Here is a 111917-nt window from a genome sequence, read left to right as displayed (position 1 = left end):
GTCAGCACAAGCTGAACGCGGTACTGGGTCTGGCGACGCTGATCCTCGGCATCACCTTCATGCTGACCGGCAACCTCGCCGCATTCGCATTGATGCTGGCCTTGGCCTTCATCATGGGCGTGCTGATCATCATCCCGATCGGCGGCGCCGACATGCCGGTCGTGGTGTCGATGCTCAACAGTTATTCCGGCTGGGCGGCGGCGGGTATCGGTTTCTCGCTGAACAACTCGATGCTGATCATTGCCGGCTCCCTGGTGGGTTCGAGCGGTGCGATCCTCTCGTACATCATGTGCAAGGCGATGAACCGTTCCTTCTTTAATGTACTGCTCGGCGGTTTCGGCAATACAGCAGACGCCGGCCCTGCCGGTGAGAAGGAAGCCCGTCCGGTGAAATCCGGTTCGGCTGATGACGCGACCTTCCTGCTGACCAACGCCGACACCGTGATCATCGTGCCAGGTTACGGTCTGGCGGTGGCCCGTGCGCAGCATGCGCTGAAGGAGCTGACCGAGAAGCTGACCCACCATGGCGTGACCGTGAAGTACGCGATTCACCCGGTGGCCGGTCGGATGCCCGGACACATGAACGTACTGCTGGCCGAGGCCGAAGTGCCGTACGACCAGGTGTTCGAGATGGAAGACATCAACTCCGAGTTCGGCCAGGCCGACGTGGTGCTGGTGCTCGGCGCCAACGACGTGGTCAACCCCGCTGCCAAGAACGATCCGAAATCGCCGATTGCCGGCATGCCGATCCTCGAAGCGTTCAAGGCCAAGACCATCATCGTCAACAAGCGCTCGATGGCCAGCGGCTATGCCGGTCTGGACAACGAACTGTTCTACCTGGACAAGACCATGATGGTCTTCGGCGACGCGAAGAAAGTCATCGAAGACATGGTCAAAGCGGTCGAGTAACTCGCGCGCTGCTTCCCCGGACGCCCCGACTTGTCGGGGCGTTTTTGTTTGCGAAAAACGTCGGACAATTTGCCGCGTTGTTGCAGATCCGGTAACGGTGTTTTACTTGAAACCCGCTGAATAGACGCCTCGTTTGCGACCTTGGTAGCGGGACAGGCGCCCGCGAAATTCACTAGACTGCGCATCCTGCTACTCGCTGCCCGAGAAAATAATCCATGTACCGTGACCGTATTCGCCTGCCTTCGTTGTTGGATAAAGTGATGAGCGCCGCCGACGCTGCTGCGCTGATCGAGGACGGCATGACCGTCGGCATGAGCGGCTTCACCCGCGCCGGCGAAGCCAAGGCCGTTCCCCATGCACTGGCCGAGCGAGCCAAGGTCACGCCGCTGAAGATCAGCCTGATGACCGGTGCCAGCCTGGGCAACGACCTCGACAAGCAACTGACCGAGGCCGGCGTCCTGTCCCGGCGCATGCCGTTCCAGGTCGACAGCACCTTGCGCAAGGCGATCAACGCCGGCGAAGTGATGTTCATCGACCAGCACCTGTCGGAGACCGTCGAGCAACTGCGCAACCAGCAACTGAAACTGCCGGACATCGCCGTGATCGAAGCCGTGGCCATTACCGAACAGGGCCACATCGTGCCGACCACCTCGGTGGGCAACTCGGCGAGCTTCGCAATCTTCGCCAAACACGTGATCGTCGAGATCAACCTGGCACACAACGCCAACCTCGAAGGTCTGCATGACATCTATATCCCGACCTATCGCCCGACCCGCACGCCCATCCCGCTGGTAAAAGTCGACGACCGTATTGGCAGCACCGCGATCCCGATCCCTCCGGAGAAGATCGTCGCGATCGTGATCACCCAGCAGTCGGATTCGCCGTCCACCGTGTCGGCGCCGGATGTCGACACCAAGGCCATCGCCGATCACCTGATCACCTTCTTCAAGCAGGAAGTCGATGCCGGACGCATGACCAACAAGCTCGGCCCGTTACAGGCCGGGATCGGCAACATTGCCAACGCGGTGATGTGTGGGTTGATCGACTCGCCGTTCGAAGACCTGACCATGTACTCCGAAGTGCTGCAGGACTCGACTTTCGACCTGATCGATGCGGGCAAGCTGAGCTTCGCCTCGGGCAGCTCGATCACGCTGTCGGAGCGGCGCAACAGCGACGTGTTCGGCAACCTTGAGAAGTACAAGGACAAACTGGTGCTGCGCCCGCAAGAGATCTCGAACCATCCGGAAGTGGTTCGGCGCCTGGGCATCATCGGTATCAACACGGCGCTCGAGTTCGACATCTATGGCAACGTCAACTCCACCCACGTCTGCGGCACGCGGATGATGAACGGCATTGGCGGTTCGGGTGACTTCGCGCGCAACGCACACTTGGCGGTGTTCGTGACCAAGTCGATCGCCAAGGGCGGCGCGATTTCCAGCGTAGTGCCGATGGTCAGCCACGTCGACCATACCGAACATGACGTCGACATCCTGGTGACCGAGGTCGGTCTGGCCGACCTGCGCGGCCTGGCGCCACGTGAACGCGCCCGGGTCATCATCGACAACTGTGTGCACCCGGACTACCGCCAGGCGCTGAACGACTACTTCACAGCAGCCTGCGCCATCGGCGGCCACACCCCGCACATCTTGCGTGATGCTCTGAGCTGGCACATCAATCTGGAAGAAACCGGGCGCATGCTGAAGGCGTAATCCGCACAGATTTTCCGCTGGCGCAAACACAGTTTCGTCAGCGGGATTCTGAAAACTTCCATTACCGTCAAAAACTGTACTGCTGTACCGGTCTTTTCCTAAGGCTTTTGCCTACTCGAATCACCGAATTGAGCAAAAATGCACCAAATAGGCGCAGACAGGTACAGTTTGCGCAATTTTGACCCGTACACCCCCCATAAACAGTTAACTGGTCACTCACAATACAAGTGAACTGTATCTAGAGAGTCTGGCCAAACGAGAGGATCATAGGCACCAGTTAAACCACTACCTAATCCCGCCACAAGCGGAAGGATGTCAACCATGGAACGTACACTCAGTTCCGAACTGTTCTTCGAAGACAAAGCTGCAAAAACCCAGGCTTCCCTGCCTCTGCGCGTTATCGCCAACCTGATGCTGTGGCAGCGCCGCATCTCCAGCCGCCACCAACTGGCTCGCCTGGATTCGCGTCTGCTGGCTGACGCCGGGATTAGCGAAGCACAACGCTACGAAGAGCTGAGCAAGCCGTTCTGGCGCTAAGTAGCGTCGCTGGCTCTGGTCGTTAGACCCACCGCCAGCAACCCGAATTGAACACACAAGACCCGTCGCGGGAAACCGCGACGGGTCTTGTCGTTTTGGCGTCGGAAAACATGCGGTACAGGTGCCTGCATCGCAGACAAGTACAGTTTAACTTTTTCAAAAACTGAACCAGTACAATTTCACTGTGGTGTATCTGCCGTGCTCATTGCATTCGGCTCAACATGACCTTCCGCCTCCATCGGCAAAAGGAAGACGTCATGAATCACTTACAGGATGTTTCAGCAGTCGCGGTCGAACGCTCTCCTCGCTTCGGTCTCCTTCGACGGCTATTCAGGGGTTTCTGGCAAGGTCTGGAGCGCGCCAGGACGCGGCGCCTGCTGGCTCAACTCGATGGGCGGGATCTCGCCGATCTGGGTCTCAGCCACGCCGATCGGCAGAACGAACTGGAGAAACCCTTCTGGCGCTAGCATTTTGCCCTCTGTGCGAAACCTCCCACACAGGCCTAATATCCGGGCAGAACGTGGCGAATGCCGTGCGACTGGCGTCTGACTTCCCAGACACCAAGCCACCTCTCAATACGATATTTCCAGAGGAGTTACACCATGTCCCGTCTTCGCCTGCTCAGCGCTGCCGCCCTGCTGGCCGTGGCTGCCAATGCCAGCGCTACCAGCTTCATCGTGACCACCGACGCCGTTGTTGGCGCGCTGAAGTCCTCTTCGGACGCGACTTCCGACGTCAGTTCTTCGCTGCGTGACAACAAAGTCGTGATCGCTGCCCGTGACGACGCTGCCAGCTTCGTTGCCAGCGAAGGCCAGATCCGCGGCGTGAAGCTGGAGAGTGCTCTGGACCTCATCCGCCATCAGGCCCCGCAACTGAATGCGACCGACGCACAACTGGCACAAGCCATTCTGGCGATCTGAGCCGGCATTGCTGGAAGGGACACGCCCGTCGTGTCCCGATGTTTCGCCGCTGGCTCTAGACCGGGCATTGCGCTAGCCTTGGGGCTCGCTAACAGCTCCTGAGACTCATGCGTTTTCTTTCAAATCTGCTTATCCCTTCTGTTCTGGTCACTGTCTGCTGGACGACCTCGGTCGATGCCTTTGACGTCTCGACGCAAAACACCGTTGTCAGCGGTTACGCCACCAGCATGGTGTCTTCCGCGCCTTTCGACCGTAAACTGCTGCTCGCCGCCCACGACGATGCGGCGGCATTCGTTGCCAGTGACGGCCAGTTGCGAGGCGCTCAGCTGGAATCCGCGTTGCATTACCTGCGCAAATCCCGGCCAAAACTTCATGTAAGCGACCTTGAACTGGCACAGGCAATTCTCGTCCAATAGTTATTCTTGCCCCCTCCGGAGTCGTTCCATGCGTAGCCCGCTGATTGCTGCCGCCCTTGGCCTGTTGTTGTTGGCCGATATGGCCCAGGCGCACACCCTGGTAGCCACCAGTAACATCATCGTTCGTGCCTCCCAGCGCACCATCGATTTCACTTCCGATACCACCACTTCGATCCGCGATTCGAAAATCATCCGCGAAGCCCACGATGACGCCGCCAGCTTCGTCGCCAGCAACGGTGATATCCGTGGCGCGCACCTGGAAGCCGCCCTCAACACCCTGCGCACCCGCGTGCCGGAAGCCCGCGACGCCAGTGATCAGGTACTCGCCGAAGCCATCCTCGCATTGTGAAGTCTCTCAGCGCCTGGCTGCTGGCCGGGGCGCTGCTGCTGATCGGCAGCAACGCCCACGCCAGCCTGCAACTGCGGCTCAAGACCGACGGCCTGAGCCCCGCCCAACAACAGGCCAGCCAGGCGTTGCTCGATGAAGCGATGCAGAAACTGCCGCCCAGCTTCATCGAACGCCTGGATCGACGCATCGATGTCGGCTGGACCGACGACATGCCCGCCAATGCCTATGGCCAGGCGACGCTCGTCTCCGAGCTGGACCTGAACCGCAGACTGCTCGCCAGTCTCACCGACGGCAGCGCGGCCACGCAAAAAACCAATCGCCCCCACGGCACCGTGCGGCAGGAACTGCTGGCCACGGTGCTGCACGAAATCACCCATATCTACGACCGCGCACGCCTGTGGCCGGCCGCCGAACGCACGCTGATCCAGCGCTGCACGCGCCGCAATAACAGTGCCGGGCTGATCGGCCTGCCGGATGAGTGTCGGGGTCAGAATGACCGGCGCTTCACCCTCAGCGATGACCCGCGCCTGCTCGATCTCGCCGGCTGGCAGCAATACGTCGGCCGCCGTGGCGAACGTGAACAGCACAACCGGCAGATCGCCCGCAGCCCGGACCTGTACGAGGTCTCCAGTCCGAAGGAGTTCGTCGCGGTCAACATGGAGTATTTCCTCCTCGACCCGAGCTACGCCTGCCGCCGGCCCGCGCTGTACCGCTATTACCAGGAACACTTTGGCTGGGCGCCGCCGGAAAAGGACACCTGCGCCAAATCCTTTGCCTTCCTCAATGCCGGCAACGACTTTGCCAAACAGCCGCTGGGCCAGGTCGATCCGGAGCGGGTCTACGCCATCGACTACCTGCTGGCCGAAGCGAACCAGAACTGGGTCAGCCGCTGGGGGCACAGCATGTTGCGCCTGGTGATCTGCGCCCCGGGCCGGCCACGCGGACCGGATTGCAGACTGGATCTGGACCAGCATCTGGTGCTGTCCTACCGCGCATTCGTCGGCGATGTGCAGCTGTCGAGCTGGGACGGACTGGTCGGAAAATACCCTTCGCGTCTGTTCGTCCTGCCGTTGGCGCAGGTGATCGACGAATACACCAAGACCGAACTGCGCAGCCTCGCCTCGGTGCCGCTGAACCTGTCCCGCAGCGAGATCGAAGACGTCGTCGAACACGCCGCCGAAATGCACTGGAGCTACGACGGCAACTACTTCTTCCTGTCCAACAACTGCGCGGTGGAGAGCCTGAAACTGCTGCGCAGCGGTAGCAACAATGCGCAGCTCACCGGCCTCGACAGCATCATGCCCAACGGCTTGCTGGAAGTGCTCAAGGGCCGGGGCCTGGCGGATACCAGCGTGCTCGACAATCCCAAAGAGGCGTTGCGCCTGGGTTACCGCTTCGACTCGTTCCGCGATCGCTATCAGGCAATGTTCGAGGTGCTGAAGAAGCAATTGCCGATCAAGCAGACCAGCGTCGAGGAATGGCTGTCGCTGTCTGCCGAAGAGCGGCGGCCATGGTTCGAACGCGCGGACCTGCGTACCAGCGCCGCATTGCTGCTGTTGGAGCAGGCAAGCTTCCGTCGCCAGTTGCTGCTGGCCCAGGATGAGGTCAAGCAACGCTACCTCGGTGCCCGGGAACTGGAAAACGGCGGCATGGACAAGGCCAACGCAACGTTGCAGCAGATCCTCGCCAACAGCGGCTTCCTCAGTCGCCCGGCAGAACTGCTCGACTCTCGTGGTTATGGCCTGCCACAACCCAGCGAGTTCAGCCGACTGGAAGCCGAAAGCAGTCAGCGCCAGAAACAGCTACTGGTGCTGAGCGGTGATCTGGACAAGGAAGTGCGAGCGCTGCTGGAACCGAAGCGGGCAGCGGAGATTGCAGCCAACGAGGCCAACGTGAAGCAGATCGGCGAGCATTTGCGCAAACTGCACAAAGCCTCGGGCGGCCTGGATCTGCCCTGAAAAACCACTCCCCTGAAAAACAAAAGACCGCAGCCTGCGAAAGGCTGCGGTCTTTTTTATTGCCTGCAAATCAGTACAGAACACCATCCAACACTTCGTAGACGATCCCGGTACCGATCGCGATCAACACGATATCGCCACCGGCCCGACGCCATTCATAGCCCGGATACACCGGCAAACGTCCCAACGCCCGGGCATCCAGCCGCTCGCCGTAATAGCCGTGCGGCAACGGCCGGCCGCGTTCCAGGCGAATACCCGGAGGCGGAGGTGCACCGCGAACGAAGTAGCCGTGATTGTCACGAATCACCTGACGCACCGGCCCGAAGTCGTGTGGTGGCGGGCCGCCACGGTGGCTGCTTTGCCAATCATGGTGATCGCCACCGCGATTGTCGTACTGACCCTGTTGCGGGCCGCCGTGGTCGTGATCGTCGCGTGGGTCAGCGCTGGCCAGCAGCGGCGTCGCGCTGATCATCAGCACGCCCAGACTGGCAATCAGACGTTTCGGCATTTTCATGGATTTTCCTCACTGCACTAACAGCAAAAAGGGACTCAGAACGTGGTTCTGAATCCCTCGGTCTTGCTTGATTAGTCTGTGCCGCGAGGTGCTAATTCCTCTGTATCAGGAACTTTACCTTCAGCTGACGCGGGCCTTACGCACGCCTTCGGACAGTGCCGAACACAGGCTCAGTACGCCGTCGATGGCCTGGTCCGGCGTGGTCGCGTTGGCGATGTGATCGATCAGCGCCGACCCCACCACCACGCCATCGGCCAGACGCGCGATGGACGCAGCCTGCTCCGGCGTACGGATACCGAAACCGATGCTGATCGGCAGGTCGGTATGACGACGCAGACGCGCCACCGCTTCCTCGACGTGTTCCAGAGTCGCCGCACCGGCACCGGTCACACCGGCGACCGACACGTAGTAAACGAACCCGGAGCTGCCGTTCAACACTTTCGGCAGACGTGCATCATCAGTGGTGGGCGTAGTCAGGCGGATGAAGTCGATGCCTGCAGCCTGGGCCGGGTCGCACAGCTCCGAGTTGTGCTCCGGCGGCATGTCGACCACGATCAGGCCGTCAACGCCGGCCTCTTTGGCTTCAGCGATGAAGCGCTCGACTCCAAATTTGTGGATTGGGTTGAAGTAACCCATCAGCACCAGCGGCGTGTCGCTGTTGTCCTTGCGGAACTCGCGGACCATCTGCAGGGTTTTGATCAGGTTCTGTTTGGCCCCCAAGGCACGGATGTTCGCCAGTTGGATCGCCGGACCGTCGGCCATCGGGTCGGTGAACGGCATACCCAGCTCGATCACGTCGGCACCGGCTTTCGGCAGGCCCTTGAGGATCGCCAGCGAAGTGTCGTAATCCGGATCACCGGCGGTGACGAAGGTCACCAGTGCGGCGCGGTTCTGTTCCTTGAGTTCGGCAAAGCGGGTTTGCAGGCGGCTCATCAGTGTTTCTCCTGCTTGGAAGTTTCCATGTGGTGCATGACGGTCTGCATGTCTTTGTCACCGCGGCCGGACAGGTTGACCACCATCAGGTGATCCTTCGGCAGCTTCGGCGCGCGTTTGAATACTTCAGCCAGGGCATGGGCGCTTTCCAGTGCCGGAATGATCCCTTCCAGACGGCAGCACTGGTGGAATGCCGCAAGGGCTTCGTCGTCGGTCACCGAGGTGTACTGGACGCGGCCGATGTCATGCAACCACGCGTGTTCCGGGCCAATGCCCGGATAGTCGAGGCCGGCGGAAATCGAGTGGGCGTCGATGATCTGGCCATCGTCGTCCTGCAGCAGGAAGGTACGGTTGCCGTGCAACACACCCGGTACGCCGCCGTTGAGGCTGGCCGCGTGCTTGCCGGTCTCGATGCCGTAACCGGCGGCTTCGACGCCGATGATTTCCACGCTCTTGTCGTCGAGGAACGGGTGGAACAGGCCCATGGCGTTGGAACCGCCGCCGATGCACGCCACCAGGCTGTCCGGCAGGCGACCTTCCTGAGCTTGCAGCTGCTCGCGGGTTTCCTTGCCAATCACCGCCTGGAAGTCGCGAACCATAGCTGGGTAAGGATGCGGGCCGGCCACGGTGCCGATCAGGTAGAAGGTGCTGTCGACGTTGGTCACCCAGTCACGCAGCGCTTCGTTCATCGCGTCTTTCAGGGTGCCGGTGCCGGCGACCACCGGGATCACCTCGGCGCCCAGCAGCTTCATGCGGAACACGTTGGCCTGCTGACGTTCGATGTCAGTGGTGCCCATGTAGATCACGCAATCCAGGCCAAAGCGCGCAGCCACGGTGGCCGTCGCCACGCCGTGCATGCCGGCGCCGGTCTCGGCGATGATGCGTTTCTTGCCCATGCGCCGCGCCAGCAGGATCTGGCCGATGCAGTTGTTGATCTTGTGCGCGCCGGTGTGGTTCAGCTCTTCGCGCTTGAGGTAGATCTTGGCGCCACCGCAGAACTCGGTCAGGCGCTCGGCGAAATACAGCGGGCTCGGACGTCCGACGTAGTCGCGCTGGAAGTAGGCCAATTCCTCTTTGAACGCCGGATCTTCCTTGGCCGCTTCGTACTCGCGGGCCAGATCGAGGATCAACGGCATCAGGGTTTCGGCAACGTAACGGCCGCCGAACGAGCCAAACAGGCCGTTGGCGTCAGGGCCGTTACGCAGATCGGAGGTGTTCGAAGTCTGGGTCATGGTTCGCTCCAGCGGATTTCACGAGAAGACAATGGCGTTCACTCTACCCCTGACCTTGCAGGCTGAAAACCGATAAGATCGCCACAACCTGTCAGGAAAACTCACAGATATCATGAGCCATGACCTTCCCCCGCTGAACGCCCTGCGCGCCTTCGAAGCCACCGCCCGGCTGAACAGCGTCAGCCAGGCCGCCGAGCAGCTGCATGTCACCCACGGCGCGGTCAGCCGCCAGCTCAAGGTGCTTGAAGAGCACCTGGGCGTCAGCCTGTTCGCCAAGGACGGTCGCGGCTTGAAACTCACAGATGCCGGTATCCGTCTGCGCGATGCCAGCGGCGAGGCGTTCGACCGTTTGCGCAGTGTTTGTGCCGAGCTGACCCAAAGCACCGCCGACGCTCCGTTCGTGCTCGGCTGCTCCGGCAGCCTGCTGGCGCGCTGGTTCATTCCGCGACTGGGAAGGCTCAATGCCGATCTGCCGGACTTGCGTCTGCACCTGTCGGCCGGAGAAGGCGACCTCGATCCGCGCCGCCCGGGACTCGATGCCTTGCTGCTGTTCGCCGAACCGCCATGGCCGGCGGACATGCAAGTCTACGAGCTGGCCAGCGAACGCATCGGCCCGGTCATGAGCCCGCTGTTCAGCGGCTACCAGCACCTGAAATCGGCGCCGCCCACTGCCCTGCTCGGCGAACCCTTGCTGCACACAACCTCACGCCCGCAAGCCTGGCCGAGCTGGGCGCAGCAAACCGGCCTCGACGCCAAGGCATTGAAGCTGGGCCAAGGTTTCGAGCATCTGTATTACTTGCTGGAAGCGGCCGTCGCCGGATTGGGCGTGGCGATTGCGCCGGAACCCTTGGTGGCCGAAGACTTGAAAGCCGGGCGCCTGGTCGCGCCATGGGGCTTTTGCGAAACCCCGGCGCAACTGGCGCTGTGGCTACCCAAGCGCGCCGCAGACGGACGCGCCCGGCAACTGGCGCAATGGCTCAAGAACGAGCTACGCCAGGCGGATCACTCGCCGCGCTTGAACAGCAGATAAGCGGCCAGCAGACCCAGTGCCCCGACCGCCACACCGGCAGTCGTCCACGGATGTTCCTGCGCATAATCACGGGTGGCGATCCCGGTTTCGCGGGTTTTGACTTTGACTTCTTCGTAGGCATCGCTGAGCAGGCTGCGCGAATGTTTCAGCGCACTTTCGGCGTTGCCCTTGAGCGCCTTGAGGGTCTTGCGCGACTCGTCCGAAGCGTCGTCTTTCAGGCTTTCCAGCGACTTGAGCAGACTCTCGATCTCCGCTTCCATGCTTTGCAATGAGGCTTTGCGTAACGAGGTGTTGGCCATGGTGGCTCTCCTGCATTGGTGATGAGTGGCGTGTGTTGTTTGGGACTTCGCGGGTTCTGGAAAGTGCAGAAAATCTGAACTCGCCTTTCCCGAAGCGAACGAAATCAACACTGCAAATCGCTGCTAGGCTCAATTCCACACGTCAAGGAGATCGCCATGAGTGACCATCACACCTACAAGAAAATCGAGCTGGTCGGTTCGTCCCCCAGCAGCATCGAAGACGCCATCAACAACGCGCTGGCCGAGGCCGGCAAGAGCATCAAGCATCTGGAATGGTTTGAGGTGGTCGATACCCGTGGCCACATCAAGGACAACAAGGCCGCCCACTTTCAAGTGACCCTGAAAGTCGGGTTCCGGATTGCCAGCAGCTGAGTTTGGTCTACGCTTCTGAACTTGCGCGCTGGCCGAATGCCATAGGAATGGCAAAGCGCTACAGGGTGAGCGCATCGGGTAAATCGCTCGATGCCCGCCTCTTTTAATCCGACCAGGGAGTGCGACCGATGAAGAAGTTCATGTTGGCAGTAGGTTTGTTGAGCCTTGCGGGTGGTGCGTTTGCTGCCGGCAAGCCCTGTGAAGAAGTGAAAGCCGCGATCGCGGCAAAACTGGATGCGAAACACGTCTCCGGTTATTCGCTGGAAATCGTCGATAAAGGTGCTGCCGCTGGCGGCAAGGTCGTCGGCAAATGCGAGGGCGGCACCAAGGAAATCGTCTACAAGCGCGGTTGATCGCGCCTGAAATGCAAAAGCCGACGCAATGCGTCGGCTTTTTTGTGCCCGGCTATCTTTTTTGCACAACTATCGGACTTCAGCCCTTCATCACCTGCGCCAGCAATTCGTAGGAATGCAGGCGATCGGCGTGTTCGTACAGGTCGCAGGTGAAAATCAGCTCATCCGCCTGAGTCTGTTCAATCAGCACCTCAAGTTTTGCGCGGATTTTCTGCGGGCTGCCGACCATCGCCAGACCGAGGAAATCACCCACCGCCTCACGCTCGTGAGGCAGCCACAGTCCGTCCATGGTTTTCACCGGCGGACGCTGCACCAGACTTTGCCCACGCATCAGCGCGAGAATTCGCTGGTACACCGAGGTCGCCAGGTAATCGGCCTGCTCGTCGGTGTCGGCGGCCACCAGCGGCACGCCGAGCATCACGTACGGCTTGTCGAGCACCGCCGATGGCTTGAAGTGGTTGCGGTAGACGCGAATCGCCTCGTGCATGAAGCGCGGTGCGAAATGTGAGGCAAAGGCGTAGGGCAAACCGCGCTCGCCGGCCAGTTGCGCACTGAACAGGCTGGAACCCAACAGCCAGATCGGCACGTTGGTGCCGGTGCCCGGCATCGCGATCACACGCTGATCCGGCGTACGCGGGCCGAGGAAACGCGCCAGTTCGGCCACGTCTTCCGGGAAGTCGTCGGCACTGCCGGAGCGTTCACGGCGCAGGGCTCGGGCGGTCATCTGGTCGGAGCCGGGCGCGCGGCCCAGGCCGAGGTCGATCCGCCCCGGATACAGGCTTTCAAGGGTGCCGAACTGCTCGGCAATCACCAGCGGCGCGTGGTTGGGCAACATCACGCCGCCGGAGCCGACGCGGATGGTCGACGTGCCGCCGGCCAGATAGCCCAGCAACACCGACGTCGCAGAACTGGCGATGCCGTCCATGTTGTGGTGCTCGGCGACCCAGAACCGGGTGTAGCCGAATTTTTCGACATGCTGCGCCAGATCCAGCGAGTTGCGCAGCGACTGGGCCGGGCTACCGTTCTCGCGCACCGGCACCAGATCGAGGGTGGAAAACTTTACGTCGGACAGTTGCTTCATAAACCTGCATCTCCGATTGAGGGCGCAGGTTTGTTCTTGGCGAACGCAAACCTGCCCAATTCATAAGCGTGTTCTGTGCAATAAGGGCATATACCCGAGTTTCAATAGCCGATCCGAAATTTCCTACTAAAAAAGTCAACGATTCAGATGAGCTGAACTTTGTCCCGGCGTCTATCCTCAGAAGCCTTGCAAGCAGAAACCCTGATGGCGCGGCGTTTCGCGCCGATTTGAGGAGGCACACATGGCTATCGTGAAGAAGGCATCCGCACATTGGGAAGGTGACCTGAAAACCGGCATCGGCTCGATCTCCACCGAAACCGGCGTCCTGCGGGAAGCGCCGTACGGCTTCAAGGCCCGCTTCGAAGGCGGCAAGGGCACCAACCCGGAAGAACTGATCGGCGCCGCCCATGCCGGCTGTTTCTCCATGGCGTTCTCGATGATCCTCGGCGACGCCGGGCTGAAGGCCGAAAGCATCGACACCCAGGCCGAAGTCACCCTCGATCAGGTTGAGGGCGGTTTCGCGATCACCGCCGTGAAGCTGATCCTCAAAGCTAAAATCCCAGGTGCCACCCAGGCGCAATTCGAGGAACTGAGCAACAAGGCCAAGGAAGGATGTCCGGTATCGAAGGTGCTGAACGCGAAGATCAGCCTGGATGCATCACTGGTCAGTTGATTGACTTGCGCCGAATCAGAACCCGCCAGGCAAAAATGTGGTCGAATAAATGACAGCAGCTTTCGCGCATCTTCGTGCGCGCTGCTCCCAGGAGCTTCAACCATGAAACGTTTTGCCTTGGCGGTTATCTGTGGCGTGCTGGCGACGTCGGCCTTCGCGGCGCCAAAAGATTGCGAAGAACTCAAGCAAGAGATCGAAATCAAGATTCAGGCGAATGCCGTGCCTTCCTACACCCTGGAGATAGTCTCCAAAGAGGAAGCCGAAAAGCACGACGTCGCCATGATCGTCGGCACTTGCGACAACGGTACGAAGGCCATCATCTACCAGAAGAACGACCGCTGATTCAGGTTAGATGGCGCAATAGGTGTCGCGATCCTCGGCAACAATTTCCCGCTTGGCGTTATACAGCCGGGCACTGGGAGTAAACATCAGGGAGCGACCCTCCAGCACATAACGCTGACCCGCTTCGAAATGGTCGAAGCGGATGGTCAGGTAGCACAGGCGCTCCACGGGGTCGTTCAACAGACCGCCGCCTCCACCAGGCGCCTCGAAATCGAAACGCACCAGCAACTCATGGCTGCCGGGCGTTACCTGGAAAAAACGTCCGTCAGTCAGGCGCTGCTTGTCGAGACGTTCGGCCATCAGCAATTTTCCGCCCGGGGTCGGCGTCGAGAACTCGACCCAGGCCATGTTGGGATCGACCGGAGGCATCGGCGTCTGACAACCGGCGAGTACACCGGCAACCAGTAACAGCATCGTCTTGCGCATGATGAATGTCCGTGAATTCGGACATCCAGCATAACGCCGATCAGGTGCGCTGACAGCCTGCCGGTTTGCCCTGACCGACTACGTTGCGCTGCTGGTCATAGAGTTTGGCCCACGGCCGGAAACCGATATTGCCGGCCTGGAGCTGATAGCGTTGGCCGGCGTTGAAGTCCTTGAATGTCACGTTCAACTGGCAATCGCGCCACAGGGGCTCCGCGTCGGGGCCGATGTTGGTTGCCTCCACCGGAAACTGGTAACGCACCTTCAGTTCATGACTGCCGGGTTGTACTTCGAAGTAACGTTTGTCGACGGCAGCCTTCTTGTCGACTTCCAGCGCTTGCAGCGCCGTGTCCTGTTGCCGTGTATCCAGGTCGATCCAGGCTTGCGTGGGGTCGGGCGAAGGCATTCCGAATCCGGCACAACCGGCCAGCGTCAGCAGGCCTCCCGTCAGTATCAACATGCGCATGGCGGAGCTCCAATGGGCGGGATAGTCTTGCGATCAGACTTTCCGGGGGATTTCTTATTGTGATCAGGCCGTTTCCAAGCCTTGGGTTACTTGATCGCGTTTTGCGGGTTTTGTTTCCGAGCACATTGCTTTTGCTGCTCAACGGTTGTTCCAGCGTCAGCTATTACAGTCAGTTGGCCTGTGGTCAGCTGCAATTGCTGCGGGCTCGCGAGCCAGTGGCCGAGGTGATCGCCGACCCGAGCCGGGACGCCACACTGCGTGCCCACCTGGCCCAGTCGCAGAAGGCCCGGGACTTCGCCAGCCAACACCTGCACCTGCCGGATAACCAGAGCTATCGCCTGTACGCCGATATCCATCGCCCATACGTGGTGTGGAACGTGTTCGCCACCCCGGAGTTTTCCCTGAGCCCGCAAAACCATTGCTTCCCGATTGCCGGCTGCGTGGCCTATCGCGGCTACTACAGCCAGAGTGCGGCGCGGGGCGAGGCGGCGATTCAGCGCTTGCAAGGCATGGACGTGTCGATTGGCGGCGTCGAGGCCTATTCGACCCTGGGCTGGTTCAATGATCCGATCCTCAACTCGATGATGGGCTGGGGTGACGAACGCTTGGCCACGCTGATCTTCCATGAGCTGGGCCACCAACGTTTCTATGTGAAGGACGACACCGAGTTCAACGAGTCTTACGCGACCTTCGTCGAGCAGGAAGGCACCCGGCAGTGGCGGGCGTTTCGTGGCTTGCCGCCAGAGAACGATGCCCAGCTCAAACGACGGGATCAGTTCATTCAACTGATCCTCGACACCCGAACCCGGCTGGAGAAGCTGTACGCCCAGTCGATGCCCGTCGAACACATGCGCGAACGCAAGGCTGCCGAGTTCGAACGGTTTCGCCGGGATTATCGGGCGATGCGCGACAGCCAGTGGGCCGGCGACAAACGTTACGACGCCTGGGTCAATGCGCCGCTGAACAATGCGCGGTTGTTGCCGTTCGGGCTGTATGACCAGTGGGTGCCGGCGTTTGCAGCCTTGTTCAGGCAGGTGGGCGGGGATTGGCTGAAGTTCTATGCACAGGTGGAGAAACTGGGCGGATTGCCGGCTGACAAGCGAAAGACAGCCCTGCGTGAGCTGGCCGCCCTTCGCTCCGATTGACGATCAGCGCTGCAGAAACGCCTGATGCAACTCGGCCAGGGTTTCGAAGTGATAAGCCGGCGCCTCGGCGCTCAGCTCTTCATGGCTGCCGAAACCATAACCCACTGCCGCTGCATCCAGACCGTTGCTGCGGGCGCCGATCAGGTCGTGCTTGCGGTCACCGATCATCAGCGTATTGGCCGGATCCAGCCCTTCTTCTGCGATCAGGTGGGCAATCAGCTCGACCTTGTTGGTGCGGGTGCCGTCCAGCTCGCTGCCATAGATCACCTTGAAGTGTTTGGCGAAATCGAAGTGCCGGGCGATTTCCCGGGCGAACACCCACGGTTTTGAAGTCGCGATATACAGCTGCCGGCCTTGGCCACTCAGGGTTTCCAGCAATGGTGTGACGCCCTCGAACACCCGGTTCTCGTACAGACCGGTAACCTTGAAACGCTCGCGATAGAAATTCACCGCCTCCCACGCCTTGGCTTCATCGAAACCATAAAACTGCATGAACGCCTGCAACAGCGGCGGGCCGATGAAGTGTTCCAGTTTGGTCAGGTCCGGCTCATCGATACCGAGTTTGCTCAAGGCGAACTGGATGGAGCGGGTGATGCCCTCGCGCGGATCGGTCAGGGTGCCATCGAGGTCGAACAGTACGGTCTGGTAATGCATGAAAAATCCCGGGCAATAGAGAGAAAAGTCAGAGCTGGTCGTAGCCTTCGGCCAGATGCAGGTCCTTGAGCTTCACGTAGTTCGCCGCGCTGTAGGTGAAAAAGGCGTTTTCCTTGTCGGTCAGCGGGCGAACCTGCTTCACCGGGCTGCCCACGTACAGGAAACCGCTTTCCAGGCGCTTGCCCGGTGGCACCAGGCTGCCGGCGCCGATGATCACGTCGTCCTCGACCACCGCGCCGTCCATGACGATGCTGCCCATGCCGATCAGCACGCGGCTGCCGACGGTGCAGCCATGCAGCATGACCTTGTGGGCGATGGTCACATCGTCACCGATCAGCAGCGGAAAGCCGTCCGGATTGAACGGGCCGGCGTGGGTGATGTGCAACACACAGCCATCCTGCACGCTGGTGCGTGCGCCGATACGGATGCGGTGCATGTCGCCGCGGATCACCGTCAACGGCCACACGGAGCTGTCTTCGCCGATTTCGACGTCGCCGATCACCACCGCGGAGCCGTCGACAAAAGCGCCTTTGCTCAAGCGTGGGGTGTGATTCTGGTACTTGCGAAGGGACACGATTAGTTCTCTCTCTGTCGCCGATAGCTGCGGTGGGTGTCGATTGTAATTAAGATGGGCGCATGTTTCTTCCAGCCAAGGTGCCAACCGTGAGCGTGAACAACCCTCTTCTGCAGTCCTACGACCTGCCGCCGTTCTCCGCGATCCGTGCCGAACACGTGCAGCCGGCCATCGAAACCATCCTGGCCGACAACCGCGCCGCCATCGCCGAGATCCTCAAGACTCAGGGCCAGAACCCGACCTGGGCCGGGCTGGTGCTGGCGATGGACGAACTCAATGATCGCCTGGGCGCTGCCTGGAGCCCGGTCAGCCACCTCAATGCCGTGTGCAACAGCGCCGAACTGCGTGAAGCCTACGAGTCGTGCCTGCCAGCATTGAGCGCCTACTCCACCGAAATGGGCCAGAACCGCGAGCTGTTCCAGGCCTATGAAGCCCTGGCCAACAGCCCGGAAGCCGCCGGTTTCGACGTGGCGCAGAAAACCATTCTGGAACACGCCCTGCGCGATTTCCGCCTGTCGGGTATCGACCTGCCGGAAGCCGAACAGAAGCGCTACGCCGAAGTGCAGAGCAAGCTGTCCGAGCTGGGCAGCCGCTTCTCCAACCAGTTGCTCGACGCCACTCAGGCCTGGACCAAGCACCTGACCGATGAAGCCGCCCTCGCCGGCCTGACCGATTCGGCCAAGGCGCAAATGGCTGCTGCGGCACAGGCCAAAGGCCTCGACGGCTGGCTGATCACCCTGGAATTCCCGAGCTACTACGCGGTGATGACCTACGCCCAGGACCGTGCGCTGCGCGAAGAAGTCTACGCCGCCTACTGCACCCGTGCGTCGGATCAAGGCCCGAACGCCGGCCAGAACGACAACGGCCCGGTGATGGGCGAAATCCTCGACCTGCGTCAGGAGCTGGCAAAGCTGCTCGGTTTCTCCAGTTTCTCCGAGCTGAGCCTGGCGACCAAAATGGCCGAATCCAGCGACCAGGTGCTGAGCTTCCTGCGCGACCTGGCCAAGCGCAGCAAACCGTTCGCTGCCCAGGATCTGCAACAGCTCAAGGCTTACGCCGCCGAACAGGGCTGCGCCGATCTGCAAAGCTGGGACAGCGGTTTCTACGGTGAAAAACTCCGCGAACAACGCTACAGCGTCGCCCAGGAAACCCTGCGCGCCTACTTCCCGATCGACAAAGTGCTGGGCGGTCTGTTCGCTATCGTTCAACGTCTTTACGGTATCGAGATCGCCGAACTGAAAGGCTTCGATACCTGGCATCCGGACGTACGCCTGTTCGAGATCAAGGAAAACGGCCAGCACGTCGGCCGCTTCTTCTTCGACCTCTACGCCCGCGCCAACAAGCGCGGCGGTGCCTGGATGGACGGCGCCCGCGACCGTCGCCGCACCCTCGACGGCGTGCTGCAAAGCCCGGTGGCCAACCTTGTGTGCAACTTCACCCCGGCCGACAGCGGCAAGCCTGCGCTGCTGACCCACGATGAAGTGACCACCCTGTTCCACGAATTCGGTCACGGCCTGCATCACCTGCTGACCCGCGTCGAGCATGCCGGCGTATCGGGCATCAACGGCGTGGCGTGGGATGCGGTCGAGCTGCCGAGCCAGTTCATGGAAAACTGGTGCTGGGAGCCGGAAGGCCTGGCGCTGATTTCCGGCCACTACGAAACCGGCGAGCCGTTGCCGCAGGATCTGCTGGAAAAAATGCTCGCAGCGAAGAACTTCCAGTCCGGCCTGATGATGGTGCGTCAGCTGGAGTTCTCGCTGTTCGACTTCGAACTGCACGCCACCCACGGTGACGGTCGCAGCGTCGCGCAGGTGCTGGAAGGCGTGCGCAACGAAGTCTCGGTGATGCGCCCTCCGGCCTACAACCGCTTCCCGAACAGCTTCGCGCACATCTTCGCCGGCGGTTACGCGGCGGGTTACTACAGCTACAAATGGGCGGAAGTGCTGTCGGCAGATGCCTTCTCCAAGTTCGAAGAAGACGGCGTGCTCAATGCCGACACCGGTCGCGCCTTCCGCGAGGCGATCCTGGCCCGCGGCGGCTCGCAGGAGCCGATGGTGCTGTTCGTCGACTTCCGTGGCCGTGAGCCATCGATTGACGCACTCTTGCGCCACAGCGGCCTGAGTGAGGACGCGGCAGCATGAGTGAGGCACCTGTGAAGACCAAAAAACGCTTTATCGCCGGGGCCGTCTGCCCGGCGTGCAGCGAGCCGGACAAGCTGATGATGTGGAGCGAAGACGATGTCCCGCACCGCGAATGCGTGGCGTGCGGCTACAGCGATACGCTGAACGCACAAGGGTTGTCGGTTCCAAAAGAGCTGGGCACGCGGGTCAACACCAGTGCGCTCAAGCCTGCACCGGACAAAACGGTTCAGGCGGTGCAGTTCTTCCCGAATCCGAAGCTGAAGAAAAAGCCCGACGAGCAACACTGATCCAGAACCACCTTCTGCCGAATCCCGGTGGAAGGTGGTATTGGCTTAACACCCGTCCTCTGCACTTGCTTCGTAGGCTGGCCGTTTCCGCCATGCCTCGAAGGAAGCTGCCATGCCTGACTCCAATCCCCTCCTGCAACACTGGACCCTGCCACCCTGGCCGGATATTCGCACCGAGCATCTGCTGCCGGCGATCAACAGCATCATTGCCGACAACCGACAAATCGTTGCGCAAGTGATCGCCAGTCAGGCCGAGCACCCCGGCTGGGATGATCTGGTGCTGAGCATCGATGAAGCGGATGCCCGTCTCAATGAAGTCCGCTCGATTCTCGAAACGTTGTCGACGGTCAGGTCCGACGATGCCACGTGGCTCGTGGAAAGCGCCAAGGCGCATCTGGCAATCAATCAGTATCGTTCCGAAAAATCCCGCAATCGCCCGCTGTACGAGGCCTACCAGCGTTTGGCGCGGAGTTCGATCGCGGCCAACTTCGATGAGTCACGCAAGATCGTGCTGGCGCGGATACTGCGCAAATTCAGGCAGTCGGGCATCGAGCTTCCCACTGAGCAACAGCAGGAACTGGCCCGGTTGAACCTTGAGATCGGCGGCCTGGAATCCGTGTTTTTGACCCACCTCGAACGCTGGACCGAGACCTGGAGCAAACGGATCGACGACGTTGCACTGCTCGCGGGTCTGTCACCGGCGATGAGGGATCGCCTGGCGCGCGCCGCACGCGAGGCCGGCCATGACGGCTGGCTGATCCGTCTGGATCAGAACACCTGCAATCACATCCTCAAGTACGCCGAGAACCGTGCCTTGCGGGAAGAATGCTGTGTGGCCTACGCGACCCGCGCCTCCGATCAGGGGCCGTTGGCCGGCCGCTTCGATAACGGCCCGGTACTGACGGCGTTGCTTGCCTTGCGCCAACAGAAAGCCCGTTTACTTGGCCACGAAAACGCCGCGCAACTGACGCTGGCAAAAACCATGTCCGGGACGACAGCGTGGGTCAGTGATTTTCTCCAGCGCCAGGTTGCGCAGTTGGCGCCGGCTCTCGAGCGGGACTCCATACAACTGGCCGCCTTTGCGTTGCAACGCGGCATCGACCGGATTCAGCCATGGGATGAAGACTTTCTCGCCGAACAATGGCGCCAGCAGCAGTTTCCCGGTGCGCTGGACGACCTGCGTGATTACTTCCCGCTCGAGGGTACCCTGCGCCGGCTCTGTCTGTTCTGTGAGCGAATGTTCGGGATCCGCATCGTCGAGCAAATCAGCGGCAGGCACTGGCATGACGATGTACGGCTGCTGGAAATCAGCGAGCACGAGCAAGTCATCGGCTACATCTACCTCGACCCGTTTCACCGCGACAACGCTGCGGATTTCGCCGGCACCTCCACGCTGCGCAACCGCCGGATCAATGCCGAAGGGCGCCCGGCGCTCCCCATTGCTGTGCTCTACAGCAATTTCACTCCGGCCACTGACAGCCATCCGTGCCGTCTCGAACTCGACGACCTGCAGGTACTTTTTCATGAGTTTGGCCACTGCCTTCAGCACGTACTGACGCGTTCACCTCATCACACCCTGTCCGGCATCCTGCAACTGGGCCATGAGGCAGCGGAATTCTCCGGGCAACTGTTCGAGCAGTGGTGTCAGTCGCGAGAGTTTGTGCTGTGGCTCGGCGCGCATTTCCAGACCGGCGAGCGCCTGAGTGCTTCACGGGTCGACGCCGCCCTGACGGCCAGTCAGGCCCACGCCAGCCGACAAAAAGCCTTGCTGCTGATGGGCGCGATCATCGATTTCGAGCTGCACCTGACCCACGGCGATGGGCGCTCTGTCGAAGCGGTTTGCGCCGACGTGCAGCGGACAATGGCTCACCTGCAACTACCGGGCAATCACCGGTTCGCCAATGGTTTCGATTACATGGTGACCCAGTACGACGCGTCGGTTTACGCCTATGTCTGGTCAGGGGTGCTGGCTCAAGAAGCGTTCAAACGCTTCAGTCATGACTGGGTGTTCAGGCCGCAGACCGGCCGGGCGTTCCGGGAAACGTTCTTTGCACCCGGGGCCGGGCGCCCGTTACTGGAAGCAGTGAAAGCTTTCGTCGGCCGGCCGGTCAGTGAAGACGTGGGTGCCGGCCGTTCGATCATCCGGCGGGTTACTTCAGATTGACGGTCTGGAACCAGCTCTTCATCGAGCAAGTAGCGAACGCACTGGTGCTGCAATCGCCATTGGCCAGTGCGGTACGCAGCTTCTCGACATCAGCCTGCATGACGTAGCGAACGCCGTCCTTGAAGTGACCGCTTTCACCGAAACCGCCCTGGGTCATTTCGTTCAGGGCGTCTTCCTTGCTCCAGCCTTGCACCACGATGCGATACATCGCGGCCATCAGGCCGGTGCGGTCGGAGCCGTGCTTGCAATGCATCAACACTGGGCCGTTGGCTTCGGCGGTCTGGATCGCGCGCAAGGTCTTGAGCACGTCGCTGTCATCGACATGATTGGTGCGATACGGCAGTTGCACCTGATTGATGCCAGGAGCGTTCAGCCAACTCGAATCCGCCTCTGGCAGAAAGTTGATGACCGTTGCCACTTTCAGGTTTTGCAGCAACGGCACGGCACCGGCGTCAGGCAGCGCACTGCGATAAAGCGTGGGCGACATCTGAAAGAAGTTGTATTTCACTTCGACCGGTTGCGCCCATTCCGGAGGACGAGAAACCGGCGCATCTGCGGCATGGGCCGGGATCGAGCCGAGCAGGGCAAGCAGCGAGAAACAGATCGCAGAGGAAAAACGCTTCAAGGACATGCTGAGTGGTGACCGTGTGGGATTCGTCAGTGAGGGCCGCAGCTTGAGGGTTGTCCAGTCAAATCCCTGTGAGGCGTTTGTCAAAGAAACGTGAAGCCAGGGATATCCTTCGTCGCAAATCCGGGCTTTTTTTCGGCTGAATCGATTCATCCGGTTGGTTAGGCTGCTACCATTTGTCACATCATGTTGCAGACGCGTCCCCCTTTTCCGGGTCATTTCCGGCCACGTCGCAACCGACCACTCAAAAGTCGTCCCCAGAAGCGGCTGATAACCATCAATGCCTGATGAGGTGCACCCCATGTCTGATCAAGATCGAGACAACCCGCGGCGTGAGTTTTTGCGCAAATCCCTGACCCTGATCCCGGTGGTCACCCTCGCCGGTACCGGACTCGGTAGCAGCGTGCTGCAAGCCGCCCCGGAAAGCGCACCGGCTGCGGCACCGGCAAAACCGGCCGGCGCTGACGCGGGCGTCTATCAACCGAACTACTTCACCGCCGAAGAGTGGGCGTTCATCAATGCCGCCGTTGCGCAATTGATCCCCAATGATGCCCAGGGCCCTGGCGCTCTCGAGGCTGGCGTGCCGGAATACATCGACCGCCAGATGAACACGCCGTACGCCGCCGGTGCCCTCTGGTACATGCAAGGCCCGTTCAATGCCGACGCTGCGCCCGAGATGGGCTGGCAGAGCAAACTGGTGCCAAAAGAGATCTATCGCCTCGGCATCGCCGCCACGGATCAGTGGGCAAAATCCCTCAATGGCAAAACATTTGCCGAGCAAGACAGCGCTACCCGAGACGATCTGCTCAAGCAGCTGGAAGCCGGAAAACCGCAATTCGACAGCGTTCCAGCGAAGATTTTCTTCAGTCTGCTGCTGCAAAACACCAAGGAAGGGTTCTTCTGCGACCCGATCCACGGTGGCAATAAAGGCATGGTCGGCTGGACCATGATCGGCTTCCCCGGCGCCCGCGCCGATTTCATGGATTGGGTGGAACGCAACGAGCAATACCCCTTCCCGGCAGTTTCGATTCGCGGCGAGAGGGCGTGAGCATGGCAACGGTAATGAAGAAGGTCGATGCAGTGATCGTCGGTTTCGGCTGGACAGGCGCAATCATGGCCAAGGAGCTGACCGAAGCCGGTCTCAACGTGCTGGCGCTGGAACGCGGGCCGATGCAGGACACCTATCCTGACGGCAACTATCCCCAGGTGATCGACGAACTCACCTACAGCGTGCGGAAAAAACTCTTCCAGGACATCTCCAAAGAGACCGTCACCATCCGTCACAGCGTCAATGACATCGCCCTGCCGAACCGCCAGTTGGGCGCGTTCCTGCCGGGCAATGGCGTGGGCGGCGCCGGGCTGCACTGGTCGGGCGTGCACTTTCGTGTCGATCCGATCGAGCTGCGCATGCGCAGCCACTACGAAGAGCGTTACGGCAAAAGCTTCATCCCCAAGGACATGACCATCCAGGACTTCGGCGTCAGCTATGAAGAGCTGGAACCGTTCTTCGATTTCGCCGAAAAAGTCTTCGGCACCTCCGGCCAGGCCTGGACCGTGAAAGGCCAACTGGTCGGCCAGGGCAAGGGCGGTAACCCATACGCGCCGGATCGTTCGAACCCGTTTCCGCTGGAAGCACAGAAGAACACGGTTTCTGCACAACTGTTCGGCAAAGCGGCCACAGAGGTCGGTTACAAACCCTACAACCTGCCTTCCGCAAATACTTCGGGGCCGTACACCAACCCTTACGGCGCGCAGATGGGCCCGTGCAACTTCTGCGGCTTCTGCAGCGGCTACGTTTGCTACATGTATTCCAAGGCCTCGCCGAACGTGAACATTCTGCCGGCGCTGAAACCGCTGCCGAATTTCGAACTGCGGCCCAACGCCCACGTCCTGCGGGTCAACCTCGACAGCACGAAAACCAAAGCCACCGGCGTCACCTACATCGACGGTCAGGGTCGCGAGATCGAGCAACCGGCGGATCTGGTGATCCTCGGCGCGTTCCAGTTGCACAACGTACGGCTGATGCTGCTCTCCGGCATCGGCAAACCGTACGATCCGGTCAGCGGCGAAGGCGTGGTCGGACGTAACTTCGCCTACCAGAACATGGCGACCATCAAGGCGTTCTTCGACAAGGACACCCACACCAACAACTTCATCGGCGCCGGCGGCAACGGCGTGGCGCTGGACGACTTCAACGCCGACAACTTCGACCACGGGCCACACGGTTTCGTCGGTGGCTCGCCAATGTGGGTCAACCAGGCCGGCAGCCGTCCGATTGCCGGCACCTCCAACCCGCCAGGCACCCCGGCCTGGGGCAGCGACTGGAAACGCGCGACCGCCGATTACTACACCCACCAGGTGTCGATGGACGCTCACGGCGCGCATCAGTCCTACCGTGGCAACTACCTCGATCTGGACCCGGTGTACCGCGATGCCTACGGCCTGCCGCTGCTGCGGATGACCTTCGACTGGCAGGAAAACGACATCAAGATGAACCGCTTCATGGTCGAAAAAATGGGCAAGGTCGCGCAAGCCATGGGCCCGAAAGCCATTGCCGTGCTTGGCAAGAAAGTCGGTGAGCACTTCAACACTGCGTCCTACCAGACCACCCACCTCAACGGTGGCGCGATCATGGGCACCGATCCGAAGACCAGCGCGCTGAACCGCTACTTGCAGAGCTGGGACGTGCACAACGTGTTCGTCCCGGGCGCCTCGGCATTCCCGCAAGGCCTGGGTTACAACCCGACCGGGCTGGTCGCCGCGCTGACCTACTGGTCGGCGAAAGCGATCCGCGAGCAATACCTGAAAAACCCCGGCCCGCTGGTTCAGGCTTAAGGAGCGATGACCATGAAGACTCTCGTTATCGCGACCCTGGCACTGCTCGGCAGCGCATCCCTTTACGGCGCCGAAGTTGATCAATCCTTGATCAAAAAAGGTGAATACCTCGCCCGTGCCGGTGACTGCGTGGCCTGCCACACGGCCAAGGACGGCAAGCCGTTCGCCGGTGGCCTGCCGATGGAAACCCCGATCGGCACGATCTACTCGACCAACATCACCCCGGACAACACCGGGCTGGGCGGCTACAACTTCGAGGAGTTCGACCAGGCTGTGCGTCATGGCGTCGCCAAAAATGGCAGTACCTTGTACCCGGCGATGCCGTACCCGTCCTATGCCCGTGTCAGTCAGGATGACATGCAGGCGCTCTACGCCTACTTCATGCACGGTGTTGAACCGGTGGCGCAGGAGAACAAGGCCAGCGACATCCCGTGGCCATTGAGCATGCGCTGGCCGCTGATGGGCTGGCGCTGGTTGTTTGCGCCGAAGGTCGAGGACTACAAACCCGCGTCGGACGATGCCGTCGTCAGCCGTGGGGCGTATCTGGTAGAAGGCTTCGGACATTGCGGCGCCTGCCATACGCCACGGGCCCTGACCATGCAGGAAAAATCCCTGAGCGCGGCCGAAGGCAGCAGTTTTCTGTCAGGCAGCGCGCCGCTGGAAGGCTGGATCGCCAAGAGCCTGCGCGGCGACCACAAGGATGGCCTCGGCAGCTGGAGCGAAGAGCAACTGGTGCAGTTCCTCAAGACCGGCCGCAGCGACCGCAGCGCGGTATTCGGCGGTATGAGCGACGTGGTCACCCACAGCATGCAGTACATGACCGACGCCGACCTGACCGCGATCGCCCGATACCTGAAGTCGCTGCTGGCCAATGACCCTGCCGACCAGCCACATCAGTACGACGAGAAAGCCGCCAAGGCCTTGTGGAATGGGGATGACAGTCAGCGTGGCGCGTCGGTGTACATCGACAACTGCGCGGCGTGCCACCGCACCGATGGCCACGGCTACACCCGGGTGTTCCCGGCGCTGGCGGGCAACCCGGTGTTGCAATCGGAAGACCCGACGTCGCTGATCCACATCGTGCTCAAGGGCGGCACGCTGCCTGCGACGCACACCGCGCCGTCGACCTTCACCATGCCCGGCTTCGCCTGGCGTCTGTCGGATCAGGAAGTGGCGGATGTGGTGAGCTTCATCCGAGGCAGTTGGGGCAACAAGGGCGCGCCGGTCAAAGCAGCTGATGTTGCGGAGTTACGCAAGGAAGACTTGAAGCACACCTCGACCGATGACCTCGGCCAGGTGACACAGCACAACTGACCGTTCGCCCAACGGCACTAGTCAGATCGACAGCGCCTCGATACTGTATATGCACACAGTATCGAGGCGCTGCCATGTCTACCCCTCTTCCCCCGCGCGGTCGCGGCACCGCCACCAATCCGCACAACCGCTTCGCGCCCAGTCGTTCGGTGGCCGAGGACGATGGCTGGTATCAGGAAGTGCCACTGACCCAGGGCACCGAAGTCAGTTTCGAGACGGCGAAAACCATCATCACCCGCAACACCTCACCGGACCTGCCCTTCGACCGCTCGATCAATCCCTATCGCGGCTGTGAGCATGGCTGCATCTATTGCTACGCGCGGCCGAGCCACGCCTATTGGGACATGTCGCCGGGGCTGGATTTCGAAACGAAGCTGATCGCCAAGACCAACGCCGCCCAGGTGCTGGAAGAGCAGCTGGGGAAAAAAGGCTACCAATGCGCGCCGATCAATCTGGGCTCCAACACCGACCCGTATCAACCGATCGAACGCGAACACAGAATCACCCGTCAGACCCTCGAAGTATTACTGCGCTACCGGCACCCGGTGACCATCGTCACCAAGGGTTCTCTGATCCTGCGTGACCTCGATCTGCTCACCGAACTGGCGCAGCAACGGCTGGTGGCGGTGATGATCAGCCTCACCACCCTGGACGATGAGCTCAAACGCATTCTCGAACCCCGGGCCGCCGCGCCCAAGGCCCGGTTGCGGGCGATCCGGGTGATGCGCGAAGCGGGTATCCCGGTCGGTGTGCTGTGCTCGCCGATGATTCCGATGATCAACGACAGCGAAATCGAAAGCCTGCTGACCGAAGCCCACGCCGCCGGAGCCCAGAGCGCCGCGTACATGATGCTGCGCCTGCCGCTGGAAGTGGCGCCGCTGTTCGAGGAATGGCTTGAAGCGCACTACCCGCAGCGTGCGGCGCATGTGTTGAGCCTGATCCGCCAGAGTCGTGGCGGCGAGCTGTACGACAGCCGTTTTGGCGCGCGCATGCGCGGTGAAGGGCCGTTCGCCGACCTGCTCGCGCAACGCTTCGCCAAGGTGTTGAAACGCCTGGGACTCAATCACCGCGAAGGTTTCAATCTGGATTGCACAGCCTTTTGTCCGCCGGGTCGCCAGATGGCGCTGATTTAGGGACAATTGGCCTATGGTTGAGTGGAGGGAATTGCTTACCCGGTTACGCTGGTCACGTTTTTTGTGACCTGGAACACACGTTCTAGAGCGCTTGATTCAGTTTGAGTTAAGTTTCGGCGGTTACCTTGTTCATCGAGTGACTGACGGGTCGGGATGACCCGGATGTTTTTAAACAGCCACTGGCTTCATACCGGAATACACGGGAACGACTCCCCGAATCCGCCAAAGAGGATGAATCATGAGTGACAAGGATAAACAGCCGTTGGCTGCGTCGGCGCAAGCCGTCCCTGGGGCGGAATCCGCCGATGCAGCGCTGCGACATATCGTTGACGGCTTTTTGCATTTTCATCATGAGGTCTTTCCGCAACAGGAAGAACTCTTCAAGAAACTCGCCACGGCCCAGTCGCCACGGGCGATGTTCATCACTTGCGCCGACTCGCGCATCGTCCCGGAACTGATCACCCAGAGCTCCCCCGGCGATCTGTTCGTGACCCGTAACGTCGGCAACGTCGTTCCGCCCTACGGCCAGATGAACGGTGGCGTTTCCACCGCCATCGAATACGCGGTACTGGCGCTTGGCGTGCAGCACATCATCATTTGCGGCCACTCCGATTGCGGCGCCATGCGCGCAGTGCTCAATCCGGACAGCCTGGAAAAGATGCCGACGGTCAAAGCCTGGCTGCGCCATGCCGAAGTCGCGAAAACCATGGTGCATGACAACTGCAACTGCACCGACGAAAAAGAAAGCATGCCGATCCTCACCGAGGAAAACGTCATCGCCCAACTGCAGCACTTGCGTACCCATCCTTCGGTAGCCTCGCGCATGGCGAACGGTCATCTGTTCATCCATGGCTGGGTCTACAACATCGAAACCAGCGAAATCAAAGCTTACGACGCGGATCAGGGACGCTTCCTGCCGCTCGATGGCAGCCATCCGATTCCGGTGGCGACGCCCAAAGCGCGCTTCTAAATCCTCCTAAAAATCCGTGTGGTCTGACGCCGGTCGCTGTTTCAGCGGCCAGGCTTCGCCACGCCTGAAGAAAACTTCGGGAGAGTCATCATGCGTGCAGCTCAATTGAAAGCGGTGTTGCCACGGGAGCTGCTGGCTTCGGTGGTGGTGTTTCTGGTCGCCCTGCCACTGTGCATGGGCATTGCGATTGCTTCGGGGCTGCCACCGGCCAAAGGTTTGATCACCGGGATCATCGGTGGGCTGGTGGTGGGTTGGCTGGCAGGTTCGCCGTTGCAAGTCAGCGGGCCGGCGGCAGGTCTGGCGGTGTTGGTGTTCGAGCTGGTGCGCCAGCACGGGATCGAGATGCTCGGGCCGATCCTGTTGCTGGCGGGATTGCTGCAATTGGTGGCCGGGCGCCTGAAGCTCGGTTGCTGGTTTCGGGTCACGGCGCCAGCGGTGGTCTATGGGATGCTCGCCGGGATCGGCGTGCTGATTGTGCTCTCGCAAGTGCATGTGATGCTGGATGCCGCGCCGAAGCCCTCGGGGCTGGACAACCTGACAGCGTTCCCCGGTGCGGTGGCCCAGGCCTTGCCGTCGTTTGGATGGCAGGCCGGGTTGCTCGGGCTATCGACCATCGCCGTGATGTGGCTGTGGGAGAAATGCCGTCCACATTCACTGCGTTTCATTCCCGGCGCGCTGCTCGGTGTCGGGCTGGCGACAGGCGCCAGCCTGTTGTTGGCGCTGCAAGTGAAGCGGGTTGAAGTGCCGGCAAATCTGGCCGAAGCGATCGACTGGCTGAAACCCGCGGATCTGCTGAGCCTGGCCGATCCGACCCTGCTGATTGCCGCGTTTGCCGTGGCCTTCATCGCCAGCGCCGAAACCCTGCTCTCCGCCGCCGCGGTGGATCGCATGCACAGCGGCCCGCGCTCGGACTTCGACCGCGAACTGTCGGCACAAGGGGTCGGCAACATGCTCTGCGGGCTGGTCGGCGCGCTGCCGATGACCGGGGTGATCGTGCGCAGCTCGGCCAACGTCCAGGCCGGCGCCACCACACGCTACTCGACGATTTTCCATGGCCTGTGGCTGTTGGCCTTCGTGTTGTTGCTGTCGAGTGTGCTGCAAAGCATTCCGGTGGCGAGCCTGGCCGGGGTGCTGGTCTACACCGGTTTCAAACTGGTGGATCTGAAAGCCTTTCGCGGTCTGGGGCGGTATGGCCGGATGCCAATGTTCACCTACGCCGCTACGGCGCTGGCGATCATCTTCACCGACCTGCTGACCGGCGTGTTGATCGGTTTCGGTTTGACCCTGGTGAAACTGGCGTTCAAGGCTTCACGGCTGAAGATCAGCCTGATCGATCTGCCGCAGGACGGGGAAATGGAGTTGCGTCTGGTGGGCGCGGCAACATTCCTCAAAGTGCCGGCGCTGACTCAGGTGCTGGGCAGTATTCCTTCGGGCACGACGGTGCATGTACCGCTCAACAATCTGAGCTACATCGACCATTCGTGTCTGGAACTGCTGGAAGAGTGGGGCCGGGCCAATGCGGCCAAGGGTTCGAAGCTGTTGATCGAGTCGCGGGGATTGAAGCGACGGCTTGAAGGACGAATCCGTACCACCACCGGGATCGGTGCGGCAGGCTGAAAACATTTGGGGGAACAGAGCAATCTGTTCCCCCAATCGTTTGCGCAGAGATCAAGCCGCAGGCTGATCCAGTTCCAGGCCCACGCCCAGACGGCGACTCATGCACGGCCAGCGTTTCCACGCCGCACCGGTGTCCGGGCTGCTGAGTTTCTCGCGGTAGGCTTCCACCGACTCCAGCGCAAAGCTGTCGTCGTCGAGCATGCTGTCCACCGCGTGATGCACCACTTCATCAAGTTGATTGGCAAATTCCTCACCGAGCAACTGGTGAGCAATCAGATTGGCGACCGTCATGTCCAAGGGGATCAGTGGCTGGCCGAAATGCTTGATGTACAGGTCGTTGACCTCTTCGACAAAGCGGTGCGCCAGGTAGGCTTCGTCCAGCAGACTGTCCAGGCCGACCGGCGGCTGGAGAAAGTACTGTTCGGCGATTTTCAGCACCGGTTTGATCTGTGACTCGATTCCCGCTTCCCTGGCGACTTCATTGGCTGCATCCAGCAGGTCTGGCACTTCATCGATGTAGGCGGCGACAAAACGCGTCAGCACGCCATTGGCGTCGGTTTCCGGCAACTGGATCGCCGGGTGCAGGTGTTGCAGTTGGGCTTCCAGCTGACGGGTCAGCTTTCCGGTTTCAATCTCGTGTTGTCGGGCTATGTGGATCTGCTCGCGCAATGCGGCGGTGTTCATGAAAACTCCAGGAAACAAGGCAATGAAATAGGGAAGACATAACTTAGCTGGCTTACGAAAAATGCTAAGACGCATTTGTCATAATTATTTCATCCTTGATACACCTGCGTTATATCGGTTTGCCACCACTCGTCTGCATCCTTCTCCATTCGTGCCCCGGAACGCAAGTGCCAGCTGTTTCACCCGATTGACGTCCGCGCATTGCATTTTTCAGCCGCTGTCTATACTCGCCATTGAATGGAGTTAGCTGATGACGCCCGACTGCACCCGCAGCAAGGCCCGGCGATTCAAGTTCGTAGTCTGATGCAGCCGCTCCCTTGCCGCAGGCGAAAGCCGGCGGGATAACAAGAACGATAAGGGGAACCCGCAATGATGCGACATCCACACGTCTGGATGGGCCTCCTGTTGTGGTCGATTTTCAGCCAGGCCAACGCGGCCTGGACTGTAAATATGGCGCCTGGAGCGACTGAAATCAGTCACGCAGTATTCGACCTGCACATGACCATTTTCTGGATCTGTGTGGTGATCGGGATCATCGTCTTCGGCGCCATGTTCTGGTCGATGATGGTGCACCGCCGTTCTACCGGGCAGGTCGCCGCAAAATTCCACGAAAGCACCACCGTCGAGATTCTCTGGACCGTCGTCCCGCTGCTGATCCTGGTGGCGATGGCGGTTCCGGCAACCGCCACCCTGATCCGCATGTACGACACCAGTGAGCCGGATATCGATATCCAGATCACCGGTTATCAGTGGAAGTGGCACTACAAATACCTGGGCCAGGACGTCGAGTTCTTCAGCAACCTGGCCACCCCCGCCGAGCAGATCCACAACAAGGAAGCCAAGGGCGAGCATTACCTGCTCGAGGTCGACAAGCCGCTGGTGCTGCCGACCGGGGCCAAGGTGCGTTTCCTCGTCACCTCTGCCGACGTGATCCACTCCTGGTGGGTGCCGGCCTTCGCGGTCAAGCGCGATGCGATCCCCGGGTTCGTCAACGAAGCCTGGACCCGCATCGACAAGCCCGGCCTCTACCGTGGCCAGTGCGCCGAACTGTGTGGCAAGGATCACGGCTTCATGCCGATCGTGGTCGAGGTCAAAGAGAAAGCGGACTACGAAAAATGGCTCGCCGATCGCAAGGCCGAGGCTGCGCAGCTCAAAGAGCTGACGAGCAAGGAATGGACCCTCGACGAGCTCAAGGAGCGCGGCGACAAGATCTACCACACCACCTGCGTAGCCTGTCACCAGGCCGAAGGCCAGGGCCTGCCGCCGATGTTCCCGGCGCTCAAGGGCTCGCCGATTGCCACCGGGCCGAAAGCCGATCACCTGCACCGCGTGTACTTCGGCAAACCGGGCACTGCCATGGCGGCGTTCGGCAAGCAACTCTCGGAAGTCGATATCGCAGCGGTCGTGACCTACGAACGTAACGCCTGGGGCAACAACAAGGGCGACATGGTCACGCCAAAAGAAGTGCTGGAGCTGAAACAGGCGGAAAGCAAATGAGCCGGTCTATTGCGTACTTCGTGAACCGGCCGGGGCAAGGCGCCCCGGCCTGCCAAGTCCACTCACTTGAAGGAGACCGGCCATGAGCGCTGTCATCGATGACCACGGTCATGCCGACCACGCCCACGGCCCCGCCAAAGGCCTGATGCGCTGGGTGCTGACCACCAACCACAAGGACATCGGCACGTTGTACCTATGGTTCGCGTTCTGCATGTTCCTGCTCGGCGGCTCGTTCGCCATGGTGATCCGTGCCGAGCTGTTCCAGCCCGGTCTGCAGATCGTCGAACCGGCGTTCTTCAACCAGATGACCACCATGCACGGGCTGGTGATGGTGTTCGGTGCGGTGATGCCGGCGTTCGTCGGCCTCGCCAACTGGATGATCCCGTTGATGATCGGCGCACCGGACATGGCGCTGCCACGGATGAACAACTTCAGCTTCTGGCTGCTGCCGGCGGCGTTCCTGCTGCTGGTCTCGACCCTGTTCACCGCCGGCGGCGGGCCGAACTTCGGCTGGACCTTCTACGCGCCGCTGTCCACGACTTATGCGCCGGAAAGCGTGACCTACTTCATCTTCGCCATCCACTTGATGGGGATCAGTTCGATCATGGGCGCGATCAACGTGATCGCCACCATCCTCAACCTGCGCGCCCCCGGCATGACGCTGATGAAAATGCCGCTGTTCGTCTGGACCTGGCTGATCACCGCGTTCCTGCTGATCGCGGTGATGCCGGTACTGGCCGGGTGCGTGACGATGATGCTGATGGACATCCACTTCGGCACCAGTTTCTTCAGTGCCGCCGGCGGCGGTGACCCGGTGCTGTTCCAGCACGTGTTCTGGTTCTTCGGCCACCCCGAGGTGTACATCATGATCCTGCCGGCCTTCGGCGCCGTCAGCCAGATCATCCCGACCTTCTCGCGCAAGCCGCTGTTCGGCTACACCTCGATGGTCTACGCCACGGCGAGCATCGCGTTCCTGTCGTTCATCGTCTGGGCGCACCACATGTTCGTGGTGGGCATTCCGCTGGTGGGCGAGTTGTTCTTCATGTACGCGACGATGCTGATCGCGGTGCCGACCGGGGTGAAGGTGTTCAACTGGGCCAGCACCATGTGGCAAGGCTCGCTGACCTTCGAGACGCCGATGCTGTTTGCCGTGGCGTTCGTGATCCTGTTCTCCATCGGCGGTTTCTCCGGGCTGATGCTGGCCATCGCCCCGGCGGATTTCCAGTACCAGGACACCTACTTCGTGGTGGCGCACTTCCATTACGTGCTGGTGCCGGGGGCGATCTTCGGGATCTTCGCCTCGGCTTATTACTGGCTGCCGAAGTGGACCGGCCACATGTACGACGAGACCCTGGGCAAGCTGCACTTCTGGCTGTCCTTCGTCGGCATGAACCTGACCTTTTTCCCGATGCACTTCGTGGGACTGGCGGGGATGCCACGGCGGATTCCGGACTACAACCTGCAGTTCGCCGACTTCAACATGGTCTCGTCGATCGGCGCGTTCATGTTCGGCGCCACGCAGATCTTCTTCCTGTTCATCGTGATCAAGACCATCCGCGGTGGCGAGCCGGCACCGGCCAAACCGTGGGATGGCGCCGAAGGCCTGGAGTGGAGCGTGCCGTCGCCGGCGCCGTATCACACCTTCACCACGCCGCCGGAAGTGAAATGAAACCCGTAGCCCTTGAGGGCCGCCGCCATGGCTGACTCGATATCGCTGAAGAAACTGGTGACCCGACTGCTCGGCGTGGTGGTGGCGATGTTTGTCTTCGGTTTTGCCCTGGTGCCGATCTACGACGTGATGTGCAAGGCGTTCGGCATCAACGGCAAGACCGCCGGGCAGTACGAAGGCGAACAGGTTGTGGACAAGTCCCGGCAGGTGCGGGTGCAGTTCCTGTCGACCAACAATGTCGACATGCCTTGGGATTTCTATCCCAAGCATGACGAACTGACGGCCAACCCCGGCTCGGTCAACGAGATGATCTTCATCGCGCGCAATCCCACCGACAAACCGATGAGCGCCCAGGCCGTACCGAGCATCGCCCCGAGCGAAGCGGCGGCGTATTTCCACAAGACCGAATGTTTTTGCTTTACCCAGCAGGTGCTGCAGCCCGGTCAGCAGATCGAGATGCCGGTGCGTTTCATCGTTGACCGCGACATGCCCAAGGACGTGAAGCACCTGACGCTGTCCTACACGCTGTTCGATATCACCGCCCGACATCCTCCGGTGGCTGCAAACACTGGCGGTTAAGCGTGCCCGATAAGGAGAACAATAAATGGCAACTCATGAGCACTATTACGTCCCGGCCCAGAGCAAATGGCCGATCGTCGCGACCATCGGCATGGTCACCACGGTGTACGGCCTGGCGACCTGGTTCAACGATCTGAAGGCAGCGCGCCCGGAATCCCACGGCCCGCTGATCTTTTTCGTCGGTGGCCTGTTGCTGGCGTACATGCTGTTCGGCTGGTTCGGCACAGTGATCAAGGAAAGCCGGGCGGGGTTGTACAGCCCGCAGCTGGACCGCTCGTTCCGCTGGGGTATGAGCTGGTTCATCTTCTCCGAGGTGATGTTCTTCATCGCCTTCTTCGGCGCGCTGTTCTATGTGCGGCACATTTCCGGTCCGGCGCTGGGCGGCGAAGGCACCAAAGGCATCGCCCACATGCTCTGGCCGAACTTCCAGTTCACCTGGCCGCTGCTGCACACACCCGACCCGAAACTGTTCCCGCCGCCCAAGGAAGTCATCAGCCCGTGGGGCCTGCCGCTGATCAACACCATCCTGCTGGTGAGCTCCAGCGTGACCATCACCATCGCTCACCACGCCCTGAAGAAAGGTCATCGCGGTGCGCTGAAGCTGTGGCTGTTGATCACCGTGCTGCTGGGTTGCGGCTTCCTCGCCTTGCAGGCCGAGGAGTACATGCACGCCTATCACGAACTGGGCCTGACCCTCGGTTCCGGCATCTACGGCGCGACGTTCTTCATGCTCACCGGGTTCCACGGCGCCCACGTGACCATCGGCACGATCATTCTGTTCGTGATGCTGATGCGGATCATGCGCGGCCACTTCGACAACGAGCACCAGTTCGGCTTCGAAGCGGCGAGCTGGTACTGGCACTTCGTCGATGTGGTGTGGATCGGCTTGTTCATCTTCGTTTACGTGCTCTGAAGGACAGAGCTACCAAGGCGCGTGCGACACCAGTTGGCCGCTGTAGAAACCCCAGGCAATCAAGCCGACGGTGCAAGCGGCCAATGCCACCCGAACACTCAAGGCGATGACCAGGCGATTCGAGCTGCTGTCGTCCTTGACCAGGAAAAACAGGCCGCTGAACAGGCTGATCACCGTGGCAATCAGCATCAGGACGATAGCTGCTTTGAGCATGGGAAGACTCCGGGGGTACAGGCGATGCAATCAAGTATAGCGGTCGCATTCACTGCTTTTCTGGCGCGGCCATGAAGCGCTTCCGGCCGGGCGTCGTGCCGACGCTGGTGGTCGCCTTGCTGCTGCCGCTGCTGATTTCGCTGGGCTTCTGGCAGCTGGGCCGGGGTGCGGAGAAAACCGCCCTGCTCGCCAGCTACGCCGAACGCCGCGCCGCCGAACCGATGGCCAGCACCGAGCTGGTGCACAGCACCGATCCGGCCTTTCGCCGGGTGCATCTGCACGGCCAGTTCGATGCCGCCCACAGCCTGCTGCTGGACAACCGTCAACGTGACGGCAAGGTCGGCGTCGAGCTGCTGCAACCGTTTCAGGATCAGCGCACCGGCCTGTGGCTGCTGGTCAATCGTGGCTGGCTGCCGTGGCCGGACCGGCGCGTTACCCCGCAATTCAAGACACCGGCCGATGCCGTGAATGTCGACGCCTGGGTGTATGTCGCCCCCGGCGCGACCTTCCAGTTGCACGCCGACCCGGTCAGCAGCACCTGGCCGCAAACCGTCACCGCCGTCGAACCCGCCAAATGGTGGAAAACCCTCGAGCGCGACGGCTTCGCCTATGAATTACGCGCAGAACCCGGTCCCGCCAGCTATCAGGCCGACTGGCCGGTGGTTGCCATGGGCCCGGAAAAACACCTCGGTTACGCCGTGCAGTGGTTCGCCATGGCCACCGCCCTGTTCTGTCTTTACCTCTATCTCGGCTGGCACAACGCAAAGGAGAAACACCATGGGAGCGGCCATGAATCCACCCAGCATGTCTGAAGCAAAAGCCCCGGCCAGTCGCCGTCGCGGCCGCATTCAACTGCTGCTGATCCTGCTCGGCGTGATCGGTCCGATGATCCTCGCCACCGGCATGTACAAGCTGCAATTCTGGGTGCCGGACGGTCGCAGCTATCACGGCGAACTGATCGGCAACGGCCAGAGCCGTGCCGACCTCGGCGTAGCGGCTGACGAAGAACGCTGGCAGATGCTGGTAACCGCGCCGAAGGACTGCGCGGTGGACTGCCAGCAACTGGTGTACCTGGCGCGGCAGATCCAGATCGGCCTCGGCCGCGATGCCGGTCGCGCCAGCCATGCACTCGCTGCCGCGCAACCGCTGACGGCCGACTACGAAGCCAAGCTGAGCCGCGAATATCCACAGCTGCAACGTTACCCACTGGATAGCGCCGCGTTCAGCAAAGCCACCGGCGACAAAACCACGCCACAGCTGTGGATCATCGATCCCCACGGCAATCTCGTGCTGCGCTACGACCCGAGCGTCAAGGGCAAGGATCTGCTCAACGACCTGCGCCACCTGCTGAAACTGTCGAACATCGGATAAGGGCATCGTCATGGCCAAACCTGGATTTCGCCTCGCGCTGTTTGCCACCCTGCTGGCGCTGATCGTGGTGCTGCTCGGCGCCTACACCCGCCTGACTCACGCCGGACTCGGCTGCCCGGACTGGCCCGGCTGCTACGGGTTTATCAGCGTGCCGAAAAGCGAAGCCCAACTGGCCCATGCCGAACTGCATTACCCCGACTCGCCGGTGGAGGCGCACAAAGGCTGGAACGAGATGATCCACCGTTACTTCGCCGGCACCCTCGGCATGCTGATCTCGATTCTGGCCGGACGCGCGTGGGTCAATCGTCGGCATCCGGGGCAACCGTTGAAACTGCCGCTGTTTCTGCTGGCGGTGGTGTTCGCCCAGGCCGCGTTCGGCATGTGGACGGTGACGCTCAAGCTCTGGCCGCAAGTGGTGACCGGGCATTTGCTTGGTGGCTTCGCGACCTTGAGCCTGCTGTTTCTGCTGACATTGAGACTGTCCGGCGTGTTGCCGGCACTGACCGTACCCAAGCGCCTGCAATATTGGGCCACCGCCGGATTGCTATTGGTGATCGGCCAGATCGCCCTCGGCGGCTGGGTCAGTTCCAACTATGCGGCGGTGGCCTGCATCGACTTCCCGACCTGCCACGGCCAATGGCTGCCGCCGGCGGACTTCGCCAACGGCTTTCACCTGACCCAACACATCGGCCCCAATTACCTCGGCGGGCAACTCGACAGCGATGCGCGCACGGCAATTCACCTGACCCACCGCATCGGCGCTCTGCTGGTGACGATTGTCCTGCTCGGTCTGGCGTGGCAACTGAAAGTCGTGGGCATGACGCGGCTGGCCGGGCTGGTGCTGATCGCCCTCGGCGCGCAGATCACCCTCGGCATCAGCAACGTGCTGTTTCACCTGCCGCTGCCGGTGGCCGTGGCGCACAACGCCGGCGGCGCAGCCCTGCTGCTGACCATGGTGCTGGTCAACTATCACGCGCGAACCAGTCTGGTTCGGGTCAAGCAACCGATGCTTGCGCGCTGGCACCTGAGCCCGCGTAAACAGTCGGCGGCGCCCATCACGATAAAAGGAGAGACGCCATGGCGATTCTGATCGGCGAACGTCCCGCGCAGGCGTTGTGGCGAGATTACCTGGAGCTGACCAAACCGAAAGTCGTGGTGCTGATGCTGATCACCTCGCTGGTCGGCATGTTCCTCGCGACCCGCGCCGGCGTGCCGTGGACGGTGCTGGTGTTCGGCAACCTGGGGATCGCGCTGTGTGCCGGTGGTGCGGCGGCGGTCAATCACGTGGTGGACCGGCGCATCGACGCCGTCATGGCGCGCACCCACAAACGGCCGCTGGCCGAGGGCCGAGTCTCGCCTGCCGCTGCACTGACCTTTGCACTGGTGCTGGCGCTGCTCGGCCAGGCATTGCTGCTGACCTTCACCAACCCGTTGACCGCGTGGCTGACCCTGGCCTCACTGCTCGGCTACGCGGTGATCTACACCGGATTCCTCAAACGCGCGACACCGCAGAACATCGTCATCGGCGGCCTCGCCGGCGCCGCCCCGCCGCTGCTTGGCTGGACCGCCGCCACCGGCCACGTCAGCGCCGAACCGTTGCTGCTGGTGTTGATCATCTTCGCCTGGACCCCGCCGCACTTCTGGGCGCTGGCGATCCACCGCAAAGAGGAATACGCCAAGGCCGACATTCCGATGCTGCCGGTCACCCACGGCGAGCACTACACCAAGGTGCACATTCTGCTGTACACCTTCGCCCTGCTGGCGGTCAGCCTGTTGCCGTATGTGATCCACATGAGCGGCGCGCTGTACCTGATCTGCGCCCTCGGCCTGGGTGCAAGGTTTCTGCAATGGGCCGTGGTGCTGTACCGTGGCACTCGGCCGCACGCGGCGATCAACACCTTCAAGTACTCTATCTGGTACTTGTTTCTGCTGTTCATCGCCCTGCTCGTAGACCACTACTTACTGTTGAACCTATGACTCGAACCCAGAAAACCGTCTTCATCCTCGTGGCCGTGATCGCGCTGATCCTCGGCCTGACCGTCAACAAAGTGCTGAGCGGCAAGGGCCAGGGCGACCCGACTGCGCTGATCGACGCCGGCATCATCCTGCTGCCGCAAAGCCGCAACCTGCCGGACGTGACGATGACCAATCAGGACGGCCAACCGGTCACGGTCAACGAGCTAAAGGGCAAGTGGAGCCTGCTTTTCTTCGGCTACACCTTCTGCCCGGACATCTGCCCGACCACCCTCGCCCAACTGCGCCAGATCAAGAGCGAATTGCCGAAGGATGCTGTGGACAAGTTGCAGATCGTGCTGGTCAGCGTCGACCCGAACCGCGACAACCCTGCGCAGCTGAAGCAGTACCTGGGGTACTTCGATCCTCAGTTCATCGGCCTGACGCCGAAGTCGATCGAGGAGCTGCAAAAGGTGGCGAACGCAGTGAGCATTCCTTTCATTCCGGCGGACACCAGCAAGCCGAACTACACCGTTGATCACAGCGGAAACCTTGCGGTGATCGGGCCGGACGGGACGCAGCGTGGGTTTATTCGTGCGCCGTTGAATAATGCCAAGCTGGTTGCGCAGTTGCCGGTGATGTTGAACCGCAAGTAAACGCTGAACGCACAAAAAAGGGGACGCCACTGGCGTCCCCTTTTTCGTTTTTGATCGTTCCCACGCTCTGCGTGGGAATGCAGCAAGGGACGCTCTGCGTCCCAGTGGACGCGGAGCGTCCGGGGATGCATGCCCACACAGAGCATGGGCACGATCAGATTAGAACGCCGGCAACACCGCGCCTTTGTACTTCTCGGTAATGAATTTCTTCACTTCCGGGCTGTGCAACGCAGCGGCCAGTTTCTTCATGGCGTCGCTGTCCTTGTTGTCCGCACGGGACACCAGAATGTTCACGTAAGGCGAGTCGTTGCCTTCGATGATCAGCGCGTCCTTGGACGGATCCAGCTTGGCTTCGAGCGCGTAGTTGGTGTTGATCAGCGCCAGGTCGACCTGAGTCAGCACGCGCGGGATGGTCGCGGCTTCCAGTTCACGGATTTTCAGGTCTTTCGGGTTCTGGGCGATGTCCTTGACGGTCGACAGGATGTTAGTCGGATCCTTCAGGGTGATCACGCCAGCCTTGGCCAGCAGCAACAGCGCACGGCCGCCGTTGGTGGCGTCGTTCGGGATCACCACGTTGGCGCCGCTTGGCAGCTCGTCGAGCTTCTTGATCTTGCTGGAGTAAGCGCCCAGCGGCTCCAGGTGCACGCCGGTCACGGCGACCAGGCTGGTGCCCTTGGCCTTGTTGAACTCATCGAGGTACGGCTGGTGCTGGAAGAAGTTGGCGTCCAGACGCTTCTCGGCCACCTGCACGTTCGGCTGGATGTAATCGGTGAAGACCTTGACCTTCAGATCCACGCCTTCTTTGGCCAGAACCGGCTTCACGAATTCGAGGATTTCCGCGTGCGGCACCGGGGTGGCGGCAACGGTCAGGGTTTCGTCGGCGTGAGCCGAGAACGCTGCAACGGCAGCCAGGGCAACGATCAGTTTTTTCATTCAGCTAACTCCTTTTTACGGCGCCCGTCTGGCGCCTGCCAGCGAATGGCCGGCTCATGTCATTACAAAACCGGTTATTTGCGCGAAAAGTGAACGACCAGTCGGTCGCCTGCCATTTGCAGCACTTGCACCAGAATCAGCAGCAACACCACGGTGACGATCATCACGTCGGTCTGGAAACGCTGGTAGCCGAAACGAATCGCCAAGTCACCCAGGCCACCGGCGCCGACCACACCCGCCATTGCGGTGTAGGAAACCAGTGTAATCGCCGTCACCGTAATCGCCGCGAAGATGCCCGGACGGGCCTCCGGCAACAAGGCGTTCATGATGATCTGCCGGGTGGTCGCGCCCATCGACTGGGTCGCTTCGATGATGCCGCGATCGACTTCACGCAGAGCGGTTTCCACCAGCCGCGCGAAGAACGGCGTTGCACCTACCACCAACGGCGGAATCGCACCGGCCACACCCAGCGAGGTGCCGGTGATCAGCACGGTGAACGGGATCATCACGATCAACAGAATAATGAACGGCAGCGAACGCAGGATGTTCACCACCAGCGACAGCAAGGCGTACACGCCTTTGGCTTCGAGCAACTGACGCGGGCTGCACAGGAACAGCAACACGCCCAGCGGCAGGCCGAGCAACACGGTGAACAGCAGCGAACCGCCGAGCATCATCATGGTGTCGCCAGTGGCCAGCCAGATTTCGTACCAGTCGATATTGGTGAAGAAACTCATCAGGTCTGCCATTAGCGCAACACCTCCATGTGAACGTCAGCGGCGGTGAAGCGGGCGAACGCCGCGTCCATGTCGCCACCGGTGACGGCGAGGGTCAATTGCCCGTAAGGAATGTCTTTGATGCGGTCGATACGACCGGCCAGGATGCTGTAGTCCACACCGGTTTCCCGGGCGACGGTTCCGAGCAACGGCGCGTAGGTCGCTTCGCCCTGGAAGGTCAGACGTACGATGCGGCCCGGCACGTGAGCGAAGTCATCGCGCTGCTCGCTTTCGTCGATCTGCTCGTCTTCCTGGACGAAACGCTTGGTGGTCGGGTGCTTCGGATGCAGGAACACCTCGGCCACCGAGCCTTGCTCGACGATCACGCCGGCGTCCATCACCGCCACCTGATCGCACACACGACGGATCACGTCCATCTCGTGGGTGATCAGCACGATGGTCAGCTTCAGCTCACGGTTGATCTCGGCCAGCAGTTGCAGCACCGACGCGGTGGTCTGCGGGTCGAGGGCGCTGGTGGCTTCGTCGCACAGCAGGATTTTCGGTTTGGTCGCCAGGGCACGGGCAATACCGACGCGCTGCTTCTGGCCACCGGACAACTGCGCCGGGAATTTTTTCGCGTGATCGGACAAACCGACGCGCTTGAGCAACTCGGCCACACGCTGGTCGATCTCGGCGCGGGACAGTTCACCGGCGAGGGTCAGCGGCAGCGCGACGTTGTCGGCCACGGTCTTGGACGCCAGCAGGTTGAAGTGCTGGAAGATCATCCCGACTTGCTGACGGAAACGGCGCAGGCCGTTGGCGTCCAGCGCGGTGACTTCTTCGCCGTCGACAATGATCTTGCCGCCACTGGATTCTTCCAGGCGATTGATCAGACGCAGCAGGGTACTTTTTCCCGCACCGGAATGGCCAATCAGGCCGAACACCTGACCGTTCTCGATGGAGAGACTCGTCGGATGCAGCGCGGTGATGTCCTTACCGGCGACGCGGTAAGTCTTATGGACGTTTTGAAACTCGATCACGTAGCGAACCTTGTGGGGCGCGTTGGAAAAGGATCAGCGGTTAGCCGGGCGCGCATTTTAGCCTGTCCGTATAGAGGTTATTAGCATTTATTCCGCATTCAACCTTTCATTTGGCAATAACGCGATCAAAGGTCATAAAAAAGGAACGGCAAAAACCCTCGTCAGTCACTAGTTAAGCGACTTGAAACTCCGGGTACCGTGCCCGGGAACCACTCAAGAGCCCCGGCGCGACCGGGGTCAAACGAGGAGTTTACGTCTGATGAGTACCAAAAAGCCTGCCACCGACAAAAGCCAACTGGCCGGGACCAACACCCCGGATCGCGCCAACACCAACGCCAAACTCGACAGCCTGGAAAAGTTTCGCTCCGACGCCACCGGCCAGGCCCTGCGCACCAATCAGGGTGTGAAGATCGCTGACAATCAGAACACGCTGAAGGCCGGGCCCCGTGGGCCGTCGCTTCTCGAAGACTTCATCATGCGTGAGAAAATCACGCACTTTGACCATGAGCGGATTCCCGAGCGTATCGTCCATGCCCGCGGCACAGGTGCACATGGTTTCTTTCAAACCTACGAGAACCATTCGGCGCTGACCAAGGCTGGTTTCCTACGGGATCCGGGGAAGAAAACCCCGGTTTTCGTACGCTTTTCCACGGTGCAAGGGCCACGCGGCTCCGGCGATACCGTGCGCGACGTGCGTGGTTTTGCCGTGAAGTTCTTCACCGATGAAGGCAATTTCGACCTGGTCGGCAACAACATGCCGGTGTTCTTCATTCAGGACGCGATCAAGTTTCCCGACTTCGTCCACGCGGTAAAACCCGAGCCGCACAACGAAATGCCCACCGGCGGCTCGGCTCACGACACGTTCTGGGACTTCGTGTCGCTGGTGCCGGAATCGGCGCACATGGTCATCTGGGCCATGTCCGACCGGGCCATCCCGAAAAGCCTGCGCAGCATGCAGGGTTTCGGCGTGCACACTTTCCGGCTGGTCAACGCCGAGGGCAAATCGCGCTTCGTCAAATTCCACTGGCGCCCCACCGCCGGCACCTGTTCGCTGGTGTGGGACGAAGCGCAGAAGCTGGCGGGTAAAGACACTGACTACCATCGGCGCGACCTCTGGGAGGCCATCGAGACCGGGGACTACCCGGAATGGGAACTTGGCGTACAAGTCATCGAGGAGGAAAACGAGCACGACTTCGATTTCGACATCCTCGACCCTACCAAACTGATTCCCGAGGAAATCGTCCCGATCACGCCGCTGGGCAAGATGACCCTCAACCGCAACCCGGACAACTTCTTCGCCGAAACCGAACAGGTCGCGTTCTGCCCCGGCCATATCGTGCCGGGCATCGACTTCTCCAATGACCCATTGTTGCAAGGCCGGCTGTTTTCCTACACCGACACGCAGATCAGCCGACTCGGCGGGCCGAACTTTCATGAGCTGCCGATCAATCGCCCGGTCGTGCCCTTCCACAACGGCCAGCGCGATGCCCAGCACCGCACGGTAATCGACAAGGGTCGCGCGTCCTACGAGCCGAACTCGATTGATGGCGGCTGGCCGAAAGAAACTCCACCGGCCGCGCAGGACGGCGGGTTCGAAAGCTACCCGGAACGCATCGACGCCAACAAGATCCGTCAGCGCAGCGAGTCGTTCAGCGATCACTTCTCCCAGGCGCGGCTGTTCTTCAAGAGCATGAGCAAGCACGAGCAGGAACACATCATTTCGGCCTACAGCTTCGAACTGGGCAAGGTTGAGCGGGAGCACATTCGGGCCCGGGAAGTGAACGAGATTCTGGCCAACATCGACCTGGAACTGGCCAAGCGCGTGGCGCACAACCTTGGGTTGCCAGCGCCGGCCAAAGGCACGGTCGAGGTACGCAAGACATCTTTGGATCACTCGCCGGCCCTGAGTCAGGCCAACCTGTTGCCGGAGAACATAAAGACGCGAAAAGTGGCGATTCTGGCGGCCAATGGTGTCGATGGTGCAGCGATCGATGCGATGAAGAAGGCTCTGGCGGCAGAAGGTGCGCATGCCAAATTGCTCGGCCCGACCTCGGCGCCGGTAAAGACAGCCGATGGCAAAAGCCTGGCGGTGGATGCGTCGATGGAAGGTTTGCCTTCGGTGGCGTTCGACGCGGTGTTCGTGCCGGGTGGCGCGGCGTCGGTCAAGGTGTTGAGTGGTGACGGCGTGGCGTTGCATTACCTGCTGGAGGCTTACAAACACCTGAAGGCAATTGCGCTGCAAGGCGACGCCAGGCAGTTACTGGATGTGTTGAAGCTGGAGGTGGATGCCGGGCTGATCGAGGGCAAGGATGTGAAAGCGCTGACCAAGTCGTTCTTTGCGGCGATCGGGCAGCATCGGGTCTGGGATCGGGAAGCGAAGGCCAAGGCGATTCCGGCCTGAAAAAAACCGCAGCCTGCGAAATGCAGGCTGCGGTCATTCAAGGTTTGCGTGGGCTCAAGACCATCTGTGCCGGAACTGTGCGCAAGATCTGTTTCTCGATCTGCAGATCGAAATCCGGATCGAGCTTCTTCACGCGCTTGGTGATCAACGTCGCCAGCCACGGGTAATCATTGGTGCGCGGCGCCTGAATGCTCACCGCACAGTCGTAATTCACCACATCGGCGGCGATCGCGTCGAGTTGACGGCGAAGTTTGCGGCTATCGGTGATATTCAGCGCAACCGTGGTGCTTTCGGCGGTCGGATCGATCACCTTGGCTTTCGGCTTGGCTTCGGCGGCCTGAAGTGCCGCTTCGGCTTTCTCCAGCTCAGCCTTGCGGGCTTCGGTGATAGCACCGTTGACGCCACCGGTCAGCGCCGGGGCCTTGGGCATCAGCGCGCGGGCCCGGGCCAAAGCAGTTGCGGCAGCATTCACATCGCCCTTCTGCAGGACGATCTGGCTGCGGCGCAGATAGGCTTCGGCCAACTGGCGCTGGTATTGCTCAAGGGACTGATCGTTGGGCGTTTCGGCCTGCAAGGCTGCCAATTGGTCTTCGGCTGTGGCCAGTTCGCTGCTGGCCAGGCTTTGCTCCAGCTGTGCGATGGCCGTGGCCCGCGCATCGGGGGCTTCGGCCACCGGCGGCGTGCTTTGGCAGGCGCCCAGCAGCACTGAAAATGCGACAAGGAGCAGATAACGGGAGGCGAACGGCTTCATTCCTGCGACTCTCTATTTGCGCAAAAAACGAGCAAGTCTACACCCCTCGACGGGGCAGAACAAAACTCAGCAGAAACAGTGCGGCCGCCGTCACAACGATTGACGGGCCGGCCGGGGTGTCCTTGAACCAGGACAACGCCAGCCCGCCACACACGGCGAGCATGCCCAGCAGGCTCGCGCCCAGTGCCATCTGCTCCGGCGAGCGGGCGTGACGTTGTGCCGCAGCTGCCGGGATGATCAACAGCGACGTAATCAGCAACACACCGACGATTTTCATCGCCACGGCGATCACCACCGCGATCAGCAACATCAGCGCCATGCGCAAACCGGCCACCGGCAGGCCTTCGACCCGGGCCAGTTCTTCGTGCACGGTGATTGCCAGCAACGGCCGCCACAGCGTCACCAGCAGCACCAGCACCGCCGCGCTGCCACCGAGGATCCATGCAAGGTCAGTCGGACTGATCGCCAACAGATCGCCAAACAGATAGGCCATCAGGTCGATCCGCACTTCATGCATGAAGCTTAGTACCACCAGCCCGAGAGAGAGCGTGCTCGGCGCAAGAATACCCAACAACGTGTCGGACGCCAGTGGCTGACGCTGTTGCAGGGTTACCAGCAGCACCGCCAGCAGCAGGCAGCCCACGGTGACCGCAACGGTCGGGCTGACATCCAGCAGAAAGCCCAGCGCCACGCCGAGCAGCGCGGCGTGGGACAGGGTGTCGCCGAAATAGGCCATGCGCCGCCAGACCACGAACGAGCCCAGCGGCCCCGCGACCACCGCCAGCGCCAGACCTGCAAGCAGGGCGTAGAACAGAAAATCAGCCATGCTTGCAGCTATCTCCGTGAACGTGAGGTTGGCCCGTCACAGGCCCTTTGACCACCGAACCGTGCAGGTCGTGGGCGTGGTCGTGATGGTGGTGATAGACCGCCAGGCTCGGCGCGTGATTGCCGAACAACTCGACGAAAGCCGGGTCGCCGCTGACCTGCTCGGGATGCCCGGAGCAGCAGACGTGACGGTTGAGGCACACCACCTGGTCGGTGGTGCTCATCACCAGATGCAGGTCGTGGGAGACCATCAACACGCCGCAGCCATGACGGTCGCGCAGGCGGGTGATCAGGCTGTACAGCTCGGCTTGCCCGGCCACATCGACACCTTGCACCGGCTCGTCGAGCACCAGCAGTTCCGGCTCGCGCAACAGCGCCCGGGCCAGCAGCACGCGCTGCATTTCGCCGCCGGAAACGCTTTGCACCGGGCTGTCGATGACGTGCTCGGCGCCGACTTCCTTGAGTGCCGCCAGCGCACGCGGACGATCAACACCCGGCACCAGCCGCAGGAAGCGCAGCACTGACAGCGGCAAGGTCGGATCGACGTGCAGTTTTTGCGGCATGTAGCCGATGCGCAGTTTCGGCTTGCGCCAGACGCTGCCGCTGTCGGGCTTCAACAGCCCGAGCACGGCGCGCACCAGCGTGGTCTTGCCGGCGCCGTTGGGGCCGATCAGGGTGACGATCTGCCCCGGTTCGACGCTCAGGTGAATGTTGTCCAGCACGTTCTGCCCGGCAAACCGGACAGCCACCTGCTCCAGACGGATCAACGCATCGCTCATCAAGCCCCCCGGCAACCGGAGCAGAGGCCGACCACTTCGACGGTCTGGGCCTCGACGATGAAGCCGACGTCCTTGGCGCTGTGGACGATCGCATCGCTGATGGTTTTTTGCTCAAGCTCGATGGCGGCGTGGCACTCGCGGCAGATCAGGAACTGCCCCTGGTGCGAGTGTTTCGGGTGAACGCAGCCGACAAAGGCGTTCAGCGAGGAGATTCGGTGCACCAAGCCGTTTTCCAGCAGGAAATCCAGCGCGCGATACACGGTCGGCGGCGCAGCGCGGCGGCCGTCCTGCTCGCTGAGCACCGCCAGAATGTCGTAGGCACCCAGTGGCTTGTGGCTCTGCCAGACCAGTTCCAGCACCCGCCGACGCAATGCGGTCAGGCGCAGGCCTTTCTGTGCACACAAGGCATCGGCCTCGGACAGGGCGCTGTGGACGCAATGGGAGTGGTCGTGGGGACGGCTGGCAATCGGGGTAATAGGCATGAGCGGCGACGAGTTTGGTTAGAGACGTTATTATGTTACCCGTTCTCGCCTCCTTGAGTGGTCATCGTGTCCCGACTTTTTTCTGTTTTTGTGGCATTTGTCGCCAGTTTTCTGCTGATCGGTTCGGCCCAGGCCGAAGTCAGAGTCCTCACCAGCATCAAGCCGCTGCAATTGATTGCCGCTGCGGTGCAGGACGGCGTAGCGATTCCCGAAGTGCTGCTGCCACCGGGGGCTTCGCCGCATAACTATGCGTTGCGCCCGTCCGACGTGCGCAAGGTGCAATCGGTGGACCTGCTGTACTGGATCGGCCCGGACATGGAAGGTTTCCTGCCACGCGTGCTGAATGGTCGTACGCTGCCGAGCGTCGCGGTGCAGGACCTGTCGGGCATGAAGCTGCGTCGCTTCGCCGAAGACAGCCACTCCCACGCCGAAGACGCCGACGAGCATGATCACGATCACCGCCCAGGTACTCTCGATGCGCATTTGTGGCTATCGCCGGTGAACGCGCGGGTTATTGCCGACAAGATGGCCGCCGACCTGAGCGCTGCCGACCCGGCCAATGCCGAGCGCTATCAAAGCAACGCCAAGGCGTTCGACGCGCGTCTCGATGCGCTGGATCAGCGTTTGAAGAAGCGCCTGGCCAGCGTTGAAGGCAAACCCTACTTCGTCTTCCACGAAGCCTTCGACTACTTCGAAGAGGCCTACGGCTTGAAACACACCGGTGTGTTCAGCGTTGCGGCGGAGGTGCAGCCAGGCGCCCAGCATGTCGCGGCGATGCGTGCGCGCTTGCAGGAAGTCGGCAAGACTTGCGTGTTCAGTGAGCCGCCGTTGCGCCCACGCTTGGCCGAAACCCTGGTGGCGGGCCTGCCGGTGAAGCTGGCGGAGCTGGATGCGTTGGGCGGCTACACGCCGGCAACTGCTCAGGGTTATGAGCAAGTGCTGGAGAAGCTGGGGAATGACCTGGCAGGGTGCCTGGAGTCGCTCTAATACAAAAAAACCGCAGCCTGCACAGGCTGCGGTTTTTTTCTTTTACAGGGCAAACGGCAGCGGTGTGCTGACCTGCTGACGCTGCGCCAGACGCTGCTCGAACTCCTTCGGATCGTGAATCAGCACGTCTTGCCCGGCGAACGATTCCGCCGCAATCAACCGCGACAGCCAGAACCGCACGCACGCCACTCGCAGCATGGTCGGCCACAACTCTGCTTCGGCTGCCGTGAACGGGCGCAGCGTCGCGTAGGCACCCAGGAAGGCCCGCGCACGCGGGCCGTCGATCAGGCCATCATCGTCCGAACACCAATCGTTCAAGGCAATCGCCACGTCGTAGAGCATCGGCCCGGAGCAGGCGTTGTAGAAGTCGATCAGCCCGGTCAGGTGCGTGCCTTCGAACATCGCGTTGTCGCGGAACAGGTCGGCGTGGATGTTCGCCCGCGGCAGCGCGAGAATTTTGTCTTTCTGTTGCGTGATTTCGTCCAGCGCGGTTTGCAGCAGAGCGCGCGGCGCGTCGCTCAGGTGCGAAAGAAACTGCGTGCCCTCTTCCAGCATCCAGTCCAGGCCACGATCGGTCTTGCGTTTGATCATGTTGTTGCCCTGGGTTGCCAGGTGCAGGTGCGCCTGCAAGTCACCGACCTGCGCGCAATGCTGGGCGTTGGCCTGCTTGATGTGCTTGCCGGCCAGGCGCGGCTGTAACAGCGCCGGCTTGCCTTTCAGCTCGCGCAGGGCCACGCCGTCGGTGGTGCGCAGTGCGTAAGGCACCGGCAGGTCGGCCTCGTGAAGGACGTCGAGCAGGTCGATGAAGAAAGGCATTTCCTGCACCGGGCCGCGCTCGACCAGGGTCAGGACGAACTCGCCCTTTTCCATGCTGATGAAGAAGTTGGTGTTTTCGCTGCCGGCGGCGATCCCCTGGAAATCGAGCAGACGGCCGAGCCCGTAAGGGGCGAGAAAGGTTTCCAGCTCGGGCCGAGCCAGGGGGGTGAACACAGACATGGTTAAAAACTGCTCAGTTCTGGCGCCGCCATCGCGTCGGCGCCGGTTGAAATTAAGAAACTACTTCCACTCGAAAATCTTCCACGCGGGGATCAGCATATCCGGCTGGTCCGAGCGGATGAAGTTTGCATCAGTACCGTCCGCGCGCACCAGAAAATAGGGCGGAAAACCCTTCTGGGTCACCTTGATCGCGTACAGGAATCCGTTCTGCCGGTACTCCTGGATGGTCTTGTCACCTTCGGTACGGATGGTGACCTCCGGTTCCGCTGACGGCGCATCATCCGCCGCGATCGCGGCCAGTGGCGTGGTTGCAATCAAAATGACCAGCAGCAAGCGATTTAACGTACGCATGATAACCTTGTCCCTTTGTCGTCAACGGTCCCGCTATTCTAGCGCCGGACCCGCCGAAAAGGTTGATCCTGCTCATGAGCCAAGCCCCCCTCGTCCTGGTGGACGGTTCGTCTTACCTGTACCGCGCCTTTCACGCGCTGCCACCGCTGACCACCTCCAAAGGCCTGCCGACCGGCGCGGTCAAGGGCGTGCTGAACATGCTCAAGAGCCTGCGCAAGCAGTATCCGGACAGCCCGTTCGCCGTGGTGTTCGACGCCAAGGGCGGGACATTTCGCGATGAGATGTACGCCGAATACAAGGCCAACCGCCCGAGCATGCCCGACGACATGCGCGTGCAGATCGAGCCGCTGCACCAGAGCGTGAAAGCCCTCGGCTTCCCGCTGCTGTGCGTCGAAGGCGTCGAGGCCGATGACGTGATCGGCACCCTGGCCCGCAGCAGCGCGGCCGCCAATCGTCCGGTGATCATCTCCACCGGCGACAAGGACATGGCGCAACTGGTCGACGGCCACATTACCTTGGTCAACACCATGTCCGGTAGTTCGATGGACGTGGAGGGCGTGAAGGAGAAATTCGGCGTCGCTCCGGAGCAGATCATCGATTATCTGGCCCTGATGGGCGACTCTTCCGACAACATCCCCGGCGTTCCCGGCATCGGGCCGAAAACTGCGTCCGGCCTGCTGGTCGGCGTCAACGGCGGCCTGACCGAGCTCTACGCGCAGCTCGATATCGTGCCGACCCTGCCGATCCGCGGCGCCAAGACCCTGCCGGCCAAGCTCGAAGAGCACAAGGAGATGGCCTTCCTCTCCTATCAACTGGCGACCATCAAGGTCGACGTGCCGCTGGACATCGGCCTCGACGACCTGCAAATGGGCCCGGAAGACCCGGCCCAACTGCTTGAGCTCTACACCCTGCTGGAGTTCAAGAGCTGGATCAACGATCTGGAACGCGACGCCAAGCGTCTGGAACTGAGCAGCGCCGCTGCCCCTGAGCCGGCCGCCGATCTGTTCAGCGCACCTGCGGAAGAAGCGCCGGTCGCTCCGGCTGAAGCCGCGTACGAAACCATCCTCGATCAGGCCCGTTTCGACGTCTGGCTGGAAAAACTGAAGAACGCCAAGCTGTTTGCCTTCGACACCGAAACCACCGGCGTCGACGCCCAACAGGCGCAACTGGTCGGTCTGTCCTTCGCGGTGCAGGCCAACGAAGCGGCCTACATCCCGCTGACCCACTCCTACATCGGCGTGCCGGAGCAGTTGGATCGCGACACCGTGTTGCGCGCACTCAAGCCGATTCTGGAAGACCCAAACAAGCTCAAGGTCGGCCAGCACGCCAAGTTCGACATGAACATCCTGGCCAACTGCGCCATCGGTGGCGATCAGAGCCAGGGCATCACCGTGCGCGGCATTGCCTTCGACACGATGCTTGAGTCCTACGTGCTCAACTCCACCGCCACCCGTCACGACATGGACAGCCTGGCGCAGAAGTACCTGGATCACACCACCGTGAGCTTCCAGGACATCGCCGGCAAAGGCGCCAAGCAACTGACCTTCGACCAGATCGCTCTGGAACAGGCCGGGCCCTATGCCGCCGAAGATGCCGACGTGACCCTGCGCCTGCACCAGACGCTGTTCGAAAAACTCAGCGCCATCCCGAGCCTGGCCAGCGTACTGACCGACATCGAGATCCCGCTGGTGCCAGTGCTGGCTCGCATCGAGCGCCAGGGCGCATTCGTCGATGCTGCACTGCTTGGCGTTCAGAGCATCGAGCTGGGCGACAAGATGGTCGCGCTGGAGCGTGAAGCGTTCGAAATCGCCGGTGAAGAGTTCAACCTGGGCTCGCCGAAGCAACTCGGCGTGATCCTCTACGAAAAACTCGGCCTGCCGGTGCTGAAGAAAACCGCCAAGGGCCAGCCGTCCACCGCCGAAGAAGTGCTGGCGAAACTGGCCGAAGACGATCACCGCTTGCCAAAAGTGCTGATGGAACACCGTTCCATGAGCAAGCTGAAAAGCACCTACACCGATCGCCTGCCGGAGCAGATCAACCCGCGCACCGGGCGTATCCACACCTCGTATCATCAGGCTGTGGCATCGACCGGTCGCTTGTCCTCAAGCGATCCGAACCTGCAGAACATTCCGGTGCGCACCGCTGAAGGCCGACGCATCCGTCAGGCCTTCGTTGCGCCGAAAGGCTACAAACTGCTGGCGGCGGACTACTCGCAGATCGAATTGCGGATCATGGCGCACCTGTCCCGCGACGAAGGCCTGATGAACGCCTTCCGCAACAACCTGGACGTGCACACCGCCACGGCAGCCGAAGTGTTCAAGGTCGAGCTGAACGAAGTAACGTCCGACCAGCGCCGTGGCGCCAAGGCGATCAACTTCGGTCTGATCTACGGCATGGGCGCGCAGAAGCTGGGCAAGGACATCGGCGTCGACACCAAGACCGCCAAGGCCTACATCGACACCTACTTCGCGCGCTACCCGGGCGTTCGTGAATACATGGATCGCACCCGGGCGCAGGCAGCAGATCAGGGCTACGTGGAAACGATTTTCGGCCGTCGCCTGTACCTGCCGGACATCAACTCCAACAAGCCGCAGGAACGCGCCGCTGCCGAACGCACGGCGATCAACGCGCCGATGCAGGGCACCGCAGCGGACATCATCAAGAAAGCCATGGTCGCGGTGGATAACTGGCTGAGCGCTTCGGGGCTGGACGCCAAAGTCATCCTGCAGGTGCACGACGAACTGGTACTGGAGGTTCGCGAGGACCTGGTCGATCAGGTTCGCGACGAAATTCGCGTCCACATGAGCGAAGCGGCGAAACTGGACGTGCCGTTACTGGTGGAAGTCGGGGTTGGCAACAACTGGGACGAGGCGCACTGAGGCCTCTGGGACGGGGTTTTGCCGCGACATGACGTCGCGGCAAAGGCATCGAATGACGCTTAGTTCTGATCGCTCTTGAGCTTATTCCAAAGTTTTTTGAAAAGAATCTGAACTAATCTTGCGACAGGCCACTCAGAGTTACTGAATGGCTGGTGAAGCCCTTCGATGCTCCTATGTTGTGTTAAGTGTTGGCAGATATCTGAACCCCGCCCTAGCGGTTCGGAACTTGAACCCCGGAACTTCTCCCTCCCCATATGAAGTCCGGGGCTTTTTTTTGCCTCAAAACTGCCTGTGGCGCCGCCAGACTGCGTTAAAAGCATCGCTAAAAATGCTCATTTAGGTCCCCTAAACTCCGCTTTTTAGCGATGCTTTTGCCTTGCCTGACAACACCACAGACAGTTTTGAAATCCCCTTACTCTGCCGCCGCTTCTGCGCCTTTGTCTGCCAGCTCCATCCAGCCCGCCAACACAGTGTAGGCCTCTTCCAGGCCCATGCGTTTTGGTGCGGAGAACAGCTGGATCGTCACCAGATCGCCCCACCCCTTACGAATTTCCGACTGCACCTTGAGCAGCGTGTTCTTGGCTGCGCCGTAGGTCAGTTTGTCTGCCTTGGTCAGCAGAATGTGCATCGGCATGCCGGCCGCAACGGCCCAGTCGAGCATCAGCAGGTCGAAGTCGGTCATTGGATGACGGATGTCCATCATCAGAATCAAACCCTTCAAACTCTCGCGACCACCGAGGTAAGCCTCGAGGTGACGCTGCCAGTGTTGCTTGAGCGGGATCGGTACTTTTGCATAACCGTAGCCCGGCAGGTCGACCAGACGCCGTTCATCGTCTAGCTTGAAGAAGTTCAACAGCTGTGTGCGACCCGGGGTTTTCGAGGTGCGCGCCAGGCTGGCGTGAGTCAGTGTGTTCAGCGCGCTGGATTTACCGGCGTTGGAACGACCGGCGAACGCCACTTCGAAGCCTTCGTCGTCGGGGCACTGATCGACTTTGGCGGCACTGAGCATGAACGTGGACTGTTGGCACAGGCCGAGGATGGGATTCTTGAGTTGCATGGGATTTCCGATGTGGGCGGCGCCGGGATTGGGCGCGGAACGCGGTGTCGCTTCCGTTTCAGTGACGCCAGTATATAATGCCGCAGATTTTGTGTGTGCTTTGTCCCAGCGAAGGATGAAGTTCACGAGAGCGACAGACCTTGATTGCGCATTAGAACGCAGAACGCTCTCAACCCTGAAAAGGTCGTTTTATGACGAAATGGCTGCTGGCTGCCGGAGTCTTGATGCCGCTTTACAGCGCACAGGCTACACAGGATCCGGAAGCAGTGTACAACCGTGTTTGTGGTGCCTGTCATTCCGGCCAACTCCCCATGGCGCCCAGAAGAGGCGATCAGGAAGCTTGGACGCCGAGGTTGGCGAAAGGTATGGAGACGCTGGTGCAACACGTGACCCAGGGTTTCAAGGCGATGCCGCCGCGTGGTTTGTGCATGGACTGCAGTGCCGAGGATTACCAGGCCATCATCCTCTGGATGAGCGGAAGTAAACCCGGTCCATAACTCTTAACCCTTAGCCGTAGTTGGATTAGCTGATGAACAAATTGATCGTGAGTCTGCTGTTGACCGTGGGAATCTCAGGCTTCGCCCATGCTGCCGGTGATGCCGCCGCAGGCCAGGCGAAAGCCGCCGTTTGCGGGGCCTGCCATGGCCCGGATGGCAACAGCATGGCGCCAAACTTTCCAAAACTGGCCGGACAGGGTGAACGCTACCTGACCAAGCAGTTGCACGACATCAAGTCGGGCAAGCGCACCGTTCTGGAAATGACCGGGCTGCTGACCAACCTGAGCGATCAGGACCTGTCCGACATCGCCGCCTACTTCGCCAGCCAGAAAGGCAGCGTCGGCGCCGCCGATCCGAAGATCGTCGCTCGCGGTGAAGCCCTGTTCCGTGGCGGCAACCTGGAAAAAGGCCTGCCAGCCTGCACCGGATGCCACTCGCCAAACGGCGCCGGCAACGCAGCCGCCGGTTTCCCGCACCTGGGTGGCCAACACGCTCAATACATCGCCAAGCAACTGACCGATTTCCGTAAGGAAGATCCTGCCGTCGGCCGCAGCAACGACGGTGATGCCATGACCATGCGCACCATCGCTCGCAAGCTGAGCGACGAGGACATCGCGGCGGTCTCCAGCTACATTCAAGGCCTGCACTAAGGTCACTGCGATGGTGATTCGAGCGTTGCGTGCGAAGGACAACTCCCGCCACGTTAACGCTCGATTAATCCGTTGCATGAAGTATAAAAAGGGTGGCTTTGGCCGCCCTTTTTTGTGGCCGCTGCCGTTACACTACAGAACTCATGCCCGCCAGGATCTGTCTGAAAACAGGTCGCGCGAGGCGACCCAATTTGCCCAGGAGTAAAGCATGCGTAATCTGATCATCAGCGCCGCCCTCGTCGCTGCCAGCCTGTTCGGCGTGACGGCCCAGGCCGCCGAAGCACCTGCCGCCCCGTACGTCGAACTGAGCAACCCGGTACCGGTTGCCGTGCCTGGCAAGATCGAAGTGGTGGAACTGTTCTGGTACGGCTGCCCGCACTGCTACGCCTTCGAACCCGTGATCAATCCGTGGGTTGAAAAACTGCCTTCAGACGTCAACTTCGTACGCATTCCTGCCATGTTCGGCGGCCCGTGGGACGCTCACGGTCAAATGTTCCTGACCCTGGAAGCCATGGGCGTCGAGCACAGCGTTCACGCTGCCGTCTTCAACGCGATCCAGAAAGAACACAAGAAGCTGACCGACAAGAACGATATGGCCGACTTCCTCGCCACCCAAGGCGTAGACAAGGACAAGTTCCTGGCCACCTTCGACTCCTTCGCCATCAAGGGCCAGATCATCAAGGCTCGCGAACTGGCCAAGAAGTATGAAATCTCCGGCGTTCCAACCATGATCGTCAACGGCAAATACCGTTTCGACATCGGCTCCGCCGGCGGCGCCGAAGAAGCTCTGAAGCTGGCTGACCAACTGGTCGCCAAAGAGCGAGCGACCAACAAGGCAGCCGCCAACTAAGCGCGGCAATCGCCATGCGCCGCTGGGGAGCCGAACGTCTCGTTGGCCTGCATGATCCGCAGGTCAACGAGCATCACCTGGAGTCCACGGGCCTGCCCGCAGACAGCCGTTTGCGCCTGCTCAGCTTCAACATCCAGGTCGGCATCAGCACCGAGCGTTATCGGCACTACCTGACCCGCAGCTGGCAGCATCTGCTGCCGCACCCCGGACGCTCCGGCAATCTGCAAAAGATCGGCAATCTGCTCGGCGACTTCGACCTGGTCGCCCTGCAGGAAGCCGATGGCGGTAGCCTGCGTTCAGGCTACGTCAATCAGGTCGAACACCTGGCCCATCTCGGCGCCTTCCCCTACTGGTATCAACAACTCAATCGCAACCTCGGCCGACTGGCCCAGCACAGCAACGGTGTGCTCAGTCGTCTGCGCCCGTGGGCGATCGAAGACCACCCGCTGCCGGGGCCGAAAGGTCGCGGGGCGATTCTGGTACGTTTCGGCGAAGGTCCCGAGGCGCTGGTGGTGGTGATGATGCACCTGGCGCTCGGCGCCCGGGTACGCACGATGCAACTGGCCTACATTCGCGAGCTGATCGGCGGCTACAAGCATCAGGTCCTGATGGGTGACATGAACACCCACGCCAGCGACCTGCTCCAGCACTCGCCCTTGCGCGACCTCGGCCTGCTGGCCCCGCAACTCGAAGCGACGTTCCCCAGCTGGCGCCCGCAGCGCTGCCTGGACCATATTCTGCTCAGCCCGACCCTGACCCTGGAAAAGGTCGAAGTGCTGGCGCAACCGATTTCCGATCACCTGCCCGTCGCGGTAGAGATTCGTCTGCCGGGTTCGCTCACGGCCGATGCATTGCCCGCGTTGAGTCCTGCCCCTCGCGGAACGCCTGAATGAGCGACGAAGCCCAGCGCTGGAAAGAGAAATACCTCAAAAGCATCGAACAACAGGAAAAGCTCGAACGTCGATGGGACGCCCGGCTCGACCTGCTGCGCCGCGGCCTGGTGCGCAGCACGCTGGCGGCGGAAGGCACCGACCGCGTCGTCGATCAATGCATGAAAGAAATGCGCGACGTGGTGCGCACCGACGACATGGACGCCGGCCTCGCCGCCCTGTTGCCGCGCCTTGAAAAAGCCGTGCTCGACTCCGAGCAACGCCGTGAAACCCGGATCAATCAAGTCAGCACGGCCCTGAATTCGCTGGTGACTCAACTGCAATCGCTGCCCCTGCCCCGGGAAGTCGCCCAGCCACTGAAGAAGTTCGCCAAGCAGCTGGATGGCCGGGTCAGTCAGGCGCGGGAAATGCCGCTGCTGCTCAGTGAACTCAGCGGCTTGCAGGGCAAGGCCCTGAGCCAACTGGAGACCCCGGCGGAACCGGGACGTCCGGGGCTGTTGCAGCGCCTGTTCGGCAGCCGCGACAGCGAGGAAGCGCCCGCACCGGTGGCTCAGCCTGCCGTGGCTTCTCCAGCCGCTCAGCCGGAGCAACCACCCGCTGCACCTGAAAGCACGCCAGTGCCGGAAGCGCCTGTCGCAATCGTCGAACCGGCAGCCATTGCGACCGTCATCGAAACACCGGTCACCGCACCTCTGGTCGCGCCACTGCAAGCTTCAGCACAAGCACCAGCACCAATATCAACACCCGAGCCTGTTGCAGAGCCGGAAGTGGTTGCCTTCGAGCCTGCCCGGATCCTCACAGAAGTCGTTCCGGCTCCCAGCGAACCGGAACCCGCCGAGCCAGAACCCGAGCCGCAAGCCTTCACGCCACCTCCGGTCTTCGCGCCAGCAATACCGGCGGCCTTCAACCCCGACGAACTGATCCACCCCGGTGACAACTCGCCCCCGGTCATCCTCGACAGTCTGCCCTTGCCCGAGCCAATCGCGCAGGCATTGGCGGCCATCGATCCGGAGCAGTCCGAGCAGGACATTCTCTACGCGTTACCGGACTCGCCCGAACCGTCCTACAGCTCGGTGGCCAAACACATCGAAGACACGCTGATCGGCCTGCTGGACGATCTGACCTTGCCGGAACGCCATCGCCCGCAAGCCGAGGCCATGCGCGATCGGCTGAAACATGGGCTCAATTGGTACGAGTTGCTACCGATCCTCGACGATCTGGCGACCTTGATGCTGGCCATCACCGACAGCGGTCAGCACGAGTTCGAAGCCTATCTGCAACAACTCAACGAACGCCTCGAAGCGTTCCAGAGCAACCTGCAGGCCGCCAGCGAAGGTCACGCCGACAACAGCTCCGCGGCGCGGGCGATGGACACGCAGATCCGTGAACAGGTCGATGGCCTGCAGAACAGCGTGCAGGAAGCGGCGGATCTGAACGACCTCAAGCAGGTACTGGAAAACCATCTCGAAGGCTTGCTCGGCACGATGGACCAGCACCAGAAACAACGTGACGCCCGTGAGCAGGAAGTGGCCGGACGCCTGAAAAGCCTGGCCGAGCGCGTGGCGCACATGGAACAGGAAGCCCTTGGCTACCGCGAACACCTTGAAGAGCAGCGCCAGAAAGCCCTGATCGATCCGCTCACCGGCCTGCCCAACCGCGCCGCCTGGAGCGAGCGACTCGACCACGAAATCGCCCAATGGCAGCAGCATGGCAACACCTTGAGCCTGGCGATGCTCGACCTCGATCACTTCAAACGGATCAACGACAACTACGGGCATCTGGCCGGCGACAAGGTGTTGAAGATCATCGCCACGGTGCTGCGCAAGCGCCTGCGCGGCAGCGATTTCATTGCGCGCTTCGGCGGTGAGGAATTTGTCCTGCTGCTACCGGCAACCCCGCCGGCCGTCGGCGCCAAACTGCTGGAAACCCTGCGCGCCTCCATCGAGGCCTGCCCGTTCCACTTCAAGGGTGAGCGAGTCACGATCACTATTTCCATGGGGCTGGCGGCGTTCAGGCCGGGAGAACACAGCGATCTGGTGCTCAAAAGAGCCGATCAGGCGTTGTACCGGGCCAAAAACGCAGGCCGCAACCGGGTGGAGCTGGGCTGAAGACAATTGTTCCATTTCATTTAAATCAGCCCTTTTGCCGTTCGCACGCAAGTCAGTACGTTACACTGTTGCATTATCGACTTGCGTGTACTGCCATGAAATTCCTTGCTCTCATCGCGTCGCTGCTCGTTCTGGCCGGTTGTGCCAGCGGCCCGCGCTACGACACCAGCCATCCTTCTGCCAATCACGACAGCCGCGCGCAGTTCGTGATCGTGCATTACACCTCCGCCTCCCTTGAGCGTTCGCTGCAACTGCTGACCCACGGTGAAGTCAGCAGCCACTACCTGATCGGCGACGACAAGAACGGCACGATCTACAAGCTGATGGACGAAAACCTGCGCGCCTGGCATGCCGGCGAAAGCGAATGGCAAGGCCGTACCTGGCTCAACTCAAGCTCCATCGGCATCGAAATCGTCAACCCGGGCTTCAAGGACACTCCGACCGGGCGTGTGTGGTATCCGTACAGTGAAGCCCAGGTGCAGTCGCTGATCGTGCTGCTCAAGGACATCAGCAAACGCAACGGCATCAGCCCGGACCACATCATCGGCCACAGCGATATCGCACCGTTGCGCAAGCTTGATCCGGGCCCGTTGTTCCCGTGGAAGCGCCTGGCCGCCGAAGGTCTTGGCTTGTGGCCCGATGAACACGCCGTAGCCCGCCAGCAAGTAAGGTTCGACGTCGAGTTACCGAGCATCAGTTGGTTCCAGGCGCAACTGGCACGCCTGGGCTACGCAACGCCGCAGAACGGTGAGCTGGACGTGGCGACCCGCCATGTACTCGCAGCCTTCCAGATGCACTTCCGCCCTTCCCGCTTTGACGGTACTCCGGATGCGCAAACGGCAGCCTTGCTGCTGGTGCTGAATCAGACAAAATAATGACGCCCGCCCGACGGTCAGGGCGAAAGTGCAATCAGCAGCTATAACTCATTGGTAATTCTTCGGATATCCATGATGGTTGCTACCCGAGAGACGCTGCGTAGCTGGTTTTATCGCCCCTGGTTTCTGGCGATGCTGGCGGCTGTCCTCAGTGCGAGTCTGCTGATCACCGGCGGGTTGTTCGTGGCCGTGCATCAGGTCGAACAAAGCGAAAGCCAGGAAATGAACGCCCAGGGCGAGCGCTTCCTGGCCCGACTGGAACAGTTGTTCGGCCAGTTGCGTGAAAGCCTCGACGACCTCGAGGCCCAGCCCCTGCGCAGCTGCGACGACGAGATGATCGCCACGCTGCAGCAAGTGACCTTCAACTATCGCTTCGTCTATGAAGCCGCCTACATGGACGCCTCGCGGATCTGCTCCAACCGCCCGCGTCAGGAAGGCCTGTCGGTCGTGCGCCCGCCCGACATCAAGGGCCCGACCTACAGCTACTGGCTGAACACCACCACCGAACCCGATGAAAATCGCGCGGCGCTGATGCTCGGGCGCGGCAACTTTCGCGTGGCCACCTCACGCGGGCACCTGACCGACATGGTCGATCTGTCCCCCGGCAGCAGCCTGCTGGTGGTGCTGGACCATGGCAGCCGGGCGATTCCCGTGCTCGGCGTGCCACAGACATGGCCGCCCACCGAGCCATGGCCTCCAAAGAGTCTGGACGCCCTGCAAGTCACCCAGAGCCATCTGATCTATCGCATGCCCACCGATAACCCGGAATACCAGTTGGTGCTGATTACCCCGCGCACCGGCATGCACATCCCCGAGCTTTGGTGGTGGATGGTGCCGGTCTGTCTGCTGCTGGGCGTGCTGGTCGGGCTCACGGTGTTCTGGCTGGTGCGTCAGCATCAATCACTGGATGCCGAACTGCACGGCGCGATCCGCCGCGGCGAATTGCAGGTGCTGTATCAACCGATCTTCGACCTCGACAGCCGCAACTGCGTCGGCGCCGAAGCCTTGCTGCGCTGGCGCCGGCCGGACGGCACGCTGACCAGTCCCGACCTGTTTATCCCGATGGCGGAAAACACCGGGCAGATCCGCCAGATGACCGACTTCGTCCTCCAGCGCCTGCTGGAACAACTGGGCCAATTACTGCGGGCCAATCCGCAGCTGTACATCTCGGTGAACCTGGCGGCGTGCGACGTGATGGTGCCGCGTATCGGCCAGGTCATGGCGCGGCTGTTGACCCTGCACCGGGTGGCGGCACGGCAGATCGCGTTTGAAGTGACCGAGCGCGGCCTGATCGATGTGGTGGTGGCCCGGGAAAACCTGCAAGCGCTGCGCGATGTCGGCCACCAAGTGCTGATCGACGATTTCGGCACCGGCTATTGCAGCCTCGCCTACCTGCAAACCCTGCCGGTGGATTGCCTGAAAATCGACAAGGCGTTCATCGACGCGCTCGGCCATGACGCCGCCAGCAGCGGTGTTGCACCGCACATCATTCACATGGCCCAGGCACTGGATCTGAAAGTGATTGCCGAAGGTATCGAATATGAATCCCAGGCGGCGCTGCTCAGCAGCGAAGGCGTGAAGTTCGGCCAGGGCTGGTTGTTCGCCCACGCCTTGAGCGCCGTGCAATTCATCGAGCTGATCACCCGTGGACGGCGCCTCGCCGGCCGCCGGATGGACGACGAAGCCTAGACCGCCAGCGCCATGTAGAACTGCGTGCCCTGCCCCGGTCGCGAATAGACACCCATCCGCCCGCCGTGCAACTGGACGATTTCCTTGCACAGCGCCAGCCCGAGCCCGGCCCCGCCCTTCTTGCGCCCGACCTGAACGAACGGTTCGAAGATCCGCCCTTGCTGGCCGTAGGCAATACCTTCGCCATTGTCCTCGACGCTGATGATCACCCGCTCGCCATGCCGGCGCGCCTGCAAACGGATCAGCCCGTCGCGGGCGGTATGGCGCAAGGCATTGTCGATCAGGTTGTCCAGAACTCGATCCAGCTGGGCCTGATCGGCCTGCAAACGCGGTAACGGGCCTTGCACCTCAATGTTCAACGCAACGCCCTTCTGCGCTGCCGAGTCGGCAAAACGCGATTGCGCCTGGGCCAGCAAATCCTCGATGGAGCACGGCGCCAGCGCGAGTTTCTGCAGGCCGCTCTGATAGCGCGAAAAATTCAGCAGATCGTTGATCAGCTGCATCAAGCGCTGCATCTCTTCATTGACGGTGTCGAGCAGATCGGACTCCCGGGATTCCGCCGGAAACTTCGCCCGCTCACGAAACAGCCCGAACGCCATGTGCATCCCGGTCACCGGTGTGCGCAGTTCGTGGGAGGCGCGCAACACGAATTCGCTGCGCACCCGCTCAAAGGCCCGCTGTTCGGTGACGTCATGCAGCACCATCACCGCGCCGAGGATATGCCCCTGGGTGTGGCTGACCGGGGTCAGGCTGTAGGTCAGCAGTCGCGACTCGCCATCGACTTCGATGCTCAAATCTTCCGGCGCGCGCTCAAGAGTCCCTCCGCGCAGCACCAGTTGCAGCTGCGCATCCAGTTCCGGGCGCTGAAGCGCAGTGCCCAGGCCCTCGCCAAACCGGTCGCTGTCCCAGCCCAGTTGCCGCTGGGCCACCGGGTTCAAGTGTTCCAGATGCCCCTGGCGGTCGATCATCAACAAGCCGTCATCGATGCTGTCGAGCACGGCCTGCAAGCGTTGCTGGCCGGCCAGCAGTTCATCGACATTGGTCGCCTGATGCTCGCGTAGCGCTTCGGCCATCAGCCCGAAACGCCGGGTCAGCAGGTTGATTTCCATGGCCGAGGACACCGGCAAGGTCACTTCGAAATTGCCCTGGCCGATGTTGTCCGCTGCTTTCGCCAGTGCCTCGATCGGTGCACCGAACCGGCGAGCAATTCCTTGAGCGGTGATGAAGCCGATGATCAACACCGCCAGCCCCACCAGCCCGAGCAGACCGGCGATCAGCAGCGCCCGGTCGCGGGCGGCGTGTTGCACGGCGTTGATGTTATCCAGTGCGTGCTTGTGCTCGGCGATCAGACCGTTGCGCAGGGTGTTGAAGCGCTCGCGCAAGTCGCCACCGCCACTCAGGGCCGCGCCTGGATTGCGGGACACGTCGAACGCCTGAAGAAAGCTCAGGTAATCGGCCTTGGCCTGACTGAATCCGTATTGACGGTCGTCGTCTTTCTGCTCCTGGGCGATACCCTCGTCGAGCAGCTCGAAGTAATGCTGTTTCGACGCTTCGAAGGCGGCTGGATCGGGCTTCTCGGCGAGCATCATGATCAACTGGTCGCCCAGGGTCTGGCGCAGCTTGAGCCCCAGATCGAGGGTGACGAAGTTGTTGCGGATCAACGCCTCCTGAGTTCCGGCCATTTGCATCACGCTGACCAGCCCGAGCATCAGCCCGAGCAAGGCCACGGTGATCAGCGCGGAAATGCTCAGGAACAAGCGGGTCCGCAACTTCATCGCCAGTTTCATCGGCGCACGCTCACAAGTTGTACTGCTTGCGCTTGCGATACAGGGTCGAGGCGTCGATCCCCAGGGTCTTGGCCGCCTGGTCGAGGGTGCCGGCGGTCGCCAGTACCGCGCCGATGTGAGCCTTCTCCAATTCGTCGAGGCTCAGGGCCGCGCCGACCCGGGGCGCATTGTTGGCCGGTTGCTCGGCCATGCCGAGGTGGCTGATTTCCACGCGCTCCTGCGGGCAGATGATGCTCGCCCGCTCGACCACGTTGCGCAGCTCGCGAATGTTGCCGGGCCAGCGGTAACCCAGCAGCGCTTCCCGCGCCTCGTCACTGAAACCCCGGGCCGGCCGCGCGTATTCCTTCACGAAGCGAGCAAGGAATCGGTCAGCCAGAGTCAGAATGTCTTCAGCGCGTTCGCGCAGCGGCGGCAGATGCAGGGTGATGACGTTCAGACGATAAAGCAGGTCTTCACGGAAACGTCCGTCGCGCACCATGTCCTCAAGATTGAGGTTGGTGGCCGCAAGGATGCGCACATCGGCGCGCCGAGTGACCGGATCCCCTACCCGCTCGTATTCCTTGTCCTGGATGAATCGCAGCAACTTTGGCTGCAAGGTCAGTGGAAAATCGCCGATCTCGTCGAGAAACAGTGTTCCGCCGTCTGCCTGGTTGACCCGGCCCAACGTACTTTCACTGGCCCCGGTGAACGCGCCGCGACTGTGACCGAACAGCTCGCTTTCCATCAGTTCGGCGGTCAGCGACGGGCAATTGATGGTGACGCAGGACTTCTTCTCGCGCTTGCTCCAGCCGTGAATCGCCCGGGCCAGTTCACCTTTACCGGTGCCGGACTCGCCGAGGATCAGGATATTGGCGTCGGTGCTCGCCACTTGCCGTGCGGTTTCCAGTACGACTTTCATTGCCGGGCTGTGGGAATCGAGACCGTCCCTGGGTTTGCGGATCTCGCCTTCGAGGGCTTCCAGACGCGCCGAGAGCTGACGTACTTCGAGCTGCTTGGCAGTGGCCAGACGCAATTGGTCAGGGCTGCACGGCTTGACCAGATAGTCGGCCGCGCCCGCCTGAATCGCGTCCACCGCCGTGTCGACGGCCGAATGAGCGGTGACGATCACCACCCGCATCCACGGCGCCTGAATGCGCATCTGCGCCAGCACGTCGAGGCCGTTGTCTTCGCCCAGACGCAGATCGAGGAAGCACAGATCGAACACCTGACGCTGCAACAGCGCGTCAGCCTGGGCCGCGCTGTTGGCGGTGGCGACGGTATAACCTTCGTCTTCGAGGCAATAACGGAAGGTTCGCAGGATGGCGGATTCATCGTCCACCAGCAGAATGCGGCCTTGGTGCTCAGTGGCTGATTCCATTTTTCCTACGCTCCATAAGTGAATGTCTTGGTTTAGTCCCAGAAAAATCGGGCAAGTTGCATGGTTGATTCTGATCGATTCCAGTCATAGCAGGGTAGCTCTCTCCTGCCATCACAGCTAATCCACTGAATTTGTTGAATTTTTAAGCAATCAGCGTTTTTCATGCATTTGCCTGCGTCCTTTTCTGACATCCGCACCCTGCTCTCAATTCAAAAAGAATGATTTCTCCTACCAAACAATCGTGCATTACGCACGACCGTGGCGGAGCCATCGTGCAGGATGCGTCGTCAGGATTTTTCTACGCATCTTTAACTATTTGATTTTATTGATTTTTTTCAAACAAAAAAGCTGGCATGCAGGCTGCAATACCTCTCTCAGCCCGGGCAGATATGCACTGCCCTAACCGAATAAGAGTGAGGAACCCAGGATGACTCGCCAACGTGCCGCCCAAATGCGTATCTCGCCCCTGCATCTACAGCAGGGCCTGTTTGGCGCACTTGCGCTGTTGATCACCCTGATCGCCTGCCAGCAATACCTGCGCTGGGAACAGAGTCAGCAAGCTGAGCCATTGATTTCGATGCAGCACGCGACACAAACGCACTTCAGCGCCGTCAGCAGCAGCCAGGCGGATAACGGCGCGATGCGGATGATGGATGTCGACCAGCCACAACCCCTGGGCGACATGCCACGCGAAGAACGCTGGGTTTTCTGATCAACGAATCTGGGCGCCCCCGCGCCGAGACCGGCAACACCCCTAAATAGAAACAAGGAGAATCACCATGTTGAGCTGGGCAATCACATTCCTGATCATTGCCATCATCGCTGCAGTACTGGGCTTCGGTGGTATCGCGGGCACCGCCACGGGTATCGCCAAGATTCTCTTTGTCGTATTCCTGGTGATGTTCATCGCCTCGTTCTTCTTTGGCCGTCGCGGCCGAGGTTGACCATGAGTGCTTTAAAGACACTGGCAGCCGCCCTGCTCCTGGGCGGCAGTGCCATGGCGATGGCGGCCAATGATGGCCAGGCACGGGTCAACGAGTTGTTGAGTTCCGACCCGCACTACAGGGAAACCTGGGAAGGCGTGGTGAAGAAGGAAGAACGCCTGCCGGAGTGGGTGATGAACCTTTCCGGTACGCCGGACCAACAGATGAATGCCGTCACTGAAGACGGCGACAAGTACCTGGTCGGGCCGCTCTGCGAATCCCAGGACAAGTGCCTCAACCACCGCTTGATCGTCGCGTTCAGCTTCGACAAGAAACACGCTTACGCCATGCTGGTCGATGTGCCCGAAGGACTGCCGGCCGACAAGTCGCCAACGCGACATGCGACCTACCGCTTCCTCGGCAAACCCGATCAGGGCATGCAGGATCTGTTGATGGAAACGCTGAAAAAAGATCCGAACTGGTATTGAACATGAGGGCAGCAACGCGCTGCCTTCCATTGCGCCCGCCCGAGGAAGGCCGGCGCATGACCAGGGGGCCGGGACGTTCTGACTGTTGCAGGGTCGGAGTGACCTACGGGTACAGGGAGTGCCTGCGATGAGGGCCGGGTCAGGGTAAAAGCTGCGACGCAAGTTCGCCAACCCGGGGTGGTTCGACGGACTTGCGCTGAGCTTTCAAAGTGACAAAACATTGATCCAGAGCGTTCTGCTCATCTTTTTATCGCTCACACTGCGCGCGAAAAGCGTTTCGCGGTGTTTCGTCGCGACCGTATATCGAGAAAGAGTCGATTGAGCCAGTCGGACTTTTAGTTTCCAAACGTAGGCTTTTTCCTAAATTTTTCGTCGAAATCACTCGTTCAAAAAATAACCAACCTACGCTGTAATGGCCGGTTCACGGCACTTATGCCTGCTGAAATGTCGTATTCGAACCGGTTGGGACGCCAGTTTCATTTAAAAAAGCTCATGCCGATTCGGCATAGGGTAGGCGTTTACGGCATTAGACGGCGCAACCTTGCATCGGAATAGTTGCGCCTTTTTTCGCCTGCCGGAGAGCCGTAAACACGCGGCCCGGGGCACCTTATACGGAGGCAGATGCACAAACTTTTCCGCTAAAGAGCGTTCCAGTTCCTGCATGTGCCTGAGTCAAACGCAAGTAAGGGTAAAGATAATGAAGAAGGCAAAGCTTAGCCTCGCCTGGCAGATCCTCATCGGTCTGGTATTGGGGATTGCAATCGGTGCGTTGCTCAACCATTTCAGTGCCGAGAAGGCCTGGTGGATCAGCAACGTCCTGCAACCGGCAGGCGATATCTTTATCCGTCTGATCAAGATGATCGTGATCCCGATCGTCATCTCTTCCCTGATCGTCGGCATCGCCGGCGTGGGCGACGCCAAGAAGCTCGGGCGCATCGGCCTGAAGACCATCATCTACTTCGAAATCGTCACCACCATCGCCATCGTCGTCGGCCTGCTGCTGGCCAACCTGTTCCATCCGGGTGCCGGCATCGACATGAGCACCCTGGGCACCGTGGACATCTCCAAGTACCAGGCGACCGCCGCCGAAGTACAGCATGAACACGCGTTCATCGAGACCATCCTCAACCTGATCCCGTCGAACATCTTCGCGGCCATGGCCCGCGGCGAAATGCTGCCGATCATCTTCTTCTCCGTGCTGTTCGGTCTCGGTCTGTCGAGCCTGCAGTCGGACCTGCGCGAGCCGCTGGTGAAGATGTTCCAGGGCGTCTCGGAAAGCATGTTCAAAGTCACCCACATGATCATGAACTACGCGCCAATTGGTGTGTTCGCTCTGATCGCGGTGACCGTGGCCAACTTCGGTTTTGCTTCGCTGCTGCCGCTGGCCAAACTGGTGATCCTGGTTTACGTCGCCATCGCCTTCTTCGCCTTCGTGATTCTGGGCCTGATCGCCAAGATGTTCGGTTTCTCGGTGATCAAGCTGATGCGCATCTTCAAGGATGAGCTAGTCCTGGCTTACTCCACCGCTTCCTCGGAAACCGTGCTGCCACGCGTGATCGAGAAGATGGAAGCCTACGGCGCACCGAAAGCCATCTGCAGCTTCGTGGTGCCGACCGGTTACTCGTTCAACCTCGACGGTTCGACCCTGTACCAGTCCATCGCGGCGATCTTCATCGCTCAGCTGTACGGCATCGACCTGTCGATCAGCCAGCAACTGCTGCTGGTCCTGACCCTGATGGTCACCTCCAAAGGTATCGCCGGCGTGCCGGGCGTGTCCTTCGTGGTACTGCTGGCCACTCTGGGCAGCGTGGGTATTCCGCTGGAAGGCCTGGCCTTCATCGCCGGTGTCGACCGAGTGATGGACATGGCGCGTACCGCCCTGAACGTGATCGGCAACGCTCTCGCCGTACTGGTTATCGCCCGTTGGGAAGGCATGTACGACGACGCCAAGGGCCAGCGCTACTGGAACTCGCTGCCGCACTGGCGCAGCAAGGAAAAACTGCCGGCCGGTGACGTTTCCAAGAACTGATCCCCGCTCGCAAGGCACCCTGACAAACCCCGGAGAAATCCGGGGTTTGTCGTTTCTGGCGACCCCGCTATCATTCGCCGCATCTTCCGGGGGATTTGACTGATGCTTAATGGCCTGTGGCTTGGCTTCTTCATCGTGGCAGCCGTTTCGGCGCTGGGGCAATGGCTGATCGGCGGCAACGCCGGGATCTTCGCGGCGATGGTGGAAAGCATTTTTGCCATGGCCAAGCTGTCGGTCGAGGTCATGGTGCTGCTGTTCGGCACCCTGACCCTGTGGCTGGGCTTCCTGCGCATCGCCGAGAAGGCCGGGATCGTCGAGTGGCTGGCCAAAGCCCTGGGCCCGCTGTTCCTGCGACTGATGCCGGAAGTACCGGCGGGGCATCCGGCCATCGGCCTGATCACCCTGAACTTTGCCGCCAACGGCCTGGGCCTGGACAACGCCGCCACGCCGATCGGCCTCAAGGCCATGAAGGCGCTGCAGGAGCTCAATCCCAGCTCGACCATCGCCAGCAACGCGCAGATCTTGTTCCTGGTGCTCAACGCTTCGTCCCTGACCCTGCTGCCGGTGACGATCTTCATGTACCGCGCCCAGCAAGGCGCGCCGGACCCGACGCTGGTGTTCCTGCCGATCCTGCTGGCCACCAGTTGCTCGACCATCGTCGGTTTCCTGTCGGTGGCGTTCATGCAGCGCCTGCGGGTCTGGGACCCGGTGGTGCTGGCTTACCTGATTCCCGGCGCGCTGATCCTCGGCGGCTTCATGGCGTTGCTGGCGACGATGTCGGCCACCGCGCTGGCGGGCCTGTCGTCGATCCTCGGCAACTTGACGCTGTTCGGTCTGATCATGCTGTTCCTGGTGATCGGCGCATTGCGCAAGGTGAAGGTTTACGAAGCGTTCGTCGAAGGTGCGAAGGAAGGTTTCGACGTCGCGAAGAACCTGCTGCCGTATCTGGTGGCGATGCTTTGTGCGATCGGCGTATTACGCGCGTCAGGCGCTCTGGACTTCGGCCTCGACGGCATTCGCCATCTGGTGGAGTGGGCAGGGTGGGACACACGGTTCGTCGATGCGCTGCCGACCGCGATGGTCAAACCGTTCTCCGGCAGCGCCGCCCGGGCGATGCTGATCGAAACGATGAAGACCTCGGGCGTGGACAGCTTCCCGGCGCTGGTGGCCGCGACAATCCAGGGCAGCACCGAGACCACCTTCTACGTGCTGGCGGTGTACTTCGGCGCGGTGGGCATTCAGCGCGCCCGGCATGCCGTCGGTTGCGCGCTGCTGGCCGAGCTGGCCGGTGTGCTCGGCGCTATCGGCGTCTGCTACTGGTTCTTCGGCTAATCCTCAAGGCCGGGCGGTCGGCACGACCTTCTGGCCTTGTTCCACCGCCCACGCCACCACCTTCGCCGTCAGCCGATCACTGGCCTGACCGAATCCGGCCACCACCGCCGGGACTTTCACATCATTCAGCGGCTGGCGCTCTTCGAAGCGGCGGCTGGCGAGGATGCGCTGGTCATAACCGCGCACCAGCAACGCATCCACCCGCACCACGACGCTGGCCTGCGAGCCTTGATACTCGGTCTGAAACGCCTGCAGGCTGCCGCCCAGTTCCAGGTCCGCCTGGAAGTTGCTGTCATCGGTACTCAACAGCGACACCCGACCGTCACGCTGGAAACCATCGAGCAGCCGATTGCGCACCAGCACCGGTGCCGGATCGCTCCAGCGCGAGGCCTTGTAGCTGCTGATCACGTCCCCCTGGGGAATCACTGCGATGCTCGGCCGATTGAGCGCTTCGCTGGCCTGCAATTTGTTCAGACGCAGCGACCAGTGCTGAGTCGCCGCCGAACTGGCCGAGGCGGGCGCCTGTGCGGCCGGCAAACGGTAGACGTCCAGCGGTTCGGACTTGGGCAGGATCGAGCACGCGCTGATCAGCGAAAGGCTGGCGATGAGGAGGGCGAGGCGAGTCAGCTTCATGGCGTGAACTCCTTGTTCTTGTCACTGCCCAGCAGGTAACCGCTGGGGTTGGCCTCCAGACGTTGGGAAATGGCCCGCAGCGAGGACAGGGTTTCACGCAGTTCGCGCACCGCCGGCGCCAGGCCGTTGAGGCCCTGCATGCCGCTGTCGAGGGAGTTCTGATTCTTGCTCAGCAAGCCGTTGATGGTGGCGCTGCTCTGTTCCAGCGACTTCATCGCCTGCTCGGCGCTGCCCAGAGCCTGTTTGCCCTGATCGTTGAGCAGGCCGTTGGCGTTGCGCATCAGCGCGGATGTCTGCTCGAGCATGCTGCCGGCCTGCTTGCCGACGGTTGCCAGTTGCTGCATGGCCTGGCGCAGATCGCCGCGCTGATCGTTGATCGAACCGGTGGTCTGTTCCAAGTGCTCAAGGGTTTTGCTCACGCGCTCGATGTTGTCGGCGGAGAACATCTGATTGGCGTTGCTCAGCAGCGTACTGACCCCGCTCATCAGGTCATTGCTGTCATTGAGCAGCCGCGAGATAGGCGAGGGCGAGGCGACGATGGTCGGCAGGTTGCCGTCCTTGCCGCGCAGTTTCGGGCTCTCTGGCGTGCCGCCGCTGAGCTGGATGATCGACGTGCCGGTGATCCCGGCCAGCGCCAGTTTGGCGAGGGTGTCTTCCTTGACCGGCGTGTCGCCACCGAGGCGAATCCGCGCCAGCACCCGGCGCGGGTCCTGCGGATCGAGCCGCAGACTGACCACATCGCCGACCTTGATCCCGCTGTACTGCACCGGGCTGCCCCGGGACAGGCCGCTGACTGCCTCGTTGAAGACGATTTCGTAATCCTTGAACTCGGTATCGACGCTGGACTTGGCCAGCCACAGACCGAAGAGCAGGGCACCGGCCACCACAATCACCGTGAACAGGCCGATCAACACATGATGGGCTCGGGTTTCCATGTCAGACCTCGTTGAGCAGTTTGGCGGCGTCCAGCGCCGAGCGGCCGCGAGGGCCGTGGAAATATTCGTGAATCCACGCGTCGTCGGTTTCCGAGACCACGTCGATGGGTCCCGCCACCAGCACTTTCTTCTGCGCCAGCACCGCCACCCGGTCGGTGATGGTGTAGAGCGTGTCGAGGTCGTGGGTCACCAGAAACACGCTCAAGCCCAGCGCATCGCGCAGGGTCAGGATCAATTGGTCGAACTGCGCCGCGCCAATCGGATCGAGGCCGGCGGTGGGTTCGTCGAGAAACAGGATGTCCGGGTCCAGCGCCAGCGCCCGGGCCAGCGCCGCCCGTTTAATCATGCCGCCGGACAGCGACGACGGGTATTTATCCGCCGCCGACAGCGGCAACCCGGCCAGCGCCAGTTTCACCGCCGCCAGATGCTCGGCGTCTTCGCGGCTCAGGCCGGCATGTTCGATCAGGGGCAGGGCGACGTTCTCGGTGACCGTCAGCGAGGAGAACAGCGCGCCTTTCTGGAACAGCACGCCAAAACGCCGCTCGATCAGCGAACGCTCATGTTCCGACAGGCTCGGCAGGTTCTGGCCGAACACCTTGACCATGCCTTCGCTGGGCCGGCGCAAGCCGACGATGCTGCGCAGCAGCACCGACTTGCCGCTGCCGGAACCGCCAACCACGGCCAGGATCTCGCCTTTGTACAAGTCCAGGTCGAGGTTCTCGTGCACGCTCTGGCTGCCGAAGCGATTGCACAGGCCACGGACTTCGATCACCGCCTCGGACGGCATGCGGGGTAAACGACTCACCAGCCCATCTCCATGAAGAACAGCGCGGCGACCGCATCGAGCACGATCACCACAAAGATCGATTGCACCACGCTGGAGGTGGTGTGGGCGCCGACCGATTCGGCGCTGCCGCTGACCTTGAAGCCTTCCAGACAACCGATGGCGGCAATCAGGAACGCGAAGATCGGAGCTTTGACCAGGCCAACCAGGAAATGTTGAATCCCTATGTCGCTTTGCAGCAGCGACAGGAACATCGCCGGCGAGATATCCAGCGACACCGCACAGACCACGGCGCCACCGATGATCCCGCAGATCATCGCCAGAAAGGTCAGCATCGGCAGCGCCACCAGCAAGGCCAGCACGCGCGGCACTACCAGCAGCTCCATGGGGTCGAGGCCGAGGGTGCGAATGGCGTCGATCTCCTCGTTGGCCTTCATCGAGCCGATCTGTGCGGTAAAGGCACTGGCGGTGCGGCCGGCCATCAGGATCGCCGTAAGCAAAACGCCGAATTCGCGCAGGAAGGCGAAACCCACCAGATCCACGGTAAACACGCTGGCGCCGAAACTGGCCAGCACCGTCGCCCCAAGGAACGCCACCACGGCGCCGACCAGAAAGGTCAGCAGCGCCACGATGGGCGCGGCGTCGAGGCCGGTCTGTTCGATGTGCGCGATCATCGGCGTGATCCGCCAGCGCTTGGGCCGGAACAGGCTGCGGGCGATGGTTTCGAGGATCAGGCCGACGAAGCCGAGCAATTGCAGGGTGTCTTGCCAGACCGTATCGACAGCCCGGCCGATGCGCGTCAGCAATTGCACGCTGACGCTGATTTCCGGCTCCTTGATCGGCACGCAGAAGTCGGTCAGCGAGCGATACACGGTTTGCAGCAACGCGCGGTCGGCAGTGGAAATCGTGCAATCGGGGTGTTCGGCGGATTTGCCCAGCCGCTCGGAGCCGAGCAGTTCCACCAGCAGCGACGCGCCGGCGGTGTCGAGGGCGCCGAGGCCGTTGAGGTCGATGGGAGTGCTGGCGTCGTACTGACCGCGGAGCGTTTCGCTCAGGTGCTTGAGCTCGGCGTAATGAGCAAGCGTCCAGTCCCCGGTGACCCGCAGGCGGGCAGGGGTGATCGAGGTGTCCAGTCGGGCATTACCGGTCATCGAGCTGCTGGTCATAAGCTCCGTGCTTGTTCGGCTAAATTCGCGAACCTACGTAATAGCACGAACCGGATTACTTTTCTTTGGTCGGTGTGCTGTCCGTGACTTCGAAACGCAGAACGCCGATCACCTGGCCGTCTTCGGTCAGCACCCGCACCTGCCAGTCACCGACCGGGTTGCCGGGGAAAACCTGCTTGTGGGTCCACGCCCGGTAGCCTTCCTTGCGCCCGCCGTGGATGTCGAGGGCGATCCGGTCGACCTCTTTGCCGTTGAACTGCCAGACGTGGTAAATCCGCTCATCAAGCCCGCGCGGTGCGTTGATCGCGGTGTAGGCGTAGAGCCCACCGCCACGGATCTGCTCGGCGCTGACTTGTTCGAGGCTGGCGCCGGGGGTGCGATCCTGCAACTGGGTGCTGATCGCCACGTCAGTCATCCACAGTGTCGCTGGCGGCACCCACGAACGCAGGACCCAGCCTACGCCGCCGATACCGATGGTGATGCTGAGGATCGCCAGCGCATTGCGTACGGTGCGGATCGGAAAGATCGACGCCAGACTCGGAAACGACAGCACCACGGCCGTCCCCAGCGCCCATTTGAAGCTCTGCGACGTGGTCAGGTGCATGATCACCGGCAAGGCGGTGAGCAGGGCGGCGAACAGGGTCAGGGTGTGCAGCGCGAGGAACGCCCAGCGCCGCGGCGCCAGCCATTTGTAGTAGAGCGGATCGACGATCGAGATCAGCGCGGCGATGCACAGCAGACCGGTGAACACCAGTTGGCCGCTGTTCCAGGTGGTGGTGATGAAGAAGAACGGCAGGACGAAAAACAGGCTTTCCTGGTGGATCATCTGCGTCGCGTAACGCAGCAGCGGCTGAGGGATTTCCCGTTTGAAGACCCGCGTGAACAGCTCGGTCAGGCTGTTTTCCAGCATCAGCCAGATCCAGCTCAGCAGCATGATCGTGGTGATCCAGCTCGCCAGCCCCTGTTGCCGGTCGACCAGAATGAAACTGCCGACCCCGGAGATGAAACCACCGAGCGCAATGACCCCGGGGTAGCGCTTCATCAGTTCGAGGATGCGCTGGATCAGGAGGGTCAATTTGAGCATTTGGGCGGTTCACGACAGTCGAGGAAAAAAACCTCGACAGAGTACCGCCCGCCGGGCCCCGTGGCGAGGCTGCCGATCAGTAAAAACCCACGGGATCACGGCTTGGCCGGGGGACGACGATGCAGTCGCCAGCCGAACAGAATCAGCAGCAGTACACCCAGCCCGCCCGCAATCAGCCACAGCACCTCGTCATCACTGAGCAAGGGCTTCTCGATCCGCAGGTATCCCGGCTGCAGCAGCAATTCGCGCATGGCCTTGTTCGCCGCTTCCAGCGTCACGCCTTGCAGTTCCAGGGCCGGGTCGGCGAAACGGCCGTCCTCGTAGTCGCCCAGGGCGCTCCAGTAATAGTCGGCCATGGCGCTGTTGCCCTGCACGGCCCAGGCCTGATGGGCGATAGCCGCCTGTTTGAGGCGATTGAAGGTGTCGGCGTCGAGGCCGTTTTTCAGCAGGTCGGCCTTGAGATCTTCCAGCACTTGCTCGGCTTCAGCGATATCACTGCGGTCCAGATCGGCGTTGAGGCTCATGAAACCGACGCCACCGAACACCTCACGCTCGGCCCACGGCCCGTAGGACAGACCATGGTTCAGGCGCAACTGGCGGTACAGCGCCCACTCCAGATATTCCTTGAGCAGGTCGAATGTCTGGTCGTACTGATCGTCCAGCACCGGCTCCGGCACCAGCCAGTGCAGCTTGGCGCTGTTGCCGATGAAACCGCGAGTGATCGTGCGTTCATGGGCGGCGCTGGCGCGGATGTCGGGCAAGGGTCGGTGTTCGCTCGGGTCGACCGCTTCCAGCGCGCCCCACGCCCGCTCCAGATAGGCCGGCAGCAGCTTGTCGAGATCGCCGACGACGATCAGGGTCATGTTGTTCGGTGCGTACCAGGCCTTGCGCACCTTCTCCAGTTGCGCGCGGGTCAGACCGTCGACCTCGGCCCGTTGCGGACATTTCAGGCCCAGCTCGACCGCCAGTTGATTGCTCGCGGTGTGGCCCAGGTCCTGGCGGTCGAGAAAGCGTTGCAGGCGGGTGTAATGCCCGCCGTCCTCGCGCTCGACCACACGTTTGGCGGCGTTGATCGCGTTGTCGTCGAAGCGGGTCTGGGTCAGCAGATCCAGCAGCAGATCGAGGACCTTGCGCTGGTTTTTCGCCGGGGCTTCGATCACGAACGTGGTGTCGGCGTTGCTGGTAAAGGCGTTCCAGTCGCCGCCGAGGGCCTGCATGCGCTCTTCGAGGCCACCTTCGCCAGTGGCGTCGATGCCGCTGAACAACAGGTGTTCGAGCAGGTGCGGCAGTTCTTTCTCATTGCAGTCGAAGTCATCGAGACCGACGCCCACCACCAGCCTGATCGCCACATGCCCGCGTTCGGTGCCGGGCTTGAGCAGCAATTGCAGGCCGTTGGGCAGGGCATAGCCTTCGACCTGAAAGCGATCCAGGGCGAGGGCGGGCAGGGAACCGAGCAACAGACAAGCGAACAACAGGCAACGCATAACGAGCTTCCATACAGCTGAATCGGAGATCCGTGTTGTCAGTCCGGCCGTGAGGCTGAACCTTGAGTTACTGACTGACCACAGCCCCAGACGTTCAAGGCGAATGCGTGATGTCCGCCATATCGTCGGTCTCGAGCGCTCCGGTATCGGCGGTTTCCAGCACCACGTAGGCGCTGCTGCAGAACAGCGAGTTCAAGCGTTTCATGTCGGCAATCAACTCCAGGTGCAGCGAACTGGTCTCGATACTTTGCACGATCTTGCGTTGCAAACGGCTGACATGCGCATGGGCCAGACGCCGCTCCTGCGCGCGAAAGCGGCGTTTCTCGCGCAGCAACTGGCGGGCGCTTTCCTTGTCACCGCTGAGGAACACCGACAGCCCCAGCCGCAGATTGGAGATCAACTGCTGGTGCAAGCCCGCCAACTCCTCCAGCCCGTCCTCGGAAAACGAGCGGCGCTGGGAGGTCTTCTGCTGCTGCACCTTGCGCAACATGCGTTCGATCAGGTCGCTGGCAAGTTTGAGGTTGATCGCCAGCTCGATGATTTCCGCCCAGCGCCGACTGTCCTGCTCGCCAAGATCTTCACGGGGCATTTGCGCCAGATACAGCTTGATCGCGCTGTACAGCGCTTCGACGTCATCGGTCAGCTTGCGCATTTCCATGGTGACGGCGGTCTGTTTGCCGCGCAGTACATCGAGGGTCGCGTCGAGCATGTTGTCGATCAGATCACCCATGCGCAGGGTTTCCCGGGCGGCGTTGGCCAGCGCCAGGCTCGGCGTGACCAGCGCTGTCGGGTCGAGATGACGCGGCTTGGCGGTGCCGTTGACCTCCGGGCGCTCCGGCAACAGCCAGGCGCACAGCCGCGCCATGGGCGCGACGGTTGGCACCAGGATCAGGCAGCGCACGGTGTTGTAGAGCAGGTGGAAGCCGATGACCATTTCCTGCGGACTGAAATCCAGGCTGTCGATCCAGTGCACCAGCGGGTCGAGCACCGGAATGATCAGCAACAGGCCGATCAGCTTGTACAACAGACTGCCCAGCGCCACTTGCCGGCCGGCGGCGTTCTGCATGCTGGTGCTCATGAACGCCAGCACGCCGCTGCCGATGTTGGCGCCGATCACCAGACCGATCGCCACCGGCAGGCTGATCACATTGGCGCCGGCCAGCGTCGCGGTCAGCAGCACGGCGGCGAGGCTTGAGTAGGAAATCATCGCGAACAACGCGCCGACCAGGGCGTCGAGCAAGATGTCGCCGGTCAGCGAAGCGAAGATCACCTTCACGCCTTTTGCGTGCGTGATCGGCCCGGCGGCCTCGACGATCAATTGCAGCGCCAGAATGATCAGCCCCAGCCCGATGGCCACGCGGCCCATCTGCCCGAGCCGCGTCTGCTTGCGCGACAGAAAGAAAATCACCCCGAGGAAAATCAGCAGCGGCGACAGCCACGACAGATCGAACGTCAACACCCGCGCCATCAGCGCTGTACCGACGTCGGCCCCGAGCATGGTCACCAGGGCCGGGGTCAACGCCATCAGGCCCTGGCCGACGAAGGAGGTCACGAGCATGGCGGTGGCGTTACTGCTCTGCACCATCGCGGTCACAAGGATACCGGCGATGAAGGCCAGCCAGCGCCTGGACATGTTCTGGCCGATCACATGGCGCAGATTGGTGCCGTACACCCGCAGGATGCCGGTTCGAACGATGTGCGTGCCCCAGATCAGCAGGGCCACGGCAGAAAGCAAATTGAGCAGGGTGAGCATGCAGACCCCCTGTAGTTGCAGCGCCCCAAAGGGGCAAGTTGACGATACCGCGCGGTTTCTACGTGTTGTTCTTAAGCTGTAGTTGGCTAACGGTCCGGGCGCCAGCATTGCACAGCTAAAGTGCGGATTGAAACAAAAGCGTCATGAAAACAGCTTCATGCGGCCATGAAAAAAGGGCCCGAAGGCCCTTTGATCTTTTGCGCAGCGTTCGGGTTACTGACCCGGGATATCCTTGCGCAGTTTCACCGGATCCTGCTGTTGTTTCTTCTTGGCCATCGCGCCGCGCAGCTTGATGTTGATCGCTTCGACCGCCAGCGAGAACGCCATGGCGAAGTAGACGTAGCCCTTCGGTACATGCACGTCGAACGCTTCGGCGATCAGCACGGTGCCGACCACCAGCAGGAACGACAGCGCGAGCATTTTCAGCGACGGGTGCTTGTCGATGAACTCGCTGATCTTGCCCGAGGCCAGCATCATCACCAGCACCGCCACGATGATTGCCGCGACCATGACCGGCACATGGGACACCATGCCGACAGCAGTGATCACCGAGTCCAGCGAGAACACGATGTCGATGATCGCAATCTGGATGATGGTGTAGAGGAAGTTGCCGCCCTTGCCGCCAGGCGTGTCGTCGCTTTCGTCTTCACCTTCCAGCGCGTGGTACATCTCCTGGGAGCTTTTCCACAGCAGGAACAGGCCACCGAAGAACAGGATCAGGTCACGTCCGGAAATGCCCTGGCCGAACACCACAAACAGGTCGGCGGTCAGGCGCATGACCCAGGTGATCGACAGCAGCAACAGGATCCGCGTGATCATGGCCAGGCCAAGACCGAAGATCCGGGTGCGCTGCTGCATGTGTTTGGGCATGCGGCTGACCAGGATCGAAATCATGATGATGTTATCGATGCCCAGAACGATTTCCAGGGCGGTCAGGGTAAAGAAGGCAACCCAGATCTCAGGGTTGGTCAGCCATTCCATGTGTATTCCTTTGAGCGTGTGTTAAACCAAGACGCCAGCAGACAGCTGGCGTTTGGTTGAGTTGATGCCGTTACAAAGTGCTGAACAGCGGGAAAGTCCCCAACAGCAAGGCTGCGACCAGTATGCACAGGCAAACCAGCACTGCCCACTTCAGGGTGAAACGTTGGTGATCGCCGAACTCGATCCCGGCCAGTGCGACCAGCAGATACGTCGACGGCACCAGTGGGCTCAGCAGGTGAACCGGCTGGCCGACAATCGAGGCACGGGCCATTTCCACCGCAGTGATGCCGTAATGGCTGGCCGCTTCGGACAACACCGGCAACACGCCGTAGTAGAACGCGTCGTTCGACATGAAGAACGTGAACGGCATGCTCACCAGCGCCGTGATCACCGCCAGGTACGGGCCGAGGAAATCAGGGATCACCGCCAGCAGGCTTTTCGACATGGCATCGACCATGCCGGTGCCCGACAGGATACCGGTGAAGATGCCCGCCGCGAAGATCAGACTGACCACCGACAGCACGCTGCCGGCGTGAGCCGCGACGCGGTCTTTCTGCTGTTGCAGGCAAGGGTAGTTGACGATCATTGCAATACTGAACGCCACCATGAACAGCACCGGCAGCGGCAGCAGGCCGGCGATCAGAGTGCACATCAGCGCCAGGGTCAGCAGGCCGTTGAACCAGATCAGCTTCGGACGACGGGCATCCGGGAATTGCGACACGCTGATTTCGCTGTGATCGATTTCGTCGCCGATCAGGTGCAGTTCACCCAGACGCGCACGTTCACGTTTGCCGTAGAAGTAAGCAATGATCAGGATCGCCACCACACCGGCCGCCATCGCCGGGATCATCGGCACGAAGATGTCCGACGGGTCCACGTGCAGCGCACTGGCGGCACGGGCGGTCGGGCCGCCCCAGGGGGTCATGTTCATCACGCCGCCGGCGAGGATGATCAGACCGGCCATGATCCGCGGGCTCATGCCGATGCGGCTGTAGAGCGGCAGCATGGCGGCCACGCAGATCATGTAAGTGGTCGCGCCGTCACCATCGAGGGAAACGACGAGCGCCAGTACGGCGGTGCCGACCGAAACTTTCAGCGGGTCGCCCTTGACCAGTTTGAGGATCTTGCGCACGGCCGGGTCGAACAGGCCGGAGTCGATCATCAGGGCGAAATACAGAATGGCGAACATCAGCATCACGCCGGTCGGCGCAAGCTTGGTAATACCTTCGAGCATCATCGGGCCGATCTTCGGCGCGAAACCACCGAACAGGGCGAACAGGATCGGGATGATGATCAGAGCGATCAGCGCAGACAGGCGCTTGGTCATGATCAGGAACATGAACGTGATGACCATGGCGAAGCCAAGGAAAGTCAGCATGGGAATACTCCAGGCGTAGCGCGGCTAGGTAAGTGAGCGGATCGGGCGAGATCAGCGCAGAACGGGAAGCACGAGACGTACGGGCGGAGTTGGAGCGAGGAGGCGGGTAACAGAGGACATCAGAATCACCATTGTTGTTGTTAATTGGGCCTGACGTGCGAGCAATCACACACGTTGGCCAACCGGTCTGTTGCCGGTAGTGGCGGCGATCCTAATCGGGGAACCTTTCAGCTACCTTTCGCCGCTGAAAGCTTTGGGCGAATGGTCAACCGGCCGTCGGATACGACTAGAGTCAATGAACACGGGAACGGGAGGGCGAGACGATGAGTGAATTGCACAGCGGCGGCTGCCATTGCGGACATATCCGCTATCAGTTCAGCGGAACGCTGCAGGACATCGCCCACTGTCATTGCTCGATTTGCCGGCGGGTCAGCGGTGGCATCGTCACCACCTGGATCACGCTGCCGGCGGCGAACTTCCAGTGGCTGGCCGGGACACCCTCGCGCTACGAGTCCTCGACGAGTTGCGCACGGTTCTTCTGCCCGAACTGCGGCGCGCAACTGGCGCTGGTGACGTTGCTCAGCCCCGAGAGCATCGATCTGACGGTCGCCACGCTGGATCACCCGGAACAAGCCGCCGCCGAGCGGCACATCTGGACCGACAGCCAGTTGCCGTGGCTGCATCTGGACGAGCATTTACCTGGCGAGCCTGAAGAAACCATCTGATTAAAAAATAGACAGATCCAGCGGCCGCATCGCGCCCATCCAGATCGCGTGCTCGGTGTGGTCCAGCAAGTCATCACCGGTGTCCGGGTGCAGGAACACCACCAGCCCCTTGCGGTTGAGCGCCAGCCACGGCAGCACGTCGCCGATCAGCTCCGGGCCGAAGGCCAGTTGGCAGCTCCAGTCCGGATGCGGGCCGACCGGGCGTTCATGCACGCGGCCCATCTTCAATGGAAACAGCGCTGCCGCCTGCTCACACAGCGCCCGCGCCTGATCGATCGTGCTGGCGTCGTAATAAACGTGGGCGTGATAACCCTTGATCGTCTGCATCGCAAACCCTCTGAATCGGTTCGAACCCTCGTATGTCACACGCCCTACAAGGGAAAACAAAGGGACCTCAGCCATGAAAAATGCCGAAACCCCAGTGGTGAAAGTGGTGCTCTATGGTGCCATGAGTAGCCTGGGCAGTGCGTTGATGGCTGAACGGCTGCTGCGCGTGCACGTGAGTTTTGTCGCGGCGTCAGACACCTGATCAAACGGCGATCGAAGGCAACTCCATTCCCGTCAGCGACTGCGCGCTGCTGGCCTGCTCGGCCATCAACCAATCGACAAACTGTTGAATCAACGCCCCTCGGCGTTTGCGCTGCGGCAGCACCACGTAATAACCGAGGCGGGAGAGGGTTGTCTCGGCAATCGGCCGGCACAACAAACCCTGCGCCAGCAAGTTATCCACAAGGTGCCGCCAGCCGATGGCCACACCCTGACCGCCAATCGCCGCCTGGATCAGCAAGGTGTAGTTATCGAAACGCAGTTGCCCCGGCGCCGGCGGCGTATTGATGCCGAGTTCGCGGAACAGGCCGCTCCAGTCGAACCAGTTGCTGCTGTTTTCGCCACGCAGATGCAGCAGCGGAAACTCCAGCAAGGCCTGGGCCGGCAAGGGCCGGGCGCGATCCTTGAGCAATTGCGGGCTGCACACCGGGAACACTTCTTCGCTGAACAGCCAATGACTTTCGCCCTGCTTGAAGCGACCGTCGCCGAACAGCACGGCAACGTCGATATCCGGGCGCAGCATATTGTGATTGCGCTCGCTGGTGACCAGGCTGACATCGACCTGCGGATTGGCTTCGTGAAAACGATGCAGACGCGGCATCAGCCAGTACGCGGCAAAGGCAAAATCGGTGGCGACCTGCAGCACCTCATGTTGCTGTTGCGCGCTGATCGCGCTCAATCCTGCGTCGATATTCTGCAAACCGAGGGTGACTTGCTCGAAAAGGATCGAACCGACCTCCGTCAGTTCGATACCTCGGTAGATCCGGTCGAACAGTCGCGTCCCCAACTGTTCCTCCAGCCGTTTGATCTGCTGACTGATCGCCGGCTGGGTGGTCCCAAGCTCCACCGCCGCCGCGGTAAAACTGCGATGACGGGCTGCTGCCTCGAAGGCGCGCAGCAGGACGAGCGACAAATCACCGAGGGCGTCATACATAAGCTGTGCTTATCCTAGTCATTGTCCGGCGCGGGCTTTACCGGATATTGCGGGGAATCCATGCTCGATCGCAGCAATGTCGCATAAATATTCACTATGGAATGCCGCGATCACATGAAGCGCAAGAACATTCTCTTCATCATGGCCGATCAAATGGCCGCGCCAATGTTGCCGTTCTACGGCCCGTCGCCGATCAAACTGCCGAACCTCAGCCGCCTTGCCGAACAAGGCGTGGTGTTCGATGCCGCGTACTGCAACAGCCCGCTGTGCGCGCCGTCGCGTTTCACCTTGGTCAGTGGCCAGTTGCCGAGCAAGATCGGCGCCTACGACAATGCCGCCGATTTCCCCGCCGACATTCCAACCTACGCCCATTACCTGCGCCGCCTCGGCTATCGCACCGCGCTGTCGGGCAAGATGCATTTCTGTGGGCCGGATCAACTGCACGGCTACGAAGAGCGCCTGACCAGCGACATCTATCCGGCCGACTACGGCTGGGCGGTGAACTGGGATGAGCCCGATGTGCGGCCGAGCTGGTATCACAACATGTCTTCGGTGTTGCAGGCCGGGCCGTGCGTGCGTACCAACCAGCTCGACTTCGACGAAGAGGTGGTGTTCAAGGCTCAGCAGTACCTGTTCGATCACATTCGAGAGGACGGCGACCAGCCGTTCTGCCTGACCGTGTCGATGACTCACCCCCACGACCCGTACACGATTCCCAAGGCGTTCTGGGATTTGTACGACGATGCGGATATTCCGCTTCCGACAACGCCGGATCAGCATTCACTCGACCCGCATTCCCAGCGATTGCTCAAGGTTTACGACCTGTGGGACAAGCCGCTGCCTGTGGATAAGATTCGCGATGCCCGTCGGGCGTATTTCGGTGCGTGCAGCTATATCGACGCCAACGTCGGCAAACTCCTGCAAACCCTCGAAGATTGCGGGCTGACGGACGACACCATCATCGTGTTCTCCGGCGACCATGGCGACATGCTTGGCGAGCGCGGGCTCTGGTACAAAATGCACTGGTTCGAAATGGCCGCCCGGGTGCCCCTGTTGATAAGTGCGCCCGGTCAGTTCAATGCAGGCCGTGTAGGCGCCGCCGTGTCCACCGCCGACCTGTTGCCGACCTTCGTGGAACTGGCGGGTGGCAGCCTGGAAGCGAATCTGCCGCTGGACGGTCGCTCGCTGGTGTCGCACCTGCAAGGACAGGGCGGTCATGACGAAGTATTCGGCGAATACATGGCCGAAGGCACCGTCAGCCCGCTGATGATGATCCGGCGTGGCGCCTTCAAATTTATCTACAGCGAAACCGACCCTTGCCTACTCTTCGATGTGGATAACGATCCACGTGAGCAGGAAGAACTCAGCCAATCACCGCAACATCGCCAGCTGTTCGACGATTTTCTCGCCGAAGCGCGGGCCAAGTGGGACATCCCGGCGATCCACCGCAAGGTGCTCGAAAGCCAGCGGCGCCGGCGCTTCGTCGCCGAGGCGCTGACCCTCGGCAAGCTGAAGAGCTGGGACCACCAGCCGCTGGTGGATGCCAGTCAGCAGTACATGCGCAACCACATCGACCTCGATGACCTGGAGCGCAAAGCCCGTTATCCACAACCCTGCCAAAACCAATAACGTTAAGGGGAAGTCCATGGTCAAGTTATCCACAATCGTGACGGTCAGCCTGCTGGCACTGGGCAGCGCATCCGCGTTCGCCGAGAGCTGCGACACGGTGAAAATGGCCGACCCCGGCTGGAGCGACATCGCCGCGACCAACGCCATCACCGGGTTTCTGCTGGATGGCATGGGCTACAAGGCCAAGGTCGACACGCTCGCGGTGCCGATCACCTTTGGCGGCTTGAAGGACGGTCAGGTCGACGTGTTCCTCGGCAACTGGATGCCGGCGCAGCAGGGCTTCTACGACAAGTTCGTGGCCACCGGCGACGTCACGCAACTGGCGAAGAACCTCGACGGCACCGAATTCACCCTGGCCGTACCGGATTACGTGTGGGATGCGGGTGTGCATAACTTTTCCGACCTGAACAAATTCGCGGACAAGTTCGAGAAGAAAATCTACGGCATCGGCTCCGGCGCGCCGGCGAACATCTCACTGCAAGAGATCATCAAGAAGAACGACTTCGACCTCGGCCAGTGGAAGCTGATCGAGTCCAGTGAGCAGGCCATGCTCGCTGAAGTCTCGCGGGCGGTGAAGAAGCAGAAATTCGTCACCTTCCTCGGCTGGACCCCGCACCCGATGAACGTGCAGCTGAAAATGCATTACCTCAAGGGCGGCGAGAAATACTTCGGCGACACAGGTAGCGTCTACACCCTGACCCGCAAGGGCTACGCCGAGGCCTGTCCGAATGTGGGTAAATTGCTGACCAATCTTTCGTTCACTCAGGAGATGGAGAACAGCATCATGGCCGAGGTGGTGAACAAGAAGGTCAGCAATGCCGATGCGGTGAAGGCGTGGATCAAGGCGAATCCGGGGGTTTTGGATAAGTGGCTTAATGGGGTGAAGACCGTGGATGGAAAAGACGCGTTGCCGGCCGTCAAAGCGAAACTCTAGCCCTCACACGGATCGTTCCTACCCAGGCGCGTTCGACGTCTCGACGTGGGAACGATCTGCGTACAATGCGCAAATTTCACCCGAGAGGATCCATGGCCCTCCCCAGCCGCCGCTCACTGTTTCCCTTCCTGACCTGGCTGCCCCGGCAGACCCGCGCCAGCGTCGGGCGGGACCTGGTCGTCGGACTCAGCGGCGCGATTCTCGCGTTGCCCCAGTCGATTGCCTACGCCCTGATCGCCGGTCTCCCACCCGAATACGGCCTCTATGCCGCGATCATCCCGGTACTGATCGCCTGCCTGTGGGGCTCGTCGTGGCATCTGATCTGCGGGCCGACGGCGGCGATTTCGATTGTCCTGTTTGCCAGTGTCAGCCCACTGGCCGTGCCGGCATCGCAGGACTACATCACCCTGATTCTGCTGCTGACCTTCCTCGCGGGGATTTTCCAGTGGTTGCTCGGCCTGTTGCGCTTCGGCGCGCTGGTGAATTTCGTCTCGCACTCGGTGGTGCTGGGCTTCACCCTCGGGGCGGCGGTGGTGATTGCCATCGGCCAGTTGCCGAACCTGCTGGGGCTGGATCTGCCGGCCAAGGCGACGGCGCTGGCCAGCCTGATGGATTTGCTGCGTCATCTCGGGGCTGTGGATAAACCGTCGCTGGCCCTCGGTGTCGCCACAGTGGTGATCGGTGCGCTGCTCAAACAATGGCTGCCGCGTTGGCCGACGCTGTTGATGACCTTGGTGCTCGGCAGCCTGGTGGTGTGGCTGTGGCCGGCGATGTTCGGCCATGTTCAGTTGGTCAGCGCTTTTGTCGGGCGTCTGCCGCCGTTCAGCGGGTTGCCGCTGGATATGGACCTGGTCCTGCGCCTGCTGCCCAGCGCCGTGGCGGTGGGTATGCTCGGGTTGGTCACCAGCCTGTCGATTGCCCGCTCGATTGCCGCACGCTCGCAACAGTTGCTCGATGCCAATCAGGAAGTCCGCGCTCAGGGGCTTTCGAACATTGTCGGGGCGTTCTTTTCGGGCTCGTTGTCCGCCGGCTCGTTCACCCGTTCCGGGCTGAGCTATGAGGCCGGGGCCTGTTCGCCGCTGGCCGGGGTGTTTTCGGCGTTGTGGGTGGCGTTGTTCGCGATTTTCGGTGCCGGGCTGATCGCGCACATTCCGATTCCGGCCATGGCTGGCAGCATTCTGTTGATCGCCTGGGGACTGGTGGATCATCGCGGCATTCGTGCGCTGTTGCGGGTCAGCCGGGCAGAGTTCGTGGTGATGGGCCTGACCTGCGTCGCCACTTTGCTGCTGGAGTTGCAGACGGCGATTTACGCCGGTGTGCTGGCCTCGCTGTTTTTCTACCTCAAGCGCACTTCGCAGCCGAGAGTGCAGCATTGGCGCGATGGCGAAGACGATGTGCTACGGGTCGGCGGCTCGATCTTTTTCGGCGCCAGCCACTACCTGCAAGTGCGCCTGCAACGGATGCACGGCGCGCGGGTGGTGATCGAGGCGCAGCAGATCAACTTCATCGACTATTCAGGTGTGGAAATGCTGCATCAGGAGGCCCGGCGCCTGCTGCGCCAGGATCGCAGCCTGACCTTGCGTCAGGCGCGACCGCAGGTGGTGGAGGAATTGCGCAAACTCGAAGGGCCGGAGAAATGCCCGATCCGCTTCGAGGACTGAAGGTGCCTTACAGCGCCAACTGCCGACGCAATTCCGCCAGAACCGGCGCAGTGTCCGGACGCACTCCGCGCCACAGGAAGAACGCCTCCGCCGCCTGCTCGGCCAGCATGCCCAACCCGTCCATCACCACGCCCGCGCCGTGCTCGCTGGCCCAGCGGCAGAACGCGGTCGGTTCCTTGCCGTACATCATGTCGTAGCACAGGGTCTTGCCCGGTTCGATCAGACTCGCGGCAATCGGCGGCACGTCGCCGGTGAGGCTGGCAGAGGTGGCGTTGATGATCACGTCCACAGGCTCGCGCAACCAGTCGAAACCGCTGGCCGACACCGGCCCCAGATCACAGAACAGTTCGGCCAGTAGCTCGGCCTTGTCCACCGTGCGGTTGGCGATGATCACCGAGGCCGGTTTCTCCGCCAGCAATGGCTCCAGCGCACCGCGCACCGCGCCGCCCGCACCCAACAGCAGAATGCGTTTGCCGGTGAGGCCGAACCCGGCGTTGACCGTCAGGTCCCGCACCAGCCCGGCACCATCCGTGTTATCGCCGAGCAGGCTACCGTCGGCGAGTTTGCTCAAGGTGTTCACCGCACCCGCGCGCTGGGCACGAGCGGTCAGGCTGTTGGCCAGGCGATAGGCATCTTCCTTGAACGGCACGGTCACGTTGGCGCCGCGACCGTCCTGGAAAAACGCCGTGGCACAGCCGGAAAAGTCGTCGAGCGGTGCCAGCAGGGTGCTGTAGTCGAGGCTCTGCCCGGTCTGTTCGGCGAACAGCTTGTGAATCATCGGCGACTTGCTGTGGCCAATCGGGTTACCGAAAACGACGTAACGATCCATCAGAAATCCTCAGGCCTGGGCCAGCCAGTCGCGATCTTGCAGGAAGTAGTCGGTCAGGCGCGCTTCTTCGCTGCCCGGCTCGGCCTTCCAGTCGTAGGCCCAGCGCACTTGCGGCGGCAGCGACATGAGGATCGACTCGGTGCGCCCGCCCGATTGCAGACCGAACAGGGTGCCACGGTCGTAAACCAGGTTGAACTCGACGTAGCGGCCGCGACGGAATTCCTGGAACTCGCGCTGCTTGGCGGTGAACGCATCGTTCTTGCGGCGCTGCACGATCGGCAGGTAAGCGTCGATATATGCATCGCCGATGGCGCGCATGAAGGCGAAGCTGGTGTCGAAGTCCCACTCGTTCAGGTCATCGAAGAACAGGCCGCCGATGCCCCGTGGTTCGTGGCGGTGCTTGATGTGGAAATAGGTGTCGCACCAGGCCTTGTAGCGCGGATAGACGTCCGGGCCGAACGGCGCGCAGGCCTGCTCGGCAACGCGGTGCCAGTGGATGCAATCTTCTTCATTGCCATAGTACGGCGTCAGGTCGAAGCCACCGCCGAACCACCAGACCGGCTCTTCACCTTCCTTCTCGGCGATGAAAAAGCGCACGTTGGCGTGGGACGTCGGCACATGCGGGTTGTGCGGGTGGATCACCAGCGACACGCCGAGGGCTTCAAAACCGCGGCCGGCCAGTTCTGGTCGATGGGCGCTGGCGGACGGTGGCAGGCCACTGCCGAAGACGTGGGAAAAGTTGACGCCGCCCTTTTCGATGACCGTGCCGTTCTCGATCACCCGAGTGCGACCGCCACCGCCGGCCGGACGGTTCCAGGCGTCTTCGACGAAGCGCGTGCCGCTGTCTTCAGTTTCCAGCGCGGCGCAGATGCGGTCTTGCAGGTCGAGCAGATAGGCCTTTACGGCGTCGGTGCGGGTCGTCATGGCATCACCTTGGATCGGGGCGTAACTGCGCGGCGCCCCGCGCAAATGGGCGCGTAGCATACCATCGCAGGCCGGCACGCCGCAGTTGACGAAGATCAAGCATGGGAGTTCGATAGGGGCCTTTCAGAACATCCCAAGGAGTAGGCAGATGGCCAAGCGAATCCAGTTCCGCGCCCACGGCGGCCCCGAAGTGCTCGAGTATGTTGACTATCAACCTGCCGAGCCCGGCCCGCATCAGGTTCGCGTAAGCAACAAGGCCATCGGCCTGAATTTCATCGACACCTACTACCGCAGCGGTCTGTACGCGCCACCGGCATTGCCGTCGGGTGTGGGCTCGGAAGGCGCAGGCATCGTCGAGGCCGTGGGCAGCGCCGTCACCCGGTTCAAGGTTGGTGACCGTGTGGCTTATGGCAGCGGCCCGCTGGGCGCCTACAGCGACGTGCATGTCTTGCCCGAAGCAAATCTGGTGCACCTGCCGGACGCCATCAGCTTCGAAACCGCTGCCGGCGTGATGCTCAAGGGCCTGACCGTGCAGTACCTGCTGCGTCAGACTTATGAACTGCAGGGCGGCGAAACCATTCTGTTCCACGCAGCGGCCGGCGGCGTCGGTTTGCTGGCCTGCCAATGGGCGAAAGCGCTGGGTGTGAAGCTGATCGGCACCGTCAGCTCGCCAGCAAAAGCCGAACTGGCCAAGGCCCATGGCGCCTGGGCAACCATCGATTACAGCCACGAAAACGTCGCCCAGCAGGTGCTGGAATTGACCGACGGGAAAAAAGTCCCGGTGGTCTACGACGGCGTCGGCAAGGACACCTGGCCGGCCTCGCTGGACAGCGCAGCGCCCCGTGGCCTGGTGGTGAGCTTCGGCAACGCATCCGGCGCGGTGGACGGCGTAAACCTGGGAATTCTGGCGGCGAAAGGCTCGCTGTACGTCACCCGGCCAACGCTGGCGACCTACGCCAACAACGCCGAGAACCTGCAACGGATGGCCGATGAGCTGTTCGGGATGATCACCAGCGGCAAGCTGAAAGTGGATATCAGCCAGCGTTACGCACTGGCGGATGCGGCGAAGGCGCAGACCGAGTTGTCGGCGCGGCGCACGACGGGTTCGACTGTTCTGTTGCCATAAAACCGATGGTGGCGGGGAGCAAGCTCCCCGCCACCAGGCTCTTCGGATTTCAGGACGGGCGCACAACCTTGCCGGTCGCCAGATCGCGAATCAGGCTCGGGTTCTTGCGCCCACCGAGCATTCCGCCCAGCACCAGATCGACCTGACCACGGAAATACTGCTCGACCCGCAAGCGACTCTTCGCCGCCGGTCGTCCTTGCGGATTGGCCGAGGTCGAGATCAAAGGCCCGACCAGCGAGCACAAGTCCCGCACTTGAGGATGATCGCTGACCCGCAAAGCCACGGTGTCATGCACCCCGGTCACCCACTCCGGCAACAGGTTCTGGTGCGGCACCAGCCAGGTGTTCGGCCCCGGCCAGGTACTGGCCATGCGATCGATCCAGTCCTGGGGGAAATCCTCGAACAGGAAATCGAACTGGCGAATGTTATCGGCGACCAGAATCAACCCCTTGTCCACCGAACGGTTCTTGATCGCCAACAGGCGATCCACCGCTTCTTCATTCCATGGATCGCACCCCAGCCCCCAGACGGCTTCGGTTGGATAGGCAATCACCGCCCCGGCGCGAATCTCTCGTGCGGCTTGTTGCACACGCCAACTGTTGACCATGAAAAACTCTCCGAAAACAGGTTTTGCGCAGTTTACCGATCTTCAATGTAAAACCTAGCTTACCCGCGCAAACCAGCGGCCGTTTTCGCACACCGCGCGGCCCTCCATCTCCAGTTCGGTCAATGCCGCCAGTACTTTTGGCAACGCCCAGCCACTGCTGTCGGCCAAGCCCTCGCTGGTGTGTGGCGCCGCGTGCAGCAGATGCAGCAACGGATTGTCCGTAGCCGGTGTAGTCGTGGATACCGACAAGTTCTGCCAGCCACGCAGGGCCTCGAGGATGTGCTCGATGGTTTCCACCAGCACCGCACCATCGCGGATCAGTTGATGGCAACCGCGCGCGCCGGGGTGATGGATCGAGCCCGGAATCGCGTACACCTCGCGCCCCTGTTCCGCCGCCAGTCGCGCGGTGATCAACGAACCGCTGGCCACACTGGCCTCGACCACCAGTACGCCGAGGGACAAACCGCTGATGATCCGGTTGCGCCTGGGGAAGTTGCTCGCCGTCGGCCCGGCGTCCAGTGGAAACTCCGAAATCACCGCACTGCCAGAGGCAATCATCGTGTCCGCCAGCCGCCGATTGCGCTGTGGATAAAATTTTTCCAGGCCAGTACCCAGCACCCCGACGGTTTGCCCGCCGACGTCGAGCGCAGCTTGATGCACGGCGGCATCGATGCCCAACGCCAGGCCACTGGTGATGACGAAACCGGCTCCGGCCAGGCTGCGGGCAAACGCCGTGGCGGTGTCCATGCCCGGACGTGAGGCACGGCGACTGCCGACCATCGCCAGCTGCGGTTTTTCCAGGATCAGCGGGTCACCGGCAACAAACAGCAGCGGTGGCGGATCGGCAATCTGCGCCAGCAATGCCGGGTAGTCCGGCTGGTCGAGCATCAGCAAATGCTGGCCCGGGCGCTCTAGCCAGGCCAATGCGCGGCCCGCACCGTCACGCACTTCAGGACAACGGCGAGCTTCGGCGCTCGCCACCGGCAAACCCAGCGAACGCCAGGCACTGGCCGGCGCACTGATGGCCTTGGAGGCGGAGCCGAACGCTTCGAGCAACCGGGCAAAACGTTTCGGGCCGATTTCCGGCAAACGGTGCAGGCGCAAACGCGCTTCCAGTTCCGCAGGGGAAACCGGCGTACAGACAGGCATCATCATGGATCATCCTTGATCGTTATAAGCCCCGAACCTTTCGGAACAAGCTGTGGATAAGTCTGTTGGTAACTTGTGAAGCCAGCTAAGGATTTCGCACCTTGTCCAGCACCGCCAGCGAGCGCGATGCGTTGAGTACAAGGCCGTAACTGAGTTTGTCGTAGGTGCGGAACACCATCAGCAATCCGGCGCGTTCATCGGGGATTTTCAACGGCTGGCCGGTGATCCGGTCACGCACGGTTTCCCCTGTTTTCATCACCACCAGCACGTTGCCTTCGGCCAGACCATCGCGTTTGCCCTTGTTCAGGGTCACCACGTCCATCGCGCCGATCTGCGTCACGCCGCGCGGAACATCGATGATCAGGCCTTTGATGTCGGTGGTGGGAGCGCTGGGCATGAAGGTCGAGTTGATGGAACGCTCTTCGCCGCTGAACAAACGGTCGCCGAGGCGCACTTCCTGGGTCGTGCGTTGCAGGGCGAGGGTGGCGACGTCGCCTTCGGTGGCGATGATCTCACCGCCGCCGATGTCGTCGGCGTTGATCCCCAGGAACTCCTTGCTCTGCGGATCGGTGTAGACCTTGCCCTGGCGGAAGATGCCGTAGACAGGCTGGTTCGGATCGAAATGGCCTCGGGCGAAGATCCGGTCACCGGTGCCACTGAGCACCCGCTCGGCATCGCCGGCAACGATGTACGGCGCCTTGTCGAAGTCCTCGACCTTGTCGACGATGCGGTTGCTCAGCAGAAAACTGTTGATGGATTTGAGCGGAATGCTCGGGATCGCTTCGGCCACCGGGCTGCTGCGGATCCGTGGCGACAGCTTGATGGTGCCGCGCGACGCCCCGCGATTGAGGGTCAGGCGGGGCTGGCCGTTGACGTAACTGAGCGTCAGCGTGTCGCCCGGATAGATCAGGTTGGGGTTTTCGATCTGCGGATTGGCCCGCCACAGCTGCGGCCACTGCCAGGGTTCGCGCAAATATTTACCGGAGATGTCCCAGAGCGTATCCCCTGAAACCACCGTGTATTGCTGTGGAAAACCTTCCTTGAGTTGCACTTGCCCGTGCGCGGCGCCGGCCGAGGCCAGAAACAGCAGGGCGAGTAGTGATTTCCTCATGCGGTGAATCCCTTTATTATGTGCGTTCGCGTGAAACGCCAGAGCCCCCGTGGCTCGCTCCCTGCTCTATGCTTAAAAGCAAGGAGCTACGTTTCACAACGGTAGCCTGCATCTTCGGACCCGCCAGGCCATCGACCCGACTTTACCTCACACGTGCAGCAATCAAGCTTATGGCCATTTTGAACATCCTCGAATTTCCGGACCCGCGTCTGCGCACTATCGCCAAACCTGTGGCTGTAGTGGACGACGAAGTGCGTCAGCTGGTCGATGACATGTTTGAAACAATGTATGAAGCGCCGGGCATCGGCCTTGCCGCGACCCAGGTCAACGTGCACAAACGTATCGTCGTGATGGACCTTTCCGAAGACCGCACCGAACCGCGGGTGTTCATCAACCCCGAGTTCGAATCGCTGACCGACGAAATGGAGCAATACCAGGAAGGCTGCCTCTCGGTGCCGGGTTTCTACGAAAACGTCGACCGCCCGCAGAAGGTCAAGATCAAGGCTCTGGATCGTGACGGCAAGCCTTACGAACTGATCGCCGAAGGCCTGCTCGCCGTGTGCATCCAGCACGAATGCGACCACCTCAACGGCAAGTTGTTCGTCGATTACCTGTCCACGCTCAAACGCGACCGGATCAAGAAGAAACTGGAAAAGCAGCACCGCCAGAACGCTTGATGCCCCTCTCCAAAGGCTTGCTGCGGCAAGCCTTTTTCTTTTTATGAGACTCCCCCATGACTGAGCCACTGCGCATCGTTTTTGCCGGCACCCCGGAATTCGCCGCCGAACACCTCAAGGCCCTGCTGGACAGCCCTTACGAGATCGTTGCGGTCTACACCCAACCGGATCGTCCGGCCGGTCGTGGGCAAAAGCTGATGCCGAGCCCGGTCAAACAGCTCGCCCTGGAAAACAATATCCAGGTGTTGCAGCCGCCGACCCTGCGCAACGCTGACGCTCAGGCCGAGCTCGCAGCGCTGAAGCCGGACTTGATGGTGGTGGTCGCCTATGGCCTGATCCTGCCGCAAGTGGTGCTGGATATTCCGCGCCTGGGCTGCATCAACAGCCACGCCTCCCTGCTGCCACGCTGGCGCGGTGCGGCGCCGATCCAGCGCGCTGTCGAAGCAGGCGACGCCGAAAGCGGCGTGACCGTGATGCGCATGGAAGCGGGCCTCGATACCGGGCCAATGCTGCTCAAGGTCGTCACCCCGATCAGCGCCGAAGACACCGGCGGCAGCCTCCACGACCGCCTCGCCGAGATGGGCCCGCCAGCCGTCGTGCAAGCGATTGCCGGTCTGGCCGCTGGCACCCTGGAAGGCGAAGTGCAGAACGACGACCTCGCCACCTACGCGCACAAACTGAACAAGGACGAGGCGCGCATCGACTGGAGCCGTCCGGCCATCGAGCTGGAACGTCTGGTCCGCGCCTTCAATCCATGGCCGATCACCCATAGCACGCTCAACGGCGAAGCGCTGAAAGTGCTGGCGGCGACACTGGCCGAAGGCAAAGGCGCACCGGGCACCATCCTCGGCGCCAGCAAGGACGGCCTGCTCGTCGCCTGTGGCGAACAGGCGCTGTGCCTGACCCGCCTGCAATTGCCCGGTGGCAAGGCGCTGAACTTCAGCGATCTGTTCAACAGCCGTCGTGAGAAATTCGCCACCGGCACGGTGCTTGGCGCAGCGGTGGACGCGCAATGAACCCGCGTCTGGCCGCCGCCAAGGCACTCGCCGCTGTCCTGAGCGGCAAGGCTTCGCTCAACAGCTCCCTGCCGACGCAACTGGACAAGGTCGAGGATCGCGATCGCGGCTTCACTCAGGACTTGGCGTTCGGCACCGCCCGCTGGCAGCCACGTTTGTCGGCGCTGGCGGAAAAACTTTTGCAGAAGCCGTTCAAGGCTGCCGACGCCGATGTCGAGGCGCTGCTGCTGGTCGGTCTCTATCAGTTGCTCTACACCCGCGTCCCGGCTCACGCCGCCATTGGCGAAACCGTCGGTTGCGCCGACAAGCTGAAAAAGCCGTGGGCCAAAGGTCTGCTCAACGCCGTCCTGCGCAACGCCCAACGCGAACATGAGGCGATCTTCGTCGAACTGGAGCGCGATCCGGTGGTGCGCACCGCCCACCCGCGCTGGCTGCAAAAATCCCTGAAGGCCTTCTGGCCTGAACAGTGGGAAGCCATCTGCGAAGCCAACAACGCGCATCCGCCGATGATCCTGCGGGTCAACCGCCGTCATCACAGCCGCGATGCCTACCTCGATCTGCTGACTGAAGCGGGCATCGCCGCGCAGCCGTGCACCTTCAGCCGCGACGGCATCATCCTCGACGCCGCCGCTGACGTGCGCAGCCTGCCGGGTTTCGCCGAGGGCTGGATCAGCGTGCAGGACGAAGCCGCGCAACTGGCCGCCGACCTGCTCGACCTCGCGCCGGGTCAGCGAGTTCTGGACGCCTGCTGCGCGCCGGGCGGCAAGACCTGCCACATCCTCGAAGCCGAACCGGCGCTGGCCGGCGTGGTCGCGGTGGACCTGGAAGCCAAGCGTCTGGTGCGGGTGAAGGAAAACCTCGAACGCCTCGGCCTGAACGCCGAACTGATCGCCGCCGACGGTCGCGACACGGCGGCATGGTGGGACGGCAAACCGTTCCAGCGCATCCTGCTCGACGCGCCATGCTCGGCCACCGGGGTGATCCGCCGCCATCCGGACATCAAGCTGACCCGTCAGGCCGACGACATCGCCGCCCTCGCGCAACTGCAAGGCGAGTTGCTCGACGCCATGTGGAAAACCCTCGAAGTGGGCGGCATCCTGCTGTACGCCACCTGCTCGACCTTGCCGACCGAGAACACCGAAGTGATCGCCGCGTTCCTGGAGCGCACGCCGGGTGCCCGGGAACTCGATCTGGCCACGCAGGCCGGGATCAAGCAGCCCCATGGTCGCCAATTGCTGGCCCAGCAGGGCGGGCATGACGGGTTCTACTACGCCAAGTTGATCAAGATCGCTGCCGCGCGCGGCTAAACGGATTCAATGGAGTGACGGGTTGAAAATCATCATCCTCGGTGCAGGGCAGGTCGGCGGTTCGCTGGCTGAACATCTGGCCAGCGAAGCCAACGACATCACCGTGGTCGACACCGATGGCGACCGTCTGCGCGACCTCGGCGACCGTCTCGATATCCGTACCGTGCAGGGCCGTGGCTCGTTGCCGAACATTCTGCGTCAGGCCGGTGCCGACGACGCCGACATGCTGGTGGCGGTGACCAACAGCGACGAAACCAACATGGTCGCCTGCCAGGTTGCCCACACCCTGTTCCACACCCCGACCAAGATCGCCCGAGTACGCGAGGCGTCGTACCTGACCCGCGAGGAACAACTGTTCCAGAACGAGGCGATCCCGGTCGACGTGCTGATCAGCCCCGAGCAAGTGGTCACCAACTACATCAAGCGCCTGATCCAGCACCCTGGCGCCTTGCAGGTGATCGACTTCGCCGAGGGCCAGGCGCAACTGGTAGCGGTGCGCGCTTACTACGGCGGGCCGCTGGTGGGCCAGCAACTGCGCCAGTTGCGCGAGCACATGCCGAATGTGGAAACGCGAGTGGCGGCGATTTTCCGCCGCGACCGACCGATTCTTCCTCAGGGCGACACGGTGATCGAGGCCGACGACGAAGTCTTCTTCATCGCCGCCCGTGAGAACATTCGCGCCGTGATGAGCGAAATGCGCCGCCTCGACGAAACCTACAAGCGCATCGTCATTGCCGGCGGCGGGCAGATCGGTGAGCGGCTGGCCGAGGCCATCGAAAGCCGTTACCAGGTGAAGATCATCGAGATGAACCCGGCGCGCTGCCGTTATCTCTCCGATACCCTCGACAGCACCGTGGTGTTGCAGGGCAGCGCTTCAGATCGCGACCTGCTACTGGAAGAGAACATCGCCGACGCGGACATCTTCCTCGCGCTGACCAACGATGACGAAGCCAACATCATGTCGTCGCTGCTGGCCAAGCGTCTGGGCGCGAAGAAGGTGATGACAATCATCAACAACCCGGCCTACGTCGACCTGATCCAGGGCGGTGACATCGACATCGCCATCAGCCCGCAACTGGCGACCATCGGCACCTTGCTGGCCCACGTGCGGCGCGGCGATATCGTCAGCGTGCACTCCTTGCGCCGGGGTGCGGCGGAAGCCATCGAAGCGGTGGCCCATGGTGATTCGAAGTCGAGCAAGGTCATCGGCAAGGCCATCGAAAACATCGCCCTGCCGCCGGGGACCACCATCGGCGCGATCATCCGCGACGAAGAAGTGATCATCGCCCATGACGACACAGTGATTGCCGCGGGCGACCATGTGATTCTGTTCCTTGTGGATAAAAAGCACATTCGCGACGTGGAGAAGCTGTTCCACGTGGGATTGAGCTTCTTCTGACCGACCAAGAGGCGAGACCGATGATCGAATCCCTGGAAAAAATGCTCGCCAAGGGTGTGGACAACTCTTTACTGCGCTTCGGTTTGGGCAAGGGTTATCTGGATCTGGGAGAAAACGCGAAGGCGGCCGAGCATTTCCAGCGTTGCGTCGGCTTCGATCCGAAATACTCGGCAGCATGGAAACTGTTGGGCAAGGCGCAGTTGGCGCTGGGTGATCTGGCGGCTGCACGCCAAGCGTGGGAGCAGGGGCTGGAAGCGGCCCGGGCCCACGGCGACAAGCAGGCCGAGAAGGAAATGATGGTGTTTCTGAAGAAGCTGGATCGGCAAAAGCCGTAACGGCTGTGGATAACCCGTGTTGTCAGGTTATCCACAATTGCACATCGCCGATCAGTACCAGCGCGCCTCACCCGGCGGACGCTTCTTGAAGCGTTTCATGCTCCACATGTACTGGCTCGGATAAGCCGCCACATAACGCTCGACCACCTGACTCATCGCTGCGCAGGAGGTTTCGGTGTCGGTGCTGTACATCGCTTCCGGCGCTGCTTCCAGAATCACCTTGTAGCCGGAACCGTCCGGCAGACGCAGGGCATGCAGGAACACCCCGACGGCCTTGCCACCGGCGAGCATGTTCGGCACGAACTTGCTGGTCAGGGCCTGGGTCGCGAAGAACGGCACGAAGATCCCGGCGGATTCAGCTGGCTCCGGGTCCGCGGGAATCCCCACCTGACCGCCCTTGCGCACTTCCTTGATGACGCTGAGGATGCCTTCCTTGGTCGACGCCGCCACGCGGTTGCCCAACTGCACCCGCTGCTTGCGCAGCAATTCATCCACAGCCTTGAGCTTCGGCGGACGATAGAAAATGATCGGTTTGCACTGGCTGCAATAGAAGTGGTTGAGCACTTCCCAGTTGCCGAGGTGGCTGGTGATGCCGACCACGCCTTTGCCGGACGCCAATGCGTCCTTGAGGATGTCGAGGCCCTCGACTTCGCGCACCAGGTCAATGGAACGCTGGGCCGGCCAGATCCAGGCGCAGGCGCTTTCGGTCAGGGACTTGCCGATGTCTTTCAGGCTCTGGCCGACCAGACGCTCACGTTCAGCCGGGTCCATCTGTGGAAAACATTTGGCGAGGTTGATCCGCACCACATCGCGGGAACGGTTGGGGGTTTTCCACATGATCCAGCCGATCGCCGAACCCACGGCCTGCACGGCCCGCCACGGAAGCAGGGCAAACAGCCGCAGAGCGCCAACCAGCATGGCGCCTTTAAACTTTTCCACAGGTCACTCCTGATCTTGTGCTGTGCGCGAGGCGGCCATTCTAACCGGCGTTGACGAGCTGCGCGTAGCGGTCGCAGTCCTGAGTGTGATCCATGACCATCCCCGAGGCCTGCATCAGCGCATAGCAAATGGTCGGACCGACGAAGGTGAAACCGGCCTTTTTCAGGCCTTTGCTCATGGCCACGGCTTGCGGGGTGATCGCCGGGACTTCGCTGCGGTCCTTGAAATGATTGATCACCGGTCGGTTATCCACAAACGACCAGAGGAAGGCCACCGGATCCTCCAGCGCCAGCCACGCCTGGGCATTGCGCCGGGCGGCATTGAGCTTGAGGCGGTTGCGGATGATCCCCGGATCGAGCATCAATTCATCGATTTCTGCGTCGCTCATCTGCGCCACGCGCTGTACGTCGAAGCCGAACAACACCTCGCGATACCGCTCGCGTTTACGCAGCACGGTGATCCACGAAAGCCCGGCCTGGAACCCTTCGAGCAAAAGCAACTCGAACAATCCCTGCGCATCGCGTAGCGGCGTGCCCCACTCCTGATCGTGGTAAGCCATGTACAGCGGATCTTCGTTGCACCAAAAGCAGCGTGGCATAAGGCTCCAGGGGGTGGAGGTGCGACTGAATCGGGTATACTCCCGCTCTTTAAATCGCAGCCCAAGAAACAGGTGAATTTCGTGAGCCAGCCTACGCCAGCCGTGCGTACCTTCCAAGACTTGATCCTCGCGCTCCAGCAATACTGGGCCGAGCAAGGTTGTGTGGTACTTCAGCCCTACGATATGGAAGTAGGCGCCGGCACTTTCCACACCGCGACATTCCTGCGTGCCATCGGCCCGGAAACCTGGAACGCCGCTTACGTACAGCCAAGCCGCCGTCCGACTGACGGCCGTTACGGCGAAAACCCGAACCGTCTGCAGCACTACTACCAGTTCCAGGTAGTCCTGAAGCCGAACCCGGACAACTTCCAGGAACTGTACCTGGGCTCCCTCAAGCATGTCGGCCTGGACCCGCTGGTCCACGACATCCGCTTCGTCGAAGACAACTGGGAATCGCCGACCCTCGGCGCCTGGGGTCTGGGCTGGGAAGTCTGGCTGAACGGCATGGAAGTGACCCAGTTCACTTACTTCCAGCAGGCGGGCGGCATCGAGTGCTACCCGGTGACCGGCGAGATCACCTACGGTCTCGAGCGTCTGGCCATGTACCTGCAGGGCGTGGACTCGGTCTACGACCTGGTCTGGGCTGACGGTCCGTTCGGCAAAGTGACCTACGGCGACGTGTTCCACCAGAACGAAGTGGAGCAATCCACCTACAACTTCGAACACGCCAACGTCGACAAGCTGTTCGAACTGTTCGACTTCTATGAAAGCGAAGCCAAGCGCCTGATCGAACTCGACCAGCCGCTGCCGTTGCCGAGCTATGAAATGGTCCTGAAGGCCTCGCACACCTTCAACCTGCTGGATGCACGCCGGGCGATCTCGGTGACCGCGCGTCAGCAATACATTCTGCGCGTGCGCACCCTGGCGCGTTCCGTCGCCCAAGCCTACCTGCTGGCTCGCGCCAAGCTGGGCTTCCCGATGGCAACCCCGGACCTGCGTGACGAAGTACTGGCCAAGCTGGAGGCTGCACAATGAGTGCTCAAGATTTTCTGGTTGAACTGGGCACCGAAGAACTGCCACCCAAAGCCCTGAACACCCTGGCCGAAGCGTTCCTCGCCGGTATCGACAAGGGCCTGCAAGCCGCCGGCCTGAGCTACGAGACCAAGACTGTCTACGCCGCGCCGCGTCGTCTGGCTGTGCTGATCACCGCGCTGGCCACCCAGCAGCCGGATCGCAGCATCAACCTCGACGGCCCGCCACGTCAGGCCGCGTTCGATGCCGAAGGCAACCCGACTCAAGCGGCACTGGGTTTTGCCAAGAAGTGCGGCGTCGAGCTGAGCGAAATCGACCAGAGCGGTCCGAAACTGCGCTACAGCCAGAACATCGCCGGCAAGCCGACCGCCAGCCTGCTGCCGACCATCGTCGAAGACTCGCTGAACGACCTGCCGATCCCGAAACGCATGCGTTGGGGTGCACGCAAGGAAGAATTCGTGCGTCCAACCCAGTGGCTGGTGATGCTGCTCGGCGACCAGGTCATCGACTGCACGATCCTCGCGCAGAAGGCTGGCCGTGAATCCCGTGGCCACCGTTTCCACCACCCGGAAAACGTGCGCATCGGTTCGCCGTCGAGCTACCTGGCCGACCTGCGCGCCGCTTACGTGCTGGCCGACGCCAACGAGCGTCGCGAGATCATCAGCAAGCGCACCGAAGAGCTGGCGACCCGTCAGGAAGGCACCGCGATCGTGCCGCCGGCGCTGCTCGACGAAGTGACCGCGCTGGTCGAGTGGCCGGTGCCGCTGGTGTGCTCGTTCGAGGAACGTTTCCTCGACGTGCCGCAGGAAGCGCTGATCACCACCATGCAGGACAACCAGAAGTACTTCTGCCTGCTGGATGCCGACGGCAAGTTGCTGCCACGTTTCATTACCGTGGCCAACATTGAATCCAAAGACCCGCAGCAGATCGTCGCCGGTAACGAGAAAGTGGTTCGCCCACGTCTGACCGACGCCGAGTTTTTCTTCAAGCAGGACAAGAAGCAGAAGCTCGAAGCGTTCAACGATCGCCTGCAGAACGTGGTGTTCCAGGAAAAACTCGGCAGCGTCTACGACAAGGCCGAGCGCGTTTCGAAACTGGCCGCGTACATCGCCGCACGCATCGGCGGCAACGCTTCGTGGGCTGCCCGTGCAGGTTTGCTGTCCAAGTGCGACCTGGCCACCGAAATGGTCGGCGAGTTCCCGGAGATGCAAGGTGTCGCCGGCTACTACTACGCCCTCAATGACGGCGAGCCGGAAGACGTCGCCCTGGCGCTGAACGAGCAGTACATGCCACGCGGTGCCGGCGCTGAACTGCCTGCCACCCTGACCGGTGCGGCCGTGGCCATCGCCGACAAGCTCGACACCCTGGTCGGCATCTTCGGCATCGGCATGCTGCCGACCGGCAGCAAAGACCCGTATGCCCTGCGCCGTGCGGCACTGGGCGTGCTGCGGATCCTGATCGAGAAACAACTGGATCTGGACCTGAACGACGCCGTGGCGTTCGCCGTGAATGCGTTCGGTGCCAAGGTCAAGGCTGCCGGCCTGAACGACGCGGTGCTGGAATTCATCTTCGACCGTCTGCGCGCCCGTTACGAAGACGAAGGCGTAGATGTCGCCACCTACCTGTCGGTTCGTGCCCTGAAGCCGGGTTCGGCGCTGGACTTCGACCAGCGTGTGCAAGCGGTTCAGGCCTTCCGCAAACTGCCGGAAGCGGCAGCGCTGGCGGCGGTGAACAAGCGTGTGTCGAACCTGCTGAGCAAAGTGGAAGGCTCCGTGCCGACCGACGTTCAGGCCAAGTACTTTGACAACGCCAACGAGTTCTCGCTGTACTCGGCGATCCAGCAAGCGGACCAGGCTGTACAGCCAATGGCCGCGGCGCGTCAGTACAACGAATCGCTGGCACGCCTGGCTGCCCTGCGCGAGCCGGTCGACGCGTTCTTCGACGCCGTGATGGTGAATGCCGAAGACGCCAACGTGCGGGCCAACCGTTACGCGCTGCTGGCGCGTCTGCGTGGCCTGTTCCTGGGCGTTGCCGACATTTCGCTGCTGGGTTGAGGGATTGCTGTTGAAACTGCTGATTCTCGATCGGGACGGAGTGATCAATTACGACTCCGACGCTTACATCAAGTCGGTGGAGGAGTGGATTCCGCTGCCCGGCTCGATCGAAGCGATTGCGCAGTTGAGCAAGGCCGGCTGGACGGTGGCGGTCGCCACCAACCAGTCGGGCATTGCTCGCGGCTACTACGACCTCGCCACTCTCGATGCCATGCACGCGCGCCTGCGCGAACTGGTGGCGGAGCAGGGCGGTGAAGTCGGGCTGATCGTGTATTGCCCGCATGGGCCGGACGAGGGTTGCGATTGCCGCAAGCCGAAACCGGGAATGTTGAAAACCATCGCGCAGCACTACAACGTGGCGCTGACGAATGTCTGGTTCGTCGGCGACAGCCTTGGTGACCTGGAGGCCGCCAAAGCCGTCGATTCACAGCCCGTTTTGGTAAAGACCGGGAAAGGCGAAAAGACTCAGGCCAAGACCTTGCCGGTCGGCACCCTGATTTTTGACGATCTGGCGGCGATTGCCGCAGAACTTATCCACAACTAGAGTACTTCTGAAGTTCCTGACCAGGGATTGATCGGGAGTGCGCTTGAACAGTCGGGCATCGCCCGTAACGGTAAACGTCGCCATGTCGATACTGCAGGCCATCAGAATCTTCCTCTTTTACCTGCTGCTGGGCACCACGTCCCTGCTGTGGTGCAGCCTGAGCTTTTTTATCGCGCCCTTTCTGCCGTTCAAGGCGCGTTATCGTTTCATCAACGTGTACTGGTGCCGTTGCGCCTTGTGGTTGACCAAGGTGTTCCTCGGTATCCGTTACGAAGTCAAAGGTGCGGAAAACGTGCCTGACCGGCCCTGCGTGATTCAATCGAACCACCAGAGCACCTGGGAGACATTCTTTCTCTCCGCTTATTTCTCGCCCTTGAGCCAGGTGCTCAAGCGCGAATTGCTGTACGTGCCATTCTTCGGCTGGGCCATGGCCATGCTGCGGCCGATCGCGATTGATCGCGACAACCCGAAAGCTGCGCTCAAGCAGGTCGCGGCAAAGGGTGACGAGCTGCTCAAGGACAATGTCTGGGTGCTGATCTTCCCTGAAGGCACTCGCGTTCCCCACGGCACCATCGGCAAGTTCTCCCGCAGTGGCAGCGCATTGGCGGTGAATGCGGCGCTTCCGGTGCTGCCGATTGCGCACAATGCCGGCAAGTTCTGGCCGAAAATCGGTTGGGGTAAAAAACCGGGTGTGATCACTGTGGTTATCGGTGAGCCGATGTACGCCGAAGGCACTGGCCCACGTGCCATCGCCGATTTGAACGACCGTGTGCAAGCGTGGAACGAGCAGGCGCAGCGGGAAATGGGTTCGCTGCCACCGGCTCCGCAGGCACCTTCTGCCAACGATCAGGTGGTTGTCTGAGATTTTGTGGATAACCTGTGTACGGATTGTTGGAAAAGCGTCGAAATCAAAGATTAAGTGACTGATTTACTTATATATTTCTGAAGCTGATAAATCACCGTAAAAGGTGCATAAGTTTTTTTCGGAAGTAAGAAAACCGGCTGATATAGCCGGTTTTTTTATGCCTGCTCTTCAGCGATCAGCGGCAGCTCAAGACGGAATGTGGTGCCCTGATCGATGACGCTGATGCATTCGATCCGCCCACCATGGTGATCCACCACGGCCTTGACCATCGACAGCCCCAATCCCACGCCATCGATGCCTTGAGCCGAAGAAAAACGGCGGTACTGGCTGAACAGATCGGGCAGGTCTTCAGCCCCGATACCTTTGCCCTGATCGGTCAGTTCGCAATGCAGCCAGTCATCGTGGCATCGAACGCACAACCTGACCGTAGACCCGGCCGGGCTGTACTTGATCGCGTTTTCCAGCAGATTGAACAGCGCCCGGGTCAGCAGGCCCTGGTCCGCCAGCACCAGACGTTCCTGGGATTGATCATCCATATCGTTCAGCAGTTCGATACGCTTTTGCTGGGCGATGGGCAGTGCCTGGTCCAGTACGTCCATCACCAGCATCGCAAACAGACTCGGCTGGAACTGATACGCCTCGGATTCGGCCCGGGCCAGTAAAACGAATCCATCGGTGAGTTCCAGCGCTCGACGCACCTGGCGTTCGATCTGCTCGAACAGCGGTGAATCCGTTCCAGCCTGATGCCGGTGGACGTCGAGCAGGGCGAGGATCGCTGAATGCGGCGCTCGCAAGTCATGGGACAGAAAGCGCAGCAGCACACCGCGCTGTTCTTCGGCGGCGCGCTCGGCACTCAGGTCGGTCAGGCTCAACAACCAGCCAATCGGCGTGTCACCGTCCACCGGCAACAACGCCGCACGTTCGAGGCGCAGGCTGCGCTCCTTGTGGTCACGAAACTCCAGCAGAGGCAGCTCAGATAGCGGCGGGCGTGGCTCTGTGGACAACTCTGGATAACCCAGGCTTGCCAGCTGATCGAGGACGTCTTCGCCCACCAGATTGTGATCGAACAGGTTCCGGGCCTTGCGATTGCCCAACAAGACCTGTCCTCGAGGATCGCTGATCAGCGTTGCGACCGGCAGATACTCCAACCCATCGGCAATGAAGCGGCGAGTATCGCGGGTGCGGCTCATGGCTTGTTCAAGGGCCATGATCTGTCCCTGCAAACGGTCAGCGCTGGGGAACTGCGCCCGGCGCCGTTCAGGAAACACCTTCGGTTCACTGTCCAGCCGCGACAACTCCCAGCCGAAGTAGGTGAGCACCACACTCAGGCGCCGCCAGTTCCAGATCAGATAACCGAACAGCATCCCCAGCGCCGAAGGCGTCGGCGACCACCAACGCCGCATTTCAGCCAGGCCGGCACTGGTCAGCAGCACGCAGGCAATCCCGCCGAGCGTCACCCAGATCGCCAGACGCGGTCGCCACAGCAGCAACCCCAGCACGCAAGCCACCAGAGCGACCGACACCATCGCGCCGGCGACTGGCGCCGGATCATGCAGATTGACCTGCGCACGCCACGACAACAATGCAGTCAGCGGCAACAGCACTAGACTTATCCACACCCACTCGCGCACCAGTTGCCGAAACAGGCGTTGAACCTGACTTTGCACACGGCTTTCGTGGCGGCGTCGGTTAATCATGGAAAACAGGGCAGGGCGGGTTGAATGGTTTCATAGGCGACAGGTCTGAGGACGTAGACCCGAAGAATCATAGCGGCTCGCCCCATGGTGTGCCGCTTACTTTCACTGCTTTGGTCGAACCGCCGGTGTCGACCACCCATTACCCAAGCGACAAGGAATCCCGCGTATGCGCGTTGCGATACTGGACGATGAACCCGCCGAACTGCGCCGGGTCGAGCAGACCCTGCAACAGATGGCCGAGGCCGGTGAACAGCCCTGGTCACTGCACAGTTTCGAACGCGGAGAAGACCTGCTGCGGCAACTGCGCCGGGAAACCTTCGACCTGCTGATCCTCGACTGGCAACTGCCCGACCTCACCGGCCTGGCGCTGCTGCGCTGGACCCGAGAGCACATGGAGGCGCCACCGGCGGCCATCATGTTGACCAGTCGCGATGGTGAGAGCGATATCGTTCAGGCCCTGAACGCCGGGGCTGACGATTACGTCAGCAAGCCTTTTCGTCCAAACGAGTTGAAGGCTCGAGTCACCGCCGTACTGCGCCGGCACAGCCATCAACGCCCGAGCGTGGCCAATGTTCTGCGTTTCAATGATCTGGTGTTCGACGACGCCGAGCTGACCGTCACCCGAGAAGGCAAACCAATCATGATGACCGAACGCGAGTACCGGCTTGCGCATTGCCTGTTCAGTAACCTCGGCCGACCTCTGTCACGGGACTATCTATACGAAAGATTCTGGCCCCACGAAGAAATGGCCTCGTCGCGACCACTGGATACCCACATCTATCGCCTGCGCAACAAGCTCGGGCTGACGGCGGATCGGGGTTGGCAGTTGCTGACGATTTATGGGTATGGGTATCGGTTGGAGAGTGTGGTGTCAGTCACCCCTTAAGTCGGGAGCAGTGGGGCCCTGACTTCCTCATGTTTAAATCACTCATCCGAAGATGGGTCTCTAAGTCTTTTCGCTGCGGATTCAATTTGTTTGATGCTGCTTTCCGGGACCGGGAGATCCTCAGGCATTGTGCCCCCCAGCTCAGCAATGGTTTCCCTGACTTTCCTGCCAACCTCAAAGTGCACCTGGTTGGCATTCTCTTTTCCCTGAACGTTGTCACTAGCAGGCATAGCGCGAAAGCTTTACATCCTGTAACTCCCTTTGAGCACCAGAACCAATAGAAACCATTCCGAGCGAATCCTCGAAATGGTCTTCGACTTCCTGACCACTGTTTTGACAAGCTTCTTTGGCCCGGGCCAAAACCGGTAGAAAATGCCGATATTCTGAGTACTCAAGCAACTTGGCCAAGCGCCGTGCGGACCAATATTCCGCACCTTGCTGATCAGTCATTTTCAGCTCTTCAAATGACTCGTGTCGCTCATTCATCTCAAAATCTCCCAGCTGGCCGTTAAGTATTGAGTGCAATTCCAATAGTTACTGTTTTGCTTTTGCACAGCCAGCAGGGACTTATCTGCTAACAAAAAGCCCCTGTTGACGCTCTGTCAGCAGGGGCTTCAGTTCCATCCGAAATCTGAAAGGGATCAGAAATCCAGGTTGGAAACCGCCAGAGCATTGCTCTCGATGAAGTCACGGCGAGGTTCGACCGCATCACCCATCAGGGTGTTGAAGATCTGGTCTGCACCAATGGCGTCTTCGATGGTGACTTTCAGCATGCGGCGCACGCTTGGGTCCATGGTGGTTTCCCACAGCTGATCCGGGTTCATTTCGCCCAGACCTTTGTATCGCTGGATGGTGTGGCGCTTGGTGCTTTCGGCCATCAGCCAGTCCAGGGCTTCCTTGAACTCCGTGACCGCTTTCTTGCGCTCGCCACGCTGGATGTACGCGCCGTCGTCGAGCAGGGTGCTCAGTTGAGCGCCGAGGGTGACAACGGTCTTGTAGTCGTTGCTGCCGAAGAAGTCGCGGTTGAAGGTGACGTAGTTCGACAGGCCGTGGGAGATCAGTTCGACCTCCGGCAGCCACACGCCACGTTCACGGTCTTCGCGCAGGCTGGCCTTGTAGACCAGGCCGGACTTCTCGACGGTGCGCAGACGGACTTCGTACTGGGCCAGCCAGTCTTGCATCTTGGCGTGGTCGCCGAGCATTTCCAGGCTGACGGCCGGCAGGTAGATGAAGTGCTCGGTCAGCTCCTGCGGGTACAGGCGCGACAGACGCTTGAGGGTCTTCATCACCATGCGGAAGTCGTTCACCAGACGTTCCAGCGCTTCGCCGGAAATACCCGGGGCGTCTTCGTTCAGGTGCAGGCTCGCATCTTCCAGGGCCGACTGCGTCATGTACTCTTCCATGGCGTCGTCGTCTTTGATGTATTGCTCTTGCTTGCCTTTCTTGACCTTGTACAGCGGCGGCTGGGCGATGTAGATGTAGCCGCGCTCGATCAGCTCCGGCAACTGACGGAAGAAGAAGGTCAGCAGCAGGGTACGGATGTGCGAACCGTCGACGTCAGCATCGGTCATGATGATGATGTTGTGATAGCGCAGTTTGTCGATGTTGTACTCTTCGCGGCCGATACCGCAGCCCAGCGCGGTGATCAGGGTGCCCACTTCCTGGGACGAGATCATCTTGTCGAAACGCGCTTTCTCGACGTTGAGGATCTTGCCCTTCAGCGGCAGGATGGCCTGGGTCTTGCGGTTACGTCCCTGCTTGGCAGAGCCGCCCGCGGAGTCACCTTCCACGAGGTACAGTTCGGACAGCGCCGGGTCTTTTTCCTGGCAGTCAGCCAGTTTGCCCGGCAGGCCGGCGATGTCCAGCGCGCCTTTGCGGCGGGTCATCTCACGAGCCTTGCGCGCAGCTTCACGGGCACGGGCGGCGTCGATCATCTTGCCGACAACCAGTTTGGCTTCGTTCGGGTTTTCCAGCAGGAAGTCCGAGAAGTACTTGCCCATTTCCTGTTCGACCGCAGTCTTCACTTCGGAAGACACCAACTTGTCTTTAGTCTGGGAGCTGAACTTCGGATCCGGCACCTTCACCGAGATGATCGCGGTCAGGCCTTCACGGGCATCGTCACCGGTGGTGGCGACTTTGTGCTTCTTCGCCAGACCTTCCTGCTCGATGTAGTTGTTCAGGTTACGCGTCAGTGCGGAACGGAAGCCCACCAGGTGAGTGCCGCCGTCGCGCTGCGGGATGTTGTTGGTGAAGCACAACAGGTTCTCGTTGAAGCTGTCGTTCCACTGCAGGGCGATTTCCACGCCGATGCCGTCTTCACGCTGGATGTTGAAGTGGAACACCTGGTTGACCGCAGTCTTGTTGGTGTTCAGGTATTCAACGAACGCACGCAGGCCGCCTTCGTACTTGAACAGCTCTTCCTTGCCGCTGCGCTCATCCTTGAGGACGATACCGACACCGGAGTTGAGGAAGGACAGTTCACGAATGCGCTTGGCCAGGATGTCCCAGCTGAAGTGAATGTTCTTGAAGGTTTCGCTGGAAGCCTTGAAGTGAATCTGGGTACCGGTGGTTTCGCTGTCGCCAACGATCGCCATCGGTGCCTGAGGTACGCCGTGGACGTAGGTCTGTTCCCAGATCTTGCCGCTGCGGCGAACGGTCAGTACCAGCTCTTCGGACAGCGCGTTCACAACAGAAACACCTACACCGTGCAGACCGCCGGATACCTTATAGGAGTTGTCGTCGAACTTACCGCCAGCGTGGAGGACGGTCATGATGACCTCGGCGGCGGAAACGCCTTCCTCTTTGTGCACGTCTACCGGGATGCCACGGCCGTTGTCTTTAACGGTGATGGACTCATCCGGGTGGATGATGATGCTGATGTCGTCGCAATGGCCGGCGAGGGCTTCGTCGATCGAGTTGTCGACCACCTCGAACACCATGTGGTGCAGACCGCTGCCATCGTCGGTGTCACCAATGTACATACCGGGACGTTTGCGCACGGCATCCAGGCCTTTCAGCACTTTAATGCTCGATGAGTCGTACGTATTTTCTTCGCTCAATGCCTTCACTCCCGATGGTCGTGGGTCTGGGTGATACGGCCCTGTTCCACGTGGAACAGAGCGACTGGCGTTTCCGTCTGCCAGCCTTCCCTCAATAATTCGTGATCTACACAGGTGATAAAGACCTGGCAGCGTAAGTCTTCCAGCAAGCGGCACAGCGCGCGACGGTGGCTTTCGTCCAGCTCGGACGGCAAGTCATCCACCAGATAAATACACTGGCCGCGTCGGGCCTGGCTCACCAGATGCCCCTGGGCAATGCGCAGGGCACAAACCACCAACTTCTGCTGACCCCGGGACAAGATGTCCGCGGCATTGTGAGCGCCCAATCTAAGACGCAAGTCAGCGCGTTGCGGTCCGGCCTGGGTATGACCCATTTGCTGGTCCCGCTGCAGGGAACCGGCAAGTACGGCACTCAATTCCCGGTCCTTGTCCCAGCCTCGGTAATAGCTGAGCGTCAAACCTTCGAGCTCAACCAGTTCGCTCAAGGTTTGTTCAAAGACTGGTTTCAAGGCTTTGATGTAAGCGCGGCGGTATTCATCGATTTCAGCGCTGGCCTGGCACAGTTCCCTGTCCCAAACCGCTTGCGAAACGGCGTCAAGTGTACCATGCCGCAGCCAGGAGTTTCTCTGGCGCAAGGCCTTCTGCAAACGCTGCCAGGTGGCCATGAACCGCGGTTCGACGTGGAACACGCCCCAGTCGAGGAACTGCCGGCGAATCTTCGGCGCACCTTCCAGCAGGCGAAAGCTGTCGGGGTTGATCAACTGCAGCGGCAGGATCTCCGCCAGTTGCGCGGCGCTGCGGGCATTCTGGCCATCGATGCGGATCTGGAACTCGCCCTGACGGTCGCGAGAGATCCCCAATGCACTGTGGCCACCCTCGGCGAGCTCCACCTGACCGAATACGGTACAGGCGAGTTGCTCATACTGGATGACCGGCAACAGCCGCGTGCTGCGAAACGAACGGGCAAGCCCCAGCAGGTGAATGGCTTCCAGAACACTGGTTTTGCCGCTGCCGTTGGCGCCGTAAAGAATGTTGATTCGGGGGGAGGGGGAGAAGGTCACCGGGTGCAGATTGCGCACCGCGGTGACCGAGACGCGACTTAGCGACATCCAGAGTCAGCTGATTACAGACGCATCGGCATGACAACGTAAGCCGAATCGTCATTGTCGGATTCTTGCACCAGCGCACTGCTGTTGGAGTCGGACAGGATCAAGCGAACCTGCTCGGTGGTCATCACGCCCAGCACGTCGAGCAGATAGCTGACGTTGAAGCCGATTTCCAGGGAGCCGCCGTTGTATTCCACGCCTACTTCTTCTTCCGCTTCTTCCTGTTCCGGGTTGTTCGCCTGGATCTTCAGCTGACCGTTGGCCAGTTGCAGACGGATGCCACGGTACTTCTCGTTGGACAGAATCGCGGTACGACTGAACGCTTCGCGCAGCGCCTGACGATCACCCAGTACCAGCTTGTCGCCGCCCTTCGGCAGAACGCGCTCGTAGTCAGGGAACTTGCCGTCGACCAGTTTCGAGGTGAAGGTGAATTCGCCGGTGGTCGCGCGGATGTGGTGCTGACCCAGCACGATGCTGACGTTGCCGTCCGGCTCGGTGAGCAGACGCGCCAGTTCGAGAATACCTTTGCGCGGCACGATCACTTGATGGCGATCCTGCTGACCGATGTCGGCCTGCATCGAGCACATTGCCAGACGGTGGCCATCGGTGGCCACGGCACGGATCACACCGGTCGACACTTCCAGCAACATGCCGTTGAGGTAGTAACGCACGTCCTGTTGGGCCATGGCGAAACTGGTGCGTTCGATCAGGCGACGCAGCTTGCTTTGATCCAGGCTGGTGGTCAGCGAACCCGGGCCTTCTTCCACAGTCGGGAAGTCGTTGGCCGGCAGGGTCGACAGGGTGAAGCGGCTACGGCCGGCTTTCACCACCAGTTTCTGCTCGTCGACCTTGATATCGATCAGCGCATCGTTTGGCAGGCTTTTGCAGATATCCATCAGCTTGCGCGCAGGCACAGTGATGGAACCTGTTTCAGCCGGCTCCTCGAGTTGCACGCGACCGACCAGCTCGACTTCCAGGTCGGTACCGGTCAGCGACAGTTGCTGGCCATCGACGACCAGCAGCACGTTGGACAGTACCGGCAAGGTCTGTCGGCGCTCGACGACGCCTGCGACCAGTTGCAGGGGTTTCAACAGGGCTTCGCGTTGAATGGTGAAATGCATGGTCTAGTCCCTTGCCTTAATAAGCTGCGCTGGTGTTCATCAAGTGGTCAGTGTACGCAGCAGGTTCTTGTAGTCCTCGCGGATGTCCGCGTCGGATTCCTTAAGTTCGTTGATCTTGCGGCAGGCGTGCAACACCGTCGTGTGGTCGCGACCGCCAAACACATCGCCGATTTCCGGCAGGCTGTGGTTGGTCAGTTCCTTGGACAGTGCCATGGCGACCTGACGCGGGCGAGCGACCGAGCGCGAACGGCGCTTGGACAGCAAGTCGGAGATCTTGATCTTGTAGTACTCGGCGACGGTGCGCTGAATGTTATCCACAGAGACCAGTTTGTCCTGCAACGCCAACAGGTCTTTCAGGGATTCGCGAATCAACTCGATGGTGATGTCGCGGCCCATGAAGTGCGAGTGGGCGATCACACGTTTCAGCGCGCCTTCCAGCTCACGGACGTTGGAGCGAATGCGCTGGGCGATGAAGAACGCCGCATCGTGTGGCAACTCGACTTTGGCCTGGTCGGCCTTCTTCATCAAGATGGCTACGCGGGTTTCAAGCTCCGGCGGCTCGACGGCAACCGTCAGGCCCCAGCCGAAGCGGGATTTCAGGCGCTCTTCAAGGCCTTCGATTTCCTTCGGATAGCGGTCACTGGTGAGAATGACCTGCTGGCCACCTTCAAGCAGGGCGTTGAAGGTGTGGAAAAACTCTTCCTGGGAACGTTCCTTGCGGGCGAAGAACTGAATGTCGTCGATCAACAGGGCGTCCACCGAACGGTAGAAACGCTTGAACTCGTTGATCGCGTTCAGTTGCAGCGCCTTGACCATGTCGGCCACGAAACGCTCGGAATGCAGGTACACGACCTTGGCATTCGGGTTCTTCTTTAACAGGTGGTTACCCACCGCGTGCATCAAGTGCGTCTTACCCAGACCCACGCCACCATAAAGGAAGAGCGGGTTGTAGCCGTGCTTGGGGTTATCCGCCACTTGCCAGGCCGCCGCACGGGCGAGCTGGTTGGACTTACCTTCGACGAAGTTCTCGAAGGTAAAGGTGCGATTCAGGTAGCTGGTGTGCTTGAGCGCGCCTTCGACCTGCACCGTGCGCTGTTCGGCACGCACCGGCGCTTGCTGGGAGGCGGCGCCCGCCATCGGGTCGAAGCTGTCGCGGGACGGCTCTTCGCTGACTTCCTCGGTTTTTTGCGTCGCGCGCTTGGCCGGGGTTGGGGCCGGCGCGGGTGCCGGAGCACTGACGGGCGCGGAACTGGCTTGAGCCAGCGATGCAGCGGCCGCGGCCAGTGGCGCGTTCGGCGCAGCACGCGGCGCAGAACTGCGCTTGCTGCCTATTAATAAGGAGAGCGACGGCGCCAGGCCGTTGCCATGCTCATCCAGCAGTTCAAGGACGCGCCCCAGGTACTTTTCGTTGACCCAGTCCAGAACAAAACGGTTCGGTGCGTAGACACGCAACTCGTCGCCTTCGGCTTCGACCTGTAATGGACGGATCCAGGTGTTGAATTGTTGGGCTGGCAGCTCTTCGCGCAAAAGCTCCACGCACTGCTGCCAAAGTTCCACTGACACGGAAATCCCCTAATTTGAAAGCCGGTGAGGCAAAAACAAGCGGCCATTGTAGCGGCCAGTCGTCCACTTATCCACATGCAGGTTGTCCGGTGGACATGATTTATCAATGCCTTATCCGGTGAAAAAGCGACCAACGGTGTGTGAATAAGCTCTGTGGATAAC

The 111917-nt window shown here is 61.2% G+C and carries 111 protein-coding genes and 1 pseudogene (1 of these 112 running past the window's edge); 63 read left to right on the top strand and 49 right to left on the bottom strand.

Features of this window, described 5'->3' with window-relative positions:
* The 8 genes from AC1RME_RS03730 to AC1RME_RS03695 form a co-directional block, all read left to right on the top strand.
* Window positions 1-908, top strand: the 3' portion of a protein-coding gene (locus tag AC1RME_RS03730) for an NAD(P)(+) transhydrogenase (Re/Si-specific) subunit beta (protein WP_493090482.1). Its footprint begins 526 nt before the window's first position; only the last 908 of its 1434 coding nucleotides appear in the window; its start codon lies off the left edge, out of view; its stop codon occupies window positions 906-908.
* A 215-nt stretch (window positions 909-1123) separates the two neighbouring features.
* Window positions 1124-2617 carry a succinyl-CoA:acetate CoA-transferase ScpC gene (gene scpC / locus AC1RME_RS03725; protein ID WP_096822461.1) on the top strand — a complete coding sequence of 498 codons (1494 nt, stop codon included), beginning with the start codon at window positions 1124-1126 and terminating at the stop codon, window positions 2615-2617.
* A gap of 321 nt (window positions 2618-2938) precedes the next feature.
* Complete coding sequence (locus AC1RME_RS03720) at window positions 2939-3154, top strand: DUF1127 domain-containing protein (RefSeq protein ID WP_003220409.1); 216 nt, start codon at window positions 2939-2941, stop codon at window positions 3152-3154.
* Window positions 3155-3375: 221 nt separating this feature from the next.
* Window positions 3376-3621, top strand: a complete 246-nt coding sequence (locus AC1RME_RS03715) for a DUF1127 domain-containing protein (protein WP_493070467.1) — start codon at window positions 3376-3378, stop codon at window positions 3619-3621.
* A 135-nt stretch (window positions 3622-3756) separates the two neighbouring features.
* A complete protein-coding gene (locus tag AC1RME_RS03710) occupies window positions 3757-4074 on the top strand; it encodes a DUF2388 domain-containing protein (RefSeq protein WP_085713004.1) in 318 nt (105 codons plus the stop codon).
* Window positions 4075-4181: 107 nt separating this feature from the next.
* On the top strand, window positions 4182-4490 hold the full coding sequence (locus AC1RME_RS03705) for a DUF2388 domain-containing protein (RefSeq protein ID WP_096822459.1): 309 nt from the start codon (window positions 4182-4184) through the stop codon (window positions 4488-4490).
* 28 nt (window positions 4491-4518) lie between these two features.
* Window positions 4519-4839 (top strand): DUF2388 domain-containing protein, encoded by a 321-nt coding sequence (locus AC1RME_RS03700; protein ID WP_065260625.1) that lies wholly within the window; start codon window positions 4519-4521, stop codon window positions 4837-4839.
* A complete protein-coding gene (locus AC1RME_RS03695) occupies window positions 4836-6797 on the top strand; it encodes a DUF7844 domain-containing protein (protein WP_096822458.1) in 1962 nt (653 codons plus the stop codon). Before AC1RME_RS03700 ends, AC1RME_RS03695 begins: the two co-directional genes overlap by 4 nt.
* Before the next feature lie 70 nt (window positions 6798-6867).
* On the opposite strand, the gene AC1RME_RS03690 is transcribed toward AC1RME_RS03695, so the two are convergent.
* The 3 genes from AC1RME_RS03690 to trpB all read right to left on the bottom strand — a co-directional run bounded on the left by AC1RME_RS03690 (window position 6868) and on the right by trpB (window position 9476).
* Window positions 6868-7311: an anti-virulence regulator CigR family protein gene (locus tag AC1RME_RS03690; protein WP_096822457.1), complete on the bottom strand. Its 444-nt coding sequence runs from the start codon at window positions 7309-7311 to the stop codon at window positions 6868-6870.
* Between the two features lie 120 nt (window positions 7312-7431).
* On the bottom strand, window positions 7432-8244 hold the full coding sequence (trpA, locus tag AC1RME_RS03685) for a tryptophan synthase subunit alpha (RefSeq protein ID WP_007953915.1): 813 nt from the start codon (window positions 8242-8244) through the stop codon (window positions 7432-7434).
* Window positions 8244-9476, bottom strand: a complete 1233-nt coding sequence (gene trpB, locus AC1RME_RS03680; protein WP_085713009.1) for a tryptophan synthase subunit beta — start codon at window positions 9474-9476, stop codon at window positions 8244-8246. The genes trpA and trpB overlap by 1 nt, the downstream gene beginning before the upstream one ends.
* 112 nt (window positions 9477-9588) lie before the next feature.
* Here trpB and AC1RME_RS03675 point away from each other — a divergent pair, with 112 nt between their 5' ends.
* Window positions 9589-10506 carry a LysR family transcriptional regulator gene (locus AC1RME_RS03675; protein WP_096822456.1) on the top strand — a complete coding sequence of 306 codons (918 nt, stop codon included), beginning with the start codon at window positions 9589-9591 and terminating at the stop codon, window positions 10504-10506.
* Here the strand turns inward: AC1RME_RS03675 and AC1RME_RS03670 are convergent.
* Entirely contained in the window at window positions 10479-10805 is a 327-nt protein-coding gene (locus AC1RME_RS03670) for an ElaB/YgaM/YqjD family protein (RefSeq protein WP_007953918.1), read from the bottom strand. The two genes, AC1RME_RS03675 and AC1RME_RS03670, sit on opposite strands and share 28 nt — an antisense overlap.
* A 156-nt stretch (window positions 10806-10961) precedes the next feature.
* Between AC1RME_RS03670 and AC1RME_RS03665 the strand changes: the two genes are divergently transcribed.
* Together AC1RME_RS03665 and AC1RME_RS03660 are read left to right on the top strand one after the other, a co-directional pair.
* Window positions 10962-11177: a dodecin gene (locus AC1RME_RS03665; RefSeq protein WP_096822455.1), complete on the top strand. Its 216-nt coding sequence runs from the start codon at window positions 10962-10964 to the stop codon at window positions 11175-11177.
* A gap of 128 nt (window positions 11178-11305) precedes the next feature.
* On the top strand, window positions 11306-11530 hold the full coding sequence (locus AC1RME_RS03660) for a DUF1161 domain-containing protein (RefSeq protein WP_096822454.1): 225 nt from the start codon (window positions 11306-11308) through the stop codon (window positions 11528-11530).
* Window positions 11531-11609: 79 nt separating this feature from the next.
* Here AC1RME_RS03660 and AC1RME_RS03655 read toward each other — a convergent pair whose 3' ends face one another.
* Window positions 11610-12611 (bottom strand): LLM class flavin-dependent oxidoreductase, encoded by a 1002-nt coding sequence (locus AC1RME_RS03655; protein ID WP_039764807.1) that lies wholly within the window; start codon window positions 12609-12611, stop codon window positions 11610-11612.
* A 241-nt stretch (window positions 12612-12852) separates the two neighbouring features.
* On the opposite strand from AC1RME_RS03655, the gene AC1RME_RS03650 reads away from it, so the two are divergent.
* On the top strand, window positions 12853-13284 hold the full coding sequence (locus tag AC1RME_RS03650; RefSeq protein ID WP_096822453.1) for an OsmC family protein: 432 nt from the start codon (window positions 12853-12855) through the stop codon (window positions 13282-13284).
* A gap of 102 nt (window positions 13285-13386) precedes the next feature.
* Entirely contained in the window at window positions 13387-13626 is a 240-nt protein-coding gene (locus AC1RME_RS03645; protein ID WP_074689739.1) for a DUF1161 domain-containing protein, read from the top strand.
* A gap of 6 nt (window positions 13627-13632) precedes the next feature.
* Here AC1RME_RS03645 and AC1RME_RS03640 read toward each other — a convergent pair whose 3' ends face one another.
* Together AC1RME_RS03640 and AC1RME_RS03635 are read right to left on the bottom strand one after the other, a co-directional pair.
* Window positions 13633-14052 (bottom strand): PA0061/PA0062 family lipoprotein, encoded by a 420-nt coding sequence (locus AC1RME_RS03640; RefSeq protein ID WP_096822452.1) that lies wholly within the window; start codon window positions 14050-14052, stop codon window positions 13633-13635.
* 40 nt (window positions 14053-14092) lie between these two features.
* Window positions 14093-14515 (bottom strand): PA0061/PA0062 family lipoprotein, encoded by a 423-nt coding sequence (locus AC1RME_RS03635; protein ID WP_096822451.1) that lies wholly within the window; start codon window positions 14513-14515, stop codon window positions 14093-14095.
* 59 nt (window positions 14516-14574) lie between these two features.
* Between AC1RME_RS03635 and AC1RME_RS03630 the strand changes: the two genes are divergently transcribed.
* Window positions 14575-15660: an aminopeptidase gene (locus AC1RME_RS03630; RefSeq protein WP_493090479.1), complete on the top strand. Its 1086-nt coding sequence runs from the start codon at window positions 14575-14577 to the stop codon at window positions 15658-15660.
* A gap of 3 nt (window positions 15661-15663) precedes the next feature.
* Here AC1RME_RS03630 and AC1RME_RS03625 read toward each other — a convergent pair whose 3' ends face one another.
* Together AC1RME_RS03625 and AC1RME_RS03620 are read right to left on the bottom strand one after the other, a co-directional pair.
* Window positions 15664-16314 carry an HAD family hydrolase gene (locus AC1RME_RS03625; RefSeq protein WP_096822449.1) on the bottom strand — a complete coding sequence of 217 codons (651 nt, stop codon included), beginning with the start codon at window positions 16312-16314 and terminating at the stop codon, window positions 15664-15666.
* A gap of 28 nt (window positions 16315-16342) precedes the next feature.
* The gene (locus tag AC1RME_RS03620) at window positions 16343-16888 is read right to left on the bottom strand and encodes a gamma carbonic anhydrase family protein (RefSeq protein WP_085647197.1); all 546 of its coding nucleotides are present in this window, start codon (window positions 16886-16888) and stop codon (window positions 16343-16345) included.
* 62 nt (window positions 16889-16950) lie between these two features.
* Between AC1RME_RS03620 and prlC the strand changes: the two genes are divergently transcribed.
* From prlC to AC1RME_RS03605, 3 genes are all read left to right on the top strand, one after another.
* On the top strand, window positions 16951-19029 hold the full coding sequence (gene prlC / locus AC1RME_RS03615; protein ID WP_170929373.1) for an oligopeptidase A: 2079 nt from the start codon (window positions 16951-16953) through the stop codon (window positions 19027-19029).
* Window positions 19026-19316 carry a YheV family putative zinc ribbon protein gene (locus tag AC1RME_RS03610; protein ID WP_007953955.1) on the top strand — a complete coding sequence of 97 codons (291 nt, stop codon included), beginning with the start codon at window positions 19026-19028 and terminating at the stop codon, window positions 19314-19316. The genes prlC and AC1RME_RS03610 overlap by 4 nt, the downstream gene beginning before the upstream one ends.
* Window positions 19317-19428: 112 nt before the next feature.
* Window positions 19429-21480 carry a M3 family metallopeptidase gene (locus AC1RME_RS03605; protein WP_096822448.1) on the top strand — a complete coding sequence of 684 codons (2052 nt, stop codon included), beginning with the start codon at window positions 19429-19431 and terminating at the stop codon, window positions 21478-21480.
* On the opposite strand, the gene AC1RME_RS03600 is transcribed toward AC1RME_RS03605, so the two are convergent.
* Window positions 21467-22111, bottom strand: coding sequence for a dual specificity protein phosphatase family protein (locus AC1RME_RS03600; RefSeq protein WP_096822447.1), 645 nt, complete (start codon window positions 22109-22111; stop codon window positions 21467-21469). The two genes, AC1RME_RS03605 and AC1RME_RS03600, sit on opposite strands and share 14 nt — an antisense overlap.
* A 298-nt stretch (window positions 22112-22409) precedes the next feature.
* Here AC1RME_RS03600 and AC1RME_RS03595 point away from each other — a divergent pair, with 298 nt between their 5' ends.
* From AC1RME_RS03595 to AC1RME_RS03570, 6 genes are all read left to right on the top strand, one after another.
* Window positions 22410-23156, top strand: a complete 747-nt coding sequence (locus AC1RME_RS03595) for a gluconate 2-dehydrogenase subunit 3 family protein (RefSeq protein ID WP_096822446.1) — start codon at window positions 22410-22412, stop codon at window positions 23154-23156.
* Window positions 23157-23158: 2 nt separating this feature from the next.
* Window positions 23159-24943, top strand: a complete 1785-nt coding sequence (locus tag AC1RME_RS03590) for a GMC family oxidoreductase (RefSeq protein ID WP_096822445.1) — start codon at window positions 23159-23161, stop codon at window positions 24941-24943.
* Window positions 24944-24955: 12 nt separating this feature from the next.
* Window positions 24956-26257 carry a c-type cytochrome gene (locus AC1RME_RS03585; RefSeq protein ID WP_493090476.1) on the top strand — a complete coding sequence of 434 codons (1302 nt, stop codon included), beginning with the start codon at window positions 24956-24958 and terminating at the stop codon, window positions 26255-26257.
* Between the two features lie 74 nt (window positions 26258-26331).
* Window positions 26332-27390: a PA0069 family radical SAM protein gene (locus tag AC1RME_RS03580; RefSeq protein WP_096822443.1), complete on the top strand. Its 1059-nt coding sequence runs from the start codon at window positions 26332-26334 to the stop codon at window positions 27388-27390.
* A gap of 238 nt (window positions 27391-27628) precedes the next feature.
* Window positions 27629-28360: a carbonic anhydrase gene (locus tag AC1RME_RS03575; protein WP_096822442.1), complete on the top strand. Its 732-nt coding sequence runs from the start codon at window positions 27629-27631 to the stop codon at window positions 28358-28360.
* A 90-nt stretch (window positions 28361-28450) separates the two neighbouring features.
* A complete protein-coding gene (locus AC1RME_RS03570) occupies window positions 28451-29977 on the top strand; it encodes a SulP family inorganic anion transporter (RefSeq protein ID WP_096822441.1) in 1527 nt (508 codons plus the stop codon).
* Between the two features lie 51 nt (window positions 29978-30028).
* On the opposite strand, the gene AC1RME_RS03565 is transcribed toward AC1RME_RS03570, so the two are convergent.
* Window positions 30029-30661: a hypothetical protein gene (locus tag AC1RME_RS03565; protein WP_096822440.1), complete on the bottom strand. Its 633-nt coding sequence runs from the start codon at window positions 30659-30661 to the stop codon at window positions 30029-30031.
* Between the two features lie 369 nt (window positions 30662-31030).
* On the opposite strand from AC1RME_RS03565, the gene coxB reads away from it, so the two are divergent.
* The 4 genes from coxB (at window position 31031) to AC1RME_RS03545 (ending at window position 35319) form a co-directional block, all read left to right on the top strand.
* Window positions 31031-32158 carry a cytochrome c oxidase subunit II gene (gene coxB, locus AC1RME_RS03560; RefSeq protein ID WP_096822439.1) on the top strand — a complete coding sequence of 376 codons (1128 nt, stop codon included), beginning with the start codon at window positions 31031-31033 and terminating at the stop codon, window positions 32156-32158.
* Window positions 32159-32240: 82 nt separating this feature from the next.
* Entirely contained in the window at window positions 32241-33827 is a 1587-nt protein-coding gene (ctaD, locus tag AC1RME_RS03555; RefSeq protein ID WP_085713028.1) for a cytochrome c oxidase subunit I, read from the top strand.
* A gap of 27 nt (window positions 33828-33854) precedes the next feature.
* Window positions 33855-34406 carry a cytochrome c oxidase assembly protein gene (locus tag AC1RME_RS03550; protein ID WP_096822438.1) on the top strand — a complete coding sequence of 184 codons (552 nt, stop codon included), beginning with the start codon at window positions 33855-33857 and terminating at the stop codon, window positions 34404-34406.
* 25 nt (window positions 34407-34431) lie between these two features.
* Complete coding sequence (locus AC1RME_RS03545; protein ID WP_085733844.1) at window positions 34432-35319, top strand: cytochrome c oxidase subunit 3; 888 nt, start codon at window positions 34432-34434, stop codon at window positions 35317-35319.
* Between the two features lie 9 nt (window positions 35320-35328).
* Here AC1RME_RS03545 and AC1RME_RS03540 read toward each other — a convergent pair whose 3' ends face one another.
* On the bottom strand, window positions 35329-35532 hold the full coding sequence (locus tag AC1RME_RS03540) for a twin transmembrane helix small protein (protein WP_065260656.1): 204 nt from the start codon (window positions 35530-35532) through the stop codon (window positions 35329-35331).
* Window positions 35533-35603: 71 nt separating this feature from the next.
* Between AC1RME_RS03540 and AC1RME_RS03535 the strand changes: the two genes are divergently transcribed.
* Genes AC1RME_RS03535 through AC1RME_RS03515 form a run of 5 tightly spaced genes read left to right on the top strand, consistent with a single transcriptional unit; the run spans window position 35604 to window position 39512 of the window.
* Window positions 35604-36344, top strand: coding sequence for an SURF1 family protein (locus AC1RME_RS03535; protein WP_096822437.1), 741 nt, complete (start codon window positions 35604-35606; stop codon window positions 36342-36344).
* Window positions 36310-36903 carry a PA_0111/PP_0108 family redox-active disulfide protein gene (locus AC1RME_RS03530; protein ID WP_192559408.1) on the top strand — a complete coding sequence of 198 codons (594 nt, stop codon included), beginning with the start codon at window positions 36310-36312 and terminating at the stop codon, window positions 36901-36903. The genes AC1RME_RS03535 and AC1RME_RS03530 overlap by 35 nt, the downstream gene beginning before the upstream one ends.
* Before the next feature lie 10 nt (window positions 36904-36913).
* Complete coding sequence (locus tag AC1RME_RS03525; RefSeq protein WP_096822435.1) at window positions 36914-37993, top strand: COX15/CtaA family protein; 1080 nt, start codon at window positions 36914-36916, stop codon at window positions 37991-37993.
* Window positions 37981-38880: a heme o synthase gene (gene cyoE / locus AC1RME_RS03520; protein ID WP_096822434.1), complete on the top strand. Its 900-nt coding sequence runs from the start codon at window positions 37981-37983 to the stop codon at window positions 38878-38880. Before AC1RME_RS03525 ends, cyoE begins: the two co-directional genes overlap by 13 nt.
* Window positions 38877-39512 (top strand): SCO family protein, encoded by a 636-nt coding sequence (locus AC1RME_RS03515; protein WP_085733848.1) that lies wholly within the window; start codon window positions 38877-38879, stop codon window positions 39510-39512. Before cyoE ends, AC1RME_RS03515 begins: the two co-directional genes overlap by 4 nt.
* 159 nt (window positions 39513-39671) lie before the next feature.
* Here the strand turns inward: AC1RME_RS03515 and AC1RME_RS03510 are convergent, their stop codons facing one another.
* From AC1RME_RS03510 to AC1RME_RS03500, 3 genes are all read right to left on the bottom strand, one after another.
* Window positions 39672-40445 (bottom strand): MetQ/NlpA family ABC transporter substrate-binding protein, encoded by a 774-nt coding sequence (locus AC1RME_RS03510; protein WP_096822433.1) that lies wholly within the window; start codon window positions 40443-40445, stop codon window positions 39672-39674.
* Between the two features lie 74 nt (window positions 40446-40519).
* On the bottom strand, window positions 40520-41194 hold the full coding sequence (locus tag AC1RME_RS03505; protein ID WP_096822432.1) for a methionine ABC transporter permease: 675 nt from the start codon (window positions 41192-41194) through the stop codon (window positions 40520-40522).
* On the bottom strand, window positions 41194-42201 hold the full coding sequence (locus AC1RME_RS03500; protein ID WP_096822431.1) for a methionine ABC transporter ATP-binding protein: 1008 nt from the start codon (window positions 42199-42201) through the stop codon (window positions 41194-41196). The genes AC1RME_RS03505 and AC1RME_RS03500 overlap by 1 nt, the downstream gene beginning before the upstream one ends.
* A 259-nt stretch (window positions 42202-42460) precedes the next feature.
* Between AC1RME_RS03500 and katE the strand changes: the two genes are divergently transcribed.
* Window positions 42461-44602 carry a catalase HPII gene (gene katE, locus AC1RME_RS03495; RefSeq protein ID WP_096822430.1) on the top strand — a complete coding sequence of 714 codons (2142 nt, stop codon included), beginning with the start codon at window positions 42461-42463 and terminating at the stop codon, window positions 44600-44602.
* A gap of 37 nt (window positions 44603-44639) precedes the next feature.
* On the opposite strand, the gene AC1RME_RS03490 is transcribed toward katE, so the two are convergent.
* From AC1RME_RS03490 to zur, 4 genes are read right to left on the bottom strand one after another with little or no spacing between them, the layout of a single operon-like run.
* Window positions 44640-45353: a PA5502 family lipoprotein gene (locus tag AC1RME_RS03490; RefSeq protein ID WP_102621160.1), complete on the bottom strand. Its 714-nt coding sequence runs from the start codon at window positions 45351-45353 to the stop codon at window positions 44640-44642.
* Window positions 45354-45390: 37 nt separating this feature from the next.
* A complete protein-coding gene (gene znuB, locus AC1RME_RS03485; protein ID WP_065260666.1) occupies window positions 45391-46179 on the bottom strand; it encodes a zinc ABC transporter permease subunit ZnuB in 789 nt (262 codons plus the stop codon).
* Window positions 46172-46957, bottom strand: a complete 786-nt coding sequence (znuC, locus tag AC1RME_RS03480; protein ID WP_096822428.1) for a zinc ABC transporter ATP-binding protein ZnuC — start codon at window positions 46955-46957, stop codon at window positions 46172-46174. Before znuC ends, znuB begins: the two co-directional genes overlap by 8 nt.
* Window positions 46957-47439, bottom strand: a complete 483-nt coding sequence (gene zur / locus AC1RME_RS03475) for a zinc uptake transcriptional repressor Zur (RefSeq protein WP_011331783.1) — start codon at window positions 47437-47439, stop codon at window positions 46957-46959. Before zur ends, znuC begins: the two co-directional genes overlap by 1 nt.
* 66 nt (window positions 47440-47505) lie before the next feature.
* On the opposite strand from zur, the gene AC1RME_RS03470 reads away from it, so the two are divergent.
* Complete coding sequence (locus AC1RME_RS03470; protein ID WP_096822427.1) at window positions 47506-48426, top strand: zinc ABC transporter substrate-binding protein ZnuA; 921 nt, start codon at window positions 47506-47508, stop codon at window positions 48424-48426.
* A gap of 42 nt (window positions 48427-48468) precedes the next feature.
* Here AC1RME_RS03470 and AC1RME_RS03465 read toward each other — a convergent pair whose 3' ends face one another.
* Together AC1RME_RS03465 and AC1RME_RS03460 are read right to left on the bottom strand one after the other, a co-directional pair.
* The gene (locus tag AC1RME_RS03465; protein WP_096822426.1) at window positions 48469-49422 is read right to left on the bottom strand and encodes a homoserine kinase; all 954 of its coding nucleotides are present in this window, start codon (window positions 49420-49422) and stop codon (window positions 48469-48471) included.
* Window positions 49423-49482: 60 nt separating this feature from the next.
* Window positions 49483-49773, bottom strand: coding sequence for a DUF2782 domain-containing protein (locus AC1RME_RS03460; RefSeq protein WP_096822425.1), 291 nt, complete (start codon window positions 49771-49773; stop codon window positions 49483-49485).
* A gap of 74 nt (window positions 49774-49847) precedes the next feature.
* Between AC1RME_RS03460 and polA the strand changes: the two genes are divergently transcribed.
* Window positions 49848-52652 (top strand): DNA polymerase I, encoded by a 2805-nt coding sequence (gene polA / locus AC1RME_RS03455; protein WP_096822424.1) that lies wholly within the window; start codon window positions 49848-49850, stop codon window positions 52650-52652.
* Between the two features lie 412 nt (window positions 52653-53064).
* On the opposite strand, the gene yihA is transcribed toward polA, so the two are convergent.
* Entirely contained in the window at window positions 53065-53709 is a 645-nt protein-coding gene (yihA, locus tag AC1RME_RS03450) for a ribosome biogenesis GTP-binding protein YihA/YsxC (RefSeq protein WP_096822423.1), read from the bottom strand.
* A 191-nt stretch (window positions 53710-53900) separates the two neighbouring features.
* Between yihA and AC1RME_RS03445 the strand changes: the two genes are divergently transcribed.
* The 7 genes from AC1RME_RS03445 to AC1RME_RS03415 all read left to right on the top strand — a co-directional run bounded on the left by AC1RME_RS03445 (window position 53901) and on the right by AC1RME_RS03415 (window position 61268).
* Window positions 53901-54206, top strand: a complete 306-nt coding sequence (locus tag AC1RME_RS03445; protein WP_085713044.1) for a c-type cytochrome — start codon at window positions 53901-53903, stop codon at window positions 54204-54206.
* Window positions 54207-54238: 32 nt separating this feature from the next.
* Window positions 54239-54856 carry a c-type cytochrome gene (locus tag AC1RME_RS03440; RefSeq protein ID WP_096822422.1) on the top strand — a complete coding sequence of 206 codons (618 nt, stop codon included), beginning with the start codon at window positions 54239-54241 and terminating at the stop codon, window positions 54854-54856.
* 208 nt (window positions 54857-55064) lie between these two features.
* Window positions 55065-55706: a thiol:disulfide interchange protein DsbA/DsbL gene (locus tag AC1RME_RS03435; RefSeq protein ID WP_096822420.1), complete on the top strand. Its 642-nt coding sequence runs from the start codon at window positions 55065-55067 to the stop codon at window positions 55704-55706.
* 14 nt (window positions 55707-55720) lie between these two features.
* Entirely contained in the window at window positions 55721-56599 is an 879-nt protein-coding gene (locus AC1RME_RS03430) for an endonuclease/exonuclease/phosphatase family protein (RefSeq protein ID WP_096822419.1), read from the top strand.
* A complete protein-coding gene (locus tag AC1RME_RS03425; RefSeq protein WP_493090469.1) occupies window positions 56596-58704 on the top strand; it encodes a diguanylate cyclase in 2109 nt (702 codons plus the stop codon). Before AC1RME_RS03430 ends, AC1RME_RS03425 begins: the two co-directional genes overlap by 4 nt.
* A gap of 95 nt (window positions 58705-58799) precedes the next feature.
* Entirely contained in the window at window positions 58800-59579 is a 780-nt protein-coding gene (locus tag AC1RME_RS03420) for an N-acetylmuramoyl-L-alanine amidase (protein WP_096822417.1), read from the top strand.
* A 72-nt stretch (window positions 59580-59651) separates the two neighbouring features.
* Complete coding sequence (locus tag AC1RME_RS03415) at window positions 59652-61268, top strand: EAL domain-containing protein (RefSeq protein ID WP_096822416.1); 1617 nt, start codon at window positions 59652-59654, stop codon at window positions 61266-61268.
* On the opposite strand, the gene AC1RME_RS03410 is transcribed toward AC1RME_RS03415, so the two are convergent.
* Window positions 61265-63055, bottom strand: a complete 1791-nt coding sequence (locus tag AC1RME_RS03410) for a KinB sensor domain-containing domain (RefSeq protein ID WP_096822415.1) — start codon at window positions 63053-63055, stop codon at window positions 61265-61267. The genes AC1RME_RS03415 and AC1RME_RS03410 overlap by 4 nt on opposite strands.
* Window positions 63056-63065: 10 nt before the next feature.
* Window positions 63066-64412 (bottom strand): sigma-54-dependent response regulator transcription factor AlgB, encoded by a 1347-nt coding sequence (gene algB / locus AC1RME_RS03405; RefSeq protein ID WP_096822414.1) that lies wholly within the window; start codon window positions 64410-64412, stop codon window positions 63066-63068.
* Between the two features lie 427 nt (window positions 64413-64839).
* Between algB and AC1RME_RS03400 the strand changes: the two genes are divergently transcribed.
* The 5 genes from AC1RME_RS03400 (at window position 64840) to AC1RME_RS03380 (ending at window position 69184) form a co-directional block, all read left to right on the top strand.
* Entirely contained in the window at window positions 64840-65124 is a 285-nt protein-coding gene (locus AC1RME_RS03400; RefSeq protein ID WP_096822413.1) for a hypothetical protein, read from the top strand.
* Window positions 65125-65191: 67 nt separating this feature from the next.
* A complete protein-coding gene (locus tag AC1RME_RS03395) occupies window positions 65192-65356 on the top strand; it encodes a DUF1328 domain-containing protein (protein WP_003177151.1) in 165 nt (54 codons plus the stop codon).
* Window positions 65357-65358: 2 nt separating this feature from the next.
* Complete coding sequence (locus AC1RME_RS03390; RefSeq protein ID WP_096822412.1) at window positions 65359-65823, top strand: inhibitor of vertebrate lysozyme family protein; 465 nt, start codon at window positions 65359-65361, stop codon at window positions 65821-65823.
* 697 nt (window positions 65824-66520) lie between these two features.
* Window positions 66521-67852, top strand: a complete 1332-nt coding sequence (gltP, locus tag AC1RME_RS03385; protein WP_011331769.1) for a glutamate/aspartate:proton symporter GltP — start codon at window positions 66521-66523, stop codon at window positions 67850-67852.
* Window positions 67853-67954: 102 nt separating this feature from the next.
* On the top strand, window positions 67955-69184 hold the full coding sequence (locus AC1RME_RS03380) for a nucleoside recognition domain-containing protein (protein WP_007954056.1): 1230 nt from the start codon (window positions 67955-67957) through the stop codon (window positions 69182-69184).
* 3 nt (window positions 69185-69187) lie between these two features.
* Here the strand turns inward: AC1RME_RS03380 and AC1RME_RS03375 are convergent, their stop codons facing one another.
* The 9 genes from AC1RME_RS03375 to AC1RME_RS03335 all read right to left on the bottom strand — a co-directional run bounded on the left by AC1RME_RS03375 (window position 69188) and on the right by AC1RME_RS03335 (window position 79382).
* The gene (locus AC1RME_RS03375) at window positions 69188-69817 is read right to left on the bottom strand and encodes an ABC-type transport auxiliary lipoprotein family protein (RefSeq protein ID WP_096822411.1); all 630 of its coding nucleotides are present in this window, start codon (window positions 69815-69817) and stop codon (window positions 69188-69190) included.
* Window positions 69814-70752 carry an MlaD family protein gene (locus AC1RME_RS03370; protein WP_096822410.1) on the bottom strand — a complete coding sequence of 313 codons (939 nt, stop codon included), beginning with the start codon at window positions 70750-70752 and terminating at the stop codon, window positions 69814-69816. The genes AC1RME_RS03375 and AC1RME_RS03370 overlap by 4 nt, the downstream gene beginning before the upstream one ends.
* 1 nt (window position 70753) lies before the next feature.
* A complete protein-coding gene (locus AC1RME_RS03365; RefSeq protein WP_176504900.1) occupies window positions 70754-71539 on the bottom strand; it encodes an ABC transporter ATP-binding protein in 786 nt (261 codons plus the stop codon).
* Window positions 71540-71553: 14 nt separating this feature from the next.
* On the bottom strand, window positions 71554-72702 hold the full coding sequence (locus tag AC1RME_RS03360; protein ID WP_096822408.1) for an ABC transporter permease: 1149 nt from the start codon (window positions 72700-72702) through the stop codon (window positions 71554-71556).
* A gap of 55 nt (window positions 72703-72757) precedes the next feature.
* Window positions 72758-73786 (bottom strand): DUF5924 family protein, encoded by a 1029-nt coding sequence (locus AC1RME_RS03355; protein ID WP_096822407.1) that lies wholly within the window; start codon window positions 73784-73786, stop codon window positions 72758-72760.
* Window positions 73787-73881: 95 nt separating this feature from the next.
* A complete protein-coding gene (locus tag AC1RME_RS03350) occupies window positions 73882-75270 on the bottom strand; it encodes a M16 family metallopeptidase (protein ID WP_096822406.1) in 1389 nt (462 codons plus the stop codon).
* A gap of 94 nt (window positions 75271-75364) precedes the next feature.
* Window positions 75365-77023 carry a Na/Pi cotransporter family protein gene (locus tag AC1RME_RS03345; protein WP_096822405.1) on the bottom strand — a complete coding sequence of 553 codons (1659 nt, stop codon included), beginning with the start codon at window positions 77021-77023 and terminating at the stop codon, window positions 75365-75367.
* 213 nt (window positions 77024-77236) lie between these two features.
* Window positions 77237-78004 carry a TerC family protein gene (locus AC1RME_RS03340; RefSeq protein WP_096822404.1) on the bottom strand — a complete coding sequence of 256 codons (768 nt, stop codon included), beginning with the start codon at window positions 78002-78004 and terminating at the stop codon, window positions 77237-77239.
* Window positions 78005-78074: 70 nt separating this feature from the next.
* On the bottom strand, window positions 78075-79382 hold the full coding sequence (locus tag AC1RME_RS03335; protein WP_096822403.1) for a CitMHS family transporter: 1308 nt from the start codon (window positions 79380-79382) through the stop codon (window positions 78075-78077).
* Between the two features lie 323 nt (window positions 79383-79705).
* On the opposite strand from AC1RME_RS03335, the gene AC1RME_RS03330 reads away from it, so the two are divergent.
* A complete protein-coding gene (locus AC1RME_RS03330) occupies window positions 79706-80107 on the top strand; it encodes a GFA family protein (RefSeq protein ID WP_493090464.1) in 402 nt (133 codons plus the stop codon).
* Here the strand turns inward: AC1RME_RS03330 and AC1RME_RS03325 are convergent, their stop codons facing one another.
* Entirely contained in the window at window positions 80108-80434 is a 327-nt protein-coding gene (locus AC1RME_RS03325) for a DOPA 4,5-dioxygenase family protein (protein ID WP_493090462.1), read from the bottom strand.
* Window positions 80435-80507: 73 nt separating this feature from the next.
* On the opposite strand from AC1RME_RS03325, the pseudogene AC1RME_RS03320 reads away from it, so the two are divergent.
* A pseudogene (locus AC1RME_RS03320) lies at window positions 80508-80606 on the top strand (NADH-flavin reductase); the annotation flags it as partial.
* Window positions 80607-80636: 30 nt separating this feature from the next.
* On the opposite strand, the gene AC1RME_RS03315 reads toward AC1RME_RS03320, so the two are convergent.
* Window positions 80637-81587 carry a choline sulfate utilization transcriptional regulator gene (locus AC1RME_RS03315; protein ID WP_096822400.1) on the bottom strand — a complete coding sequence of 317 codons (951 nt, stop codon included), beginning with the start codon at window positions 81585-81587 and terminating at the stop codon, window positions 80637-80639.
* 114 nt (window positions 81588-81701) lie between these two features.
* Here AC1RME_RS03315 and betC point away from each other — a divergent pair, with 114 nt between their 5' ends.
* The 3 genes from betC (at window position 81702) to AC1RME_RS03300 (ending at window position 85811) form a co-directional block, all read left to right on the top strand.
* Entirely contained in the window at window positions 81702-83216 is a 1515-nt protein-coding gene (gene betC / locus AC1RME_RS03310; RefSeq protein WP_096822399.1) for a choline-sulfatase, read from the top strand.
* Window positions 83217-83232: 16 nt separating this feature from the next.
* Window positions 83233-84150 (top strand): choline ABC transporter substrate-binding protein, encoded by a 918-nt coding sequence (gene choX, locus AC1RME_RS03305; protein WP_096822398.1) that lies wholly within the window; start codon window positions 83233-83235, stop codon window positions 84148-84150.
* A 92-nt stretch (window positions 84151-84242) separates the two neighbouring features.
* Window positions 84243-85811, top strand: coding sequence for a SulP family inorganic anion transporter (locus tag AC1RME_RS03300; RefSeq protein WP_096822397.1), 1569 nt, complete (start codon window positions 84243-84245; stop codon window positions 85809-85811).
* A 7-nt stretch (window positions 85812-85818) separates the two neighbouring features.
* Here the strand turns inward: AC1RME_RS03300 and aroE are convergent, their stop codons facing one another.
* Both aroE and hemF read right to left on the bottom strand, forming a co-directional pair.
* Window positions 85819-86640, bottom strand: a complete 822-nt coding sequence (gene aroE, locus AC1RME_RS03295; protein WP_096822396.1) for a shikimate dehydrogenase — start codon at window positions 86638-86640, stop codon at window positions 85819-85821.
* Between the two features lie 9 nt (window positions 86641-86649).
* On the bottom strand, window positions 86650-87564 hold the full coding sequence (hemF, locus tag AC1RME_RS03290; RefSeq protein ID WP_096822465.1) for an oxygen-dependent coproporphyrinogen oxidase: 915 nt from the start codon (window positions 87562-87564) through the stop codon (window positions 86650-86652).
* A gap of 148 nt (window positions 87565-87712) precedes the next feature.
* On the opposite strand from hemF, the gene AC1RME_RS03285 reads away from it, so the two are divergent.
* Entirely contained in the window at window positions 87713-88690 is a 978-nt protein-coding gene (locus AC1RME_RS03285; RefSeq protein ID WP_096822395.1) for an NADPH:quinone reductase, read from the top strand.
* A gap of 49 nt (window positions 88691-88739) precedes the next feature.
* On the opposite strand, the gene tsaC is transcribed toward AC1RME_RS03285, so the two are convergent.
* From tsaC to AC1RME_RS03270, 3 genes are all read right to left on the bottom strand, one after another.
* Entirely contained in the window at window positions 88740-89297 is a 558-nt protein-coding gene (tsaC, locus tag AC1RME_RS03280; protein WP_096822394.1) for an L-threonylcarbamoyladenylate synthase type 1 TsaC, read from the bottom strand.
* Between the two features lie 54 nt (window positions 89298-89351).
* Window positions 89352-90452, bottom strand: coding sequence for a DNA-processing protein DprA (gene dprA / locus AC1RME_RS03275; protein WP_493090459.1), 1101 nt, complete (start codon window positions 90450-90452; stop codon window positions 89352-89354).
* Window positions 90453-90531: 79 nt separating this feature from the next.
* Complete coding sequence (locus tag AC1RME_RS03270) at window positions 90532-91557, bottom strand: LysM peptidoglycan-binding domain-containing protein (RefSeq protein WP_096822392.1); 1026 nt, start codon at window positions 91555-91557, stop codon at window positions 90532-90534.
* A gap of 170 nt (window positions 91558-91727) precedes the next feature.
* On the opposite strand from AC1RME_RS03270, the gene def reads away from it, so the two are divergent.
* From def to AC1RME_RS03245, 5 genes are read left to right on the top strand one after another with little or no spacing between them, the layout of a single operon-like run.
* Entirely contained in the window at window positions 91728-92234 is a 507-nt protein-coding gene (def, locus tag AC1RME_RS03265) for a peptide deformylase (protein ID WP_007954104.1), read from the top strand.
* Between the two features lie 56 nt (window positions 92235-92290).
* Window positions 92291-93250, top strand: coding sequence for a methionyl-tRNA formyltransferase (fmt, locus tag AC1RME_RS03260; protein WP_096822391.1), 960 nt, complete (start codon window positions 92291-92293; stop codon window positions 93248-93250).
* Window positions 93247-94557, top strand: a complete 1311-nt coding sequence (rsmB, locus tag AC1RME_RS03255; protein ID WP_096822390.1) for a 16S rRNA (cytosine(967)-C(5))-methyltransferase RsmB — start codon at window positions 93247-93249, stop codon at window positions 94555-94557. The genes fmt and rsmB overlap by 4 nt, the downstream gene beginning before the upstream one ends.
* A gap of 22 nt (window positions 94558-94579) precedes the next feature.
* The gene (gene trkA, locus AC1RME_RS03250; RefSeq protein ID WP_007954108.1) at window positions 94580-95956 is read left to right on the top strand and encodes a Trk system potassium transporter TrkA; all 1377 of its coding nucleotides are present in this window, start codon (window positions 94580-94582) and stop codon (window positions 95954-95956) included.
* Window positions 95957-95976: 20 nt separating this feature from the next.
* On the top strand, window positions 95977-96291 hold the full coding sequence (locus AC1RME_RS03245) for a tetratricopeptide repeat protein (RefSeq protein ID WP_096822389.1): 315 nt from the start codon (window positions 95977-95979) through the stop codon (window positions 96289-96291).
* A 51-nt stretch (window positions 96292-96342) separates the two neighbouring features.
* Here AC1RME_RS03245 and AC1RME_RS03240 read toward each other — a convergent pair whose 3' ends face one another.
* Window positions 96343-97230 (bottom strand): lysophospholipid acyltransferase, encoded by an 888-nt coding sequence (locus tag AC1RME_RS03240; protein ID WP_085713088.1) that lies wholly within the window; start codon window positions 97228-97230, stop codon window positions 96343-96345.
* Between the two features lie 40 nt (window positions 97231-97270).
* Complete coding sequence (gene tag / locus AC1RME_RS03235) at window positions 97271-97828, bottom strand: DNA-3-methyladenine glycosylase I (RefSeq protein WP_007954111.1); 558 nt, start codon at window positions 97826-97828, stop codon at window positions 97271-97273.
* 81 nt (window positions 97829-97909) lie between these two features.
* Between tag and glyQ the strand changes: the two genes are divergently transcribed.
* The 4 genes from glyQ (at window position 97910) to AC1RME_RS03215 (ending at window position 102320) form a co-directional block, all read left to right on the top strand.
* On the top strand, window positions 97910-98863 hold the full coding sequence (gene glyQ / locus AC1RME_RS03230) for a glycine--tRNA ligase subunit alpha (RefSeq protein ID WP_003187265.1): 954 nt from the start codon (window positions 97910-97912) through the stop codon (window positions 98861-98863).
* On the top strand, window positions 98860-100914 hold the full coding sequence (gene glyS / locus AC1RME_RS03225) for a glycine--tRNA ligase subunit beta (protein WP_096822388.1): 2055 nt from the start codon (window positions 98860-98862) through the stop codon (window positions 100912-100914). The genes glyQ and glyS overlap by 4 nt, the downstream gene beginning before the upstream one ends.
* Window positions 100915-100918: 4 nt before the next feature.
* Window positions 100919-101458, top strand: a complete 540-nt coding sequence (gene gmhB / locus AC1RME_RS03220) for a D-glycero-beta-D-manno-heptose 1,7-bisphosphate 7-phosphatase (protein WP_164872121.1) — start codon at window positions 100919-100921, stop codon at window positions 101456-101458.
* 82 nt (window positions 101459-101540) lie between these two features.
* Entirely contained in the window at window positions 101541-102320 is a 780-nt protein-coding gene (locus tag AC1RME_RS03215) for a lysophospholipid acyltransferase family protein (protein WP_096822387.1), read from the top strand.
* Between the two features lie 158 nt (window positions 102321-102478).
* Here the strand turns inward: AC1RME_RS03215 and AC1RME_RS03210 are convergent, their stop codons facing one another.
* A complete protein-coding gene (locus tag AC1RME_RS03210; protein WP_096822386.1) occupies window positions 102479-104020 on the bottom strand; it encodes a sensor histidine kinase in 1542 nt (513 codons plus the stop codon).
* Between the two features lie 166 nt (window positions 104021-104186).
* On the opposite strand from AC1RME_RS03210, the gene AC1RME_RS03205 reads away from it, so the two are divergent.
* Complete coding sequence (locus AC1RME_RS03205) at window positions 104187-104906, top strand: response regulator transcription factor (protein ID WP_096822385.1); 720 nt, start codon at window positions 104187-104189, stop codon at window positions 104904-104906.
* Between the two features lie 38 nt (window positions 104907-104944).
* On the opposite strand, the gene AC1RME_RS03200 is transcribed toward AC1RME_RS03205, so the two are convergent.
* From AC1RME_RS03200 to dnaA, 6 genes are all read right to left on the bottom strand, one after another.
* Window positions 104945-105136, bottom strand: coding sequence for a hypothetical protein (locus tag AC1RME_RS03200; RefSeq protein ID WP_493070399.1), 192 nt, complete (start codon window positions 105134-105136; stop codon window positions 104945-104947).
* A complete protein-coding gene (locus AC1RME_RS03195) occupies window positions 105126-105392 on the bottom strand; it encodes a hypothetical protein (RefSeq protein WP_255261967.1) in 267 nt (88 codons plus the stop codon). The genes AC1RME_RS03200 and AC1RME_RS03195 overlap by 11 nt, the downstream gene beginning before the upstream one ends.
* Before the next feature lie 155 nt (window positions 105393-105547).
* Window positions 105548-107965, bottom strand: a complete 2418-nt coding sequence (gene gyrB / locus AC1RME_RS03190; RefSeq protein ID WP_007954129.1) for a DNA topoisomerase (ATP-hydrolyzing) subunit B — start codon at window positions 107963-107965, stop codon at window positions 105548-105550.
* A 5-nt stretch (window positions 107966-107970) separates the two neighbouring features.
* Window positions 107971-109074, bottom strand: coding sequence for a DNA replication/repair protein RecF (recF, locus tag AC1RME_RS03185; RefSeq protein WP_007911886.1), 1104 nt, complete (start codon window positions 109072-109074; stop codon window positions 107971-107973).
* Between the two features lie 14 nt (window positions 109075-109088).
* Window positions 109089-110192 carry a DNA polymerase III subunit beta gene (dnaN, locus tag AC1RME_RS03180; RefSeq protein ID WP_096822384.1) on the bottom strand — a complete coding sequence of 368 codons (1104 nt, stop codon included), beginning with the start codon at window positions 110190-110192 and terminating at the stop codon, window positions 109089-109091.
* Window positions 110193-110231: 39 nt separating this feature from the next.
* Window positions 110232-111755, bottom strand: coding sequence for a chromosomal replication initiator protein DnaA (gene dnaA, locus AC1RME_RS03175; RefSeq protein ID WP_096822383.1), 1524 nt, complete (start codon window positions 111753-111755; stop codon window positions 110232-110234).
* Between the last annotated feature and the right edge of the window lie 162 nt (window positions 111756-111917).

It is taken from the genome of Pseudomonas sp. GW822-FHT03F08 (assembly GCF_058801265.1).
The sequence above is the reverse complement of the archived record's forward strand: the minus strand, read 5'-3'. Positions and strand labels throughout refer to the sequence as shown.

Excerpts from the sequence above, each read along its gene's own strand:
- prlC (WP_170929373.1), top strand. The coding sequence starts at position 16,951 with ATGTTTCTTCCAGCCAAGGTGCCAACCGTGAGCGTGAACAACCCTCTT.
- ctaD (WP_085713028.1), top strand. The coding sequence starts at position 32,241 with ATGAGCGCTGTCATCGATGACCACGGTCATGCCGACCACGCCCACGGC.
- AC1RME_RS03205 (WP_096822385.1), top strand. The coding sequence starts at position 104,187 with ATGCGCGTTGCGATACTGGACGATGAACCCGCCGAACTGCGCCGGGTC.
- AC1RME_RS03515 (WP_085733848.1), top strand. The coding sequence starts at position 38,877 with ATGACTCGAACCCAGAAAACCGTCTTCATCCTCGTGGCCGTGATCGCG.
- AC1RME_RS03430 (WP_096822419.1), top strand. The coding sequence starts at position 55,721 with ATGCGCCGCTGGGGAGCCGAACGTCTCGTTGGCCTGCATGATCCGCAG.
- AC1RME_RS03445 (WP_085713044.1), top strand. The coding sequence starts at position 53,901 with ATGACGAAATGGCTGCTGGCTGCCGGAGTCTTGATGCCGCTTTACAGC.
- AC1RME_RS03625 (WP_096822449.1), bottom strand. The coding sequence starts at position 16,314 with ATGCATTACCAGACCGTACTGTTCGACCTCGATGGCACCCTGACCGAT.
- AC1RME_RS03585 (WP_493090476.1), top strand. The coding sequence starts at position 24,956 with ATGAAGACTCTCGTTATCGCGACCCTGGCACTGCTCGGCAGCGCATCC.
- AC1RME_RS03690 (WP_096822457.1), bottom strand. The coding sequence starts at position 7,311 with ATGAAAATGCCGAAACGTCTGATTGCCAGTCTGGGCGTGCTGATGATC.
- betC (WP_096822399.1), top strand. The coding sequence starts at position 81,702 with ATGAAGCGCAAGAACATTCTCTTCATCATGGCCGATCAAATGGCCGCG.
- AC1RME_RS03195 (WP_255261967.1), bottom strand. The coding sequence starts at position 105,392 with ATGAATGAGCGACACGAGTCATTTGAAGAGCTGAAAATGACTGATCAG.
- AC1RME_RS03675 (WP_096822456.1), top strand. The coding sequence starts at position 9,589 with ATGAGCCATGACCTTCCCCCGCTGAACGCCCTGCGCGCCTTCGAAGCC.
- AC1RME_RS03415 (WP_096822416.1), top strand. The coding sequence starts at position 59,652 with ATGATGGTTGCTACCCGAGAGACGCTGCGTAGCTGGTTTTATCGCCCC.
- zur (WP_011331783.1), bottom strand. The coding sequence starts at position 47,439 with ATGCCTATTACCCCGATTGCCAGCCGTCCCCACGACCACTCCCATTGC.
- AC1RME_RS03340 (WP_096822404.1), bottom strand. The coding sequence starts at position 78,004 with ATGGAATGGCTGACCAACCCTGAGATCTGGGTTGCCTTCTTTACCCTG.
- polA (WP_096822424.1), top strand. The coding sequence starts at position 49,848 with ATGAGCCAAGCCCCCCTCGTCCTGGTGGACGGTTCGTCTTACCTGTAC.
- AC1RME_RS03570 (WP_096822441.1), top strand. The coding sequence starts at position 28,451 with ATGCGTGCAGCTCAATTGAAAGCGGTGTTGCCACGGGAGCTGCTGGCT.
- AC1RME_RS03605 (WP_096822448.1), top strand. The coding sequence starts at position 19,429 with ATGCCTGACTCCAATCCCCTCCTGCAACACTGGACCCTGCCACCCTGG.
- AC1RME_RS03355 (WP_096822407.1), bottom strand. The coding sequence starts at position 73,786 with ATGCTCAAATTGACCCTCCTGATCCAGCGCATCCTCGAACTGATGAAG.
- AC1RME_RS03350 (WP_096822406.1), bottom strand. The coding sequence starts at position 75,270 with ATGCGTTGCCTGTTGTTCGCTTGTCTGTTGCTCGGTTCCCTGCCCGCC.
- AC1RME_RS03665 (WP_096822455.1), top strand. The coding sequence starts at position 10,962 with ATGAGTGACCATCACACCTACAAGAAAATCGAGCTGGTCGGTTCGTCC.
- trpB (WP_085713009.1), bottom strand. The coding sequence starts at position 9,476 with ATGACCCAGACTTCGAACACCTCCGATCTGCGTAACGGCCCTGACGCC.
- AC1RME_RS03525 (WP_096822435.1), top strand. The coding sequence starts at position 36,914 with ATGGCCAAACCTGGATTTCGCCTCGCGCTGTTTGCCACCCTGCTGGCG.
- AC1RME_RS03720 (WP_003220409.1), top strand. The coding sequence starts at position 2,939 with ATGGAACGTACACTCAGTTCCGAACTGTTCTTCGAAGACAAAGCTGCA.
- AC1RME_RS03365 (WP_176504900.1), bottom strand. The coding sequence starts at position 71,539 with ATGCCGTCCGAGGCGGTGATCGAAGTCCGTGGCCTGTGCAATCGCTTC.
- AC1RME_RS03420 (WP_096822417.1), top strand. The coding sequence starts at position 58,800 with ATGAAATTCCTTGCTCTCATCGCGTCGCTGCTCGTTCTGGCCGGTTGT.
- AC1RME_RS03300 (WP_096822397.1), top strand. The coding sequence starts at position 84,243 with ATGGCCCTCCCCAGCCGCCGCTCACTGTTTCCCTTCCTGACCTGGCTG.
- coxB (WP_096822439.1), top strand. The coding sequence starts at position 31,031 with ATGATGCGACATCCACACGTCTGGATGGGCCTCCTGTTGTGGTCGATT.
- AC1RME_RS03650 (WP_096822453.1), top strand. The coding sequence starts at position 12,853 with ATGGCTATCGTGAAGAAGGCATCCGCACATTGGGAAGGTGACCTGAAA.
- znuC (WP_096822428.1), bottom strand. The coding sequence starts at position 46,957 with ATGAGCGATGCGTTGATCCGTCTGGAGCAGGTGGCTGTCCGGTTTGCC.
- cyoE (WP_096822434.1), top strand. The coding sequence starts at position 37,981 with ATGGCGATTCTGATCGGCGAACGTCCCGCGCAGGCGTTGTGGCGAGAT.
- AC1RME_RS03425 (WP_493090469.1), top strand. The coding sequence starts at position 56,596 with ATGAGCGACGAAGCCCAGCGCTGGAAAGAGAAATACCTCAAAAGCATC.
- AC1RME_RS03595 (WP_096822446.1), top strand. The coding sequence starts at position 22,410 with ATGTCTGATCAAGATCGAGACAACCCGCGGCGTGAGTTTTTGCGCAAA.
- AC1RME_RS03330 (WP_493090464.1), top strand. The coding sequence starts at position 79,706 with ATGAGTGAATTGCACAGCGGCGGCTGCCATTGCGGACATATCCGCTAT.
- trpA (WP_007953915.1), bottom strand. The coding sequence starts at position 8,244 with ATGAGCCGCCTGCAAACCCGCTTTGCCGAACTCAAGGAACAGAACCGC.
- AC1RME_RS03700 (WP_065260625.1), top strand. The coding sequence starts at position 4,519 with ATGCGTAGCCCGCTGATTGCTGCCGCCCTTGGCCTGTTGTTGTTGGCC.
- AC1RME_RS03375 (WP_096822411.1), bottom strand. The coding sequence starts at position 69,817 with ATGAAGCTGACTCGCCTCGCCCTCCTCATCGCCAGCCTTTCGCTGATC.
- katE (WP_096822430.1), top strand. The coding sequence starts at position 42,461 with ATGAGTACCAAAAAGCCTGCCACCGACAAAAGCCAACTGGCCGGGACC.
- AC1RME_RS03345 (WP_096822405.1), bottom strand. The coding sequence starts at position 77,023 with ATGCTCACCCTGCTCAATTTGCTTTCTGCCGTGGCCCTGCTGATCTGG.
- AC1RME_RS03335 (WP_096822403.1), bottom strand. The coding sequence starts at position 79,382 with ATGCTGACTTTCCTTGGCTTCGCCATGGTCATCACGTTCATGTTCCTG.
- AC1RME_RS03395 (WP_003177151.1), top strand. The coding sequence starts at position 65,192 with ATGTTGAGCTGGGCAATCACATTCCTGATCATTGCCATCATCGCTGCA.
- AC1RME_RS03635 (WP_096822451.1), bottom strand. The coding sequence starts at position 14,515 with ATGCGCATGTTGATACTGACGGGAGGCCTGCTGACGCTGGCCGGTTGT.
- yihA (WP_096822423.1), bottom strand. The coding sequence starts at position 53,709 with ATGCAACTCAAGAATCCCATCCTCGGCCTGTGCCAACAGTCCACGTTC.
- rsmB (WP_096822390.1), top strand. The coding sequence starts at position 93,247 with ATGAACCCGCGTCTGGCCGCCGCCAAGGCACTCGCCGCTGTCCTGAGC.
- AC1RME_RS03655 (WP_039764807.1), bottom strand. The coding sequence starts at position 12,611 with ATGAAGCAACTGTCCGACGTAAAGTTTTCCACCCTCGATCTGGTGCCG.
- AC1RME_RS03705 (WP_096822459.1), top strand. The coding sequence starts at position 4,182 with ATGCGTTTTCTTTCAAATCTGCTTATCCCTTCTGTTCTGGTCACTGTC.
- AC1RME_RS03715 (WP_493070467.1), top strand. The coding sequence starts at position 3,376 with ATGACCTTCCGCCTCCATCGGCAAAAGGAAGACGTCATGAATCACTTA.
- AC1RME_RS03460 (WP_096822425.1), bottom strand. The coding sequence starts at position 49,773 with ATGCGTACGTTAAATCGCTTGCTGCTGGTCATTTTGATTGCAACCACG.
- AC1RME_RS03360 (WP_096822408.1), bottom strand. The coding sequence starts at position 72,702 with ATGACCAGCAGCTCGATGACCGGTAATGCCCGACTGGACACCTCGATC.
- tag (WP_007954111.1), bottom strand. The coding sequence starts at position 97,828 with ATGCCACGCTGCTTTTGGTGCAACGAAGATCCGCTGTACATGGCTTAC.
- AC1RME_RS03370 (WP_096822410.1), bottom strand. The coding sequence starts at position 70,752 with ATGGAAACCCGAGCCCATCATGTGTTGATCGGCCTGTTCACGGTGATT.
- choX (WP_096822398.1), top strand. The coding sequence starts at position 83,233 with ATGGTCAAGTTATCCACAATCGTGACGGTCAGCCTGCTGGCACTGGGC.
- AC1RME_RS03610 (WP_007953955.1), top strand. The coding sequence starts at position 19,026 with ATGAGTGAGGCACCTGTGAAGACCAAAAAACGCTTTATCGCCGGGGCC.
- AC1RME_RS03435 (WP_096822420.1), top strand. The coding sequence starts at position 55,065 with ATGCGTAATCTGATCATCAGCGCCGCCCTCGTCGCTGCCAGCCTGTTC.
- dprA (WP_493090459.1), bottom strand. The coding sequence starts at position 90,452 with ATGATGATGCCTGTCTGTACGCCGGTTTCCCCTGCGGAACTGGAAGCG.
- AC1RME_RS03245 (WP_096822389.1), top strand. The coding sequence starts at position 95,977 with ATGATCGAATCCCTGGAAAAAATGCTCGCCAAGGGTGTGGACAACTCT.
- AC1RME_RS03545 (WP_085733844.1), top strand. The coding sequence starts at position 34,432 with ATGGCAACTCATGAGCACTATTACGTCCCGGCCCAGAGCAAATGGCCG.
- AC1RME_RS03390 (WP_096822412.1), top strand. The coding sequence starts at position 65,359 with ATGAGTGCTTTAAAGACACTGGCAGCCGCCCTGCTCCTGGGCGGCAGT.
- AC1RME_RS03710 (WP_085713004.1), top strand. The coding sequence starts at position 3,757 with ATGTCCCGTCTTCGCCTGCTCAGCGCTGCCGCCCTGCTGGCCGTGGCT.
- AC1RME_RS03285 (WP_096822395.1), top strand. The coding sequence starts at position 87,713 with ATGGCCAAGCGAATCCAGTTCCGCGCCCACGGCGGCCCCGAAGTGCTC.
- hemF (WP_096822465.1), bottom strand. The coding sequence starts at position 87,564 with ATGACGACCCGCACCGACGCCGTAAAGGCCTATCTGCTCGACCTGCAA.
- scpC (WP_096822461.1), top strand. The coding sequence starts at position 1,124 with ATGTACCGTGACCGTATTCGCCTGCCTTCGTTGTTGGATAAAGTGATG.
- AC1RME_RS03410 (WP_096822415.1), bottom strand. The coding sequence starts at position 63,055 with ATGAAACTGGCGATGAAGTTGCGGACCCGCTTGTTCCTGAGCATTTCC.
- AC1RME_RS03210 (WP_096822386.1), bottom strand. The coding sequence starts at position 104,020 with ATGATTAACCGACGCCGCCACGAAAGCCGTGTGCAAAGTCAGGTTCAA.
- AC1RME_RS03645 (WP_074689739.1), top strand. The coding sequence starts at position 13,387 with ATGAAACGTTTTGCCTTGGCGGTTATCTGTGGCGTGCTGGCGACGTCG.
- tsaC (WP_096822394.1), bottom strand. The coding sequence starts at position 89,297 with ATGGTCAACAGTTGGCGTGTGCAACAAGCCGCACGAGAGATTCGCGCC.
- AC1RME_RS03490 (WP_102621160.1), bottom strand. The coding sequence starts at position 45,353 with ATGAAGCCGTTCGCCTCCCGTTATCTGCTCCTTGTCGCATTTTCAGTG.
- AC1RME_RS03440 (WP_096822422.1), top strand. The coding sequence starts at position 54,239 with ATGAACAAATTGATCGTGAGTCTGCTGTTGACCGTGGGAATCTCAGGC.
- AC1RME_RS03580 (WP_096822443.1), top strand. The coding sequence starts at position 26,332 with ATGTCTACCCCTCTTCCCCCGCGCGGTCGCGGCACCGCCACCAATCCG.
- AC1RME_RS03270 (WP_096822392.1), bottom strand. The coding sequence starts at position 91,557 with ATGAGGAAATCACTACTCGCCCTGCTGTTTCTGGCCTCGGCCGGCGCC.
- AC1RME_RS03575 (WP_096822442.1), top strand. The coding sequence starts at position 27,629 with ATGAGTGACAAGGATAAACAGCCGTTGGCTGCGTCGGCGCAAGCCGTC.
- AC1RME_RS03640 (WP_096822452.1), bottom strand. The coding sequence starts at position 14,052 with ATGCGCAAGACGATGCTGTTACTGGTTGCCGGTGTACTCGCCGGTTGT.
- AC1RME_RS03465 (WP_096822426.1), bottom strand. The coding sequence starts at position 49,422 with ATGTCTGTGTTCACCCCCCTGGCTCGGCCCGAGCTGGAAACCTTTCTC.
- recF (WP_007911886.1), bottom strand. The coding sequence starts at position 109,074 with ATGTCGCTAAGTCGCGTCTCGGTCACCGCGGTGCGCAATCTGCACCCG.
- AC1RME_RS03380 (WP_007954056.1), top strand. The coding sequence starts at position 67,955 with ATGCTTAATGGCCTGTGGCTTGGCTTCTTCATCGTGGCAGCCGTTTCG.
- AC1RME_RS03200 (WP_493070399.1), bottom strand. The coding sequence starts at position 105,136 with ATGCCTGCTAGTGACAACGTTCAGGGAAAAGAGAATGCCAACCAGGTG.
- AC1RME_RS03590 (WP_096822445.1), top strand. The coding sequence starts at position 23,159 with ATGGCAACGGTAATGAAGAAGGTCGATGCAGTGATCGTCGGTTTCGGC.
- algB (WP_096822414.1), bottom strand. The coding sequence starts at position 64,412 with ATGGAATCAGCCACTGAGCACCAAGGCCGCATTCTGCTGGTGGACGAT.
- AC1RME_RS03660 (WP_096822454.1), top strand. The coding sequence starts at position 11,306 with ATGAAGAAGTTCATGTTGGCAGTAGGTTTGTTGAGCCTTGCGGGTGGT.
- AC1RME_RS03400 (WP_096822413.1), top strand. The coding sequence starts at position 64,840 with ATGACTCGCCAACGTGCCGCCCAAATGCGTATCTCGCCCCTGCATCTA.
- fmt (WP_096822391.1), top strand. The coding sequence starts at position 92,291 with ATGACTGAGCCACTGCGCATCGTTTTTGCCGGCACCCCGGAATTCGCC.
- AC1RME_RS03510 (WP_096822433.1), bottom strand. The coding sequence starts at position 40,445 with ATGAAAAAACTGATCGTTGCCCTGGCTGCCGTTGCAGCGTTCTCGGCT.
- AC1RME_RS03550 (WP_096822438.1), top strand. The coding sequence starts at position 33,855 with ATGGCTGACTCGATATCGCTGAAGAAACTGGTGACCCGACTGCTCGGC.
- glyS (WP_096822388.1), top strand. The coding sequence starts at position 98,860 with ATGAGTGCTCAAGATTTTCTGGTTGAACTGGGCACCGAAGAACTGCCA.
- AC1RME_RS03315 (WP_096822400.1), bottom strand. The coding sequence starts at position 81,587 with ATGTATGACGCCCTCGGTGATTTGTCGCTCGTCCTGCTGCGCGCCTTC.
- aroE (WP_096822396.1), bottom strand. The coding sequence starts at position 86,640 with ATGGATCGTTACGTCGTTTTCGGTAACCCGATTGGCCACAGCAAGTCG.
- AC1RME_RS03530 (WP_192559408.1), top strand. The coding sequence starts at position 36,310 with ATGGGAGCGGCCATGAATCCACCCAGCATGTCTGAAGCAAAAGCCCCG.
- AC1RME_RS03565 (WP_096822440.1), bottom strand. The coding sequence starts at position 30,661 with ATGAACACCGCCGCATTGCGCGAGCAGATCCACATAGCCCGACAACAC.
- dnaN (WP_096822384.1), bottom strand. The coding sequence starts at position 110,192 with ATGCATTTCACCATTCAACGCGAAGCCCTGTTGAAACCCCTGCAACTG.
- AC1RME_RS03540 (WP_065260656.1), bottom strand. The coding sequence starts at position 35,532 with ATGCTCAAAGCAGCTATCGTCCTGATGCTGATTGCCACGGTGATCAGC.
- def (WP_007954104.1), top strand. The coding sequence starts at position 91,728 with ATGGCCATTTTGAACATCCTCGAATTTCCGGACCCGCGTCTGCGCACT.
- gltP (WP_011331769.1), top strand. The coding sequence starts at position 66,521 with ATGAAGAAGGCAAAGCTTAGCCTCGCCTGGCAGATCCTCATCGGTCTG.
- AC1RME_RS03600 (WP_096822447.1), bottom strand. The coding sequence starts at position 22,111 with ATGTCCTTGAAGCGTTTTTCCTCTGCGATCTGTTTCTCGCTGCTTGCC.
- AC1RME_RS03670 (WP_007953918.1), bottom strand. The coding sequence starts at position 10,805 with ATGGCCAACACCTCGTTACGCAAAGCCTCATTGCAAAGCATGGAAGCG.
- AC1RME_RS03505 (WP_096822432.1), bottom strand. The coding sequence starts at position 41,194 with ATGGCAGACCTGATGAGTTTCTTCACCAATATCGACTGGTACGAAATC.
- AC1RME_RS03325 (WP_493090462.1), bottom strand. The coding sequence starts at position 80,434 with ATGCAGACGATCAAGGGTTATCACGCCCACGTTTATTACGACGCCAGC.
- znuB (WP_065260666.1), bottom strand. The coding sequence starts at position 46,179 with ATGGCTGATTTTCTGTTCTACGCCCTGCTTGCAGGTCTGGCGCTGGCG.
- AC1RME_RS03215 (WP_096822387.1), top strand. The coding sequence starts at position 101,541 with ATGTCGATACTGCAGGCCATCAGAATCTTCCTCTTTTACCTGCTGCTG.
- AC1RME_RS03535 (WP_096822437.1), top strand. The coding sequence starts at position 35,604 with ATGAAGCGCTTCCGGCCGGGCGTCGTGCCGACGCTGGTGGTCGCCTTG.